This is a genomic window from Ruegeria marina (genome assembly GCF_900101475.1).
Classification (GTDB): domain Bacteria; phylum Pseudomonadota; class Alphaproteobacteria; order Rhodobacterales; family Rhodobacteraceae; genus Ruegeria_B; species Ruegeria_B marina.
The window spans coordinates 275,667-385,983 of record NZ_FMZV01000003.1 but is presented as its reverse complement, the minus strand read 5'-3'; the positions used below and the strand labels follow the sequence as shown (position 1 = coordinate 385,983).

112 protein-coding genes, 2 tRNA genes and 4 pseudogenes (2 of these 118 only partly in view) are annotated in these 110,317 nt (G+C 62.7%); 60 read left to right on the top strand and 58 right to left on the bottom strand.

All coding sequences use genetic code 11. The features are described from left to right. The 19 genes from rpsE to BLT75_RS06505 form a co-directional block, all read left to right on the top strand. On the top strand, positions 1 to 138 hold the 3' portion of the coding sequence (gene rpsE / locus BLT75_RS06595) for a 30S ribosomal protein S5 (protein ID WP_093028976.1). The gene continues 444 nt to the left of window position 1, outside the view; only the last 138 of its 582 coding nucleotides appear in the window; its start codon lies off the left edge, out of view; it ends in the stop codon at positions 136 to 138. A gap of 12 nt (positions 139 to 150) precedes the next feature. After that, on the top strand, positions 151 to 339 hold the full coding sequence (gene rpmD, locus BLT75_RS06590) for a 50S ribosomal protein L30 (RefSeq protein WP_050605831.1): 189 nt from the start codon (positions 151 to 153) through the stop codon (positions 337 to 339). Between the two features lie 242 nt (positions 340 to 581). Next, positions 582 to 797, top strand: a complete 216-nt coding sequence (locus tag BLT75_RS06585) for a DUF1127 domain-containing protein (RefSeq protein ID WP_093028974.1) — start codon at positions 582 to 584, stop codon at positions 795 to 797. 191 nt (positions 798 to 988) lie between these two features. Beyond that, positions 989 to 1,462: a 50S ribosomal protein L15 gene (rplO, locus tag BLT75_RS06580; protein WP_093028972.1), complete on the top strand. Its 474-nt coding sequence runs from the start codon at positions 989 to 991 to the stop codon at positions 1,460 to 1,462. Positions 1,463 to 1,572: 110 nt separating this feature from the next. Further along, the gene (gene secY / locus BLT75_RS06575; protein ID WP_093028970.1) at positions 1,573 to 2,940 is read left to right on the top strand and encodes a preprotein translocase subunit SecY; all 1,368 of its coding nucleotides are present in this window, start codon (positions 1,573 to 1,575) and stop codon (positions 2,938 to 2,940) included. Further along, entirely contained in the window at positions 2,937 to 3,578 is a 642-nt protein-coding gene (locus tag BLT75_RS06570) for an adenylate kinase (protein ID WP_093028968.1), read from the top strand. The genes secY and BLT75_RS06570 overlap by 4 nt, the downstream gene beginning before the upstream one ends. A 200-nt stretch (positions 3,579 to 3,778) precedes the next feature. Further along, positions 3,779 to 4,147, top strand: a complete 369-nt coding sequence (gene rpsM / locus BLT75_RS06565) for a 30S ribosomal protein S13 (RefSeq protein WP_093028966.1) — start codon at positions 3,779 to 3,781, stop codon at positions 4,145 to 4,147. Positions 4,148 to 4,160: 13 nt separating this feature from the next. Next, positions 4,161 to 4,553 (top strand): 30S ribosomal protein S11, encoded by a 393-nt coding sequence (gene rpsK / locus BLT75_RS06560; protein ID WP_011046269.1) that lies wholly within the window; start codon positions 4,161 to 4,163, stop codon positions 4,551 to 4,553. Between the two features lie 116 nt (positions 4,554 to 4,669). Further along, positions 4,670 to 5,686: a DNA-directed RNA polymerase subunit alpha gene (locus tag BLT75_RS06555; protein WP_093029097.1), complete on the top strand. Its 1,017-nt coding sequence runs from the start codon at positions 4,670 to 4,672 to the stop codon at positions 5,684 to 5,686. Between the two features lie 178 nt (positions 5,687 to 5,864). After that, complete coding sequence (gene rplQ / locus BLT75_RS06550) at positions 5,865 to 6,287, top strand: 50S ribosomal protein L17 (RefSeq protein WP_093028964.1); 423 nt, start codon at positions 5,865 to 5,867, stop codon at positions 6,285 to 6,287. A 165-nt stretch (positions 6,288 to 6,452) separates the two neighbouring features. Beyond that, on the top strand, positions 6,453 to 7,835 hold the full coding sequence (locus tag BLT75_RS06545; RefSeq protein ID WP_093028962.1) for a trypsin-like peptidase domain-containing protein: 1,383 nt from the start codon (positions 6,453 to 6,455) through the stop codon (positions 7,833 to 7,835). Between the two features lie 3 nt (positions 7,836 to 7,838). Continuing rightward, complete coding sequence (locus tag BLT75_RS06540; RefSeq protein WP_093028960.1) at positions 7,839 to 9,149, top strand: replication-associated recombination protein A; 1,311 nt, start codon at positions 7,839 to 7,841, stop codon at positions 9,147 to 9,149. A 161-nt stretch (positions 9,150 to 9,310) separates the two neighbouring features. Then, positions 9,311 to 10,354, top strand: coding sequence for an RluA family pseudouridine synthase (locus BLT75_RS06535; RefSeq protein ID WP_093028958.1), 1,044 nt, complete (start codon positions 9,311 to 9,313; stop codon positions 10,352 to 10,354). Continuing rightward, positions 10,351 to 11,022 (top strand): HAD-IA family hydrolase, encoded by a 672-nt coding sequence (locus BLT75_RS06530; RefSeq protein WP_093028956.1) that lies wholly within the window; start codon positions 10,351 to 10,353, stop codon positions 11,020 to 11,022. Before BLT75_RS06535 ends, BLT75_RS06530 begins: the two co-directional genes overlap by 4 nt. Positions 11,023 to 11,026: 4 nt before the next feature. After that, complete coding sequence (locus BLT75_RS06525; protein WP_093028954.1) at positions 11,027 to 11,734, top strand: ATP12 family chaperone protein; 708 nt, start codon at positions 11,027 to 11,029, stop codon at positions 11,732 to 11,734. 195 nt (positions 11,735 to 11,929) lie between these two features. Next, complete coding sequence (locus BLT75_RS06520; protein ID WP_093029095.1) at positions 11,930 to 12,946, top strand: amino acid ABC transporter substrate-binding protein; 1,017 nt, start codon at positions 11,930 to 11,932, stop codon at positions 12,944 to 12,946. 129 nt (positions 12,947 to 13,075) lie between these two features. Further along, positions 13,076 to 14,290 (top strand): amino acid ABC transporter permease, encoded by a 1,215-nt coding sequence (locus BLT75_RS06515; RefSeq protein WP_093028952.1) that lies wholly within the window; start codon positions 13,076 to 13,078, stop codon positions 14,288 to 14,290. A gap of 3 nt (positions 14,291 to 14,293) precedes the next feature. Continuing rightward, complete coding sequence (locus BLT75_RS06510; RefSeq protein WP_093028950.1) at positions 14,294 to 15,592, top strand: amino acid ABC transporter permease; 1,299 nt, start codon at positions 14,294 to 14,296, stop codon at positions 15,590 to 15,592. Positions 15,593 to 15,604: 12 nt separating this feature from the next. Next, positions 15,605 to 16,369: an amino acid ABC transporter ATP-binding protein gene (locus BLT75_RS06505; RefSeq protein ID WP_093028948.1), complete on the top strand. Its 765-nt coding sequence runs from the start codon at positions 15,605 to 15,607 to the stop codon at positions 16,367 to 16,369. Between the two features lie 44 nt (positions 16,370 to 16,413). On the opposite strand, the gene BLT75_RS06500 is transcribed toward BLT75_RS06505, so the two are convergent. From BLT75_RS06500 to argB, 4 genes are read right to left on the bottom strand one after another with little or no spacing between them, the layout of a single operon-like run. Then, a complete protein-coding gene (locus tag BLT75_RS06500; protein WP_093028946.1) occupies positions 16,414 to 16,911 on the bottom strand; it encodes a SixA phosphatase family protein in 498 nt (165 codons plus the stop codon). Then, positions 16,908 to 17,543, bottom strand: coding sequence for a ferredoxin (locus BLT75_RS06495; RefSeq protein WP_093028944.1), 636 nt, complete (start codon positions 17,541 to 17,543; stop codon positions 16,908 to 16,910). The genes BLT75_RS06500 and BLT75_RS06495 overlap by 4 nt, the downstream gene beginning before the upstream one ends. Continuing rightward, complete coding sequence (locus tag BLT75_RS06490; protein ID WP_093029093.1) at positions 17,540 to 18,334, bottom strand: sterol desaturase family protein; 795 nt, start codon at positions 18,332 to 18,334, stop codon at positions 17,540 to 17,542. Before BLT75_RS06490 ends, BLT75_RS06495 begins: the two co-directional genes overlap by 4 nt. 57 nt (positions 18,335 to 18,391) lie before the next feature. Beyond that, positions 18,392 to 19,255: an acetylglutamate kinase gene (argB, locus tag BLT75_RS06485; protein WP_093028942.1), complete on the bottom strand. Its 864-nt coding sequence runs from the start codon at positions 19,253 to 19,255 to the stop codon at positions 18,392 to 18,394. A gap of 114 nt (positions 19,256 to 19,369) precedes the next feature. Here argB and BLT75_RS06480 point away from each other — a divergent pair, with 114 nt between their 5' ends. Next, a complete protein-coding gene (locus BLT75_RS06480) occupies positions 19,370 to 20,098 on the top strand; it encodes an SDR family NAD(P)-dependent oxidoreductase (protein WP_093028940.1) in 729 nt (242 codons plus the stop codon). 15 nt (positions 20,099 to 20,113) lie between these two features. Here the strand turns inward: BLT75_RS06480 and yihA are convergent, their stop codons facing one another. From yihA to BLT75_RS24765, 8 genes and pseudogenes are all read right to left on the bottom strand, one after another. Then, on the bottom strand, positions 20,114 to 20,767 hold the full coding sequence (gene yihA / locus BLT75_RS06475; protein ID WP_093028938.1) for a ribosome biogenesis GTP-binding protein YihA/YsxC: 654 nt from the start codon (positions 20,765 to 20,767) through the stop codon (positions 20,114 to 20,116). Then, positions 20,764 to 21,501 (bottom strand): MOSC domain-containing protein, encoded by a 738-nt coding sequence (locus tag BLT75_RS06470; protein ID WP_093028936.1) that lies wholly within the window; start codon positions 21,499 to 21,501, stop codon positions 20,764 to 20,766. Before BLT75_RS06470 ends, yihA begins: the two co-directional genes overlap by 4 nt. After that, the gene (yidC, locus tag BLT75_RS06465) at positions 21,498 to 23,330 is read right to left on the bottom strand and encodes a membrane protein insertase YidC (RefSeq protein WP_093028934.1); all 1,833 of its coding nucleotides are present in this window, start codon (positions 23,328 to 23,330) and stop codon (positions 21,498 to 21,500) included. The genes BLT75_RS06470 and yidC overlap by 4 nt, the downstream gene beginning before the upstream one ends. 125 nt (positions 23,331 to 23,455) lie before the next feature. After that, complete coding sequence (locus tag BLT75_RS06460) at positions 23,456 to 24,997, bottom strand: putative bifunctional diguanylate cyclase/phosphodiesterase (protein WP_093028932.1); 1,542 nt, start codon at positions 24,995 to 24,997, stop codon at positions 23,456 to 23,458. Positions 24,998 to 25,069: 72 nt separating this feature from the next. Further along, on the bottom strand, positions 25,070 to 25,939 hold the full coding sequence (gene ttcA, locus BLT75_RS06455; RefSeq protein WP_093028930.1) for a tRNA 2-thiocytidine(32) synthetase TtcA: 870 nt from the start codon (positions 25,937 to 25,939) through the stop codon (positions 25,070 to 25,072). Between the two features lie 68 nt (positions 25,940 to 26,007). Further along, positions 26,008 to 27,630, bottom strand: coding sequence for an acyl-CoA dehydrogenase family protein (locus BLT75_RS06450; RefSeq protein WP_093028928.1), 1,623 nt, complete (start codon positions 27,628 to 27,630; stop codon positions 26,008 to 26,010). 129 nt (positions 27,631 to 27,759) lie between these two features. Beyond that, entirely contained in the window at positions 27,760 to 28,347 is a 588-nt protein-coding gene (locus BLT75_RS24770) for a LysR substrate-binding domain-containing protein (protein ID WP_245706385.1), read from the bottom strand. Between the two features lie 235 nt (positions 28,348 to 28,582). Beyond that, positions 28,583 to 28,696: pseudogene (locus tag BLT75_RS24765) on the bottom strand (LysR family transcriptional regulator); the annotation flags it as partial. Positions 28,697 to 28,845: 149 nt separating this feature from the next. Between BLT75_RS24765 and BLT75_RS06440 the strand changes: the two are divergent. The 3 genes from BLT75_RS06440 to rpsO all read left to right on the top strand — a co-directional run bounded on the left by BLT75_RS06440 (position 28,846) and on the right by rpsO (position 30,888). Continuing rightward, positions 28,846 to 29,364 carry a DUF1643 domain-containing protein gene (locus BLT75_RS06440; RefSeq protein WP_093029091.1) on the top strand — a complete coding sequence of 173 codons (519 nt, stop codon included), beginning with the start codon at positions 28,846 to 28,848 and terminating at the stop codon, positions 29,362 to 29,364. 84 nt (positions 29,365 to 29,448) lie between these two features. Continuing rightward, positions 29,449 to 30,465 (top strand): calcium-binding protein, encoded by a 1,017-nt coding sequence (locus tag BLT75_RS25050; RefSeq protein WP_093028926.1) that lies wholly within the window; start codon positions 29,449 to 29,451, stop codon positions 30,463 to 30,465. Between the two features lie 153 nt (positions 30,466 to 30,618). Then, the gene (gene rpsO / locus BLT75_RS06430) at positions 30,619 to 30,888 is read left to right on the top strand and encodes a 30S ribosomal protein S15 (RefSeq protein ID WP_093028924.1); all 270 of its coding nucleotides are present in this window, start codon (positions 30,619 to 30,621) and stop codon (positions 30,886 to 30,888) included. Positions 30,889 to 30,948: 60 nt separating this feature from the next. On the opposite strand, the gene BLT75_RS06425 is transcribed toward rpsO, so the two are convergent. Then, the gene (locus BLT75_RS06425) at positions 30,949 to 31,566 is read right to left on the bottom strand and encodes a TetR/AcrR family transcriptional regulator (RefSeq protein ID WP_093028922.1); all 618 of its coding nucleotides are present in this window, start codon (positions 31,564 to 31,566) and stop codon (positions 30,949 to 30,951) included. Between the two features lie 132 nt (positions 31,567 to 31,698). Here BLT75_RS06425 and mbfA point away from each other — a divergent pair, with 132 nt between their 5' ends. Together mbfA and BLT75_RS06415 are read left to right on the top strand one after the other, a co-directional pair. Further along, positions 31,699 to 32,673 carry an iron exporter MbfA gene (gene mbfA, locus BLT75_RS06420; protein WP_093028920.1) on the top strand — a complete coding sequence of 325 codons (975 nt, stop codon included), beginning with the start codon at positions 31,699 to 31,701 and terminating at the stop codon, positions 32,671 to 32,673. Between the two features lie 45 nt (positions 32,674 to 32,718). After that, complete coding sequence (locus tag BLT75_RS06415) at positions 32,719 to 33,648, top strand: AEC family transporter (RefSeq protein ID WP_093028918.1); 930 nt, start codon at positions 32,719 to 32,721, stop codon at positions 33,646 to 33,648. A gap of 23 nt (positions 33,649 to 33,671) precedes the next feature. Here the strand turns inward: BLT75_RS06415 and BLT75_RS06410 are convergent. After that, a tRNA-Arg gene (locus tag BLT75_RS06410) sits at positions 33,672 to 33,748 on the bottom strand. Positions 33,749 to 33,866: 118 nt separating this feature from the next. On the opposite strand from BLT75_RS06410, the gene BLT75_RS06405 reads away from it, so the two are divergent. Then, positions 33,867 to 34,892, top strand: coding sequence for a LacI family DNA-binding transcriptional regulator (locus BLT75_RS06405; RefSeq protein ID WP_093028916.1), 1,026 nt, complete (start codon positions 33,867 to 33,869; stop codon positions 34,890 to 34,892). Positions 34,893 to 34,895: 3 nt separating this feature from the next. Then, on the top strand, positions 34,896 to 36,110 hold the full coding sequence (locus BLT75_RS06400; RefSeq protein WP_093028914.1) for a winged helix-turn-helix domain-containing protein: 1,215 nt from the start codon (positions 34,896 to 34,898) through the stop codon (positions 36,108 to 36,110). A gap of 79 nt (positions 36,111 to 36,189) precedes the next feature. Here the strand turns inward: BLT75_RS06400 and BLT75_RS06395 are convergent, their stop codons facing one another. The 13 genes from BLT75_RS06395 to BLT75_RS06335 form a co-directional block, all read right to left on the bottom strand. Continuing rightward, the gene (locus BLT75_RS06395) at positions 36,190 to 37,107 is read right to left on the bottom strand and encodes a helix-turn-helix transcriptional regulator (RefSeq protein ID WP_093028912.1); all 918 of its coding nucleotides are present in this window, start codon (positions 37,105 to 37,107) and stop codon (positions 36,190 to 36,192) included. Between the two features lie 83 nt (positions 37,108 to 37,190). Beyond that, positions 37,191 to 38,375 (bottom strand): benzoyl-CoA 2,3-epoxidase subunit BoxA, encoded by a 1,185-nt coding sequence (gene boxA, locus BLT75_RS06390; RefSeq protein ID WP_093028910.1) that lies wholly within the window; start codon positions 38,373 to 38,375, stop codon positions 37,191 to 37,193. Continuing rightward, positions 38,372 to 38,548, bottom strand: coding sequence for a hypothetical protein (locus BLT75_RS24315; RefSeq protein ID WP_176827861.1), 177 nt, complete (start codon positions 38,546 to 38,548; stop codon positions 38,372 to 38,374). Before BLT75_RS24315 ends, boxA begins: the two co-directional genes overlap by 4 nt. Before the next feature lie 118 nt (positions 38,549 to 38,666). After that, positions 38,667 to 40,118 carry a benzoyl-CoA 2,3-epoxidase subunit BoxB gene (gene boxB / locus BLT75_RS06380; protein WP_093028907.1) on the bottom strand — a complete coding sequence of 484 codons (1,452 nt, stop codon included), beginning with the start codon at positions 40,116 to 40,118 and terminating at the stop codon, positions 38,667 to 38,669. A 73-nt stretch (positions 40,119 to 40,191) separates the two neighbouring features. Next, a complete protein-coding gene (gene boxC, locus BLT75_RS06375; RefSeq protein WP_093028904.1) occupies positions 40,192 to 41,853 on the bottom strand; it encodes a 2,3-epoxybenzoyl-CoA dihydrolase in 1,662 nt (553 codons plus the stop codon). Positions 41,854 to 42,010: 157 nt separating this feature from the next. Further along, positions 42,011 to 42,448, bottom strand: coding sequence for a DUF309 domain-containing protein (locus BLT75_RS06370; RefSeq protein ID WP_093028902.1), 438 nt, complete (start codon positions 42,446 to 42,448; stop codon positions 42,011 to 42,013). A 3-nt stretch (positions 42,449 to 42,451) separates the two neighbouring features. Continuing rightward, positions 42,452 to 43,267, bottom strand: coding sequence for an alpha/beta fold hydrolase (locus BLT75_RS06365; protein WP_093028900.1), 816 nt, complete (start codon positions 43,265 to 43,267; stop codon positions 42,452 to 42,454). Positions 43,268 to 43,270: 3 nt separating this feature from the next. Next, positions 43,271 to 44,800: a benzoate-CoA ligase family protein gene (locus tag BLT75_RS06360; RefSeq protein ID WP_093028898.1), complete on the bottom strand. Its 1,530-nt coding sequence runs from the start codon at positions 44,798 to 44,800 to the stop codon at positions 43,271 to 43,273. Positions 44,801 to 44,953: 153 nt separating this feature from the next. Continuing rightward, entirely contained in the window at positions 44,954 to 46,741 is a 1,788-nt protein-coding gene (locus tag BLT75_RS06355; protein WP_176827859.1) for a feruloyl-CoA synthase, read from the bottom strand. Between the two features lie 69 nt (positions 46,742 to 46,810). After that, positions 46,811 to 48,307: a TRAP transporter large permease gene (locus BLT75_RS06350; RefSeq protein ID WP_093028896.1), complete on the bottom strand. Its 1,497-nt coding sequence runs from the start codon at positions 48,305 to 48,307 to the stop codon at positions 46,811 to 46,813. After that, positions 48,304 to 48,888 (bottom strand): TRAP transporter small permease, encoded by a 585-nt coding sequence (locus BLT75_RS06345; protein ID WP_093028894.1) that lies wholly within the window; start codon positions 48,886 to 48,888, stop codon positions 48,304 to 48,306. The genes BLT75_RS06350 and BLT75_RS06345 overlap by 4 nt, the downstream gene beginning before the upstream one ends. Positions 48,889 to 48,959: 71 nt before the next feature. Next, complete coding sequence (locus BLT75_RS06340; RefSeq protein ID WP_093028834.1) at positions 48,960 to 50,018, bottom strand: TRAP transporter substrate-binding protein; 1,059 nt, start codon at positions 50,016 to 50,018, stop codon at positions 48,960 to 48,962. An 84-nt stretch (positions 50,019 to 50,102) separates the two neighbouring features. Continuing rightward, positions 50,103 to 50,801, bottom strand: a complete 699-nt coding sequence (locus BLT75_RS06335) for an FAD-dependent monooxygenase (protein WP_245706396.1) — start codon at positions 50,799 to 50,801, stop codon at positions 50,103 to 50,105. Between the two features lie 41 nt (positions 50,802 to 50,842). On the opposite strand from BLT75_RS06335, the gene BLT75_RS24750 reads away from it, so the two are divergent. Next, complete coding sequence (locus BLT75_RS24750) at positions 50,843 to 51,022, top strand: hypothetical protein (protein WP_245706394.1); 180 nt, start codon at positions 50,843 to 50,845, stop codon at positions 51,020 to 51,022. On the opposite strand, the pseudogene BLT75_RS24745 reads toward BLT75_RS24750, so the two are convergent. From BLT75_RS24745 to hpaR, 4 genes and pseudogenes are all read right to left on the bottom strand, one after another. Next, a pseudogene (locus BLT75_RS24745) lies at positions 51,008 to 51,175 on the bottom strand (NAD(P)-binding protein); the annotation flags it as partial. The gene BLT75_RS24750 and the pseudogene BLT75_RS24745 overlap by 15 nt on opposite strands. A gap of 3 nt (positions 51,176 to 51,178) precedes the next feature. After that, the gene (locus BLT75_RS06330; RefSeq protein ID WP_093028832.1) at positions 51,179 to 51,877 is read right to left on the bottom strand and encodes a fumarylacetoacetate hydrolase family protein; all 699 of its coding nucleotides are present in this window, start codon (positions 51,875 to 51,877) and stop codon (positions 51,179 to 51,181) included. Beyond that, positions 51,874 to 52,908, bottom strand: a complete 1,035-nt coding sequence (locus BLT75_RS06325; RefSeq protein WP_093028830.1) for a cupin domain-containing protein — start codon at positions 52,906 to 52,908, stop codon at positions 51,874 to 51,876. Before BLT75_RS06325 ends, BLT75_RS06330 begins: the two co-directional genes overlap by 4 nt. A gap of 457 nt (positions 52,909 to 53,365) precedes the next feature. Further along, on the bottom strand, positions 53,366 to 53,803 hold the full coding sequence (gene hpaR / locus BLT75_RS06320) for a homoprotocatechuate degradation operon regulator HpaR (protein WP_093028828.1): 438 nt from the start codon (positions 53,801 to 53,803) through the stop codon (positions 53,366 to 53,368). Between the two features lie 138 nt (positions 53,804 to 53,941). Between hpaR and BLT75_RS25230 the strand changes: the two are divergent. From BLT75_RS25230 to BLT75_RS06280, 9 genes and pseudogenes are all read left to right on the top strand, one after another. Continuing rightward, positions 53,942 to 54,103 (top strand): annotated as a pseudogene (locus tag BLT75_RS25230) (VOC family protein); the annotation flags it as partial. Continuing rightward, a pseudogene (locus tag BLT75_RS06315) lies at positions 54,081 to 54,356 on the top strand (3,4-dihydroxyphenylacetate 2,3-dioxygenase); the annotation flags it as partial. The pseudogenes BLT75_RS25230 and BLT75_RS06315, both read left to right, overlap by 23 nt. A gap of 21 nt (positions 54,357 to 54,377) precedes the next feature. Continuing rightward, positions 54,378 to 55,787, top strand: a complete 1,410-nt coding sequence (locus BLT75_RS06310; RefSeq protein ID WP_093028826.1) for a pyridoxal phosphate-dependent decarboxylase family protein — start codon at positions 54,378 to 54,380, stop codon at positions 55,785 to 55,787. A 64-nt stretch (positions 55,788 to 55,851) separates the two neighbouring features. Beyond that, complete coding sequence (locus BLT75_RS06305) at positions 55,852 to 56,622, top strand: aldolase/citrate lyase family protein (protein WP_093028824.1); 771 nt, start codon at positions 55,852 to 55,854, stop codon at positions 56,620 to 56,622. A gap of 148 nt (positions 56,623 to 56,770) precedes the next feature. Then, on the top strand, positions 56,771 to 57,946 hold the full coding sequence (locus BLT75_RS06300) for a substrate-binding domain-containing protein (RefSeq protein ID WP_425441122.1): 1,176 nt from the start codon (positions 56,771 to 56,773) through the stop codon (positions 57,944 to 57,946). A 72-nt stretch (positions 57,947 to 58,018) separates the two neighbouring features. Next, positions 58,019 to 58,783 (top strand): ABC transporter ATP-binding protein, encoded by a 765-nt coding sequence (locus tag BLT75_RS06295; RefSeq protein ID WP_093028820.1) that lies wholly within the window; start codon positions 58,019 to 58,021, stop codon positions 58,781 to 58,783. Further along, a complete protein-coding gene (locus BLT75_RS06290; protein WP_093028818.1) occupies positions 58,776 to 59,498 on the top strand; it encodes an ABC transporter ATP-binding protein in 723 nt (240 codons plus the stop codon). Before BLT75_RS06295 ends, BLT75_RS06290 begins: the two co-directional genes overlap by 8 nt. A gap of 60 nt (positions 59,499 to 59,558) precedes the next feature. Further along, the gene (locus tag BLT75_RS06285) at positions 59,559 to 60,590 is read left to right on the top strand and encodes a branched-chain amino acid ABC transporter permease (RefSeq protein WP_093028816.1); all 1,032 of its coding nucleotides are present in this window, start codon (positions 59,559 to 59,561) and stop codon (positions 60,588 to 60,590) included. Continuing rightward, positions 60,587 to 61,639, top strand: a complete 1,053-nt coding sequence (locus BLT75_RS06280; RefSeq protein WP_093029087.1) for a branched-chain amino acid ABC transporter permease — start codon at positions 60,587 to 60,589, stop codon at positions 61,637 to 61,639. Before BLT75_RS06285 ends, BLT75_RS06280 begins: the two co-directional genes overlap by 4 nt. A gap of 94 nt (positions 61,640 to 61,733) precedes the next feature. Here the strand turns inward: BLT75_RS06280 and BLT75_RS06275 are convergent, their stop codons facing one another. Further along, a complete protein-coding gene (locus BLT75_RS06275; RefSeq protein ID WP_093028814.1) occupies positions 61,734 to 62,888 on the bottom strand; it encodes a DUF3095 domain-containing protein in 1,155 nt (384 codons plus the stop codon). 117 nt (positions 62,889 to 63,005) lie between these two features. Here BLT75_RS06275 and BLT75_RS06270 point away from each other — a divergent pair, with 117 nt between their 5' ends. The 4 genes from BLT75_RS06270 to BLT75_RS06255 all read left to right on the top strand — a co-directional run bounded on the left by BLT75_RS06270 (position 63,006) and on the right by BLT75_RS06255 (position 66,195). Then, a complete protein-coding gene (locus BLT75_RS06270) occupies positions 63,006 to 64,178 on the top strand; it encodes an MFS transporter (protein WP_093028811.1) in 1,173 nt (390 codons plus the stop codon). 82 nt (positions 64,179 to 64,260) lie between these two features. After that, positions 64,261 to 65,283: an aspartate-semialdehyde dehydrogenase gene (locus BLT75_RS06265; RefSeq protein WP_093028809.1), complete on the top strand. Its 1,023-nt coding sequence runs from the start codon at positions 64,261 to 64,263 to the stop codon at positions 65,281 to 65,283. Positions 65,284 to 65,776: 493 nt separating this feature from the next. Next, positions 65,777 to 65,956, top strand: coding sequence for a hypothetical protein (locus BLT75_RS06260; protein WP_093028807.1), 180 nt, complete (start codon positions 65,777 to 65,779; stop codon positions 65,954 to 65,956). Positions 65,957 to 66,003: 47 nt separating this feature from the next. Then, on the top strand, positions 66,004 to 66,195 hold the full coding sequence (locus tag BLT75_RS06255) for a hypothetical protein (protein WP_093028805.1): 192 nt from the start codon (positions 66,004 to 66,006) through the stop codon (positions 66,193 to 66,195). A 72-nt stretch (positions 66,196 to 66,267) separates the two neighbouring features. Here BLT75_RS06255 and BLT75_RS06250 read toward each other — a convergent pair whose 3' ends face one another. Beyond that, positions 66,268 to 66,918: a carbonic anhydrase gene (locus BLT75_RS06250; RefSeq protein WP_093028803.1), complete on the bottom strand. Its 651-nt coding sequence runs from the start codon at positions 66,916 to 66,918 to the stop codon at positions 66,268 to 66,270. 158 nt (positions 66,919 to 67,076) lie between these two features. On the opposite strand from BLT75_RS06250, the gene BLT75_RS06245 reads away from it, so the two are divergent. The 5 genes from BLT75_RS06245 to BLT75_RS06225 all read left to right on the top strand — a co-directional run bounded on the left by BLT75_RS06245 (position 67,077) and on the right by BLT75_RS06225 (position 71,762). Further along, entirely contained in the window at positions 67,077 to 67,457 is a 381-nt protein-coding gene (locus BLT75_RS06245) for a hypothetical protein (RefSeq protein ID WP_425441121.1), read from the top strand. 84 nt (positions 67,458 to 67,541) lie between these two features. Then, positions 67,542 to 68,921: a leucyl aminopeptidase family protein gene (locus tag BLT75_RS06240; RefSeq protein ID WP_093028801.1), complete on the top strand. Its 1,380-nt coding sequence runs from the start codon at positions 67,542 to 67,544 to the stop codon at positions 68,919 to 68,921. After that, complete coding sequence (locus tag BLT75_RS06235; RefSeq protein WP_093028799.1) at positions 68,918 to 69,670, top strand: C40 family peptidase; 753 nt, start codon at positions 68,918 to 68,920, stop codon at positions 69,668 to 69,670. The genes BLT75_RS06240 and BLT75_RS06235 overlap by 4 nt, the downstream gene beginning before the upstream one ends. A 53-nt stretch (positions 69,671 to 69,723) precedes the next feature. Further along, the gene (gene sseA / locus BLT75_RS06230) at positions 69,724 to 70,578 is read left to right on the top strand and encodes a 3-mercaptopyruvate sulfurtransferase (protein WP_093028797.1); all 855 of its coding nucleotides are present in this window, start codon (positions 69,724 to 69,726) and stop codon (positions 70,576 to 70,578) included. Continuing rightward, positions 70,578 to 71,762 carry an amino acid aminotransferase gene (locus BLT75_RS06225; RefSeq protein ID WP_093028795.1) on the top strand — a complete coding sequence of 395 codons (1,185 nt, stop codon included), beginning with the start codon at positions 70,578 to 70,580 and terminating at the stop codon, positions 71,760 to 71,762. The genes sseA and BLT75_RS06225 overlap by 1 nt, the downstream gene beginning before the upstream one ends. A gap of 53 nt (positions 71,763 to 71,815) precedes the next feature. Here BLT75_RS06225 and BLT75_RS06220 read toward each other — a convergent pair whose 3' ends face one another. Beyond that, positions 71,816 to 72,736 carry a DMT family transporter gene (locus tag BLT75_RS06220; RefSeq protein WP_245706384.1) on the bottom strand — a complete coding sequence of 307 codons (921 nt, stop codon included), beginning with the start codon at positions 72,734 to 72,736 and terminating at the stop codon, positions 71,816 to 71,818. 190 nt (positions 72,737 to 72,926) lie between these two features. Between BLT75_RS06220 and BLT75_RS06215 the strand changes: the two genes are divergently transcribed. Further along, positions 72,927 to 73,157: a DUF2798 domain-containing protein gene (locus tag BLT75_RS06215; protein ID WP_093028791.1), complete on the top strand. Its 231-nt coding sequence runs from the start codon at positions 72,927 to 72,929 to the stop codon at positions 73,155 to 73,157. Between the two features lie 7 nt (positions 73,158 to 73,164). On the opposite strand, the gene polA is transcribed toward BLT75_RS06215, so the two are convergent. The 3 genes from polA to BLT75_RS06200 form a co-directional block, all read right to left on the bottom strand. Further along, entirely contained in the window at positions 73,165 to 75,972 is a 2,808-nt protein-coding gene (gene polA / locus BLT75_RS06210; protein WP_093028789.1) for a DNA polymerase I, read from the bottom strand. 90 nt (positions 75,973 to 76,062) lie between these two features. After that, positions 76,063 to 77,958: a DUF3604 domain-containing protein gene (locus BLT75_RS06205; RefSeq protein ID WP_093028787.1), complete on the bottom strand. Its 1,896-nt coding sequence runs from the start codon at positions 77,956 to 77,958 to the stop codon at positions 76,063 to 76,065. A gap of 361 nt (positions 77,959 to 78,319) precedes the next feature. Further along, on the bottom strand, positions 78,320 to 78,496 hold the full coding sequence (locus BLT75_RS06200) for a zinc-finger domain-containing protein (protein ID WP_093028785.1): 177 nt from the start codon (positions 78,494 to 78,496) through the stop codon (positions 78,320 to 78,322). A 91-nt stretch (positions 78,497 to 78,587) separates the two neighbouring features. Here BLT75_RS06200 and BLT75_RS06195 point away from each other — a divergent pair, with 91 nt between their 5' ends. Continuing rightward, a complete protein-coding gene (locus tag BLT75_RS06195; protein ID WP_093028783.1) occupies positions 78,588 to 79,517 on the top strand; it encodes an ABC transporter ATP-binding protein in 930 nt (309 codons plus the stop codon). 25 nt (positions 79,518 to 79,542) lie between these two features. Here the strand turns inward: BLT75_RS06195 and BLT75_RS06190 are convergent, their stop codons facing one another. After that, positions 79,543 to 80,010, bottom strand: coding sequence for a DUF1203 domain-containing protein (locus BLT75_RS06190; protein WP_093028781.1), 468 nt, complete (start codon positions 80,008 to 80,010; stop codon positions 79,543 to 79,545). Positions 80,011 to 80,082: 72 nt separating this feature from the next. Next, positions 80,083 to 80,361, bottom strand: a complete 279-nt coding sequence (locus BLT75_RS06185; RefSeq protein WP_093028779.1) for an I78 family peptidase inhibitor — start codon at positions 80,359 to 80,361, stop codon at positions 80,083 to 80,085. 129 nt (positions 80,362 to 80,490) lie between these two features. On the opposite strand from BLT75_RS06185, the gene BLT75_RS06180 reads away from it, so the two are divergent. Continuing rightward, on the top strand, positions 80,491 to 81,603 hold the full coding sequence (locus BLT75_RS06180) for an S-(hydroxymethyl)glutathione dehydrogenase/class III alcohol dehydrogenase (protein WP_093028777.1): 1,113 nt from the start codon (positions 80,491 to 80,493) through the stop codon (positions 81,601 to 81,603). Beyond that, the gene (locus BLT75_RS06175; protein WP_093028775.1) at positions 81,603 to 82,328 is read left to right on the top strand and encodes an NYN domain-containing protein; all 726 of its coding nucleotides are present in this window, start codon (positions 81,603 to 81,605) and stop codon (positions 82,326 to 82,328) included. Before BLT75_RS06180 ends, BLT75_RS06175 begins: the two co-directional genes overlap by 1 nt. 214 nt (positions 82,329 to 82,542) lie before the next feature. On the opposite strand, the gene BLT75_RS06170 is transcribed toward BLT75_RS06175, so the two are convergent. Continuing rightward, positions 82,543 to 82,619: transfer RNA gene (locus BLT75_RS06170), tRNA-Pro, on the bottom strand. A gap of 127 nt (positions 82,620 to 82,746) precedes the next feature. Between BLT75_RS06170 and BLT75_RS06165 the strand changes: the two genes are divergently transcribed. Next, complete coding sequence (locus BLT75_RS06165; RefSeq protein WP_093029083.1) at positions 82,747 to 84,339, top strand: Na/Pi cotransporter family protein; 1,593 nt, start codon at positions 82,747 to 82,749, stop codon at positions 84,337 to 84,339. A gap of 6 nt (positions 84,340 to 84,345) precedes the next feature. Here the strand turns inward: BLT75_RS06165 and leuB are convergent, their stop codons facing one another. Both leuB and BLT75_RS06155 read right to left on the bottom strand, forming a co-directional pair. Beyond that, positions 84,346 to 85,449, bottom strand: coding sequence for a 3-isopropylmalate dehydrogenase (leuB, locus tag BLT75_RS06160; protein ID WP_093028773.1), 1,104 nt, complete (start codon positions 85,447 to 85,449; stop codon positions 84,346 to 84,348). Positions 85,450 to 85,588: 139 nt separating this feature from the next. Then, positions 85,589 to 86,485, bottom strand: a complete 897-nt coding sequence (locus BLT75_RS06155) for a LysR family transcriptional regulator (protein ID WP_093028771.1) — start codon at positions 86,483 to 86,485, stop codon at positions 85,589 to 85,591. A 101-nt stretch (positions 86,486 to 86,586) separates the two neighbouring features. Between BLT75_RS06155 and BLT75_RS06150 the strand changes: the two genes are divergently transcribed. Next, the gene (locus BLT75_RS06150; RefSeq protein WP_093028769.1) at positions 86,587 to 87,495 is read left to right on the top strand and encodes a sugar nucleotide-binding protein; all 909 of its coding nucleotides are present in this window, start codon (positions 86,587 to 86,589) and stop codon (positions 87,493 to 87,495) included. On the opposite strand, the gene BLT75_RS06145 is transcribed toward BLT75_RS06150, so the two are convergent. The 6 genes from BLT75_RS06145 to BLT75_RS06120 form a co-directional block, all read right to left on the bottom strand. After that, positions 87,445 to 88,518 (bottom strand): endonuclease/exonuclease/phosphatase family protein, encoded by a 1,074-nt coding sequence (locus BLT75_RS06145; RefSeq protein WP_093028767.1) that lies wholly within the window; start codon positions 88,516 to 88,518, stop codon positions 87,445 to 87,447. The genes BLT75_RS06150 and BLT75_RS06145 overlap by 51 nt on opposite strands. Continuing rightward, a complete protein-coding gene (locus BLT75_RS06140) occupies positions 88,515 to 89,348 on the bottom strand; it encodes a hypothetical protein (RefSeq protein WP_093028765.1) in 834 nt (277 codons plus the stop codon). The genes BLT75_RS06145 and BLT75_RS06140 overlap by 4 nt, the downstream gene beginning before the upstream one ends. Positions 89,349 to 89,691: 343 nt before the next feature. After that, positions 89,692 to 90,297, bottom strand: a complete 606-nt coding sequence (gene leuD / locus BLT75_RS06135) for a 3-isopropylmalate dehydratase small subunit (protein WP_093028763.1) — start codon at positions 90,295 to 90,297, stop codon at positions 89,692 to 89,694. A gap of 139 nt (positions 90,298 to 90,436) precedes the next feature. After that, on the bottom strand, positions 90,437 to 90,964 hold the full coding sequence (locus BLT75_RS06130) for an HdeD family acid-resistance protein (protein WP_093028761.1): 528 nt from the start codon (positions 90,962 to 90,964) through the stop codon (positions 90,437 to 90,439). A 37-nt stretch (positions 90,965 to 91,001) separates the two neighbouring features. Continuing rightward, the gene (leuC, locus tag BLT75_RS06125) at positions 91,002 to 92,405 is read right to left on the bottom strand and encodes a 3-isopropylmalate dehydratase large subunit (protein ID WP_093028759.1); all 1,404 of its coding nucleotides are present in this window, start codon (positions 92,403 to 92,405) and stop codon (positions 91,002 to 91,004) included. Between the two features lie 52 nt (positions 92,406 to 92,457). Beyond that, a complete protein-coding gene (locus tag BLT75_RS06120) occupies positions 92,458 to 92,556 on the bottom strand; it encodes an isopropylmalate isomerase (RefSeq protein ID WP_093028757.1) in 99 nt (32 codons plus the stop codon). Between the two features lie 88 nt (positions 92,557 to 92,644). On the opposite strand from BLT75_RS06120, the gene BLT75_RS06115 reads away from it, so the two are divergent. The 5 genes from BLT75_RS06115 to BLT75_RS06095 all read left to right on the top strand — a co-directional run bounded on the left by BLT75_RS06115 (position 92,645) and on the right by BLT75_RS06095 (position 97,019). Continuing rightward, positions 92,645 to 93,997, top strand: coding sequence for a mechanosensitive ion channel family protein (locus BLT75_RS06115; RefSeq protein WP_093028755.1), 1,353 nt, complete (start codon positions 92,645 to 92,647; stop codon positions 93,995 to 93,997). 166 nt (positions 93,998 to 94,163) lie between these two features. Further along, on the top strand, positions 94,164 to 94,523 hold the full coding sequence (rsfS, locus tag BLT75_RS06110; RefSeq protein ID WP_093029081.1) for a ribosome silencing factor: 360 nt from the start codon (positions 94,164 to 94,166) through the stop codon (positions 94,521 to 94,523). 45 nt (positions 94,524 to 94,568) lie between these two features. Then, a complete protein-coding gene (gene rlmH, locus BLT75_RS06105) occupies positions 94,569 to 95,039 on the top strand; it encodes a 23S rRNA (pseudouridine(1915)-N(3))-methyltransferase RlmH (protein ID WP_093028753.1) in 471 nt (156 codons plus the stop codon). 5 nt (positions 95,040 to 95,044) lie between these two features. Beyond that, positions 95,045 to 95,530 (top strand): flavodoxin family protein, encoded by a 486-nt coding sequence (locus tag BLT75_RS06100; protein WP_093028751.1) that lies wholly within the window; start codon positions 95,045 to 95,047, stop codon positions 95,528 to 95,530. A gap of 79 nt (positions 95,531 to 95,609) precedes the next feature. Then, entirely contained in the window at positions 95,610 to 97,019 is a 1,410-nt protein-coding gene (locus tag BLT75_RS06095; RefSeq protein WP_218128846.1) for an adenylate/guanylate cyclase domain-containing protein, read from the top strand. A 10-nt stretch (positions 97,020 to 97,029) separates the two neighbouring features. On the opposite strand, the gene BLT75_RS06090 is transcribed toward BLT75_RS06095, so the two are convergent. From BLT75_RS06090 to BLT75_RS06075, 4 genes are all read right to left on the bottom strand, one after another. Next, complete coding sequence (locus tag BLT75_RS06090; protein WP_093028747.1) at positions 97,030 to 98,295, bottom strand: lytic murein transglycosylase; 1,266 nt, start codon at positions 98,293 to 98,295, stop codon at positions 97,030 to 97,032. A 502-nt stretch (positions 98,296 to 98,797) separates the two neighbouring features. Beyond that, the gene (locus tag BLT75_RS06085) at positions 98,798 to 99,268 is read right to left on the bottom strand and encodes an Hsp20 family protein (protein WP_093028745.1); all 471 of its coding nucleotides are present in this window, start codon (positions 99,266 to 99,268) and stop codon (positions 98,798 to 98,800) included. A 125-nt stretch (positions 99,269 to 99,393) separates the two neighbouring features. Next, on the bottom strand, positions 99,394 to 100,215 hold the full coding sequence (locus BLT75_RS06080) for a trypsin-like serine peptidase (RefSeq protein ID WP_093028743.1): 822 nt from the start codon (positions 100,213 to 100,215) through the stop codon (positions 99,394 to 99,396). Then, the gene (locus BLT75_RS06075) at positions 100,212 to 101,021 is read right to left on the bottom strand and encodes a trypsin-like serine peptidase (protein ID WP_245706383.1); all 810 of its coding nucleotides are present in this window, start codon (positions 101,019 to 101,021) and stop codon (positions 100,212 to 100,214) included. Before BLT75_RS06075 ends, BLT75_RS06080 begins: the two co-directional genes overlap by 4 nt. A 207-nt stretch (positions 101,022 to 101,228) precedes the next feature. Here BLT75_RS06075 and BLT75_RS06070 point away from each other — a divergent pair, with 207 nt between their 5' ends. Beyond that, complete coding sequence (locus BLT75_RS06070) at positions 101,229 to 102,398, top strand: YbfB/YjiJ family MFS transporter (protein ID WP_093028741.1); 1,170 nt, start codon at positions 101,229 to 101,231, stop codon at positions 102,396 to 102,398. 59 nt (positions 102,399 to 102,457) lie between these two features. Here the strand turns inward: BLT75_RS06070 and glcF are convergent, their stop codons facing one another. The 3 genes from glcF to BLT75_RS06055 all read right to left on the bottom strand — a co-directional run bounded on the left by glcF (position 102,458) and on the right by BLT75_RS06055 (position 106,381). Continuing rightward, a complete protein-coding gene (gene glcF / locus BLT75_RS06065; RefSeq protein ID WP_093028739.1) occupies positions 102,458 to 103,780 on the bottom strand; it encodes a glycolate oxidase subunit GlcF in 1,323 nt (440 codons plus the stop codon). Positions 103,781 to 103,783: 3 nt separating this feature from the next. Next, positions 103,784 to 104,869: an FAD-binding protein gene (locus BLT75_RS06060; RefSeq protein ID WP_093028737.1), complete on the bottom strand. Its 1,086-nt coding sequence runs from the start codon at positions 104,867 to 104,869 to the stop codon at positions 103,784 to 103,786. A gap of 63 nt (positions 104,870 to 104,932) precedes the next feature. Next, positions 104,933 to 106,381: an FAD-linked oxidase C-terminal domain-containing protein gene (locus BLT75_RS06055; RefSeq protein WP_093028735.1), complete on the bottom strand. Its 1,449-nt coding sequence runs from the start codon at positions 106,379 to 106,381 to the stop codon at positions 104,933 to 104,935. 80 nt (positions 106,382 to 106,461) lie between these two features. Between BLT75_RS06055 and BLT75_RS06050 the strand changes: the two genes are divergently transcribed. Beyond that, positions 106,462 to 107,184 carry a DUF599 domain-containing protein gene (locus tag BLT75_RS06050; RefSeq protein ID WP_093028734.1) on the top strand — a complete coding sequence of 241 codons (723 nt, stop codon included), beginning with the start codon at positions 106,462 to 106,464 and terminating at the stop codon, positions 107,182 to 107,184. A gap of 35 nt (positions 107,185 to 107,219) precedes the next feature. Further along, positions 107,220 to 107,567, top strand: a complete 348-nt coding sequence (locus BLT75_RS06045) for a hypothetical protein (RefSeq protein ID WP_093028732.1) — start codon at positions 107,220 to 107,222, stop codon at positions 107,565 to 107,567. A gap of 56 nt (positions 107,568 to 107,623) precedes the next feature. Here BLT75_RS06045 and BLT75_RS06040 read toward each other — a convergent pair whose 3' ends face one another. The 3 genes from BLT75_RS06040 to BLT75_RS06030 all read right to left on the bottom strand — a co-directional run. Then, positions 107,624 to 108,544 carry an ABC transporter permease gene (locus BLT75_RS06040; RefSeq protein WP_093028730.1) on the bottom strand — a complete coding sequence of 307 codons (921 nt, stop codon included), beginning with the start codon at positions 108,542 to 108,544 and terminating at the stop codon, positions 107,624 to 107,626. A 6-nt stretch (positions 108,545 to 108,550) separates the two neighbouring features. After that, positions 108,551 to 109,834: an ABC transporter permease gene (locus BLT75_RS06035; protein WP_093028728.1), complete on the bottom strand. Its 1,284-nt coding sequence runs from the start codon at positions 109,832 to 109,834 to the stop codon at positions 108,551 to 108,553. Between the two features lie 64 nt (positions 109,835 to 109,898). Beyond that, positions 109,899 to 110,317: the end of an ABC transporter substrate-binding protein gene (locus BLT75_RS06030; RefSeq protein WP_093028726.1), read on the bottom strand. The gene runs 655 nt beyond the window's last position; only the last 419 of its 1,074 coding nucleotides appear in the window; the start codon falls outside the window, past its right edge; its stop codon occupies positions 109,899 to 109,901.

Sequence of the window (110,317 nt, the reverse complement as noted above, 5' to 3'; positions counted from 1 at the left end):
ATGATCCGCGCCACCATCGACGGGCTGAAGAAAGAGCAAAGCCCCCGTTCGGTCGCCGCCCGTCGTGGCAAGAAGGTCGCCGACATCCTGCCCAAGCGGGACGAAGCACCGACCGCTGCTGAAGCAGCCGAAGCGTAAGGAATCGTCACCATGGCAAAAACCATCGTCGTCAAGCAGATCGGCTCGCCGATCCGCCGTCCCGCCGAACAGCGCGCAACCCTGATCGGCCTGGGCCTGAACAAGATGCACAAGACCCGCGAACTCGAGGACACCCCCTCGGTCCGCGGCATGATCCGCAAGATCCCGCATCTGGTCGAAATCGTCGAAGAGCGCGGCTGACGCCAGCGGCGGGCGGATTGCCCGCGCCCCGCGCACTGCAGACACAAAAAACGCCTCCGGAATTTCCGGGGGCGTTTGTTGTTCCGGGCGCCGGTCCAACAGCCATGCCGCCGTTGCATGACGGCTAGACCAAAGCGCATCTTGCCGATGCTGCGGCGCAGCACTATCTGCCTCTCATCAATGAAACGACCAAAAATCAGGCAGTCGGGAAAGGCCCTGCTGCATTCGTAAGAGGTAAGAAAATGGCATACGCAACCGTTAATACTGGCCACGCACCGTCGATCGCCGCCCGCATCCTGTCCGCCGTGAAATCCACCCGCGAGGCATGGGCCAAGAACGCGTCCTACAAGCGCACGTTCAACGAGCTCGACCGCCTGTCGAACCGCGAACTGGCCGATATCGGCGTCCGTCGCTGCGACATCAGCGATATTGCCCGGTTCCACGTCTACGGCCGCTGATACGGCCCACGAACGGAACGCTGCACCGCCCTCGGACATCCGGGGGCGTTCTGCTTTTCGGGGTGCTTGCAAGAGGAGCGCACAGCGTCTATACGCCCCCGGTGGCCCTCGTGGCCGCAGAATCAACAATCAAGAAACGCCGTGGTTGGCCCGTCACGCTTCGTGGGTCATATCCGGCAAGGAGAAGCGACATGAAACTGCATGAACTGCGCGACAATCCGGGCGCTGCCAAGAAACGGATGCGCATCGGCCGCGGCCCGGGCTCGGGCAAGGGCAAGACCGGTGGCCGTGGTATCAAAGGTCAGAAATCCCGTTCGGGCGTGGCCATCAATGGCTATGAAGGCGGCCAGATGCCGCTGTACCAGCGCCTGCCCAAGCGCGGCTTCAACAAGCCCAACCAGAAGAAATTCGCCGTCGTCAACCTGGGCCTGATCCAGAAGTTCGTCGAAGCCGGCAAGATCGACGCATCAGCCGCCGTGACCGAAGACGCACTGGTTGCCTCGGGCCTTGTCCGCCGCAAGCTAGACGGCATCCGGGTGCTGGCCAAGGGCGACTTCAGCGCCAAGCTGAACATCGAAGTGACCGGCGCATCGAAAGCGGCTGTCGAAGCCGTCGAGAAGGCGGGCGGCTCGCTGACGGTCACAATCGCTGCTGCGGCAGAGTAACGGGTTGTGAGCGGGCAAAGACCCGCTTACATAGACACCCAAGTTTTCCCGAAACGCCGCCCGAGCCGGAAAACGGTTCCGGGCGGCGTTTTTATCCAGAGAGACCGAGAATGGTATCAGCAGCAGAACAAATGGCGGCCAATACAAGCTGGGCCGCCCTTGGCAAGGCCACAGATCTGCGCAACCGCATCCTGTTTACCCTGGGGCTTCTGATCGTCTACCGGCTCGGCACCTTCATTCCGGTGCCCGGCATTGACGGGCAGGCCCTGCGCGAGTTCATGGAGCAGGCGGGGCAGGGCATTGGCGGCATGGTGTCGATGTTTACCGGCGGCGCGCTGGGGCGGATGGGCATCTTTGCACTGGGCATCATGCCCTATATCTCGGCCTCGATCATCGTTCAGTTGCTGACCGCCATGGTCCCCTCGCTTGAGCAACTCAAGAAAGAGGGCGAACAGGGCCGCAAGAAGATCAACCAGTACACCCGCTTCGGCACCGTGGCGCTTGCGACCGTGCAGGCCTACGGGCTTGCCGTCTCGCTCGAATCGGGGGACCTGGCGACCGACCCCGGCATGTACTTCCGCTTCGCCACCATGATCACCCTGGTCGGCGGCACGATGTTCCTGATGTGGCTCGGCGAGCAGATCACCGCCCGCGGTATCGGCAACGGCGTCTCGCTGATCATCTTCGTAGGCATCATCGCCGAAGTGCCCGCCGCGCTGGCGCAGTTCTTTGCCAGCGGCCGCAGCGGCGCCATCAGCCCCGCCGTGATCATCGCCATCATCCTGATGGTGATTGCGGTCATCACCTTCGTGGTGTTCATGGAGCGTTCCCTTCGCAAGATCCACATCCAGTACCCCCGCCGTCAGGTCGGCATGAAGGTCTATGACGGCGGCTCCAGCCACCTGCCGGTCAAGGTCAACCCCGCGGGCGTGATCCCGGCGATCTTCGCCTCGTCTCTGCTGCTGTTGCCGGTCACGATCTCGACCTTCAGTCAGGGTTCGGCCAATGGTCCGATCATGTCGTGGCTGCTGGCCAACTTCGGCCCCGGCCAGCCGCTCTACCTGCTGTTCTTCGTGTCGATGATCGTGTTCTTCGCGTATTTCTACACGTTCAACGTCTCGTTCAAGCCCGATGACGTCGCCACAAACCTCAAGAACCAGAACGGCTTTGTCCCCGGCATCCGTCCCGGCAAGAAAACCGCCGAATATCTCGAATACGTGGTCAACCGTGTCCTCGTGCTCGGCTCGGCCTATCTGGCCGCCGTCTGCGTCCTGCCGGAAATCCTGCGCGGCCAGTTCAACGTGCCGTTCTATTTCGGCGGCACCTCGGTGCTGATCATCGTCTCGGTGACAATGGACACCATCCAGCAGGTCCAGAGCCATCTTTTGGCCCACCAGTACGAAGGTCTGATCGAAAAATCGCAGTTGCGTGGCAAGAACCGCAAGCGCACCACCAGAAAGGGACCCTCGCGTCGATGAACATCATTCTCTTGGGCCCGCCGGGTGCGGGCAAAGGCACGCAGGCACGCCATCTGGTCGAGACCCGCGGCATGATCCAGCTCTCGACCGGCGACATGCTGCGCGATGCGCGCACTTCGGGCACCGAGATGGGCCAGAAGGTCGCCGAAATCATGGACGCCGGCAAGCTGGTTACGGACGAGATCGTCATCGGCCTGATCGAGGAACAGCTGACTACCAAGAAGGGCGCCGGCTTCATCTTCGACGGCTTCCCGCGTACCCTGGCCCAGGCCGATGCACTCTCTGCGCTGCTGGCCAAGCACGGCCAGTCGCTGCATACCGTGATCGAAATGCGCGTGGATGACGACGCGCTGGTGAGCCGTATCACCGCCCGGTCCACCTGCGCCAATTGCGGCGAAGTCTACAATGACATCACCAAGCCGATCCCGGCCGACGGCAAATGCAGCAACTGTGGCGGCTCGGAATTCAAGCGCCGCGCCGACGACAACGAGGAAAGCCTGCGCACGCGTCTGATGGAATATTACAAGAAGACCTCGCCGCTGATCGGTTATTACTATGCCAAGGGCGACCTGCGCCCGGTCAACGGCCTGGCGGATATCAAGGAAGTGACCGCCTCGATCGAGGCGATCCTCGGCTGATCCCGGTTAGGGGCTTGACGGCCCCGCCAAAAGCCCATATCGACCACCATCCCTTCGGGGAATCAACCGCGCGGACGGGATTCGTTCCATTTGCGCAAGACCACCTCAAAATGCTGGACCCACTGGCTACACTGCCACGGTCAAGCGTTGTGAAAAAAGGTTCTGGAGTTACGGAACCGCAACGAAAAGGAAAGTGACACGTGGCACGTATTGCCGGCGTAAACATCCCGACTGCCAAGCGGGTACCCATCGCCCTCACCTATATCACCGGCATTGGCCCGGCATCCGCCAAGGCCATCTGCGAAGCGGTGAACATCGAACAATCCCGCCGTGTGAACCAGCTCAGCGATGCTGAAGTTCTGGCGATCCGCGAATACATCGACGCCAACTACACCGTCGAAGGCGACCTGCGTCGCGAAGTCCAGATGAACATCAAGCGTCTGATGGACCTCGGCTGCTATCGCGGTCTGCGTCACCGCCGCAACCTGCCGGTTCGCGGTCAGCGCACCCACACCAACGCCCGTACCCGCAAGGGCCCGGCCAAGCCGATCGCCGGCAAGAAGAAGTAAGGGGGGCTGATCAATGGCACGCGACAAGACCCGCACCACCAAGAAAAAAGAACGCAAGAATATCGCATCGGGCGTGGCCCATGTGAACTCGACGTTCAACAACACCAAGATCCTGATCTCGGACGTGCAAGGCAACGCCATCTCGTGGTCGTCGGCCGGCACCATGGGCTTCAAGGGATCGCGGAAATCGACCCCCTACGCCGCTCAGCTGGCCGCAGAAGATGCCGGCCGCAAGGCGCAGGATCATGGCGTCAAGACGCTGGAAGTTGAAGTTCAGGGCCCCGGTTCGGGCCGTGAATCGGCTCTGCGCGCTCTGGCTGCCGTGGGCTTCAACATCACGTCGATCCGCGACGTGACTCCGATCGCCCACAACGGCTGCCGCCCGCCGAAGCGCCGCCGCGTCTAAGCGACCCAGAATTTTCGCTGGGGCCGTGTCTGGTACACGGCCCCAGTCCGCCGTTTGAAACCTCGGGCGTTTGCACCTTCCTGGACATGGGGTGCGAACAGGAATGGAGGGATTACATGATCCACAAGAACTGGGCAGAACTGATCAAGCCGACCCAGCTTGAGGTCAAGCCGGGCAATGATCCGGCACGCCAGGCCACCGTGATCGCCGAACCGCTTGAGCGTGGTTTCGGTCTGACGCTGGGCAACGCGCTGCGCCGCATCCTGATGAGCTCGCTGCAAGGCGCAGCCATCACCAGCGTGCAGATCGACAACGTCCTGCACGAATTCTCGTCGGTCGCCGGTGTGCGCGAAGACGTCACCGACATCATCCTGAACCTCAAGCAGGTCTCGCTGCGCATGGATGTCGAAGGCCCCAAGCGCCTGTCGATCAATGCCAAGGGTCCGGCCGTCGTCACCGCCGGTGACATCAGCGAAAGCGCCGGCATCGAGGTTCTGAACCGCGATCACGTGATCTGCCACCTGGACGATGGTGCCGACCTGTTCATGGAACTGACCGTGAACACCGGCAAGGGCTACGTCTCGGCCGAAAAGAACCGCCCCGAAGATGCGCCCATCGGCCTGATCCCGATCGACGCGATCTATTCGCCGGTCAAGAAGGTCGCCTATGACGTGCAGCCCACCCGCGAAGGCCAGGTGCTGGACTATGACAAGCTGACCATGAAGATCGAAACCGACGGTTCGATCACCCCCGATGATGCCGTGGCCTATGCCGCGCGTATCCTCCAGGACCAGCTGTCGATCTTCGTCAACTTCGACGAGCCGGAATCGGCCAGCCGCCAGGACGACGACGACGGGCTGGAATTCAACCCGCTGCTGCTCAAGAAGGTGGACGAGCTTGAACTGTCGGTGCGTTCGGCAAACTGCCTCAAGAACGACAACATCGTCTATATCGGCGACCTGATCCAGAAGACCGAAGCCGAGATGCTCCGCACTCCGAACTTCGGCCGCAAGTCGCTCAACGAGATCAAGGAAGTGCTCTCGGGCATGGGCCTGCACCTCGGCATGGATGTCGAAGACTGGCCGCCCGACAACATCGAGGATCTCGCCAAGAAATTCGAAGACGCGTTCTAAGCTGTCTTCGGGCGTGGCGGCGGGCTGAATTCGCCGCCACGGGTTTTGTACAAAACGGTCAATCGGGGTTCCGGGACCAGTACAAAACGGTCGATACAATGGGCAATTCCGCCCCAAGGAGAGCGGCCCGCACGCAGGGTCGCCGGACAAAGCAAAACACGACACAAGGATTGAAATCATGCGTCACGCACGTGGCTACCGCCGCCTGAACCGCACCCACGAACACCGCAAGGCCCTGTTTTCCAACATGGCCGGCTCGCTGATCGAGCACGAACAGATCAAGACCACCCTGCCCAAGGCCAAGGAACTGCGTCCGATCGTCGAAAAGCTGATCACGCTGGGCAAGCGCGGCGACCTGCACGCCCGCCGTCAGGCTGCCGCACAGCTGAAGGAAGACAAGGACGTCGCGAAACTTTTCGACGTACTTGCAGAACGTTACAAGGACCGTCAGGGCGGTTATGTCCGTATCCTGAAGGCCGGCTTCCGGTATGGCGACATGGCGCCGATGGCGATCATCGAACTGGTCGACCGTGACGTCGATGCAAAGGGTGCCGCCGACAAGGCCCGCGTCGCGGTTGAAGAAGCGGCCGCCGACGAGTAAGCGTTTCGGGTTTGGACCTGAACCAGCCCCGTCCGGTTGCCCGGGCGGGGTTTTTCTTTGGTTGCAACAGGATAACTTCGAACGGCCTCCGGTTCGGTGGCAAGGGCGCTTGCATTTGAGACGCGTGCCCCGCATATCCCTTGGGCAGTCGAAATCGGAGTTTCCATGATCCGCGCAACCCTGATCGCCCTGTCCATCCTGCTATCCCTGCCCGCGGCCGCAGAAACCCGCGTTCCTACCTCGCAGTCGGAAATCGGTCTCGGCTTTGCGCCGGTCGTCAAGAAGGCCGCGCCCGCCGTGGTCAACATCTATGCCAGGATCATCACTGCGGGCCACAGCAGCCCGATGTTCAACGATCCTTTTTTTCGGGATTTTTTCCGAGGCTTCGGGCAACCTCAACCGCGCGTGCAGAACTCGCTCGGGTCTGGCGTGATCCTGACGGACGACGGCTATGTGGTGTCGAACTACCACGTGGTAGGCATGGCGTCAGAGATCCGGGTCGTGACCACTGATCGCCGGGAATTCAGCGCGCAGGTGGTACTGGGAGACGAGGAGAGCGATATCGCGATCCTGCGGCTGGACGATGCCCGCGACCTTCCCAATCTTGCCCTGCGCGACAGTGATCATGTCGAAGTGGGCGAACTGGTGCTGGCCATCGGCAACCCGTTTGGCGTGGGGCAGACCGTCAGCAGCGGTATCGTCTCGGGCCTTGCCCGTTCGGGGACCGCCACGGGAAATGCGCGCGGCTATTTCATCCAGACCGATGCGCCGATCAACCCCGGCAACTCGGGCGGTGCGCTGATCGACGTCAACGGTGACCTGATCGGCATCAACACCTCAATCCTCAGCCGTTCCGGCGGGTCGAACGGGATCGGCTTTGCGATCCCTGCGAACCTGGTGGCCGAGTTCCTGCGTCAGGCACGGCAGGGCAACGCCGGTTTCGCCCGTCCCTGGGCCGGCATGGCGGGCCAGCCGATGACCGCCGATATCGCCGAGTCGCTGGGGCTGAGCATTCCCGAAGGCGTGGTGATCTCGGACCTGCACCCGCAAAGCCCGCTGGCCGAGGCCGGGTTCGCGGTCGGTGACGTGATCACAGAGGTGGACGGGCAAGTTGTGAATTCACCGTCGGAAATGAAATTCCGCATGTCCGTTGCCGGGATCGGAGGGACTGCCCGGATGACGCGTCTGCGTCAGGGCGAGCGTAGCGTTTTGGATGTGGCGCTGACCGAAGCGCCGGACGATCCGCCTGCACAGGAAACCACGATGGGCGAGCGTACGGTCCTGCCGGGCCTGACCGTGGCCCGGCTGAACCCGGCCGTGATCGCGCGACTTGGTTTGCCCTTGTCGGCAAGTGGTGTCGTGGTGCTGGATCCCGGTCCATATGGCGCACGGGCAGGGGTGCAACCGGGAGACCTGTTCGGAGCGATCAACGGGGAAGAAATCGAAAGCACCGGGGATGTGGTGCGGGCACTTTCCGAAACCGGCCGCTGGATGCGGATGGATCTGCTGCGCCGGGGTCAGTGGATCTCGCTGCGGTTCCGGCTCTGACCGATGGCGGACCTGTTCGATACCGGGGCCGCAAGGTCGGAGCGCGAACCGCCCCGCCCGCTGGCCGACCGGCTGCGGCCGAAGTCGCTGACCGAAGTGATAGGTCAGGAACAGGTTCTGGGCGCCGAGGCGCCGCTGGGCGTCATGCTGGCCTCGGGTTCGCTGTCAAGCCTCATCCTCTGGGGGCCGCCGGGCGTGGGAAAGACCACCATCGCGCGGCTTCTGGCGCAGGAAACCGATCTGGCCTTTGTCCAGATCAGCGCGATCTTCACCGGCGTTCCGGACCTGAAGAAAGTGTTCGAAGCTGCGCGGTTGCGCCGTCAGAACGGGCAGGGGACGTTGCTGTTCGTCGACGAGATTCACCGGTTCAACAAGGCCCAGCAGGACGGGTTCCTGCCGCATATGGAGGACGGCACCATCCTGCTGGTGGGGGCCACGACCGAGAACCCTTCGTTCGAGTTGAACGCGGCGCTTCTGAGCCGTGCGCAGGTGCTGGTGCTGGAGCGGCTGGGTGCTGCGGATCTGGAGCATCTGACCGTGCGGGCGGAACGGGAACTGGACCGTGAATTGCCGCTGACGCCCGGGGCGCGGGTGGCGCTTCAGGAGATGGCCGATGGCGATGGGCGCGCGCTGCTCAATCTGATCGAACAAGTGGCGGCGTGGAAGGTCGCGACCCCGCTGGACCGCGAGGCGCTTGGGGCGCGGCTGATGCGCCGGGCTACCAAATACGACAAGAGCGGCGACGAACATTACAACCTGATTTCGGCGCTGCACAAATCGGTGCGCGGCTCGGACCCGGACGCGGCACTTTACTGGCTGGCGCGGATGTTGACGGGGGGAGAGGACCCGCGTTACCTGGCGCGTCGCATTACCCGGATGGCGGTCGAGGATATCGGGCTGGCCGATCCACAGGCGCAGTCGATCTGCCTGCACGCCTGGGAGGTTTACGAGCGCCTCGGCAGTCCTGAGGGCGAGTTGGCGCTGGCGCAGGCGGTGGTCTATCTGGCGCTCGCGCCGAAATCGAACGGGGCCTATGTGGGTTACAAGGCGGCGATGCGACTGGCCAAGCAATCGGGCTCGGCCCCGCCGCCCAAGCATATCCTGAACGCGCCGACCGGGTTGATGAAGGACCAGGGCTATGGCGCGGGCTATGCCTATGATCACGACGCCGAGGACGGGTTTTCCGGTCAGAACTACTTTCCCGACGGGATGGAGCGGCCGCAGCTCTATCAACCGGTCGAGCGGGGGTTCGAGCGGGAGCTGAAGAAACGGCTGGACTATTTTGCCCGGCTGCGGGAGCAGCGGAACGGATAGTCGGGCAGCCTGCGGGCGCCCCACTCGCCCACCCGCGCCCGCAGGCTGCCCTTGGTCCCTTGACTCTCGATAATGTGCGGGCGACAGACGGCGATGTTTTCTTTCGATCAAAAAGTGAGCGTTGTCCGGCGTACCGGCCGGGATGCGTGGAGGATGCCTGCATGAGCGGCGTACAGATTATCACCGTCGAACCCGGCGAGGGCGACCAGCGGCTGGACCGTTGGCTGCGCCGCCGTTTTCCGCACGTCGGGCAGGGCCGCATCGAGAAGATGTGCCGCAAGGGCGAGTTGCGCGTCGATGGGGCGCGGGCCAAACCCGCGACCCGGCTGGAAGAGGGGCAGCAGGTGCGCGTTCCGCCGTTGCCAGCCGAAGGGGAAAAGCCGCTGGTGCACAAGCCACGAGTCTCGGATGCGGATGCGCGGATGATCCAGGCCTGCGTCATTCATCGCGACGACCATGTGATCGTGCTGAACAAACCCGCCGGTCTGGCGGTGCAGGGGGGCAGCGGCCAGAGCCGACATGTCGACGGGCTGAGCGAGGCGCTGCGCTTTGGTTTCGACGAGAACCCGCGCCTGGTGCACAGGCTGGACAAGGATACTTCGGGTGTGCTGGTGCTTGCGCGCACACGCGAAGCCGCGACGCGGCTGACCGCCGCCTTTCGTCACCGCAACACGCGCAAGATCTACTGGGCCCTGGTTGCCGGTGTGCCTACCCCCTACCTGGGTGAGATCAAGACCGGCCTCGTCAAGGCGCCGGGCCACGGTGCGCGGGGCGAGGGCGAGAAGATGAACGTGGTCCATCTGAACGACATCGACAGCACGCCCGGCGCCAAGCGCGCGCATACCTATTACGCCACGCTCTATCGGGTCGCAGGGCGCGCGTCCTGGGTGGCGATGGAACCGGTGACGGGCCGCACCCACCAGTTGCGGGCGCATATGGCCGGGATCGGCCATCCGATCATCGGAGACGGCAAATACGGTGGATCGGGCCAGGAAAACCTTGGTGATGGCTGGGGCGCGCAATTGGGCGGGATCATCAGCAAGAAACTGCACCTGCATGCCCGCAGCCTGTCCTTCGAACATCCGGGCACGCGCAAGGTTGTTACCTATACCGCACCGTTGCCCGAACATATGCAGCAAAGCTGGGAGACCTTCGGCTGGACCGAGGATCTGGCCGCGGATGACCCGTTTGCGGAGCTGATGTGAGCGAGTCTTTGCGTCTTGTCCTGTTCGATGTGGACGGTACGCTGGTCGACAGCCAGGCGGCCATCGTCGGGTCGATGACCACGGCATTCGGTGCGCTGGGCCTGCCGGCTCCCGCACGCTCGGCGATCCTGTCGATCGTCGGGCTTTCGCTGCCGCAGGCGATGGCGCGTCTGGCGCCGCAGTTTGGATCCGGCACGCAAGGAAAACTGGTCGAAGCCTACAAGCAATCCTATCACGAAACCCGGCTTGCCACAGGAGCAGCGCATTCGCCGCTGTTTCCCGGTGCGCGCGAGGTGCTGGAGGCCCTGCATGCGGTCCCGCATCTCCTGCTTGGCGTGGCGACCGGAAAGTCAAAGCGCGGCCTTGATGGGCTGATCGAGGCGCATGGGCTGGAGAAATACTTTGTCACCCGGCAGGTGGCGGACCATCACCCGTCAAAACCGCATCCTTCGATGATCGACACCGCGCGGGCGGAAACCGGGGTGCAGGCTTGCGACACGGTGATGATCGGAGACACGAGTTTCGATATGGATATGGCCGCGGCGGCGGGGGTGGCGGGTATCGCGGTGGGCTGGGGATATCACCCACCGCAATCGCTGACACGGGCGCGGCACATGATATCCGCATTCCGCGACCTGCCGCCGCTGTTGACCGAAATCTGGACCTGAGACGATGAGCGACTGGAAACCGAAACGATTCTGGAAACTGGCGAGTGTCGCCGAATGCGAGGGCGGCTATACCGTCGAACTGGATGGCCGCCCGGTGAAAACCCCGGCCAAGACCCTGCTGGTCCTGCCTTCGCGTGCAATGGCCGAGGCGGTTGCCGTCGAATGGGATGCGCAGGAAAAGGAAGTCGATCCGCGCTCCATGCCGTTCACAAGGTCAGCCAATGCCGCGATCGACAAGGTCCGCGTGCAGCATGCCGAGGTGGCCGAACTTCTTGCGGCTTACGGCGATTCGGATTTGCTCTGCTATCGTGCTGTGACACCCGCCGAACTGGTTGCCCGGCAATCAAGACTCTGGGACCCGGCGCTGGATTGGGCCGCTGAAACCCTGGGGGTCCGTCTTGTGACCGTCGATGGCCTGATGCACCGCGCCCAACCGCTGGAAGCGCAGAAGAAACTGACTGCGCGCGTGCATGCCTTGTCCGATTTCCAACTCGCGGCGTTTCACGATCTCGTCAGTTTGAGCGGCTCGCTTGTCCTGGGTTTCGCCGCGGCGATGGCTTGGCGTGATCCGGACGAGATCTGGCGGATTTCCCGTCTGGATGAGATCTGGCAAGAGGAACAATGGGGGCCCGACGAGGAAGCGCAGGCCCTCGCCGAAATCAAGCGACAGGCCTTTTTGCACGCAAAGCGGTTCTTCGATCTCTCGTCCTGAGGCAAAATTCGTCAAACTGACGGCATTGGGATTGATCGTATGGTCAAAACCTGAACCAAAGCCTTGACCTTTGTTCGTGATTGCGCTCACACTTGATGCCATTGAAGGGAAACGCCCTTCGATCTCCGCGCCGCCGCCAAAGAGTGGCGGTCGAACCGTTCCGCAAAAGGAATGGAAAATCAGGAAGAGGTAAAAATGAAGAAATCCGTACTTTGGGGCGCTCTCACGGTAGCCGGTCTGGCAGCAGGTGCTGCTGCCGCAGGCACCATTGATGACGTCAAGGCTCGCGGCAAGCTGAACTGCGGTGTGACCACCGGCCTGGTTGGCTTTGCGGCACCGGATTCGAATGGGGAGTGGAAAGGTTTTGACGTGGCCCTGTGCCGTGCAGTTGCTGCTGCCGTGCTGGGTGATGGCAACGCGGTCGAGTTTGTCCCGACCACCGGCAAGACCCGCTTCACCGCCCTGGCATCCGGCGAAGTCGACGTATTGGCCCGCAACACTACCTGGACCTTCAGCCGCGATGTGGACCTGAAGTTCGAATTCGTGGGCGTCAACTACTATGACGGACAGGGCTTCATGGTTCCCAAGGCGCTGGGCGTGTCCTCGGCAAAGGAACTGGACGGCGCCACTGTCTGCATCCAGACTGGTACCACCACCGAACTGAACCTCGCGGATTTCTTCCGCGCCAACAACATCAGCTACGAGCCGGTTCCGATCGAAACCAACGCCGAAGCGCAACAGCAGTACCTGGCTGGTGCATGTGACGTGTACACCACCGACGCGTCGGGCCTGGCTGCAACCCGCGCCACGTTCGAGAACCCGGGCGATCACGTCCTGCTGCCTGAAATCATCTCGAAAGAGCCGCTCGGACCGCTCGTCCGCCACGGCGACAACGAGTGGGCGGACGTCGTTCGCTGGACGCTGAACGCCCTGATCTCGGCCGAAGAATATGGTGTAACCTCGGCGAATATCGACGAGATGGCAGCCGGTACCAACAACCCGGAAATCAACCGTATCCTCGGCACCGAAGGCACCCTGGGTGAAATGCTGGGCCTGGACGCCCAGTGGGCCATGCGCGCGATCAAGGTTGGTGGCAACTATGGCGAGGTCTTCGCCCAGAACATCGGCGAAAGCACCCCGATCGGTCTGGCACGCGGCCTGAACGCCCAATGGACTGATGGCGGCCTGCTGTATTCGCCGCCGTTCCGCTAAACATTCCTGCAAAAGGGCGCAGGGCAACCTGCGCCCTTTTCATATGCGAACAGATCAAACCGATCGCGACCGAGCCGGGGTTTAACCGGGCCAAAACAAGACGATCGGACCTCTACGGGGACGTCATTCATGACAACATTATCAGATCCACCGACACAGCAATTCCGCCTGTCGATGCTGGTTTACGATACTCGGTATCGCTCACTGACCTTCCAGGCGCTGGCCGCGCTGCTGCTGGCGTTATCGATCTTCTACCTGGGCAGCAACCTGATCAGCAACCTGCGCGCTGCCGGGCTGAACATTTCGTTCGAATTCCTCGGCGCGCCTGCCGGGTATGACATCAACCAGACGCTGGTCGAGTATGACAGCCAGTCGTCTCATGCCCGAGCGGCGGTGGTCGGCGTGCTGAACACGCTGGTCGTGGCGGTGCTGGCCTGTGTGACGGCCACCATATTCGGAGTTCTGGCCGGTGTACTCCGGTTGTCGAACAACTGGCTGGTGTCCAAGCTGATGGCATTCTACGTCGAGATCTTCCGGAACATCCCGGTGCTGATCTGGATCATCATCATCTTCACCATCATGACCGCGGTTCTGCCGGCCCCCAGCGCATTTCGTGGCGCCGAACCGGATGCCAGCATGGTCATGGGGTCCTTTGCCTTCACCAACCGTGGCATCTACACCCCTGCGCCGGTCTGGGGACCGGGTTCGATGGTGGTGGTTCTGACCTTCGTGGCCTCGATCGTGGCGATCATCGCCTACCGCAAGTACACAACCAAGCTGTTGTATGACACCGGCCGGTTGCTGCCTGTTTTCTGGCCCAGTATCGCGCTGTTCTTCCTGCCCACGATCCTGATGTTCTTCATCATGGGCAAACCGGTCACGCTGGATGTGCCCGAACTGAAAGGTTTCAACTTCCAGGGCGGGATCAAGGTTGGTGGCCCGCTGATCGCCTTGTGGTTCGCGCTGTCGATCTATACCGGCGCCTTCATCGCCGAAAACGTGCGAGCAGGCATCCAGGCGGTGAGCAAGGGCCAGACCGAGGCCGCCGCGGCCCTGGGGTTGCGCTCGGGCCGGATCATGAGCCTTGTGATCCTGCCGCAGGCCCTGCGGGTGATCATCCCGCCGCTGATTTCGCAGTATCTCAACATCACCAAGAACTCGTCGCTGGCCATTGCCGTGGGATATGCCGACATCACTGCCACTCTGGGCGGGATCACGCTGAACCAGACGGGTCGCGCGATCGAATGCGTACTGTTGCTGATGCTGTTCTACCTGACGATCTCGTTGTGCATCTCGGCCTTCATGAACGTCTACAATAACGCCATCAAGCTGAAGGAGCGCTGAGCCATGTCCGAGCAACATGCCCATGACGTCGCCTTCGTCCGGACCGAGTTCGTACCCGAATCCCCTCCGCCCGGAGTGGCCTCGGGGCCGGTCAAGTGGATGCGCGAGAACCTGTTCGCCTCCCCTGCAAACTCGGTCCTGACCCTGCTGTCGATCTACGCGATCTACCTGATCCTGTCGCCGACACTGCCCTGGATCCTGAACGGGGTCTGGACCGCCAGCAGCCTGAGCGAATGCCGTGAAATCCTGAATGGCACCAGTGGCGCCTGCTTTGCCGTGCTGACCGAACGCTGGCCTCAGCTGCTCTACGGGTTCAAGTATCCCGCGGATGAGTACTGGCGCCCGACCCTGGCCTTCGTGCTGCTGTTCATCGCGGCGGCCCCGGTCCTGTTCTTCGATCTTCCGCGCAAGCTGCTGATCTTCACCGGGCTCTACCCGTTCCTGGCCTTCTGGCTGATCTGGGGCGGCACCATCCTGACGCCGCTACTGGCGCTGGCGGGCTGCGTTGTGGGTGGCCTGGTCTACCAGCGTCTGGTTGCATCGAACTTTGCAGCCGGGTTCTTTGGCGGGATCGTGGCGGCCCTGGTCGTCTGGACGTTGGGCGGCGTGCTTATCCCCGAAGGCGCTTCGGACAATGCGCTGCTTCCCGCGGTTCCCAGCCGGGATCTGGGCGGCTTCATGCTGAACATGATGCTGGGGGTGACCTGCGTGTCCCTGTCCCTGCCAATCGGGATTGCGCTGGCGCTGGGCCGGCAGTCGAGCATGCCGCTGATCAAGTGGATCTGCGTGGTCTTCATCGAGTTTATCCGGGGCGTTCCGCTGATCACGCTGCTGTTCGTGGCCAGTGTCATGCTGTCCTATTTCTTCCCGCCGGAATCAACCGTCGACCTGTTCCTGCGCGTGGTGATCATGATCACCATGTTCTCCTCCGCCTATATCGCCGAGGTCATCCGCGGCGGCCTGGCGGCTCTGCCGCGCGGGCAGTACGAGGCGGCAGATTCGCTGGGGCTGGACTATGCTCAGGCGATGCGGCTGATCATCCTGCCGCAGGCGCTGAAGATCTCGATTCCCGGGATCGTCAACGTGGCGGTGGGCCTGTTCAAGGATACGACCCTTGTGTCGGTCATCTCGATGTTCGACCTGGTTGGCATGATCCGCGGTCCGATCCTCGCCTCGACTGAATGGAACGGTGTCTATTGGGAACTGCTGGGCTTTGCCGCCGCGCTGTTCTTCGTCGTCTGTTACGGGATTTCACAATACTCGCAGTGGCTGGAACGCCGTCTTGCGACCGACCATCGATAAGGAGGCCAGACAATGGCTGAAGCTCAAATGAAGGTCTCTGACCAGGTAGCGATCACCATCGACAAGATGAACAAGTGGTACGGGGCGTTCCACGTGCTGCGGGACATCAACCTGACCGTCTACCAGGGTGAGCGGATCGTGATCTGCGGTCCCTCCGGTTCGGGCAAGTCGACCCTGATCCGCTGCATCAACGCGCTGGAGGAACACCAGCAGGGCTCGATCACCGTGGATGGCACCTTGCTGTCCTCCGACCTCAAGAATGTCGACAAGATCCGGTCAGAGGTCGGGATGGTGTTCCAGCACTTCAACCTGTTCCCGCACCTGACCATTCTGGAGAACTGTACGCTGGCGCCGATCTGGGTACGCAAGATTCCCCGGAAGGAAGCCGAAGCGACGGCGATGCATTTCCTGGAAAAGGTCAAGATCCCCGAACAGGCCAACAAGTATCCCGGCCAGTTGTCAGGCGGTCAGCAGCAGCGCGTGGCCATCGCCCGCAGCCTGTGCATGCGGCCGCGCATCATGCTGTTCGACGAACCGACCTCGGCACTTGACCCCGAGATGATCAAGGAAGTGCTCGACACCATGATCGAACTGGCCGAGGAAGGCATGACCATGCTCTGCGTGACGCACGAGATGGGCTTTGCCCGCCAGGTCGCCAACCGCGTCATCTTCATGGATGCGGGCCAGATCGTGGAACAGAATGAACCCGAAGAGTTCTTTCTCAATCCTAAAAGCGACCGGACCAAGCTGTTCCTCAGCCAGATTCTGGGACATTGAACGGTTTGAAGAGACGAGAAAGGGCGGGAAGTCCCCGCCCTTTTCTATTCGATCAGTTCGCGTGGCACCACGAAGTCCAGTACTTCGCCGCTGTGCCATCGAACATCGCCCCACGCGTCGATTGCAAACTCGATCACGGTTGTAGCGCCGGTCGGATAATCGAAGAAACGCGCGTGGGAGGGTGCTTCTTCAACGATGTTGCCGGCAAACTCGGCGATTCCCGGATTGTGCCCCAGCAGTAAAACGGATGTGCCGGTGGCCGCTTTCAAGGTCTCCAGAATTTCTGTCGGACCGGCATGATAGAGCGCGTCGGTAAAGTGCGGCCGGGGATCGTCAAACGCCATCCCGGCCCAGGTTTCCCGCGTGCGCACCGCGGAGGAACACAGAACCTGATCGGGGATCCATCCTTTGTCGCGCAGCCATTCGCCAAGAGCCACGGCGGACTTTCGGCCACGATTGTTGAGCGGACGGGCGTGATCGCTCAGGGTATGATCGCCCCAGGAGGACTTGGCATGCCGGGTCAGGATCAGGGTGCGGGTCATCTGCGAAAAAACGCCTTCATATGGAGTGCGGACTGGGCAGGATCCCGGTGCGCTCCAGCACTAAGGGGGCAAGCGAGTCGGGCAGCACAGCCGTTATCCATACAATCAGACCCAGCGGCGGTGTCCAGATATCCGTGACAGGCGGCTACGTCATAGGCCCGTTCGGCGGACAGGGCTCCGACGGGGCAGGCGCGTGTGCAGGGGGCGTCACAGTCGGGGCAGGGATGCGGGAAGTCAGCCGGTGGCAGTTCGATACGCGCGGGCAGCAGGATCGCGCCACGGAGCGAGATCATCAGTCCGACGGTATCATGTACCATCATGCCGATTGGGCTGGTGTGAAACCGGCCCGACGCCAGTGCCCAAGCGATGAACGGCGGGTATGGCGGTCCGTCCGAAGGGTATTGTGTCGTCGCCCCGGCCGCGTCGGCCATGGCGCCAATCACCCGCTTTGACCACCGGTCCAGCGGATCGGGGGCCCCGTCGAGATACTCCGGCGCGGCCGTGAACACTGACCAGAAGCCCGGCCCGGTCCCCAGCAGAATTACGGTCGCTTCGTTGTCCGAAGGATGCAGCCCGCCCATCACGATCAGCGCGGATTCGGCTGCGGCGGTGGTGATCTCTCCAAGGATCATCGGCGGCGAAACGGCAGGAGCAGGCTCCAGCCCAGTTGCGAGGGGTTATCGTCCTGCCAGCCAAGACCGATGGTCATCCCTTCATGCCCCTTTGAGGGCTGCGCCACATAGGTTCCCATCAAACGATCCCAGATCGACAAGGCAAAGCCATAGTTGCTGTCATGCTCCTCGCGCAGCACCGAATGATGTACCCGGTGCATGTCGGGGGTGACAAGAACCTTGCGCAGCAGGCTATCCAGTGCAAGGGGCAACCTGAGGTTCGAATGTGTAAACAGGGCAGTGCCATTCAACAGGATTTCGAACAGGACCACTGCCAGGGCAGAAGCCCCGAGCAGGTAGACAAGCCCGATCTTGAGAAGCATGGATAGGGCAATCTCGACCGGGTGGAACCGGATCGCCGTGGTGACATCAATATCGGTATCGGCGTGATGAACCCGGTGGAGACGCCAAAGCAACGGTATCTTGTGAGTGACCAGATGCTGCGCCCAGATCGCAAAGTCCAGAATGAGTACGGCCAGCACGGTTTCGGCCCATGCCGGCCACCCCAGATGGTTGAACAGCCCCCAGCCTTGCGCCGAAGCATCCAGAGCTGCGCCAACTGCAAGCAACGGCAACCCAAAGGCCATCATGCGGAGCGTGACAGTGTTCAGTACAGATATCGACAGGTTCGTCAGCCAGCGCCTTGGCCGGCGCGGATGCGTCCCGCGGCGGGGGGCAAGCCGCTCGCAAACGGCGAACATAGCGAAAAGGCCGATGAACACAGCCAGACGGATCAGGCTTTCATTCTCCATCCATTCACATTTGTGCATGTGACGGAAGAACGCAAGCCCGCTTTATTCAATATCCGTTTACTCGGCGCGGATCAGTGACCCCGCGCCATGTTCGGTGTAAAGTTCCAGCAGCACCGCGTTGGCGACACGACCATCAAGGATGACGACAGCGCGCACACCCTTGTCGAGTGCATCGAGCGCTGTCTCTGTCTTGGGGATCATGCCGCCAGCAATCGTTCCATCCGCGACCATTTCGCGGATCTGGGCGGCCTTGAGTTCGGTCAGAACTTCGCCATTGGCATTCTTCACGCCCGAAACATCTGTCAGCAGCAGCAGTCGGTCGGCTTTCAGCGCCCCTGCGATGGCGCCTGCCGCGGTGTCGCCGTTGATGTTGAACGTCTCACCATTGCGCCCGGCCCCGAGCGGCGCAATCACCGGGATGATGTCATGGGCAAAGAGGTTGCGCAGCAATTCGGGGTTCATCTTCGAAGGCGTCCCCACGAAGCCCAGGCTGGGGTCGGTCTGGTCACAGATCATCAGGTCGGCATCCTTGCCTGAAAGGCCCACAGCCTTGCCGCCCTGACGGTTGATTGCCTGTACGATGCGCTTGTTGACGACGCCGGACAGAACCATCTCGACCACCTCGACCGTCGCGGTATCGGTGACCCGCTTGCCGTTCACGAATTCCGACTGGATGTCGAGCTTGTCGAGCATCGCATTGATCATCGGTCCGCCGCCATGCACAACGACCGGGTTCACACCCACCTGACGCAGGAGCACCACGTCCCGGGCAAAGCTTTCCATGCCTTCGTCGCTGCCCATGGCGTGGCCGCCCAGCTTGATCACGACGACTGCGTCATCGTAACGCTGAAGATAAGGCAGGGCGGCATTGAGCGTGGCGGCTGTGGCAATCCAATCGCGATTCATGTCTCGTTTCTTCATGGCAAGGGTCCCTCTGGCGCCCCGTGTTAGGGCTTTTAAGGGCGTCTGCCAAGGGCATTGCCACTGGTTGGCGCTATGTTACTCTCCGTGAAAATCTGCCACCGAGGGCGAAACATGCCACAGAAAACACTTGTCCTGACCGGCGCCAGCCGGGGTATTGGTCATGCGACCGTGAGACGGTTCGTCGCCGAAGGCTGGCGGGTAATCACCTGTTCACGCGAACCGGTCCCGCCGGGATGCCCTTGGAGCAACGGCGAGCGTAATCATGTCGAGATCGACCTGAGCGACCCGCAAGCCACCATCGCCGCCGCGGAAACCATTCGGGCGAAGCTGAATGGCCGGCTGGATGCGCTGGTCAACAATGCGGGGATTTCACCCAAAGGGCCGAATGGCGAGCGGCTCAGCACGCTGAGCACCGACCTGTCGGACTGGGGGCATGTGTTTCATGTCAACTTCTTTGCGCCGGTGGTGCTGGCGCGGTCTCTGAAGGATGAACTGGCAGCCGCCAAGGGCTCGGTGGTCAACGTGACATCCATCGCCGGATCACGTGTGCACCCCTTTGCCGGTGCCGCCTATGCGACGTCAAAGGCCGCGCTGGCGGCCCTGACGCGCGAGATGGCGCATGATTTCGGCCCCTTGGGCGTGCGGGTCAATGCGATCGCACCAGGCGAGGTCGAAACCTCGATCCTTAGTCCCGGAACCGAGAAGATAGTCGAGAAACTGCCCTTGCAGCGCCTTGGGCAACCCGCCGAGGTGGCCGCGGCGATCTATTTCCTCTGTTCTCCGGAAAGCTCTTACATCTCGGGAACCGAAATCGAGGTGAATGGCGCCCAGCACGTCTGATGCCGAGCCACTCTCTCAGACCAGATGGGCGATGATGGACCTCAGAGTCGGGATGCCATCGCCTTTTTCTGACGAGGTCAAGACGATTTCCGGAAAGGCGGCGGGATGCCTGGCCAGCGCGCCGCGCACCTGCGCCAGCACCTTTTCCCGTTCCGCGGCCTTGACCTTGTCGGCCTTTGTCAGCACGCATTGAAAGGTCACCGCGCTGGTGTCGAGCAGTTTCATGATCTCGTCATCGACCGCCTTGACCCCGTGGCGGGCGTCGATCAGCACAAAGGCACGGCGCAGGGTCTGGCGGCCGCTCAGATATTGTTTCAGCAGTTTCTGCCATTTCTCGACGATCTTGAGTGGCGCGTTGGCATAGCCATAGCCTGGCAGGTCGACCAGATAAAGATCGGGGCCCTGGGTAAAGTAGTTGATCTCCTGTGTCCGCCCCGGCGTGTTGGACGCGCGCGCCAGCCCCTTGGTGCCGGTCAGCGCATTGATCAGGCTCGACTTGCCGACATTCGACCGGCCGGCGAAACAGACCTCGATCCGGTCTGCGGGCGGCAGGCCGGACATGGCGACCACGCCTTTGACGAATTCCGACTGTCCGGCGAACAGCCTGCGCCCGGTTTCGGCGGCAAGTTCGTCGGGTTCGGCGGCAAGAGGGAAGGGAAGGCTGGTCATAGCGGGCGTACCTCGTCACCGATGCGGATATCGCCGCCTCGCAGCACCTCGGCCCGGACGCTGAAATCGCGATGCCCCCAGGTTTCGAGCGTGCCCAGAGTTTCGGCATCGCGGATCCCCGTTTCGGGATTGGTGTTGACGGACATGCACCGCTCGGTGCGTTCGCGCACGGCAAACACGACTTCTCCCACCCGCACTTCGCGGCCGATCCAGTCGAACTCCTCCCAGACCGGCAGGCCGTCGAACCAGATGTTGCTGCGCCAGCGCAGCGGCGACAGGCTGCGGCCCATCTTCTGCTCCACGGCGCGGTGAGACGCCATGTTGCACAATGTGATCGAGGGAAAATCGCTGTCGGTCATGCCGCGGCCCGGAACCCGGACGATACGGGCTGATTGTGCGCGGTTTTCCGGCATCAGTGGCATGACCCAGTCCAGAAACAGCGCCCCTTCCCGGTCTGGGGCAAAGGTCAGGTCGGGCCTGTCAGGATGGCTCAATGTCACGTCGTCACCGCGCAGTCGCGCGCTCATCGCCATCAGGGCCGGAACCTTTGAGACCAGTGTGAAATTCTGGCACGGCGCCCAGGCCGAGCCGTCGGCGCGCGACTCTTCATGCGCGACTGCCCAAATGCGATCCCCGGGCATGGTCTGCCCGGGGTTCAAACTGACGCTTTCCAGCGCCTCGCGTCCATGGCTCTTGATCGGATGCCGCCAGAGCCCGGTGACCTTTCCGGTCATTTCTTTTCGTCCTTTGGCGTGCGCTTGAAGCCCGACTTGATGTTGCCGAACACGTCCGGCTTGTACCCGTGGCTGCGCATGATGATGTACTGCTGGGTAAAGGTGATCGTGTTGTTGGCGATCCAGTACACCACGAGGCCGCTGGCAAAGCTGCCCAGCATGAACATGAACACCCAAGGCATCCAGGCAAAGATCATCGCCTGGGTCGGATCGGTGGGCGCCGGGTTCAGTTTCTGTTGCAGCCACATGGATATGCCCAACAGCAGCGGCAGTATCCCGATCAGGATGGTCGCGGCCAGCGAACCCGCCTCGGGCCCGGACCAGGGCATGAGGCCGAACAGGTTCATGATCGAAGTCGGATCCGGCATGCTGAGGTCCTGAAACGGTCCGAACCAGGGCGCATGGCGCAATTCGATCGTGACAAAGATCACCTTGTAGAGCGAGAAGAAGATCGGAATCTGCAGAAGGATGGGCAAGCAGCCCGCCGCCGGGTTGACCTTTTCCTTCTTGTAAAGCTCCATCATGCCCTGTTGGAGCTTTTGACGATCATCTCCGGCGGCTTCTTTCAGTGCCTCCATCTGCGGCTGAAGCTCTTTCATCTTCGCCATCGAGACATAGGACTTCAGCGCCAGCGGGAAGACGATCGCCTTGATGATCAACGTCAGGCCGATGATCGCCCATCCCATATTGCCGATCAGACCGTGCAACTGATGCAGCAGCCAGAAAATCGGCTTGGTCAGGAAGAAGAACCAGCCCCAGTCGATGCTGTCGATGTATTTCTGGACACCGTTGTTCTGATAGGCCCGGATGGTTTCCCACTCCTTGGCGCCAGCGAAGAGGCGGGTGCTGACCTGGGCGGTTTCGCCAGGCGCGACCGTCATCGTCGGCAGAACCGTTTCCGCCTGATAAATCTTGCGGCGGTCATCATATTTGGCGGCCGACCTGAAGGGAGAGCCTGCGTCGGGGATCAGAGTGGTCATCCAATAGTGGTCGGTAAAACCGATCCAGCCTTCGGACTTGTTCTGGAAAACTTCGGCCTGCGCGCCTTCGCCGGGGTCGATGTCGAACTTGCGCACATCCTTGTACTTGATTTCGGAAAGCGTGCCGTCGTTCATCGCCACGACGCCTTCGTGCAGGATGAAGAAGTTCTTCAGCCCGGGCAGGTCTGCATCTTCGCCGATTCCGTGGCGGGCAAGAATCCCGTAGGGCGCGGCGCTGATCGGCGCGGTTGTGGTATTCTCGACCGATTGGGTGACCGTGAACATGAAATCTTCGTCGACGGCGATCGTGTTGCGGAAGGTCAGACCGTTTTCATTGCTCCAGCTGAGAGTGACCGGCGTGCCGACACCCAGGGTTTCACCCTCGGTCACGGTCCACTCGGTCAACGGCCCTGGGACATCGGTTGCGGAAAGGCCGGATCCCGGTGCCCATCCGTAAAGCGCGTAATAGGCAGACGGCGAGCCGGTCGGGGCAAGAAGCTCGACAATCTCGGCGTCATCGTCCAGCGATACGCGGTAATCCTTGAGAGACAGTTCGTCTATGCGCCCGCCAAGCAGGGACATGCTGCCGGACAGCCGCGGGGTGTCGATGGCGACGCGCGGAGCATCGGCTTTCACGGTGGCGTCGGCCGCAGCCGCGGCGGCATCACCAGCGGCGGCAGCCGGCGCCGCCGCATCGGGAGCCTGAATGCCCGTCCCCTGTGACGTGGTAATCGCCGTGTCCTGCGGTGCATTGCTTTGTTCGGGCGGCGGGAACAGGATGAACCACACCAGGATCACCAGAAAGCTGAGCGCTGTTGCGAGGATGAGATTCTTGTTCTGATCGTCCATCGGGGACAGCCACCTTGTGCAGTGAAAGACCACGCAGGGTTCAACAGAGTGATGGCACAAAGGTCAAGCGGAATCGCCCTTTTTGTCGGTTTCAAATGACCGGGGCTGGCAAGATTCAAATGACTTCATCTGGTTTGCCGGCCAATCCGCGGTGCCTCCTGCAATTTGGCACGGTGCTGGGCGATCCAGTCCAGCGTCTGGTCAAAAGGCATCGGCTTGCCAATTCCGTGCCCTTGCACATGATCGCAACCCAGTTGCGCCAGCACCGCATGTTCACCGACGGTTTCCACTCCCTCGGCCAAAGTTTCGAGACCCAGACGTTCAGCCATGGTCAGGATGGCTGCGACCATGCGTTGCTGCTCGGGGTCGCGATCCGCCTTCATCACGAAGGATCTGTCGATCTTGATGCGTGTTATGTCGAAGCGGCGGATCGAGGCGATGGAGGCATGGCCAGTGCCGAAGTCGTCCAGATCTATGCGGCAGCCCAGCTTGCACAGACCTGCGATGTTACGGGCCACCACATCGTCCGGCGAATTTGAAAACACCGTTTCAAGGATTTCCACCGTCAACCGGTCCGGTGTCAGGTTGAAACGGTCCAGTTCCCATCGTATCCGCTCGACCAGGCCCGGATTGTGCAATTCATCCGACGCAAAGTTGACGCCCACGCGCGGTACGTCGACCCCTGCACTGTCCCAGGCCTTGAGTGCCGTCAGTGCGTTGTAAAGCATGACCTGACCCAGTCGTTCCATCAAACCGGCCTGCTCGACGAGCGGCAGAAAGACATTGGGTGCAAGTACGCCACGGGTTGGATGGACCCAGCGGGCCAATGCTTCGAAACCGGTCACATTGCCTGTGTCTGTCGAAATCTGGGGTTGATACCAGGGCTGGATCTGTCCCTTCTCCAGGGCCTGTGCGATTTCGTCCCGCAAGTCGGGTTCACCGCCGGAGCTGAACAGCATGTCGTTCGTGTAGGCGCGAATCGCCGAAGGGCCGGCCTGTTGGGCGAAACCGAGCGCGGTTCTGGCAGCTTCCAGCCAATCGGTTGCACCGTGCCCCGGTGCGCGATTGCTCTGGCAGAAGCCGATCGAACAGGACACGTAGACGGCAACGCCATTCAGCGAGATCGGCTCCTCGACAGCGGATTGCATGCGCCCGGCCAATTGCATGCAAAGTTCCAGATCCAGATGCGAAACGGCGGACAGGCAGACCGCAAAGCTCTGCTCGCTCAGTTGTGCGACCACGTCATTGTCGCGCAAGGCCGCTGAGATACGTTCTCCGCACCGTTGCGAAACAAGATCGCCAGCCGCCCTGCCATGCTGGTCGATCAACTCGTCAAAATCGTCCAGATCAACGACGAAGCAGGCCGACTTCCGCCCTGTCTCTGTCGTGGTGCGAAAAACATGCCGGACTGCCGTGTCAAACATCTCGGGTGGAACCAGGCCCGATCGATTGATGCGCGTCGCGGACGCCTTTCCCGGCCATTTCCCGAAAGCCCCGGCAAAGGCGAACAGCAAAGGCAGGCCAAGAGCTGTCAGAAGCAGTGCGATTTCACCACCTAACCAATAGGCCCCCAGCGAGATCGCAGGCAAAAAGGCGAGTATCGGCGGGCCGGTCAGGATCGGCACGATCTCGTTTCGGATCTGGGTCAGGTACGGCTTTGTCAGCATTGGGTCCACCGGCAGTTCACGTGACGCGACGCGCGCCTTGTCGGACCCTAGGCAACCTGTCTGAGTCAGACGTTAACGTAGCCGTGGAATATCGCCAAAATTTTCGGATTTCTGCCCGGGATCCAGTTGCAGACTCTGAAAGTCAAAGAGTTTCGGGTCGAGCAGATGCGAAGGCCGCGCGTTCATGAGGGCACGGAACATGACCTGCCGGCGCCCGGGTCTGTTCTTCTCCCATCCGTCCAAAATGGCCTTGACCTGCTGGCGCTGCAACCCGTCCTGGCTGCCGCAGAGATCGCAGGGGATGATGGGATAGTTCATTGAGTTGGCAAATTTTTCGCAATCGGCCTCGGCTACATGCGCCAACGGGCGATAGACGAACAGATCGCCTTCTTCGTTCACCAGCTTGGGCGGCATGGTGGCCAGTCGACCGCCGTGGAACAGATTCATGAAGAAGGTTTCCAGGATGTCGTCGCGGTGATGGCCCAGCACCACGGCGGAACAGCCCTCTTCGCGGGCGATACGGTACAGGTTGCCACGCCGCAGCCGAGAGCAGAGCGCGCAGTAGGTCCGGCCTTGCGGCACCTTGTCGACGACAACGGAATAGGTGTCCTGGTACTCGATACGGTGCGGCACTCCCATGCGTTCCAGAAACTCTGGCAGAACGGTGGCGGGAAACCCCGGTTGCCCCTGGTCCAGATTGCAGGCAAGCAGGTCGACCGGAAGCAGTCCGCGCCATTTCAGCTCGTAAAGGACCGCAAGCAGGGTATAGCTGTCCTTGCCTCCCGACAGGCACACCAGCCATCGGGCGCCGCGTTCGACCATGCCATATTGCTCGATCGCCTCGCGCGCCTGTCGCACGATACGTTTGCGGAGTTTCTTGAACTCCGTCGTCGAGGGCGCGCCTGCGAACAGGGGATGGATGTCGTCGTTCTCGTCCAGCATGTGCGGGGCTTACAGCCTTTGGTGAAGCCACTCAAGGGGAGTCGCCCGATCCCGTCCCGCGCCGTCGGTCAACCCTCGCCCAGCCGGGTCAGAACGCCGCCCACGTCGCCGGCGGCGACGGCGCCGGGGACACGGCCGCTTTCCCCGGCCAGCCTCGTCGCCACATACATGTCCGCCACTGCGGCCGGGGCCTGCCGGATCAGCAGCGATGCGGTGAGCAACAACGCCGTGCGTTCGGCATACCAGCGTGCTTCTGCTTCGGGCGGCAGCGCGGACCAACGCGCCGCATGATCGGCCAAAGCCGTGTCGTACCTCGGATCCGCCCCGCGTGCAGCCTCCAGTTCGATGGTCAACGCTTCCCTGGCCAAGGGGTCGCGTGCCAGGCTGCGCAGGATGTCGAGACAGATGACATTGCCCGATCCCTCCCAGATGCCGTTCAGCGGGGCCTCGCGATAGAGCAGCGGCAGGCCGGTGTCCTCGACATATCCCATGCCTCCCAGCACTTCCATCGCTTCGACCACAACCACCGGACAGCGCTTGTTGGCGAGAAATTTTGCCAGCGCTACACCAATCCGGGCAAAGGCGCGGTCGGCGGGATCGCTGCTGTCAAAGGCGCGCGCCACCCGCAGGCCAACCGTCAGCGTGCCCTCCCAGTCCAGCACCAGATCGGCCAGCACCGCCCGCATCAGCGGCTGGTCGATCAGACGGCGCTGGAACGTGCTGCGGTGCAGGACCCAGTGATGTGCCTCGGCCAGCGCGGCGCGCATCAGCCCGGCAGGCGCCATTGCGGTATCCAGCCGCGTATGGTGCACCATCTCGATGATGGTGCGCACCCCGTCGCCCTCGTTGCCCAGTTGCCAGGCCAGCGCATCGTGGAACTCGACCTCGGACGAGGCATTGGCCCTGTTGCCCAGCTTCTCCTTCAAGCGCATCAGATGGATCGCGTTTCGCTCGCCCTCCAGCCAGCGCGGCAGCAGGAAACAGGTCAGCCCGCCCGGTGCCTGTGCCAAAGTCAGGAACCCGTCCGACATCGGGGCCGAGCAGAACCACTTGTGTCCCTTCAGACGCCAGTGGTCGCCATCGCGGCGGGCAAGGGTGGTATTGGCGCGCACATCCGAGCCGCCCTGTTTCTCGGTCATCGCCATGCCCAGCGTTGCGGCGCGTTTTTCGCCAATGGGGGTAGTTGCCGGGTCATAGGCGCGCGCCATGAGCCTGGGTCGCCACATTCGCGCCAGTGTTTCATCGGCGGACAAGGCCGGGATTGCCGCATAAGTCATCGTCAACGGGCAGCAATGGCCGGGTTCGACCTGACTGGCGAGGTAAACCATCGCGGCATGCGTGGCATGACCGCCGGCCGCGCCTTCCCAGGCGATTGCAGAATAGCCGGCACTCTGGCTCGCTTTCATCAACTGGTGATAGGCGGGATGAAACCGTACCTCGTCCAATCGACGGCCGCCCCGGTCGAATGTGTCTAGCCGCGGCGGGTTGGCATTTGCCTCGCGCCCGGCCTGACGCATCTCGGCCGTGCCCATGATGCGGCCATAGGCGGTCAGCGTTTCGACTTTCGCACCTGCCCGGACGGCAATTTCGCGCAGCACCGGATCGCTGGCCCAAAGGTCGATATCGCCGCGTTCTTCGGGTTGGTTGGATACATCGTGAGTGGTGAGCTGGGACAGGGGGGCAGAGCGCATGGCGATCTCGGACAGTTGTGTGGCTTTAGTATTCCGCCGGGCACGCGGCGCCGGTCAAGTCTGACGGTCCGTCACTCGTCCTTAGCTCCCGGGAACCGGTTCATGGCCGTGGCCGCCCGGCCGGGGCAATCAGGCCGGATCGTCCTGGTCGGTCGCAACCCCGATCGCCCTGTCTTTGAAACCGGGCGTTTCGGGTGTGAAACCGCCGATGTCCACAGCCAATCGCAATGCGGTCAATACCTTTTCTAGAACCCGTTTCTTGGAACTGTCCCGGCGCCAGATCATGCCAAGCGCCCGTTTTGGTCTATCCCCGCCCAAAGACAGGCGTTTGACCGGCAACTCAAACGGAGAAACGACGCAAGGTACGGGAACCAGAGAGACGCCAGGATTTGCCGGAGCCATGCTCGATATTGCTTCAAGGCTTTCCAGTTCCATGGTTTCCCTTACCTGGATATCCCGGCTCCGAAGCCAGTTTTCAATCACTTCGCTGACCACCGCATCCCGGTTGAAGCGAATGAACCATTCGGTTTTCAGGAGGTGGATCGGATCATCCGAGATTGCGCCCGGCGCCGCGAGCAATTGCAGTTTTTCCTCTGACACGAGTGTGAATTCCATGCCTGCAGGTAGCGACGGTGGCCGGGAAACGACGGCGGCATCGATCACGCCGCGTTGCGTGTCGGATATCAGTTGACGAGTCAGGCCGATCTGTACCGGCACATGGAGCCTTTCGAATTTCGTTTTCAGACTCGACACCGCAAGCGGGATCAGCCCCGGTCAGGCATGTCGGAACGGCACCCAGTGCCAGTTCGCCTGTCAGCCCGTCGTCTTCGGTGACCGACGTCACCATATTGTCATAGGCGGCAACAGCCGTTCGGGCTTTGTCGACTAGGGCGCGCCCGATCGGCGTGCGTTCCGGGGAACGTTTCGTCCGGCCGAACAGGCGGACACCCAACTCTGCCTCCAGGGTTTTCATCTGTTGGCTGACAGCGGCATGGGTCACGAAAACCCCAGATCCGGCGACGCTGAATGTTCCGTGCTCATGGATCGCGATCAGTGTGCGAAGCATTGTGATGGACAGGTTGACCGCCTTTGTTAAGCATTTCTTACGGGACTAAATGAACTGCCGACTTCTGGTGCGGAAATTCTTTCTTCCACGCATTTTACCGTTAAGACGCATCCATGGCAGGCCGGAACGCATTGTGTTATCGGCAAGCCATGATCATTCGCACCCATACAAAGGGCGATGCGCCCTCGACCGCGGTCTATTCGGATTGCGAACGGTACCGTTACAGTCTGACCCGGGTCTGGGATCCGGCCGGGCGCAAGGCGCTCTTTGTCATGTTGAATCCTTCGACCGCAACCGAAGTTCAGAACGACCCGACGGTCGAGAGATGCGAACGGCGCGCACGCACGCTGGGCTTCGGTGCGTTCCGGGTCACGAATATCTTTGCCTGGCGGGATACCGACCCGCGCAAGATGCGTGCGGCGGATGAACCGGTCGGGCCGGAAAATGACCGTGCCATTCTGGATGGCGCACACTGGGCCGATCAGATCATCGCGGCCTGGGGTACCCATGGTGCCCATCTGGGCCGTGGTCCGGCGGTTGAACGCCTGCTGCGCGGGACGGGCCTGCCACTGTTCCATCTCGGGTTGTCCAGGGAAGGACATCCGAAACACCCGCTGTACATCGGCTATGCCCAGCAGCCGGAGCCATGGGAGCGGGAAATCCGTTAACCATCTGATTCAAAGCGATTTGACGCGGCCATTGCTTGCATGGGATGCTGCTGCCGTAGGGTGTCGTGTGTTCGGAGTTCGCCAATGTTGATGCTTGCAGGGCTTCTGGGACTGGCTGCTGTCGGCGGGGTGGTCCTGATGACAACGGGGGGTGACGAAGAGCTTGATGACGAAGCCGATGAGGAACAACTGCTCGCGACCGAGCAGGAGATAATATCCATCGGATTGAACCAGGAAATTGATACCGGAGCCGCGCTTGGTGATGCGCCTCCCGAGTACCTCGTCTTGCCGGGCACGGAACTGGCAGAGCCTATCATTGGCGGTAGCGGGCCGGACCAGATCAACGGGTATGATGGCAACGACACGCTTTCAGGCGGCGATGGCAATGACACCATCCACGGCGGATCAGGAGGCGACGCCATGGAGGGTGGCGCAGGCGACGACCTGATCCATGGGGAAGACGGCGACGACAGTGAGGCGGGTGGCGACGGCGACGACACTTTGTTCGGCCATTTCGGGGATGACCTGATGCAGGGCGGCGCGGGTGATGACAGCCTGCACGGCGGGCAGGACGATGACAGGCTGGACGGCGGTGAAGGCGACGACGCCCTGCATGGCGGGCACGGCAACGACATCCTGACAGGGGACGGCGGGCAGGACAGCCTGTTCGGCAGCTTTGGCGACGATCTTGTTCTGGGCCTCGAAGGGGGGATTGCTTCGCCACTGGGTCCAATGGCTCAGAGTTTCGATTATCTCAACGGCGGCGACGGCGATGACACGTTGCTGGGCGGTTCAGGAGATATCATTACAGGCGGTTCCGGCTCGGATGCGATGATTACCGGTGATTGGGTGGTAGACGGAACTCCGGTTGAGATCATGGATTTCGAAACCGGCGTGGACCAGTTGCTGGTCGTCTGGAACACTCCCGGGGGCGCCGAACCGTCAATAGAAATCAACCAGGATCCGAACAATCCGAATGCGATCCGGGTTACCGTCGATGGTCAGGATGTGGCGGTCTTGCACGGAGTGGGCGGCATCCAGCCTGGTGACATTTCGCTGATCAATGAACTCTCGCTCGGGCAGGCAGCCGGCGGTGCCTGATCTTGGCTGAGAATCTCTTTGCCCTTTGCCGAAAATCCGCGTATACGCCCGCATCCGCACCGGAATCGTTTCCGTTGCGGTCAATCTCCATGGGCCTGTGCTGGACGACATCCCGGCCTGAGCCATCCACCTTAACCTGACAAGGAGACCCCGATGTCGATTACTGCAGAAGAAAAAGCACGCGTCATGAAAGAATATGCAACCAAGGACGGCGACACCGGTTCGCCGGAAGTCCAGGTTGCAATCCTCAGCTCGCGTATCGCAACCCTGACCGAGCACTTCAAGACCCACAAGAAAGACAACCACGGCCGCCGTGGTCTGCTCAAGCTGGTGGCACAGCGCCGCAAGCTGTTGGATTATCTGAAGGGCAAGGATGAAGCACGCTATGCATCGCTGATCGAGCGTCTGGGCCTGCGCCGCTGACCCCGATCAACCGGGAAGAGCATTTGCCGGAACGCCCGCCATTGGCGGGCGTTTTTGCGTTCAGGCGCCGTAGCGAGCCATGAACGTGTCGACCGTGTGCAGCGCGACCTCGTCAATTTCGGCTTGGGTGAAGCGATTCTGGATTCCGAACACGGCCCGGGTCCAAAGGCGCGTCTTGCAGAGTTCCGAGAACTGTTCCGCCGCCATCGGGATATCCTCGACTACCAATTCGCCATTGGCGACCGCCTTTTCCAGATACTCGCAAATGCGCCGCTGCCCGTTTACGGGGCCGGCCTCGTAAAAGGCGCGCGCCAGCTCAGGAAAACGGTCGCGTTCTGCCAGACAGATGCGAAAGACCTGTTGTGCGAAATCCGAGGTCAGAAAAGCCACCAGTTGAGTCGCGGTGATGGTCAGCACTTCGCGCACAGGGCGCGATTCGTCGATCATCGACAGGATGCGCTCGGCCATCAACTGGCATTCCGTTTGCGCCACTTCCATGAACAGCAACCGCTTGTCCGGGAAATAGCTGTAAAGCGTGGCCTTGGAAACACCAGCCGCGCGGGCGATGTCGTCGACATTTGCCCCTTCGAATCCATCGGCCATGAACACTTCGCGCGCGCCCCTGAGCACCTGATCGAATTTGCGTCCGGTGCGCACGATGGTCGCGGCCTGCGTCATTCCTGTTCCTCAGATATTCCGTTTCCTCAACGTATGGGGCGAGGGGTACAGTTTCAACGATTCGGGCAGAACCGGTTGCACTGTCGCGGGCTGGTGATATTTTAGAATCATTCTAATGTTGTCGAGGCACGGATGCGTTTTCTTTCCTACCGCAAGCATTTTCGCGACCTTTCCGAACAGGAAGTCGTCGCGCTGGCAATCTCGTCAGAAGAGGATGACGCACGCATCTACCGCTCGTACGCCGAGATGCTGCGCGCGGATTTCCCGGCTACGGCGCGGATGTTCGATGGTATGGCGGCGGAAGAGGACGAACATCGCGCCCGATTGATCGCCTTGCACGAACGGCGCTTTGGCTCGGTGATACCGTTGATCCGGCGCGAGCATGTGGCAGGCTATTATGCCCGCCGTCCGGTGTGGCTGGTCGAGAACCTTGGGATCGAACGCATCCGAACCGAAGCCGCAGCGATGGAGCGCGATGCCGAGCGGTTCTATCTTGCCGCCGCCGCGCGCTCGACCGACGCGGCCACGCGCAAGCTGCTTGGCGATCTTGCCGCAGCAGAGGCCAGCCATCAGGCTACCGCGACCGAATTGGAGGAAGCCCATCTCGACGAGGACAGCCGGGCACAGGAGGCTGCCACGTCGCACCGCCAGTTCGTCCTGACCTGGGTGCAACCCGGCCTCGCGGGCCTGATGGATGGGTCGGTTTCGACTCTTGCCCCGATTTTTGCAACCGCATTTGCCACGCATGATACCTGGACCACTTTTCTGGTCGGCGTGGCGGCGTCGGTCGGCGCCGGCATCTCGATGGGCTTTACCGAGGCGGCCTCGGACGACGGCGAGCTTTCGGGGCGCGGTTCGCCGGTCAAACGTGGCATGGCTTCGGGCGTGATGACGACCCTTGGCGGGTTGGGCCACGCCCTGCCTTACCTGATCCCTGAATTCTGGACCGCGACCACGATCGCCATAATTATCGTGTTCTTCGAGCTTTGGGCCATCGCCTGGATCCAGAATCGCTACATGGATACTCCTTTTTTCCGCGCCGCGTTCCAGGTGGTGGTCGGGGGCGCGCTTGTTCTGGCAGCGGGGGTGCTGATTGGCAGCGGATAGGCCGCGAGCCTTGCCATCAGGTCAGAAAATGTTACCAGTCCCAGCATGGTCGAGATCTTTCTGCGCACACTCCCATTCTTTGCAATCATCGGCCTGGGCTACTGGGCTGGTCGCAGCCGTTTCTTCAGCCCGGAGGCGACGGCCTATCTGACAAAGTTCGTGTTCTTCTTCGCCCTCTCCGCGATGCTGTTCCGGTTTTCCGCGAACCTTCCCTTCAACGACATTTTCGACGTGCGCTTGGTGATGGGCTATCTGTGGGGGACCGCCGGGGTTTATGGGATCGCCATGCTGGTCGCGTTCATTAGGCGCCTCGACGTGCCGACCGCGGCGGTCGAATCGCAATGCGCCGCCATCGGCAATACCGGGTTCCTGGGCCTGCCGATGCTTGCACTGCTTTTCGGCGAGGCGGCAATCGGCCCGATCATGCTGATCCTTTCGGTCGATCTGGTCGTCTTCTCGTCATTGATCGTGATCCTGATCAACGGCGGCCGCGACGGTCGTCTGACCTTTGCCACCTTGCGCCTGATCGGCGCGGGTCTGGTGCGGAACCCCATGATCGTCAGTATCACGGCAGGCCTTTTGTGGTCGGGTTTCGGGCTGCCGGTGCCAGTGCCGATGAATGATTTTCTCAGCATACTTGGCGGCGCGGCGACACCGGGAGCGCTGTTCGTGATCGGCGCGTCGCTGGCCGAACGCTCGGCCGAGAGGGTGCAAATCGCGGCCTGGTTGAGTTTCTGCAAGCTGATCGTTCATCCGGTGCTGGTGGCGCTTGCCGTGCTTTGGGTGTTTCCCGTCGACGCCTTCACGGCGTCGGTCGCCATTTCTGCCGCGGCCCTGCCGGTTGCAGGCAATGTGTACATGCTGGCCGCCCATTACGGTGTCGCCCCGCAACGCGTCTCTGCCGCGATCCTGCTGTCCACGGCCGCATCGATTCTGACGGTTCCGGCCTTCATCGCCTGGGTCAGCGCGCTGTAGCGCAAACTCCCATCGCAGGACGATGGTGACCCCGACAGGATTCGAACCTGTAACCTGCCCCTTAGGAGGGGGCTGCTCTATCCAATTGAGCCACGGGGCCGCCGGACCCTTCTCTAACGAGGTTTGACGGGCTTGTCATCGGGCAATGCGTAGCAGTTGAACGTGTCAGCCTGTTCGCGCTAGCATCGGGCTGAAAACAAATCAGTGCAGGTACGCAGTTGACAGCCGAAACCAAACGCCCGCTCACCCTTCGCGATGTCTCCGAGGCTTCGGGAGTTTCGGAAATGACCGTCAGCCGCGTTCTGCGCAACCGCGGTGATGTCTCGGATGCCACCCGCGCCAGAGTGCTCGCTGCGGCCAAGCAGTTGGGGTATGTCCCCAACAAGATCGCGGGCGCTTTGGCGTCGAACCGTGTGAACCTGGTCGCCGTGATCATCCCGTCGCTGTCGAACATGGTGTTCCCCGAGGTGTTGACCGGCATTAATCAGGTGCTGGAGGATACCGAGTTGCAACCGGTTGTGGGTGTCACCGACTATCTGCCCGAGAAGGAAGAAAAGGTGCTCTACGAGATGCTCTCGTGGCGGCCTTCGGGCGTGATCATCGCCGGGCTCGAACATTCCGAGGCGGCACGCGCCATGCTGGATGCGGCAGGCATTCCGGTGGTCGAGATCATGGACAGCGATGGCAAGCCGGTCGATGCCATGGTCGGCATCTCGCACCGTCGGGCCGGGCGTGAAATGGCGCAGGCGATCCTGAAGGCGGGTTATCGCCGGATCGGGTTCATGGGCACCAAGATGCCGCTCGACTATCGTGCCCGCAAACGGTTCGAAGGATTTACCGAGGTTCTGGGCAAGAACGGCGTCGAGATCGAAGACCGCGAGTTCTATTCCGGCGGCTCGGCGCTGGCCAAGGGGCGCGAGATGACCCAAGCCATGCTGGAACGCTCACCGGATCTGGATTTCCTCTATTATTCCAACGACATGATTGCAGCCGGCGGACTCTTGTACCTGCTTGAACAAGGGATCGACATTCCGGGCCAGATCGGGCTGGCCGGATTCAACAACGTGGAATTGCTTCAGGGCCTGCCGCGCAAATTGGCCACGATGGATGCCTGCCGCCTGGAAATTGGGCGCAAGGCGGCCGAGATAATCGCCAAGCGGCTGGAGGATCCGGAGGCCGAGATCGAAACCCGGATCACGCTGGAGCCCAAGATCAGCTATGGCGATACGCTGAAGCGGCGCTAGCCGGTGGCGCTGCAACGGCTCGACAATCGTACTGCAAGGGCACTGTTCCTGGATCGGCACGGGCTGGCCGAACAACCCAGAGGCCCGGCGCGCGGAACCGATCTGCTGGACCTGATTACCCGGCTTGGCTTTGTCCAGCTCGACAGCATCAATACAGTCGCGCGGGCACATGACATGATCCTGTTCTCGCGCCGTCCCTCCTATCGACCGCCCGATCTCAAGCGGCTTTACGAACGTGACCGGGCCCTGTTCGAGCACTGGACTCACGACGCTTCGGTCATCCCGATGGCCTTCTTCCCGCATTGGCATCTGCGGTTCGAACGAGAGGCGGCTTCTTTGCGGGAACGCTGGAGCAGCTGGCGGCGCGAAGGCTATGAAGCGCAGTTCGAACCGGTCTTGCAGCATATTCGCGACCATGGCCCTGCCTCTTCCTCGGACGTGGGGCCGGACGAGAGGAAAGGGTCAGGCGGATGGTGGGACTGGCATCCGTCGAAAACCGCGCTGGAATATCTTTGGCGCGTTGGCGCGCTGACAGTGACGGGCCGTGAGGGGTTTCAAAAACGCTATGACCTGACCGAGCGGGTGATCGAAGAGCACCTCTGCCCGGGAGCGATCGACTGCGATCCGGCGGCGACGGTGGACTGGCTTTGCAACGCGGCGCTGGATCGGTTGGGATTTGCGACCCCGGGCGAACTGGCCGCGTTCTGGGCTATCGCCACGCCGAGCGAGGCGAAGGAATGGGTAACCGGCGCTCTGAGGCGCGGTGTACTGGAGCAGATCGAGGTCCAATGTGCCGACGGCAGCTGGCGCAAGGTGTTCGCCCGACCCGAAGTGGCCGGACAGGCCGCTATCGCGCCGCAGGCACCGGGCCGGATCCGGGTGCTCAGCCCTTTTGATCCGGCATTGCGAGACCGAAAGCGGGCGGAACGCCTGTTCGGCTTCCATTACCGGATCGAGGTCTTTGTGCCGGGGCCGAAACGGGTCTACGGGTACTATGTCTTTCCCCTGCTCGAAGGCGACCGGCTGATCGGGCGTATCGACATGAAGGCGCATCGCGATTGTGGCGAATTGCGGGTTCGGGCCCTGTGGCCGGAACGCGGTCTGCGCTGGTCGAAAGCCCGAACGCGCAGGCTGGAGGCAGAGCTTGATCGTGTCCGGCGCCTCGCGGGGGTGGAGCGCATCATCTTTGCGGCGGATTGGCTCAGGCTGCCCTCATGATGCAAGCTGGGGGGCCGGCCCCCCAGACCCCCCGGAGTATTTCCGACCAGAAAGAAACAGACACGCCAAGGGTACACCGTTACCCGAGGTAGCCGCGTTCCTTCACCAGTGTCTTGAGTTGCGCCAGAGAGGTTTCGACGGACTGTCCCGACGTATCGAGTTGGGCAAGAGCCTTGCCGTAGAGCACTTCGCGGCTTGCGAGAATGGATTTCAGTTGTTCCATTGCTTCTGGATTGCCGGCCATCGGGCGTTCGTCTCCCTGGGCGCGGACGCGGTCCATATGCTCGGTCGGATCGGCGCGCAGCCAGATCGTATGAAACCGGGTCAGCAGGATGTTGTAGGTCTCCGGTTCGGCGACGATGCCACCAGCGACTGCCAGAACCATCGTCTCGTGTTTCGCCACGACCCGGCTGACGGCCTGTGCTTCGAGCTTGCGGTAGCCTTCCTGCCCGTAGAGCGCCATTACCTCGCCCACCGGCATACCGGCCTGTTCCTCGATCTCGTCATTCAACTCGACGAAGGGAAGATCCAGTTCAGCACCGAGCCGCGTGCCAAGCGTCGATTTTCCGGCACCGCGCAAGCCGATCAGGCAGATGCGCCGCGCTCGGACCGTTTCGACAGGTTCTGGGCTGAGCGCATGCAACACCGATTGCTGCACATCGGCCTTCGCCACGCGAAAAAGGTCGGCCACGCGCAGCGCTTCCGAAGACCATGGGTCGTCCTCCCCCACCAGCCATTCGATCCGGTGATCGAGCGCCACTGCCACCCTTTGCAGGAGACCGATCGAAATATTGCCTTCGCCGGCTTCGAGCTGGGCAAGATAGCGGGGCGAAACCCCCGAAATGTCCGATAACACCCGGCGCGGAATGCCGCGGCGCTGCCGGGCTGCGCGGACACGTTCTCCGACGCGCGCGATCAGGGTCGAGACTTGTTTGTCCAAGTGTTCGACCGAGCCGCCTGGCGATGTTTCGCCGCGAAAGTTGGTGATTTCAGTCATGCTGCCCGGTCTTTATGCAAAATAATGCGTAATATTACGGCAGGTGACCATGCAACGCAATCCGCCCTGGGCGGTGACCGTTCTCAGTAGGTTTCGAGATGATAACGGCCTTCGTCGCGCATCCGGTCACGCAGATCGGTCCAGACCAACCCTTGCGCGCGCGCGATGTCCTTGAGCGCTTCTTCGACCCCCTGTTCCATCGCTTTCAGGCCGCAGACATAGATATGTGTCGCCGGGTTCTGCAGCAGTTGTCCGATTCGTTCGGACTGGGCACGCAGCTTATCCTGCACATAGTGCTTGGGTTCGTCCTTTTGCCTGGAAAAGGCAAAGTGCTTGGCCATGAAGCTTTCCGGAACCTTGCCCAGGGGACCGAAATAGGGGAGTTCCTGCTGGCGGCGGGCGCCAAAGACCAGGGTCAGCGAATTTGTCAGTTTCGGATTCTCACGTTGCCGCCGCATGGTGAACGCGCGGAACGGGGCCGAGCCGGTTCCGGTACAGATCATCAGCAGATGCGCATTCGGGTCCGATGGCATCAGGAAGGTCGCGCCGAACGGGCCGGTTACCCGCACGGTATCGCCCGGTTTCAGATCGCAGACGTAATTCGAACAGATGCCGTGCGGCTCGCGTTTGACGGTCAGCGAGAGGTTGTTGAAATTCGGTCTCTCCCCATCGCGGGGGCTTGAAACCGAGTAGAGGCGCGGGAGGTGCGCCCTGCCTTCGGAATTGGTTCCCGGAGGGATGATCCCGATGCTCTGCCCTTCGAGAACGGGAAAGGGCTGGGCGCCGAAATCGAGAATGATGTGGCGCACATCGCTGTCACTGTCTTCGGCTGTCAGGCGATAGTTGCCGGTGACCCGGGCCTCGGCCGGTTTGCCCAAGGTGTACAGGTTGACCGACGGTTTCGAGGCGGTCGCCGGAGCCCGCGACTTGCCGCCGGCCCCCTTGTGCGCCTCTGCCAGCAGGGCGGCGATGGCATCATCCAGCGCCTCCAGCCCGGCGTCGTCGCCTGCGACGTCTTCCTGTGGGGGCAGGTCCGTCCAGCCATATTGCTCTTCCAGCGAATAGGGCTCTGCCACAACGCGCCAATTGTCGATGGACCCTGTCGGACAGACAGGGATGCAATCCATGCAGAATTTGCACTTGTCGGCATCCACCACGACATTCATGTCGTCATGTTCGATGGCCTGCTCGGGGCAGGTCATTTCGCAGGTGTAGCAGCGGATACAGATTTCGGGGTCGATCAGGTGCTGCTTGAGCGGCTGGGTCATGGGGTCTCGTGTTTCCTGGTCAGAACGATGTCGGGCACCACCAGCGTGTCGATCAGTGCCTTGCACAGTCCCACGCAGTCAGAGCACCCAACGCACGGACCCTGCAGTGCATATATCTGACCGGCCAGCGCCTCCAGGCGCCGTGTTTCGGATTTCGAACGGTCGATCTGCATGGTCGGGTCCTCGCAATTTCCGATCAGGCCGGTTCCAGCCAACAGGAGAAGCCCCCTGCCGTCAATCCGCGGACATTTCACAAAATGTTACTGCCCGCGGACCCGGCCTCGTTCATCTTCACGCCATGTGAAGCTTCACATACTCGAAGTCCCCGGGCTTGTTGTCGATGCCGACCTTTGGCGGGGCGATCCACCGGGCGAATTCGCCGGGTTCGTAACAGGGTTTCATCAGCGACTGGATGTAATCGCCATCGGCATGGGTGGGCAGCCAGTCGGGCAGGCCCTTGTCAAACTCGGCTCCGGTCACCACCTGGCCGTCGGGGTCGAACGGCATGTTGGCGAATACCCCGATCTTGCGATGAAAGGCCTCGTGCGGCAGTTTCAGTTCGAAGTCGATGCCGTATTTCTCGATGATCTTGTTCCAGCGGCCGACGCCGCCAGCGGCGTCCTTGGTGTAGTCGTCGCGCAGGCGCATGTTGATCGCCGTCAGCGCGGGCACTTCCTTCTGCACTGCTTTTCCATCGACCAGATCCCAGACCACATAGGTATCGCCTTGCAACTGGTGGTCGTCCTGGATGCGGGCCTCCATATAGCGGCCCTTGATCCCGGCATTGAACGCATTGGCCGCGTTGGTAGACACTTCCTGCCCGAACAGGTCGAGCGACAGCGTGTAATGCAGGTTCAGTTTCTTCTGGATCAACGGCAGGTCGATGACGCCGAGGCCGCGGATGCGGTCGATGTCGAACGGATCGTCGATGCCGTTTTCCTTCATCACCTGGCAGGTGCGCTCGATGGTGCGGCCGACACCGGTCTCGCCCACGAACATGTGGTGCGCCTCTTCGGTCAGCATGAACCGGCAAGTCCGGCTGAGCGGATCGAAGCCAGACTGCGCCAGGCTTTCAAGCTGCATCTTGCCATCACGGTCAGTGAAGTAGGTGAACATGAAGAAGCTGAGCCAATCGGGTGTTTCCTCGTTGAAGGCGCCCAGCATCCGCGGCGCTTCCTCGCTGCCTGATTGCCGGCGCAGCAGGTCGTCTGCCTCTTCACGGCCGTCTCGCCCGAAATACTTGTGCAGAAGATAGACCATCGCCCAGAGGTGGCGGCCTTCCTCGACGTTGACCTGAAAGAGATTGCGCATGTCATAAAGCGAGGGCGCGGTCAGCGCCAGCAGGCGCTGCTGTTCGACAGAGGCGGGTTCGGTATCGCCCTGGATGACGATCAGCCGTTTCAACAGGTTGCGGTATTCACCTGGAACTTCCTGCCAGGCGGGCTGGCCGAAATGTTCACCACAGGGAATGGTGCGGCCGTCGACCTGCGGCGCCAGCAGCACGCCCCAGCGGTATTCCGGCATCTTGACGTAGTCGAACTTGGCCCAGCCCTTCGGGTCCACCGAGACGGCGGTACGCAGGTAGACCATGCTTTGCTGGAAGTTCTGCGGGATCAGGTCATTCCACCAGTTGATGTAGCCGGGGTGCCACTTCTCCAGTGCCTTCAGCACCTTCTTGTCCTGGCTCAGGCCCACATTGTTGGGGATCTGGGTGTCGTAGCTTACGTTGATCAGATCGAGCATTGTTTTCCTCCTCGCGGGAAAAATCGGTCAAAGATTTTCCAACAGATTCTTCGACGAATAATCTGTCGTCTCCTCACACACGTTCCATGTTGTAGTTGCCGCGCACGCCGGAGCCATAGCGTTGCAGGGCCCCGTCCGGCCCCACCGCGTTGGGGCGTTGGAAGATCCAGTTCTGCCAGGCGGTCAGGCGGCCGAAAATGCGGGTTTCCATTGTCTCGGGGCCGGCAAAGCGCAGATTCGCCTCCATTCCCGTCATCGCATCAGGTGAGAAGCTGGCGCGTTCCTCCAGGAAGATGCGCACCTCGTCATCCCAGTCGATATCGTCATGGGCATAGGTGACGAGACCCAGTTCCTCGGCTTCGGCGGCCTCCAGCGGTTCACCGATATGATCGCGCAGCGCGTCGACCGTTTCGGGCGTTCCGAGGAAACGGGTCTGCAAACGGGTCAGGTCGTTACTCATTGGGTAGGGGCCGAAATTACCTTCGCTCAGCGTCACCGTGGCCAGAGGGCGGTTGTCGCCTTCGAACTCGTCCAGCATCATGTAGGACCGGTCCACGGCCCAGAGCAGTTCCGCCAGCGGACCGGCAAAGCAGGATCCGTGCTCGACAATGGCAACCAGACTGCGCGACGTCATGTCGACCCGTTTCAGAACGCGCTTCCAGTAGTGCAGGATCTCGTTGGCCAGCCAGTTGTCGCGATTGGACAGCAACAGCGCCTCATGCGCCAGTACGGCTTGAGGGTCGCCCTGGGTCTTGAACACCAGGGTGCCGATCTGTCTTTCGTTGAGCCGCAGATGCAGGATGGCGTCGTCCAGCTCGCGCGCGGCCCGCAGGATCCACGCCCGAGCGCCCTGCGCCTGCAATTCGGCGGCCGAAGACGGGGCGGGATCGGACGGGCCGGTGATCGTCAGTGTCGCCCGGCCTCCCTCCCTGTCGATGAGCACTTCGACCGTGGAGTAGGTGACCGATCCATCTTCGGCAAAGCTGCGTTCCAGAGGAGCAAGTTCTATCCCGGTCAGGCCGGAGGGTTTGCTGCTGGCCGCGGCGAACTCTCGCGCGCGTTCCTGCACAACCTCGTCGAACTTCGAATTCGGAGCGATTTCGTCCACCAGGCGCCAGTCGACCGCGCGCTGGCCTTTCACACCTTCCTCGATCGAACAGAACACATCTGCCAGATCGCGGCGCACCTTGCGCTTGTCGGTGACCCGGGTCAGCCCGCCCGTGCCGGGCAGCACCGCCAGCAACGGCACCTCGGGCAGCGCGACCGAGGAAGAACTGTCGTTGGTCAGCATGATGTAATTGCAGGCCAGCGCCAGTTCGTAACCGCCCCCCGCGCAGGCCCCTTTGACGGCGGCGATGTATTTCTGGTCGCTGTCGGCCTCGGCGGCCTCGAACGTGTTGCGGGTCTCGTTGGTGAACTTGCAGAAATTGACCTTGTGCGCATGGCTTGCCCCACCCAGCATGCGAATGTTGGCGCCCGCGCAGAATACCCGGTCCTTGGCCGATTGCATGACCACCACCTTGACCTCGGGATGTTCGAACCGCATCCGCTGCACGATATCAGCCAGTTCGATATCGACGCCCAGGTCGTAGGAGTTCAGCTTCAGCTCGTAGCCGGGAAACAGTCCGCCCTGCTCGTCCACATCCATGTACAGATTGGCGATCTCGCCTTCGTACTCAACCCGCCAGTGGCGATAGCGGGACGGGTCGGTCTGGAAGTCGATGCGCTGTGTCATTCCGGGCTCCGAAATTTGTGGGTGAGATGCAGTTTAGTGCTCACGTGTGGTTTGGCAAGGGAAAAATGGCAAGATAGTGCACAAGAAATATCCAATAACATCATCAATATGGCCCTTCATCGGCTGGATATCGTGCAGATTATTGGCAATTTACGCACTATAATGCACATAACCTGAGTCGTTCTTCCACCTTTTCGATGCGGGACAGCAGGCTTGTCGGGTGCATCCCAAGGGCCTGCCGTCCATTTGTTCTGATGACATGTTCGCGCGCCAGCTTGCACAGACGCAGTGCCGCGCCGGGACGTCCCATTCTGATCTTGAGCGCGGCATTTGCCAATTGAATGGCGGCCTGCGAGACGTGGCGCGCAGCGGAATTGGGGGGCAGCTGCATCCAGATCGGTTCCCAGACCTCGTGGGCTTCCCAGAAATATTCTGCGTCGAAGAGCCGCCAGCCCTCTGTCCACGCCCTGCAATCGGCGAGTTCCTCGGGCGTCATTCCGGGTTTCACCGTTTCCCGCAAATCGGCATAGGCGTCATCGGGGGGCCGCAGGGTCTGACCGGGAACATAGGCGGGATATGCAGGTGTCCATCCCATGTTTCACGCGGTAATGACTTGGGCCGCTTCAATACGGATCAACCGGGCGCAAAATTCGGCCGCTTCTGTCAGCACCTGTTCGGGGCATTCCTGGTGCGGTGCGTGTTGGCAATCGAGGAGCAGCGTATCGACCGGGCAATAGGCCCGGTTTTCGATTTCTTCGATTTGCGCCATGGTACCGTACTGATCTCTTCGTCCCTGGATGGCCAGGATCGGAACGCGGATATAGTCGATCACCTCGGCGACGTTCCACGCCTTGAAGCCCGGGCTCAGCCATGCATCGTTCCAACCCTTGAATGCGCCATCTGGATCGCGGTGGTACTTGGCCATCTTGGCCTTCAGATCGCCACTTTCATAGGCATCGCGCGCCGCTGCAATCGAGGCAAGCCCGCCCGGCTCGGTGAAGAAATGAGGCGCCTCAAGGATCAGGCCGCGCACGCGCCGATCTTCGGTGCTGCCGGCATAAATGGCCGCCATGGTCGCGCCATCCGAATGGCCAAAGAGAATGGCGCGCTCGATCCCTGCGGCATCCAGCACCAGAGGGATGACCTCCAGCGCCTCTCGGGACTGGTAGTCGAGCGGTCGGGGCAAGGGGATCGGGTCGGATTTTCCATAGCCCTGGCGGGAATAGGTCAATACACCGAGTCCAGTCCGCTCGGCCAATCGCGCGGGAAAGTCCCGCCAGAGCGCGACGCAGCCGAGCCCTTCGTGCAACAGAACAATGGTCGGCGTCTGGGATGGCGCGGGTCCGTGACAGGAATATTCCAGCGCCACGCCGTTGACGCGAAGGGGTTCAGTCGGATTTTTGCTCCACTCCATCTCTCAAGCCCCGTCACGCAACTTGAACCGCTGGATCTTGCCGGTGGCAGTCTTGGGCAGATCCTCGACGAACTCGATCCAGCGTGGGTATTTCCACTTGCCGATCTTGTCCTTGACGAAATCCCGCAACTCGTCCGCCAGCCCGTCGCGATTTTCCTGCTTGAGAACGATGAAGGCCTTTGGTTTCTCAAGCCCGTCCGCGTCGCGGGACGCCACAACTGCCGCCTCGAGAACCGCCGGATGCGCGACAAGAGCCTGCTCCACCTCGAAAGGCGACAACCAGATGCCGGAAACCTTGAACATGTCGTCGGTGCGTCCGCAATAGACATATCGGCCATCGGGCGTCAGTTCGTACTTGTCGCCGGTGCGGGTCCATTCGCCCTCGAATGTCGCGCGGCTCTTGTCTCGCTTGTTCCAATAGCCGTCGGCGGCCGAGGCGCCGCGCACAAGCAATTCGCCCAGGCCCCCCGGCCCGACGTCCGTACCGCTTTCGTCCACCAGCCGCACCTCGTATCCCGGCACCGGTCTGCCAGAGGTTCCGTAGACCACGTCGCCTGGTGCATTCGAAAGAAAGATATGCAGCATCTCGGTCGATCCGACCCCGTCGAGAATGTCGGTGCCCCAATGGCGAAACCAGGCTCGCCCAATCTCTTCCGGCAGCGCCTCGCCAGCCGAGATACAGCGGCGCAGGGGGACATCGGGTACACCCTCGCGGTCGAACATTGCGATCATCGCGGCATAGAGCGTCGGCACCCCGCAAAACACTGTGGGTTTCTCGGAGGCGATAATGTCCCTCATGCCCTCTGGCGTCGGACGTCCATTGAACAGGATCGCTTCGGCCCCGACTGACATCGGGAATGTCATGCCATTCCCCAGCCCGTAGGCGAAAAACAATTTGGCCGCGGAAAAGATCACGTCGTCCGGTTCGATCCCCAGCACCTGCGCGCCATATGTGTCCGCTGTCGCCTTCAGACTGCCATGCACATGGCGGACCCCCTTGGGCTGCCCGGTCGAGCCTGAAGAATAGAGCCAGAAGGCAACATCATCCGCCGAGGTCTCGACCGCAGGCAAGACACGGGCGCCTTCGACGAAATCCTTGTAGCTTTGTGTGCCCTCCGGCGCTGTGCCGATCACCACGATCCGATGCAGGTGCGGCGAGGCTTCGGCGGCAGGCTGCACCGCTTGCCAGAGTTCCTCGGACACGAAGAGGATGCTTGCCCGGCTGTCGTTCAGGATGACTTCGTAAACCGAGGTCGCCAGCAGGGTGTTCAGGGGCACCGGAATGACGCCAGCCTTGAGACAACCCCAGAAAAGGGCCGGAAACTCGACCTGATCCAGCACCAGCATCGCCGCTCTTGCCTCTCGCGGAACGCCGGCACGGGCCAGGGCGCCGGCAACCTGACCGCTGACCCCGGCGAGATCGCCATAGGTTATCCGGCGTTTGGCGCCGGTCGCCTCGCGAAATGCAGGGCGCTCGGCCCGTCCCTCGTCGACATGGCGATCCACAAAGTAATGCGCGGCGTTTCCGCTCATACCGTTCTCCTCCCGGTGATTGGCCTGAGGTGGCACGTGGGTGTGGGTCCTCCTCCCCCGATCCCGCGCGCGCTTCTCCCCTGCGACCGTCATCATGCATTCAAAAGTCATTTATGCAAGATAATGCTCAGATGTTTCCCGAAATTATGCAGCTTAGTGCACAAAAATGATGGTTTCGTCTGATCTATCGTATAAGCGGGCCACCAGATCGGCGCGTCGCGTCAGGATTTTTCGGAAATTCAGGTTTCCCTTGGCTGTAATTTCGCCCTCGGCCATCGACGGTGGTTCAGAGAGAATCAGGACGCGGGCAACTGAGGTCGCACTGCCGCGCCCTGCGTTCAGATGCGACAGCCGCCCTGCGATCTCTTCGGCCTGTTCACCGGGAAGGCACACGCCGCCCCGTGCCTCAAGCATCTGCGCCAGTGCCGGCGCGGGAACGATCATCGCTCCGACCTCGCTGCGTCCCTCACCGGTCAGCACTACATCGGAGGCCAAGGGCGCCAAAGCCGCCAGCACCTCAAGCCGCAGATCGGAGGCGGGCACCCAGATACCTGTGGTCAGCTTGAATTCCTCGGCGATACGCCCGTCGAACTTCAAGCCCTTTTTCGCATCCGTGGCATCCACCAGTGAAACCTTGTCTCCGGTGCAGAAGAAGCCTTCTTCGTCGAAGGCTTCGGCGGTCTTTTCTGGATTGTCGAGATAGCCCTTGAAGACATTGGGGCCCTTCACCCGCAACTCGTGACCGCCGCCCTCCGCCGGGGCCAGCTTGGCGGTGACGCCGGTCAGGGGAACGCCGATGATGCCGGGAAGGTTGGCCGGTACATGCTGAAAGATGCAGGCGGGTGCGGTCTCGGTCATGCCCCAGCAGGTGGTGATCAGGGGCTGGGTGTCACGCACCTCGGCTGCCATGTCGCTCAGGTCGCGCCAGACATCCGCGGGCAGCGAGGCACCGGCATAAAAGAGCATGTCGAGATCGGCAAAGAAATGCCGCTTCAACTCGGGGTCACGTCGCATCTCGTCACGCAACTGGGCAAAGCCCACCGGCACGTTGTAGGCAATCGTGCCATTCATCAGGCGATTGTTCTCAAAGGTCTTGCCGATCAGAGCAGGCGCGGGTTTGCCACCGTCGATATAGAGCGCGCCCCCAAAGGCCAGCATCTGGTTGAAATTGTTCGATCCGCCGAAGACATGGTTCCAGGGCAGCCAGTCCACCAGACGCGGCGGGCGTTCGGACAGGAACGGCAGCGCACGGGTGTATTGCGCCTGGTTGGCACACAGCATGGCCTGGGTCGTCAGCACGCCCTTGGGATTCGAGGTCGAACCCGAGGTCATCAGGATCTTGGCCACGGTGTCTGGGCCGACCGCCGCGGCGGCCGCCTCGACATCGGCATGGTCCCGCTCCAGATCGGGCAACAGGCTCATGCCGGGGCCGGGATTGCGGCCGACGACGATCCGGCGGCCTGCCATCTCGTCCATCGCAAGCGCGGTGGCGAACTGCGAGCCGTCCTCGGCATAAACCAGATCAGGGTCGATCAGCCTTGTGATATAGCTCAGCTGCTTGAGCGCGCCGGGGATCAGGGAATACTGTTCGGCAACCGGGACCGGCACCAGACCGACGTATTGCGCGGCCAGCGCCAACACCCCGTGATCAACGCTGTTGCCCGAGATGATCAGGATACGAGCCCCTGGACCATGACCCCGCGCCAGCAGACCGGCCGCCAGCGCGCGCACACGTTCCAGCGCCTCGCCATAGCGCAGTTCGCGCCAGCCTGCACCGCTGCGTTCGGCCAGGAACACCGCGTCGGGTGTTTGTGCCGCCCATCGGTGCAGCCAGTCGCTGGTCTTGTGGTCAGGCGGCACCGGGTCATGCGCTGAGCGCAACAGGATCGCGCCATCGGGCCGATCCTCGCGCCGGACATCATGCGCCAGATAATGCTTCATCCTCTCCTCCCACATCCCGTGTCCCGGTGCACGGCCGGGCCGGTACTTCAGGGCTGGGAACGTGCAGGCCTATCCCAGCAGAAACAGCGTGATCGCTGGGAAAGCGACCAGAATGACAACGCGGATCAGGTCCGTCGCAACGAAGAACATAACCGCCTTGTAGGTGTCGACCATGCGGGTGGTGCGGTCCATCGCGTTGATGATGAACAGGTTCATGCCCACCGGCGGCGTGATCAGCCCCACCTCGACCACGATCAGCACCAGAATGCCGAACCAGATCGCCACATGTTCCGCCTCGATCCGGTTGGCCATGCCTTGGGTGACGCGGATGCCCAGGTCCTTCATCTGGTCGCGGGTCAGTTCGGCGCCGCTGGCGATAGCGTCCTGAATGCCGGCAAGGGTCTCGGCGCTCATCCCGTCAGGCACGCCGGCCTTCAGCACCTCCATCGCGGCATCGGCCTGCATCGCGGCCAGCGAAACGAGATCGAAATCCATCGCCGAAATCACCGGAAAGAAGATCGGGATCGTCAGCAGGATCATGCTGAGGCTGTCCATCAGGCAGCCGAAGATCAGGTAGAAGACGAGGATCAGCGCCAGCACCGTCCAGGGGCTGTAGCCCTGGCTGACCACGTAGTTCGACAGTTCCTGCGGCACTTGGGTCAGGGCCAGGAAACCATTGTAGAACGCCGCCCCCAGAACGATGAAAAAGATCATCGCGGTCGAGCGCGCGGTGACCAGAAAACTCTCCGTCAGCGATGCGCGGGTCAGCCCGCCATTCAACCAGGCAATGACCCCTGTCCCAAAGGCACCGACCGCCGCGCCCTCGGTCGGTGTGAACCAGCCCAGGTAGATACCACCGACGACAAGGCCGAAAACCAGCAGGACGGGCCATACCTGAACCAGAGCCGAGAACCGTTCGGCGTAGGGAACGCGCGGCCGGGTGCCCGCACTTTCGGGATAGAGGCGGACATAAATAGAGATGGCGATCAGGTATCCGACAGCGGCCAGGATGCCGGGGATGAAAGCCGCAAGGAACAGTTTGGCGATGTTCTGCTCGGTCAGGATGGCATAGATCACCAGCACCACCGAAGGCGGTATCAGGATGCCCAGCGTACCGCCGGCCGCCAGTGTGGCGGTCGAGAACCCACCGGCATAACCGTATTGGCGCAGCTCCGGCAGGGCAACGCGGCCCATTGTGGCGGCGGTGGCCAGCGAAGAACCGCAGATCGCACCGAACCCCGCGCAGGCGCCGATGGCGGCCATGGCCACGCCCCCCTTGCGATGGCCCAGCCAGCCTTCGGCCGCCTTGAAAAGCGCGTTCGACATTCCGCCGAGGGTGGCGAAGTGCCCCATCAGCAGGAACATCGGCACGATGCTCAGCGAATAGCTGGAAAAGGTCGTGTAGGTCTCGTTCTTCAGGCGGGCAAAGGCGACCTGGGTCCCGTCTGTCACCAGCACCAGCCCAACGAGGCCCACCAGGAACATGGCAAGCCCGATCGGAACCCGCAGAAAGATCAGAACCATCAAGGCGGGAAACGAGGCGATCCCGATTTCAAGTGCGGTCAATGGCCTGACTCCATGCCTTCCCAGACAAGAACACGTCCGGTGAAGAATTCGATGATCCGAACCCCTGCCATGTAGCACCCGACCACAGCCGCCGCAGCGGAAGCCAGAAAACTCAGGGCATAGGCCCACCATATCGGGAATTCCAGAAGCAGCGTCGTCTCGCCATAGCTGCGTTTGCTGATCATGCCATCCCCCAGTTTCCATGCGATCAGGATGAGAACGGCGGCGAACACCGTTTCGGTGATCATGCGTAGAAACCGGTTCACCCCTTGTGGGAGCGAGTTGGTCAGAATGTCGACAGACGCATGCCCCGCGGTGATCTGGCAGAACGGCAGGAAACAGAAGATGGCAAAGGCCACACCGGCCTCGACCAGCTCGAAATCTCCGTTCACCGGGCCGACACCCGCGTTGATCATCCAATGCGAAAACTCCGGCGCGATCCCGGTCATGAATTCGCTGTGAAACAGGCCATTCAACAGGCGCCCCAGAATGGACACGCAGGTCAGCAATATCAGCATGCTTAGCACGATACCGCCCAAAATGGCCATGACTTTGGCCAGCCCCATCATCAGCTTGTGCATTGGTTCTTTTCGTCTTTCGCCGACTGCGAAACAGCGCGCCGGGTCAACGGCGCGCTGTCTCTTGCCATAGTTCAGTTGGAATACTGCGGCGTATACTTCTCGATCAGCATCTGCGCCTCGTCGATCAGGGCCTGACCGTCGATTCCCTTGCCGTTCATATCCGCCACCCATTCGTCATAAATGGGTTGCGCAATGGCGCGCCATTCGTCGACACCGGCAGAATCGATGGTGATGATGTTGTTGCCCAGATCCTCGGCCACCTTGCGTGCGGGGCCATCGGCATCCGCCTGGGTACCGCCGGCAAAGACCGAGAACTCGAGCCCCGAGTTCTTGTCGACCGCCGCCTTCAGATCATCCGGCAGGCTGTCATACTTGGCCTTGTTCATCGCAAGAACGAAGGTCAGGGTGTAAAGCGCGCGGCCCTCGAACTCGGTATGGTTCTCGACCAGCTCCGGCACTTTCAGCGCGGTGGTCACTTCCCACGGGATCGTGGTGCCATCGATCACGCCCTTGCTCAGACCCTCGGAAACTGCCGGAACCGGCATGCCGACCGGGGTTGCACCCAGTTTCGTCAACAGCGAGTTGACCGAGCGCGAGCCGCCGCGGATCTTCATGCCCTGCATGTCTTCGGGCTTTTCCACGGGGTCCTTGGTGTGGATCATGCCGGGGCCATGTACCCAGGTGCCCAGGATGTGCACGTCCTTGAACTCGGTGTCCTTCATGTGCTTTTCGAACATTTCCCAATAGGCGTGGCTGACCGCGCGGGCATTGGTCATCATGAAGGGCAGTTCAAACACTTCGGTGCTGGGGAAGCGACCCGGAGTATAGCCGACCACGGTCCAGACGACATCGGCGACGCCGTCAATCGCCTGGTCAATCAGTTCCGGCGGCTTGCCGCCCAGTTGCATCGAGGGGTAGCGCTCAACCTTGATGCGGCCGCCCGAATCCTTTTCGACATTGTCCGCCCAGACATCCAGAACCAGCTTTGGCACGTTGGCCTGGGCCGGCAGGAACTGGTGCAGTTTCAGCGTAACTTCCTGAGCCAGCGCCGTTCCCGCGCTGAACCCTGTCGCCAGGGCTGCGACGGCCGCGCCGCCGATCAGGCCCAGAATACGTCTGCGATAGGTCATGATTTCCTCCCTTAGACCCTCATTTCCGGCATTATAATGCTCACCTCGAAAACTATTGCAATATATTGCTACTCGCCCGAGCTGCTACACTCCCATCAGTCCGGTTCCTCCGTAGAGCCATTCGACGGTATCGTACCATTGTTCGGGCGTCTTCGCGCTCATCAAAGCATTTCTCAGCGCCGCATGTGCACCATCCGGATGATAGATGTGTTCCCCGATTTTGCGAGACTGCAACTGAACGCGTGCCGTGCGCAAGCGTCGTTTTTTCTGATAAGCAGTCAATATTTCGGGAATATCCCCGCCATCGCCCACCAGTGCGGACAGGCAGACGGCGTCTTCCATCGCCATGCATGCGCCCTGAGCGAAATATTGCAACATAGGATGTGCGGCGTCGCCCTGAAGGGCCATGCGGCTCTCTGGGCAGGTCATTATCGGGTCGCGATCGCAAAGCCCCCAGAGTTTCCAGTCGCGTTCCTTGTCGATGATTTGTCGCGCCATCGGGCTGACATGCTCGAACCCCTTGCGGATCTGACCGGCGCCGACCGGTTTGCCCGCCACGGGTTCGGGCGCATCGTTGTGATAGGTCACCACAAGGTTGAAGCTGCGCCAGCCCTGGAATGGGTCGTGCACTATATGGCATTTGGGTCCGGCCCAGAGCATCGCCGCGTTCCAACGCAATTCCTGGGGCCTGTCCTCGACCGGGATGACCGAGCGATAGGTGGTGTGACCGGAAACTCTTGGTGGTCCGCCGCCCAGCATCTGGGCGCGCACTTTCGACCACAATCGGTCAGCGGGTTGTCCTGGCAAGCGCGCAGGAACACGCCGTGCAAATCGCCGCGGTGAACCACGGCATAAGGATTTCCCATTCTGGCCCGGAAAGGGTCGTCGAGCGGGATTCGGGTGATTTTCTCGCCGGTGATCGCATCCATCAGGCGCAGATTGTCGATGTAAACTGCCATCGACCGGGCCTCATCGCCGATGCCGAGGTAGTCGAAAGCGTGTAAGGCTTTGGGGCCCAGCTGTATGCCGGCGCCGATTTCGCCCAACTCGGCAGCCTTTTCCAGGACCAATACCTGCTTGCCCCTCTGGGCAAGACCCAGGGCGGCAGCAAGCCCTCCGATGCCTCCGCCTGCAATCGGAAAGCGCTGGTCCTGCATGGCCTATTCCGCCGGTCCAAGGGAAAGAGCGATGGGGTTCAGGCCATCGATTCCGCCGGTGATCGCATCGCCGGCGACAACCGGGCCGACACCGGCAGGTGTCCCTGTCATGATCAGATCGCCCGGACGAAGGTGATAAAACCCCGACAGATGGCTGACGATCTCGTCTATCTTCCAAATCAGTTCGGCGAGGGTGGCATCCTGTCGAACCGCGCCGTTGACCTCAAGGTGGATGCGCTTGTCGTCATCGGGGGACCATGCTGAGGCACGGGTCATCGGTGCAAACACGGCCGAGTTTTCGACATCCTTGCCCAGATCCCAGGGGCGCTTCTTTTCACGCTCGCGAATCTGCTGATCGCGCCGGGTCATATCCAGAGCGCAGCCATAGGCATAGACCGCGTCCCATGCCTCGGAACGGCTGGCGCGGAACACCGGCTTTCCGATGGCAAAGGCAAGTTCCATCTCGTAGTGGAAATTCTCGGTCCCGGGCGGATAGGGCACGGTCGCCCCGCTCAGAACCGCGTTGGCGGGCGACTTGGTGAAATAGAACGGCGCCTCGCGGTCCACCTCGTTACCCATCTCGGCGGCATGGGCGGCATAGTTGCGCCCGACACAGAAAATGCGTCCGATCGGATATGTGGCGCTTTCGCCCCGAACCGGGATGCCGGCTATCCTGGGCAGGGTGAACAGACTGTCGCTCATCGGGCGCGTTCCTCGTAATAGCCAAGTTTCTCCTGGAGCGGGCGGTCGTGGATGCGGACCAGAAACGCCTCGGTTTCCGCCTGATGGCGCAGGCGGGCAAAGACCGGCGCGGTGAACGTGTCCTTCGGACCCCATTCGATCACCTGCCCGTTGATTTCGGTGCGCCCTTTGCCGGCGATGACGTGGAAAGCAGAGGAACAGGACCGGAGTGGCGGTGCCTCGGACTGGCCCGGCTTCAACATCATTGCGGTGAACCCCAGCGCGGGCAGCACGTCCTCGCCGGTTTCCGGGTTGATGTAGTCCAGTTCCGCGACACCTTCGCCATAGGTTGCCATGTTGCGCAACGCGGTCTCGGTTGCGGCCCAGGGATAGCGCATCATCGGATAGCGCCTTGCGCCCCGGCCCGGCCGACGCGACGGCGCCAGACCGGCCGCACTGTATTCGACCTGGCTGGCATCGGGACGGTTGCGCTGCGCCTGCAACTCGCCTTCGATCGCATAGGAGCCTTCGAGCAGCACGAAGAGCGGCAGGTCCAGAGCGTCGAGCCAGATCACCGGCTCGTCCCCGTCATGCCCGTGATCGTGCCACTCGCCGCCCGGCGTCAGAACCAGGTCGCCCGGTTCCATCGGCAGGCGCTCTCCATCCACTACTGTGTATCCGCCGCGCCCCTCGACAACGATCCGCACGGCCGAGGGCGTATGGCGATGCGCGGGCGCGGATTCCCCGGGAAGCAAGAGTTGCAGGCCAAGATAGATCGTCGCGGTCGCTTGCATGGCCCCGGCTCCGCGTCCGGGATCGGACAGAACCAGTACCCGACGCTCCGCCTTCTCAACCGGCGTCAGTTCTCCGGCCCGCAACAGCAGAGGCCGGATTTTCGGAAAGGACCAGTATCCCGCTTGCGTCACCGGATTCGGGGCGCCATGCGGCAGCACGTTTCGCATCATCGGCCAAAGCGGCGCCACGCCGGCCGCTGTCATGTCTTCGCGGTAGTCCTGCGGCAATTCCTCGAGCGTACCAAGTTGTTCGGCCATGTGGTCCCCCCAAGCGAATGTTCCGTCATCTTAGGCGGGCCCGCGTCTCAAGCAACCATCTTGTCTGTTTCGCGGGTTGATGTCCCAATAGGCGCAAAGCTGCCGGCAACCCTGAATTGCGTAGGCGTTTTTTGCGTGCTGCCGGGGGCGAAATTTGAATGATCGGCAGCGCCCCTTGTGCCACCAGCGGTTGTGTGTCTTGATTTCATGGTGAATTGAACAAGATTCATTGAAGTAATCGGAGTGCTTTGCCGACGGGGTGAACCCCATTGTCCCGTTCGGTAAATTCGGGAGTTGTACCTACCGGCTCCACAGCGTTCCGATCAACCAGCGACGAGGACGGTGACCATTACGTCTGTTCGAGCTGGACGGTCAGGCGACGCAGCTATTATCTGGCCTGGCCACCCTGCCGGAGAGAACCCCCCTCCTCTCCGGCAGGGCTTTTATGACGGGGAAATTAACCGGTTTTGTCCTGGTGAAGCTCGTTGAGCAGGTCGAGCAAGGTCTCGAACCTGTCTGGACCCATATTTGCACGGATGGCATCGAAAACCGCCAGGCTGGCTCCGAGATTTTCGCGAATGATCCTGGTGCCTGATGCCGTGATGCTGACGATCTGTTTGCGCCGATCTTGCGGGTCGGGTTGCCGGGTGATCAACTCTTTTTCTTCGAGTTTCTGCAAGATCCGGGTCAGGCTGGGCAGCAGGAGGCAGGCCTGTTCAGCGATTCGTGTCGGATCCTGCGGTCCCTCTTCCTCGAGGACACGCAGGACACGCCATTGTTGTTCGGTGATGCCGACATCCGCCAGAATGGCACGAATTGGTCCCATCACGCGTTCGCGTGCCCGGAGAAGGGCAATCGGCAAGGACCTTGAAGTTAGGGGCAAATCGGTACTCATGAGGAAGTCTTGCCGAAATCCCCGCGTCTCGCAACGGTCGAATGGCCTCACCTCGAGACAAAGAACAGATTTGACAAATAGCCAAGAAGTTCACATGTTAATCAAAATTCGCGGATCTATCTCAGGAGGCGAAGAGACATGCCGGGTTCTGCCCAGAATCTCCATCCACCGTTCAACACCGTTTGGCTCGGCCAGGTCGAGCATCGGGTGACGGATCTGGCGGCGAGTCGTGCCTTCTATGTCGATATCCTGGGTATGCAGATCTCCCACGAAGACACCGCTTATCATCATCGGCCTGCTCGACCCGAGGAGCACAACCGGCCGTGTCGCAACTATCGAGCATTCTCCGGGGCGGAACAGTATCTCGACCGCCTTTTTCCGCCAGGTGCGCGATCCGGATCCGGAACCGATCCGCTGGTCGCTGACCGATCCGCAGCGTCAGACCCTCTGGGGGGCTCCGGCCCCGAAAAGCGGGTTCGAGGAAGGGTCCTGCTTCGAAGGCGTCGAACTGATGCCAACCAGCCTGAAGGCACGACCTATTATTGCGCTCTGAGGGCAAACGAGGAATCCGCCGATGAAATGGAATGAATTCGCCGACTGGGGGCGCCGGGTCGCCGACTGGACGCAGGACTATCACCTGACCGTGGGAGACCGCCCTGTGCGCGCCCGGACCGAGCCCGGCGCTGTGCTGAACGCCCTGCCGCCCGTTCCGCCCGAGGCGCCGGAGGCGATGGAGGACATCTTCCGTGATTTCGAGGATATCGTGATGCCCGGAATCACTCATTGGCAGCACCCCCGCTTTTTCGCCTATTTCAATTCCAATGCTTCGGCGCCTTCGGTTCTTGCCGAGTTCCTGGCCTCGGCCATCGCACCGCAATGCATGTTGTGGCAGACCTCGCCCGCGGCGACCGAGATGGAAACCCGGATGATGGACTGGCTGCGGCAGGGGCTGGACCTGCCCGAAGGCTTTGCTGGCGTGATCCAGGACAGCGCCTCGTCAGCGACGCTGGCGGCGGTGCTGACGCTCAGGGAAAAGGCGCTGGACTGGCAGGGGAACAGGCAGGGGCTGTTCGGTCAGAGGCCGCTGCGCGTCTATTGTTCGTCCGAGGTGCACACCTCGGTCGATCGCGCCATCTGGGTGGCCGGGATCGGCCAGGACAATCTGGTTCGCGTACCGATCAAGGGCGGCTGGCGTGGTATGGACCCGGACGCGCTGGACGCCGCCGTTCAGGCCGATCTGGCGGCGGGGCTGCAACCGGCGGGGCTGATTCTCTGTGTCGGCGGTACCGGCACCGGCGCCACCGATCCGGTGGACCGCTGTCTGGACGTGGCCGAGAAATACGGGCTTTATACCCATGTGGATGCAGCCTGGGCCGGCTCGGCGATGCTCTGCCCCGAGTTCCGCTACTACTGGCCGGGGATCGAGCGCGCCGACAGCATCGTCTTCAATCCGCACAAGTGGCTGGGCGTACAGTTCGACTGCTCGGCGCATTTCCTGAAGAACCCCGACGATCTGGTGCGCACGCTGGCGATACAGCCCGAGTATCTCAAGACCCACGGGCGCGACGGGATCATCAACTATTCAGAATGGTCGGTGCCTCTTGGTCGCCGGTTCCGGGCGCTGAAACTCTGGTTCCTGATGCGGACCTACGGGATGGAGGGTTTGCGGCAACGGCTGCGCAATCACATTGCCTGGTCACAGGCGCTGCACGACAGGCTGGCCGCCGAGCCGGATTTCGAGATCGTCACGCCGCCGATGTGGTCACTCTGGACCTTCCGATATCTGCGCGAAGGCGCAGATCTGGACGACCTGAACCAGCGGTTGGTCAATGCGATCAACGATGATGGGCGTATCTACCTGACCCAGACACGGGTCGATGGCGTACTTGTGATCCGCTTCCAGGCCGGTCAGTTCGAAACCACCGAGGATGATGTGATGATGGCTCATGATGTGATCACGCAAATTGCCCGCAGCCTGAACTGAGCGCTGGACAATCGCCCGGCCACGGGACAACCGTAGAGTAGAATCCGATCAGGGAACGACCGACATGACAGCCCCGAAGAACCCGTTCAAACAGGCCCTTGCCGAGGGCCGCCGCCAGATCGGCTGCTGGATGAGCTTTGCCGAGGCCGGAACGGCCGAGATCATGGGAACCTGCGGGTTCGACTGGCTGGTGGTGGACGGCGAACACGCTCCCAACGATATCCGCTCGATCCGGGATCAGCTGATGGCACTGTCCGCCAGCCCCTCGCATCCCGTTGTGCGCGTTCCGGTTGGCGAGGCGTGGATGATCAAGCAGGCGCTGGACGCTGGCGCGCAAACCGTTCTGGTGCCGATCGTCGAAAGCGCGGAACAGGCGCGCCACATGGTCCGCGCCTGCCGCTACCCGCCCGAAGGCATCCGGGGCGTCGGCGCAACCGCCGCGCGGGCCACCATGTATGGCAGCGTCAGTGACTATATCCCGACTGCGGACGCGGAAATTTGCCTGTTGGTACAGGTCGAGAACCGTGCCGGCATGGCGGCACTGGACGAGATCCTGACGGTCGAGGGTGTCGATGGCGTCTTCATCGGGCCTGCCGATCTCTCGACCGACATGGGCTACAAGGGCAACAGCGCGGCGCCCGAAGTTCGCGCCGCGATCGCCGATGCCATTACGCGCATCCGCGCCGCCGGCAAGGCGCCGGGCATCCTGGGGACGACCGACGAGGCCACACAGGCCTATCTCGATATGGGTGCTCAATTCGTTGCGGTCGGGCTTGATGTCATGCTGCTTGCGAATGCGGCGCGGGTCTTGTCCGCGCGCTGGAAATCAGTCTGAGGACGGGCTGCCGCACAGCCGGTGCAATGGACCCGTCCGGCAGATACGTATTTCCGCATAATTGACCGAAACAACCCCCGAACTTAGCCTGTGGGCGTTCAAGGAGAGACGCGCCATGACACATGGCGCACCATCGGGGAGAATGATCGTGAAACGTCTATTGTGCGCAGGAACCGTGTCCGTGCTGGCGCTGGCATCCGCCGCGGCCGCCGACATCAAGATTGCCCATGTCTATGGCAAGACCGGCCCGCTCGAGGCTTATGCCAAACAATCCCATGACGGGCTGATGCTGGGCCTGGAATACGCCACTGGTGGCACCATGGAGATCGGCGGCGAAAAGATCATCGTGATCGAGAAGGATACCCAGCTCAAGCCGGAGAACGGAAAGGCGCTGCTGGAAGAAGCCTATGGCGACGACGAGGTCGACCTGGCCATCGGGCCGGTCAGCTCGGGCGTGGCGCTGGCCATGCTGCCGGTCGCCCAGGAATACGAGAAGATCCTGATCGTCGAACCGGCAGTGGCGGATTCGATCACCGGCGAGAACTGGAACCGCTACATCTTCCGCACAGGCCGCAACAGCAGCCAGGACGCGGTGTCGAACGCTATCGCGCTGGCGGGCGAGAACGTGCATATCGCGACACTGGCCCAGGATTACGCCTTTGGCCGCGACGGTATCTCCGCTTTCAAGGAAGCGCTTGAAGGGGCCGGGTCAGGCATCGTCCACGAAGAATACGTACCGACGGATACCACCGACTTCACAGCCGCAGCGGAACGTATCTTCAATGCAATGAAGGATCTGGACGGCGAAAAACGCCTGTTCATCATCTGGGCCGGCGGCGGCAACCCGATGGGCAAGATCCAGGCGATGGACCCGAGCCGTTTCGGCATCGAGATTGCCACCGGAGGCAATATCCTTGCGGCCATGGCGGCCTACAAGGATTTCCCGGGCATGGAGGGCGCGACCTACTACTACTACGACATTCCGAAGAACCCGGTAAACGACTGGCTGGTCAAGACCCACCAGGAGCGGTTCGGCACCCCGCCCGACTTCTTCACCGCCGGCGGCATGACGGCAGGCATTGCCGTGGTAGAGGCGATCAAGAAGGCCGGCTCCACCGACACTGAGGCGCTGATTGCTGCGATGGAAGGCATGGAATGGGAAACGCCCAAGGGCAAGATGGTGTTCCGTCCCGAAGACCACCAGGCGCTCCAGTCCATGTATCACTTCAAGATCAAGGTCGACCCGAATGTGGAATGGGCGATCCCGGAACTGGTGCGTGAACTGACGATCGACGACCTGCCGATCCCGATCCGCAACAAGTAAGTCCCCGTCCTGGCCGGCCCTGAGGCGCATCCCGCGCCGGGGCCGGCCTTTTTGCAAGCGAAAGAACCAGCCATGACATCCCCAATCCTTGCCACCGAGGGGCTGACCGTGCGGTTTGGCGGCCATGTGGCCGTGGATGCGGTCTCTTGTGCCTTCCAAACCGGGGAACTCACCGCGATCGTTGGACCGAACGGTGCCGGCAAGACGACCTATTTCAACCTGATATCCGGTCAGATCCCGGCCAGCGCGGGCCGGGTCCTGCTGCGCGGGCGCGACCTCTCGGGACAATCGGTGTCGCAGCGGACCCGCGCCGGGATCGGGCGGGCGTTCCAGCTGACCAACCTGTTCCCGAACCTCAGTGTGCTGGAAAATGTGCGTCTCGTGGTGCAGTCCAACGCGGGGCAGGGCATGAACCTGTGGTCGATGGCCAGCCGGCACGCGGAACTGACCGAGGCGGCCGAGGCGATCCTGACGCGGGTGCGGCTGATCGGAAACCGCGACCAGACCGTGTCGGAGCTGAGCCACGGCAACCAGCGCAAGCTGGAGGTCGCGCTGCTGATCGCGCTCGACCCGGCGGTCTACATGTTCGACGAGCCCACGGCGGGCATGAGTGTGGACGAGGCGCCGGTGGTGCTGGACCTGATCGCCGAGCTAAAGGAACAGCGCGACCGCACCATCCTGCTGGTCGAACACAAGATGGACGTGATCCGCACGCTCGCCGACCGTATCATCGTGCTGCATAACGGCGCGCTGGCCGCCGATGGCGACCCGGCCACGGTCATGGCTTCGGACGTGGTGCAAGAGGCCTATATGGGGCGGGAGCTGGAAGATGTCTGATCCGATCCTGCGTCTTGAGGGCGTCTGTACCAACATCGCCCAATATCACATCCTGCAAGGGGTGGAGCTGGAGGTCCCGCGCGGCGCTGTGACCATGCTTTTGGGCCGTAACGGGGTAGGCAAGACCACCACGTTGCGCACCATCATCGGACATTGGCGGGCGCATAAGGGCCGGGTGCTGCTGGACGGGCAGGACATCACCCATATGCCGACACCTGCCATAGCACGGACCGGTGTCGGCTTCGTGCCCGAGGACATGGGCATCTTCGCCAATCTCACAGTCGAAGAAAACATGGTGCTGGCCGCTGTATCTGGCCCAATCGACAGCGCCAGGCTCGACTGGGTGTTCCAGGCATTTCCGCCGCTCAAGACCTTCTGGAAGTCCGAGGCTGGAAACCTGTCGGGCGGTCAGAAACAGATGCTGTCGATCGCCCGCGCGATGGTCGAGGAGCGGCGGCTGTACCTGATCGACGAACCCACCAAGGGGCTGGCGCCCGCCATCGTGTCGACCATGGCGCGGGCGCTGCGCGAGCTGAAGGCGCAGGGCGCCTCGATCCTGCTGGTGGAGCAGAATTTCTCGGTCGCGCGGGCGCTGGGCGACACTGCCTGCGTGATGGATGACGGGCGCATCGTGTGGTCCGGCGCGATGAGTGAGCTGGCTACCGACGCCGGCTTGCAGGAACGGTTGATGGGTCTGAGCATGGACGCCCACTGAGGCGCGAGGGATGAGGTTGGAGATGAGTATTTTTGACCAGAAAGAAGCAGGAAACCTGCCATGAGCATGGCCCCTGAACATGCGCCCAGAATGGCGCGGCTGTCACTGGCGCAACGGCTGGCGCCCTGGATGCCGGTGCTTCTGGTGCCGATCCTGATCGTGCTGGGGGCGGTCGCGATTCCCAATACCTCGTCCTGGCTGACGCTGACGGTGTCGGGGCTGGCGATGGGGATGATGATCTTTCTCATGGCCTCCGGCCTGACGCTGGTCTTCGGCTTGATGGACGTGATCAATTTCGGTCATGGCGCGTTTGTATCCGTGGGCGCCTTTGTCGGCGTTTCGGTCCTGCTGATGTTGGGAGGGATGACGGGCGCGCCCTCGCTGGCGCTGAACCTTGCCGCCATGCTGCTTGCGGTGATCGGCGCGATGCTGGCCACCGGCGCGATGGGCTGGGCCTTTGAAAAGGTCATTGTCCAGCCGGTCTATGGCCATCACCTCAAGCAGATCCTTGTCACCATGGGCGGGCTGATCGTGGTCGAGCAACTGATCATCGTGCTGTGGGGCCCCGAGGAGATCTACATCTCGCGGCCCGAGGCGTTGAAGGGCGCGATCACCTTTGCTGGCGCCGCGCTGGAGAAATACCGGCTGGTGGCGGTGGGCTTCGGGCTGGTGGTCTTTGCCGTCATGCGCTGGACGCTCAGGCGTACCAAGATCGGGCTGATCGTACGCGCCGGCGTCGAGAATGGCGAGATGGTTCAGGCGCTTGGCTACCGGCTGCGGCTGGTCTTTGTCGGGGTGTTCATCGCCGGGTCAGCGCTGGCCGGGCTGGGTGGGGTCATGTGGGGCCTGTACCAGGAGGTGGTGACCGCGCACATGGGCAACCAGGCGATGATCCTGATCTTCATCGTGGTCATCATCGGCGGGCTGGGCAGCGTCGAAGGCTGTTTCATCGGTGCCCTGCTGGTGGGGCTGATGCAGAACTATGTCGCCTTCCTGGAACCCAAGGTGGCGCTGATTTCCAATATCGGCCTGATGGTCGCAATCCTGATGTGGCGCCCGATGGGCATGATCCCGGTGGTGAAAGCGAAATGATCAAAGCGGTTCTTTCGGGCGACATGCCCCGGTCTGTGGTGCTGGCCTCTATCCTGGGCCTGATCCTTTTCTGCCTGGCGCTGGCGCCGTTCCTGTTTCCCGGTGTGCGCACGGTGGACACCGCCGCGCGAATTTGCGTGTTCGTCGTGCTGGTGGCCAGCTACGACCTGTTGCTGGGCTACGGCGGTATCGTCAGTTTCGCCCATACCATGTTCTTTGGTATCGGGGCCTATGGGGTGGCGCTGGCCTCGACCCATTTGGGGCGCGGTTTTGATGCGCTGGCCGGCGGCGCGCTGGCGGGTGCGGGCGTGGCGGCAGCGCTTGCCTTTGTCATCGGGCTCTTCAGTCTTCGGGTGCGGGCCATCTTCTTTGCCATGATCACGCTGGCGGTGGCTTCGGCGGTGGCGGTACTGGTCAGCCAGCTGTCGGGGCTGACCGGAGGCGAGGACGGGTTGACCTTCCAGACCCCACGCGAACTGGGTCCGGCCTTCAAGTTCGGCGACGAGCTGTTCGGCGTGAAACTGAATGGCAAGCTTCTGTCGTATTACCTGGTTTTCACGGGCAGTCTGATCCTGTTCCTGCTGATGCTTCGGGTCGTGAACTCGCCCTTTGGTCGGGTATTGCAGGCGATCCGCGAGAATGATTTCCGTGCCGAGGCGATCGGCTACAGGGTCGTCCGTTACCGGGTGGCTGCGACATGCCTGTCTGCGGCGGTGGCGGCGCTGGCCGGCAGCCTCTACGCGATCTGGCTGCGTTATGTCGGACCGGACACGACGCTGAGCATGGAGATCATGATCGACATCTTGCTGATGGTCGTGATTGGCGGCATGGGCACCATGTATGGTGCGGTAATCGGGGCGACCGTGCTGGTGCTTGCGCAAAACTATCTGCAGAACCTGATGGGTGCGGCCGGGTCTGCCATCGAAGGGTTGCCGGTGTTGCCGCAATTGTTGGACGCTGACCGCTGGCTCTTGTGGCTGGGTGTGCTGTTCATCCTCAGCGTCTATTTCTTCCCCACGGGAATTGTCGGACGGCTGAGGCGTTCCTAGAGCTTTTCGGGAAATACCCGAAACACAAGGTATCGCCAGTGTCACGGGTGCGCGGCAGGGCATTGGCGATGCGGGGTAATCCCGAAAAGCCAGCCTATTTGATCCGCCCGGCCGCAGCCGCGTAGCCACCTGCCGCGCCATCCACGAAATGCACATGGTCGTCGCGCATGGCCGAGGGCACGAAACAGGTCATCATCGCCTCATCCTGGGCGAACAGACCGAAACGTATCTTGCCTTGACGCCGGGCTTCTTCAAGCAGTGCCTCTAGCCGGTTGCGGGTTTCGGCATCGCAGTCGAGCGTCATCTTTAGACCGTCATCGAACTTGCGGTAATCGGCATTCTCGACGGCGGTCCGCGCATAGTGATCGGGTCGGAACCCGCCCAACCGGATATTGGTGCGAAACAGCATCCAGATCAGCAAGTTCTGCCAAAGCAGGACGAATTTTTGCAGCCGGAAGCTGCGGCCCGCACGAGAGACGCGGGCGTCGAGGTCAAGCCCCGGTGGTGGCCAGCGCACGTCAGGGCCAGTGGCCGGCAGCGGGTGCCCGTCGCGCAGGAGCGCACCTGTCATTCCCACGATCCGACGCGCCAGATCGGCAAAGTCGCGTTCTGTCGCCCTTTCGGTCGGTTGCACGACGACAGACAGGATCTGGCCGTTCCGAGATCTGACATTGGACCAGCGGCAGGACAGGCCAGTCAGAACGGGGATAGCCCCCGGCTGGGCCTGTTCGACGGAAAATTCACCGTTCTTCATCTGTGCTTCGGCCCAGGCAAGCCCGCGTCCGGCGAACATCGCGTAATCGACCCCATCCGAGGCCGCGTAGCGCGCCACCCGCAGATCGCGACCAGCCGCCCGAATGGCCGAGACAGGCACCAGGGCAGCGCGAAGGCTGATGGAAAACTCTTCCTCCGCCCAGCGGCGCAGTGCCGCCAGTACCGTGCGGGCGCAGGCTTCATCTGATCCGGCAACTGCGAAGGATGCACCGTCGCCGCCGAAAACATAGGGAAAGGCTCGCCCACCCATTGCGTTGACCATTGCCGAGATGACCGCCGCGCCAACCATGTTTACGGTCTTGTACCGCCCGCGTGCGATTTCGCCGGTGCTGTCCACGATATCGGCGGTGCCAATAACCCAATCGTCAGGCACCGGATGAAACCTGTTCGGATCGGCCAGCAAGGCAAAATCCCGTACTGGCCGGAGGTCGGCAAAGAAAGCGTTCGGATCCTGTGGAATCGCAGTTTTGAGCATTTGATTCTCAACATAGTGCAAATGACCGGAGAACCAGAGCGGGATGACAGCCGGGCGACTTGTGTGTTGCCCGATAACATGTAAACCATCGCCCAAACCGACGGCGGAGGGGGGAACATGCAGGCCGGTCTTGTCATCCTGTGTCTGGCCTATGTGCTGAGCCAGTTCTTTCGTGCTTTTCTGGCGGTGCTTACCGCCGATCTGGCCCGTGATATCGGGGCTCAGCCCGACGATCTGGCCTTTGCCTCGGGCTTGTGGTTCCTGACTTTCGCGCTGATGCAGATCCCGGTGGGTTGGGCGCTGGACAAGGTGGGGCCGCGCCGCACCGCGGCTGTCCTGCTGATGCTTGGTGGCGGCGGCGGAGCGGCCATGTTCGCAATCGCCACCGCGCCGTTGCACATCAGTCTTGCCATGGTTCTGATCGGTATCGGGTGTTCGCCTGTCCTCATGGCCTCGTATTACATCTTTGCACGCGAGTTTCCGCCCGCGCGCTTTGCAACACTGGCCGCGCTGATGCTGGGTGTAGGGTCGGTGGGCAATCTGGTCGCCTCTTATCCCACCGCCCTGGCCGTCGAATTGATGGGCTGGCGTGCTACGCTGGCCGGATTGGCGGTGGTCTCGACCGCCGTTGCGGTCGGAATCTGGTTTTCCGTACGCGACCCGGCCAAAGCCGGGCATGGCGCTACGGGATCGTTGCTGGACCTGCTGCGCAATCCTCTCCTGTGGACCATGCTGCCGCTGATGCTGGTGGCCTATGCACCGGCCGCCGCGCTGAGAGGGCTATGGGCCGGTCCCTACCTGCGCGATGTCTACGGCCTGGACACAGGGCAGATCGGGCAGGCGACGCTGGTCATGGGGGCGGCGATGATCGCAGGTACCTTTGCCTATGGTCCGCTCGACAGGATTCTGGGCACCCGGAAATGGGTGGTGTTTGGCGGCAACCTTGGCGGCGCGCTGGCGCTGGCGCTGCTGGTGGTCTGGATCGACAAGGGCGTCGTGTCGTCGGTCGCGCTGATGGCCGTCATCGGTTTCCTCGGCGCATCCTTCCCGATGATCATGGCGCATGGCCGCGCCTTCTTTCCCGCGCATCTGGTGGGGCGCGGCGTCACGCTTCTCAACCTGTTCGGCATTGGCGGCGTAGGGCTGATGCAATTCGCCACCGGCCGCCTGCACGAGGCCTATTCCGGGGGCGCGCCTGCGGCTCCTTACGCGGCGATCCTCGCCTTCTTCGCCATCTCTCTGGCCCTTGGACTCGTGATTTATCTGTTCAGCCGCGACAGTATGGACTGATAGGGGCCTTTCCTCAGCCGTGCTTTCCTTGTAAGGAACCGCCGCCGGTCGTGGCGACCGGCGGAATCTGGAGAAACAAGAAATGGGTTATCGCGTCGTCGTCGTGGGCGCCACTGGCAATGTGGGCCGCGAAATGCTGAACATCCTGGCCGAGCGCCAGTTCCCCGTGGATGAGATTGCCGCGCTGGCAAGCCGAAAATCTCTGGGCACCGAAGTCAGCTTTGGCGACAAGACCATCAAGACCCAGGATCTGGACGTTTTCGACTTCACCGGCTGGGACATGGCCTTGTTCGCCGTGGGTTCGGACGCGACCAAGATCTATGCGCCCAAGGCCGCCGCCGCGGGCTGCGTGGTGATCGACAACAGCTCGCTCTATCGCTACGACCCGGACATTCCCCTGATCGTGCCCGAGGTGAACCCGCAGGCGATCCACGCCTATGCCAACAAGAACATCATCGCCAACCCCAACTGCTCGACTGCGCAGATGGTGGTGGCGCTGAAGCCGCTGCACGACCGCGCAAAGATCAAGCGCGTCGTCGTCTCGACCTACCAGTCGGTTTCCGGCGCGGGCAAGGAAGGTATGGACGAGCTCTGGGAGCAGACCAAGGCAGTCTACAATCCGACCTCGGACGTGCCGCCAAAGAAATTCCAGAAGGAAATCGCCTTCAACGTCATTCCCCATATCGACGTCTTCATGGAAGACGGCTCGACCAAGGAGGAATGGAAGATGGTCGCTGAGACCAAGAAGATCGTCGATCCGTCGATCAAGGTCACTGCGACCTGCGTCCGCGTGCCGGTGTTCGTCGGCCATTCCGAGGCGATCAACATCGAGTTCGAGGAATTCCTGGACGAGGACGAGGCCCGCGACATCCTGCGTGAGGCACCGGGGATCATGGTGATCGACAAGCGTGAAGCCGGCGGTTACGTCACGCCCAAGGAATGTGTCGGCGATTTCGCAACCTTCATCAGCCGTATCCGGCAGGATTCGACCGTCGAAAACGGCCTGAACCTGTGGTGCGTTTCCGACAACCTGCGCAAGGGCGCGGCACTGAACGCAGTGCAGATTGCCGAACTGCTGGGCCGGGAAGTTCTGAAGAAAGGCTGACACGGCCCGTCACGAGGAATGTGCCGCCCCTGTCCGGGAGGATGGGGGCGGTTTTCTTTTCCGGTGGGGGCTGAGTGCAATCACTGATTGCAGGTTTCAAAGGCAGAATCACTGGTTCACCGCCAGTAAAATTGCGTTTCCCAACAGGGAAAAATCTGTTCGGAACAAGTCGAACTTGGGCCAAGTCGTGGACAAACTTTTGTTTTAATTGTGATTTTTCACTTTTTAGCCACAATATTGCGCGATTCCCGACCGAATCTCAGCCAAACATCAAAGCATCAGGAAATTAACCCTTCGGCCCAAACAGCATCGGCAACGAAAACAGACCTAAAAGAGGGTATCGGTAAAGTTGTGGCCAGCGCACGGTCAAAGCCGAAGGAACGACGAGTGTAACAAGTCCGGTTCATAGCCGCGAGAGGGATTTTCTCTGGCACGAACCAAAAAGGATCGAAACTCCAGGCGGTATCGCCTCTGAAGCAAGAGGAAAACGAAAATGGCAACCATCATCACTTTCCGTCGCCCCGACACGCAGCGCCCGGCCGGCGAAAGCCAAGGTCGTTCGGACAATGTCCTGTCCATGGCCGATTGGCGGGCGCAGGCGCATCCGGTGCGCACCGCGACCGGCGTTTTCTTCGTCACCAGCCCCTGGGGCAGCTCCGGCGACGCCGCCTGATCCCGCTTGCAGACCTAACAACCCACCAGAATCTCAGGAGAATCCAGATGAACGTCTCTCTCGCACAAAAAGCCCGTCAAAACCGTATCGCCGCGCTGGAGTACCTGCGCCGGACCAAACAGGGGGCCGAGGCAGAAGTGGAAGTGCTGAACCTCTTTGCACATCGCGCCCGCCAAAAGGCCAAGCCGATCTTCTGCTCGGTCAGGGCGCAGATGGATGACGAACGTATCGCGGCCTGATCCGTGGGTCGGATAAAATAAAGGGGCGTCCGATGGGCGCCCCTTTTTCGTTCCCTATGCTCTGTTGCCGGATCACACCGGCACGAATTGCTCGGCGACCGGGTCGTAGCATTGCAGCCCGCCCTCACCGATATCGGTCCAGAGGCCGTGCAGGCTCAGCGCGCCCTCGTCGATCGCCGAGGCGATGAAGGGGAAGGTCATCAGGTTTTCCAGAGATGCGACGACCGCGTGTTTTTCCAGCTGGCGCACCTGTTCGTCCTCGTCGCCGATTTCGGCCACTTTCTCGTACTTCGGCTTGAGGATGTCCATCCAGCGTCCGACGAAGCTTTCCTTGGCCTCCAGCTGCGGCGCGTGGCCCTTGCACATGTCAAGGCATCCCTTGACGCCGCCGCATTGCGAATGGCCCAGCACGATCAGATGCGCGACCTTCAGCACGGTGACCGCATATTCCACCGCCGCGCTGGTGCCGTGGTGGTCGCCGTCGGGCAGGTAGGGCGGTACAAGGTTCGCCACGTTGCGATGAATGAAGAATTCGCCCTGGTCGGCGCCGAAGATCGAGGTCACATGCACCCGGCTGTCACAGCAGGAAATCACCATCGCGCGCGGGCGCTGTCCTTCACTGGCCAGACGCCGGTACCAGACCTGGTTCTCTGCATAGGTCGTCGCTTTCCAGCCGTGGTAGCGTTGTACCAGATAACTGGGCAGGGGGCGGGCGAGTTTCATCAGGGTCTTCCTGTCTGGTATTGGGTTGCAGGTCGCTTTAGGCGAGTTTGACGGAAAATTCGAGATATTTCCTGTCGCGGCGGAAACCTTTTGCAAACCACTCGGACGCCACGATGCGACCTGTGTCGTGGGGGCACAACGCATTGGGGTGAGATGTGGTGGAAAAGATCGTAGCGCTCGTTCAGAGCGAACCCGTTCGCCTGGACCCGGAGCGTCTGGGCGGGCTTTACCGGCAATTGGGCGACGCGGGCGCCGAAGACGTGGTCTGTCGCGCGATCGAGGAACTGGCGGTGCGCCTGTCCTATTGTGAACGGCACTGGCGGCAAAACGACTGGCCCGCACTGCGCAAATGTGCCGGGTCACTGATCGCGATTTCCGAGCAGGTCGGCATGGTTGCGTTGGCGCGGGTGGCCCGCAGCGTGACGGATGCGGTGGACAGCGGCGACCACGTCGCGACAAGCGCCGTGCTTTGTCGGCTGATTCGGGTTGGCGAACGGTCGCTGACCGAGGTCTGGGATCTGCAGGACTTGTCGGTCTGAGTAGCGGTACGGCTCCGGGCAGGGCTTGCGGGGCGGCGAACAGTGGATAGTCTGGGCTTGAGATCCATAGACCAAGGTGCTTCCATGCCGCTTGAATTCGCCCCAGCAAATGCCGATGCGCTGCCGCTTCACGTGATCGAACAGGCCGGTCTGGATGGCTGGACGGAAAGCCAACCGAAATCGGTTGTCACCTGGGTGCGCGCCAACAACTTTACCGGCAGCATTGGCCAGGTTTTGCTGATCCCGGGCGCAGATGGCGCGCCCGTGGCGGCGTTGGTGGGATACGGCAAGCCCGAAACCCGGGCACGCAAGCGGTTCGTCCTGGCCGCGGCGGCCGAGAAGCTGCCCGAGGGCGCGTGGCATGTCGCCTCGGGGTTGCCTCGGGACGTGGCCGAGACCGAGGCGCTGGGCTGGCTGATGACCGGCTATGCCTTTGACCGTTACAAATCGCAAACGCCCGCCAAGGCCGGACTGGTCGCGCCCGAAGGCGTCGACAGGACGCGGGTCGAGACGCTGGCGGCTGCCGAGGCGCTGATCCGCGATCTCGTCAATACGCCCGCGCAGGACATGGGGCCAGACGCGTTGCAGGCGGCGGCCGAAGCGCTTGCTGCCGAGTTCGGTGCAAGCTGCACCGCTGTGGTGGGCGACGATCTGCTGACGCACAACTTCCCGATGATCCACGCCGTGGGCCGCGCTGCCGTCCGCGCGCCGCGGCTGATCGAGTTGCGCTGGGGCGAGGCCGGGCCAAAGCTGACGCTTGTGGGCAAGGGGGTCTGTTTCGACACCGGTGGGCTGGACATCAAGCCCGCGTCCGGCATGCTGTTGATGAAAAAGGACATGGGCGGCGCCGCCAACGTGTTGGGTCTGGCCCGGATGATCATGGCGTTGGGTCTGCGGGTGCAGCTGCGGGTACTGATCCCGGCGGTGGAAAACGCGGTTGCCGGCAATGCCTTCCGGCCCGGCGATATCCTGACCTCGCGCAAGGGGCTGACGGTCGAGATCAACAACACAGACGCCGAGGGTCGGCTGGTGCTGGCCGATGCGCTGGCGCTGGCAGACGAGGAGGCGCCGGACATGGTGATCTCGATGGCAACGCTGACCGGCGCGGCGCGAGTGGCGGTCGGGCCGGACCTGGCGCCGTTCTACACCGATGACGAAGGCGCTGCGCAGGCGCTTGCCGAAGCGGCTGCTGGGGCCGCCGACCCGGTCTGGCGGATGCCGTTTCACGCGCCTTACGAGGACTTGATAGAACCGGGGATCGCCGATCTCGACAACGCGCCGGGCGGCGGGATGGCGGGGTCGATCACGGCGGCGCTGTTCCTGCGCCGGTTCGTGGCGGCGCGCTACATGCATTTCGACATCTTTTCCTGGCAGCAGGCCAATGCGCCGGGCCGCTCCAAGGGCGGTTTCGGGCAGGGGCCGCGCGCCTTGCTTGCCGCTCTGCCAAGGATTCTGAACCTATGAGCGCGATGGCCGCGATCCGCCGACCGGTGGTGGACCTGCTTGGCCGGCCCGAGGGGCGTCGCGACCGGCAAGTCCTGCTGGGCGAGCGGGTGGCTGTGCTGGAAGCCTCTGGGGATTGGGCGCATGTCCGTGCCGCCAAGGACGGTTACGAGGGCTGGGTACCCACTGACGCGCTTGGCGTGGACAAGATGCCAACCCATTGGGTCTGTGCCCCTTCCACCCATAGCTACACCGAGGCCGATCTGAAAAGCCCGGATCTGCTTGCGCTCAGCTTTGGCGCGCGGGTCGCTGTACGCGCGATGTCGGGCCGGTTCGCCGAAACCGACTGGGGCCATATCCCGGTGCAGCACCTTGCCCCTGTCGACCGGATGCTGGACGATCCGGTCGCGGTGGCGGAACTGTTCCTGGGCACGCCCTACTTGTGGGGCGGCAACAGCCGCTGGGGGATCGACTGTTCCGGGCTGGTGCAGGCGGCGCTGCTGGCCTGCGGGGTTGACTGTCCGGGCGACAGTGGGCCGCAATCGCGCGAGGTCGGCGCCCTCCTGCCGCCGCGCACGCCCGTGCAGCGCGGTGATTTGCTGTTCTGGAAAGGCCATGTGGCGCTGGTTGCAGATGCGGAGCGGATCCTGCACGCCAACGGCAACGACATGGCGGTGGCCTACGAGCCGCTAGCCGCGGCCGTGACCCGCATCGCCGAACAGGGCGAGGGCCCCGTGACCGCGCACCGCAGGCCCGCCGTCCCGGCTTGAACCTGCGCCAATGCTTCGATAGGGACAAAATAGCGCGCAATCGGGAGGCTCTTATGCAGGACGATCCGAAGACACTGGTTTCAACCGACTGGCTCGCCGCCCATCTGAAGGATCCGGACCTGCGGATTCTCGACGGATCCTGGCACCTGCCAAATCTGGGCCGCGACGCCAAGGCGGAATACGCCGCCGCCCATATCCCCGGCGCGCGGTTTTTTGACATCGACGAGATTTCCGACCATCGCTCGGACCTGCCGCACATGGTGCCGCCGGTCGAGAAATTCATGTCGCGGATGCGGGCGATGGGCGTCGGCGACGGCCACCAGGTGGTGGTTTATGATACACTGGGCCTGCAATCGGCGGCGCGCGTCTGGTGGCTGTTCAAGCTGATGGGGCAGGACAATATCGCCGTGCTCGACGGCGGTCTGCCGAAATGGCAGGCGGAGGGGCGCGAGATCGAGGATATGCCGCCCGTCGTGCGCGACCGGCACATGACGGTCCGGGTGCAGAACCACCTCGTGCGGGACGTGACGCAAGTGTCGGCAGCGTCCAAGCTGCATGATCACGAGATCGTCGATGCCCGTTCGGCCGGCCGTTTTGCCGGGACCGACCCCGAGCCGCGCCCGGGCCTGCGCGGCGGTCATATTCCCGGGTCGAAGAACGTGCCCTTCGGGACGTTGCTGAACAAGAACGGCACGATGAAATCCCCCGCCGACTGCCGCGCCGTGTTCGAGGCCGCTGGCGTGGATCTGAGCAAGCCGGTGATCACCAGCTGCGGCTCGGGCGTGACGGCGGCCATCCTCAGCCTGGCGCTGCAGCGTATGGGCAAGACCGATCACTCGCTTTATGACGGCTCCTGGGCTGAATGGGGCGCGTTCCCGACCCTGCCCGTCGCAACTGGAGAAAATTGATGTTCGAGAACCTCAAGGCGCAACCCGCGGACAAGATCCTTGCGCTGATGCAGATGTACAAGGACGACCCGCGCACCGACAAGATCGACTTGGGTGTCGGCGTTTACAAGAATGCCGAGGGCGTGACCCCGGTGATGCGCGCCGTAAAGGCCGCTGAAAAGATCATCTGGGAACAGCAGGAAAGCAAGTCCTACACCGGGCTGGTCGGCGATCCGGCCTATTCGGACGCGATGATCAAGCTGATCCTGGGTGATGCGGTGCCGCGCGCCAACGTGGGTGCGGCGGCGACGCCGGGCGGCACCGGCGCCTGCCGGCAGGCGTTCGAGCTGATCCGGATGGCCAACCCGGAGGCGCGTGTCTTCGTGTCGGACCCGACCTGGCCCAACCATATCTCGATCCTGAACTACCTGGGCATGACCATGGTGCCCTATCGCTATTTCGACGCCGAAACCCGTGGCGTCGATTTCGAGGGGATGCTGGCCGATCTGGAGCAGGCGCGCGCGGGCGACGTGGTGCTGCTGCATGGCTGCTGCCACAACCCGACCGGCGCCAATCTGAACATGGTGCAGTGGCAGGAGGTCGTGAAGCTGATCAACGCCAAGGGGCTGGTGGCGATGATCGACATCGCCTACCAGGGTTTTGGCGACGGGCTGGAGGAAGATGCGCAGGGCACCCGGCTGGTGGCCTCGTCGGTCAGGGAATGCCTGATCGCGGCGTCGTGTTCCAAGAATTTCGGCGTCTACCGCGAGCGCACCGGCCTGCTGATGACGGTGAGCCAGAACAGCGGTCAGACCGCGCTGAACCAGGCAACGCTGGCCTTCCTGAACCGGCAGAACTATTCCTTCCCGCCCGACCATGGCGCGCGGGTGGTGACGACGATCCTGAACGACGACGCACTGCGTGCCGACTGGATGGCCGAGTTGGAGGAGATCCGCCTGTCGATGTTGGGCCTGCGCCAGCAGTTGGCCGACGAGTTGCAGCGGCTGACGGGCTCGGATCGGTTCGGCTTCATCGCCCAGCACCGTGGCATGTTCTCGCGCATCGGCGCGGCGCCCGAGCTTGTCGAGAAGCTGCGGACCGAATTCGGTATCTACATGGTAGGCGACAGCCGGATGAACATCGCCGGTCTGAACGCCAAGACAGTACCGATCCTGGCCAAGGCGATCGTTGACGCCGGTATCTGATCGCTCGGAGCGACGGCACCAATGGCCGCCCGCCGGGCGGCCATTGGTGCCGGTCAGGCCAATCGTTTGACGCCCATCTGCGACAGGATCACGCCCGAGGCGACGATTGCGGCACCCAGCGCGCGCGTCCAGTCCCAGGGTTCGCCCAGCGCCAGCATGATCAGCATCACGTAGAAGGGCGTGACATTGATGTGAAAGGTCGAAACCGCCACGCCCAGCCGGGCGATGGCGGCCACGAACAGCGCCTGGCTTACCGCCAGCGCCACCACCGAATAGATCAGCAGCATCACCACCTGACGCAGGTCGATGGCGATGCGCGGCAGAACCTTGGCCCCGGCGGCATGAAACAGTGCCAGCAAAAGGGTCGAGGCCAGCAGGCCGCCCGCCAATGTTGCGGCCGTGCGGCCGACATCGCTCAGGCCGGGCAGGTCACGCACGCTGGCGAGGCTCGCCCAGCAATAGATGCCGGTCGACAACACCGCGAGCAGCGCGCCAAAACCCAGTTGCGCGGGCGCCAGCGCGCTGGTGGCGATCAACCCGCCAAGGACCGAGGCCGCGACCCCCAGTGCAAAGGCGCCAGTCAGCCGCCGGGTGCCCGCCGCCAGCTCCAGCGCGGTGCCGATCAGCGGCGCGCAGGACACGATCAGCGCCACCGTCACCGGGTCGGTCAGCTTCTGCGCCTCGAGCAGCAGGTAAGGGCCGATGCCGAACCCCAGCGCGCCGATCCACAGGGCCCGGCCCCAGCGCGTGCGCATCAGGGGCGCGCGCCCCTCGCGCAGCAGCCAGACCGGGACCAGCACTGTCAGCCCCAGCAGCATCCGCGCCAGCGACAGGGTCAGTGGCGGCCAGCTTTCCAGCAGGATCTGCGCCGCGGGCAGTCCGGCGGACCATGTGATCATCGAGCCTATGGCGAGCGCGTTGCCGCTCAGGACGGGCCGACCGGGCATGGACGGCTGCAATGTTGTCATCGACATCGGGTCTGGTCCTCGGGCCGGAGACGTGCCGCGATTCGGAACGCCCTGCCGTTCTGGCAGGTCGTTTTCGCCCGGTCTCGCCCGTTCTCGACAAAGTGGGCGTTTTCAGAACCTTGCGCTGTCGGGGCGCGGTTGCACCTTGGCGGCGAAAATAATATTTGAAATCTGGAATATGAAAAGAAGTTCGCCGATGTTTCCCGCCCGTTTCGCCCCGATCCTGTTTGTCCTGATCATGTCGGGGCTGATGTCCTGCATCGTCACCTGCATCGCGACCTTGCGCGCGGCGGGGATGAGCGACGACATGGCAGGCAAATGGATGGCGGCCTGGGGCATCGCCTGGCCCACTGCCTTTGTGGTGCTGCTGTTCGTGGCGCCGCTGACCCGCCGGATGGTGGCCGCCCTGGCGCGCGCCGAGGGCTGAGCGCGGCTCAGTGCGCCTCGGCCCAGTTGGCGCCGCGGCCCGCGTCCACCACCAGTTTCACGTCGAGCCGCACCGCCGGATCGGCCGCGCCCTCCATCACGTCGCGGGCGGCGGCGATGGTGGCATCCACCGCGTCCTCGGCCACTTCGAACAGCAGTTCGTCATGCACCTGGAGCAGCATCTTTGCGGGCAGGTCGCGGATTGCGCCGGGCATCCGCACCATGGCGCGGCGGATCACATCCGCCGCCGTGCCCTGGATCGGCGCGTTGATCGCGGCGCGGCGGGCAAAGCCCGCGTGCGGCCCCTTGGCGTTGATCTCGGGCGTGTGAATCTTGCGGCCAAAGAGGGTCTGTACGTAGCCATGTTCCTTGGCAAAGGCGATGGTGTCGTCCATGTAGGTGCGGATGCCGGGGAAACGCTGGAAATAGCGGTCGATGAATTCCTGCGCCTCGGCGCGCGGAATGCGCAGGTTGCGGGCGAGGCCGAAGCCCGAGATGCCATAGATCACGCCGAAGTTGATCGCCTTGGCGCGGCGGCGGATTTCCGGCGTCATCTGATCCAGCGGCACGTCGAACATCTCGGAGGCGGTCATGGCGTGGATATCGAGCCCGTCGGCAAAGGCCTGTTTCAGCGCCGGGATATCGGCGATATGGGCCAGGATGCGCAGCTCGATCTGGGAATAGTCGAGGCTGACCATCACGTTGCCGGGTTCGGCCACGAAAGCCTCGCGGATGCGGCGGCCTTCCTCGGTGCGGACGGGGATGTTTTGCAGGTTCGGGTCGGTCGAGGCCAGCCGCCCGGTATTGGCGCCGGTGATCGAATACGAGGTATGGACGCGCCCGGTCTCGGGGTTGATGTGGCCTTGCAACGCATCGGTATAGGTTGATTTCAGCTTTTGCAGCTGCCGCCAGTCGAGGATGCGCGCAGGCATTTCATGTTCGGTCGCCAGATCTTCGAGAACGTCGGCCGGGGTCGAATACTTGCCGGTCTTGCCGCGCGTGCCGCCGGGCAGCGACATCTTGTCGAACAGGATCTCGCCCACCTGCGCGGGAGAGCCGACGTTGAACGGTTCGCCCGCCAGTTCGTGGATCTCGGCCTCGAGCCCCGCCATCTTTTGCGCAAAGGCGTTCGACATCCGGCTGAGCACGTCGCGGTCGACCTTGACGCCGTGCATCTCCATCTCGGCCAGCACCGGCACCAGCGGGCGTTCCAGCGTCTCGTAGACGGTGGTGACCTGCACCCGGTGCAGCTGCGGCTTGAACAATTGCCACAGGCGCAGGGTGATGTCGGCATCCTCGGCGGCATAGGCGGTGGCGTCGGCAATCGCCACCTTGTCGAAGGTGATCGCGGATTTGCCGGACCCCAGAAGCGGCTTGATCGGGATCGGCACATGGCCGAGGTACATCTCGCTGAGCGCGTCCATCCCGTGGCCGTGCTTGCCGCCATGCATCGCGTAGGACATCAGCATGGTGTCGTCGATGGGCGTGACGTCGATGCCGTGACGGGCAAAGATCTTGGCGTCGTATTTCATGTTCTGGCCGATCTTGAGGATCGCGTCATCCTCGAGCACCGGTTTCAGGAGGTCGAGCGCCTCTTGCAGGGGCATCTGGCCCTCGGCCAGCTTGTCCGAGCCGAAAAGGTCGTTTGCATCACCGTCGCGATGGCCCAGCGGGATGTAGCAGGCCGCGCCCGGCTCGACCGCCAGCGAGATGCCGACCAGTTCGGCGCGCATCTCGTCGAGGCTGGTGGTTTCGGTATCGACCGCCACCCAGCCGCGTTCGCGCGCCTGCGCGATCCATTTCGCCAGCGCCGCCGCATCGCGCACGCATTCATAGTTGGCCGGATCGAAAGCAACCTGTTCGGGCGCGGGCGCATCCTCGGCCTGCGCGGCGGGTGCGGGTGCCTCGGGGATCACCGGCGCCTCGGCGCCCAGCTTGTCGGCGATCCGCTTGGTCAGGGTGCGGAACTCCATCTCGGCAAGGAAGCCCAGCAGTTTCTCGGGGTCCGGGTCGCGCAGTTCCAGCTCGTCGAGCGTGAAATCGAGCGGCGTGTTGGCGTCCAGCGCGACCAGCCGTTTCGACAGCTCAATCTGCGCGCGCATGTCGATCAGGGTCTGGCGGCGCTTGGGCTGCTTGATCTCTTCGGCGCGGTCCAAGAGCTCTTCGAGCGAGCCGAATTCGTTGATCAGGAGCGCGGCGGTCTTGACCCCGATGCCCGGCGCGCCCGGCACGTTGTCGACACTGTCGCCGGCCAGCGCCTGCACATCGACCACCCGGTCGGGGAAGACGCCGAATTTCTCGAACACGCCATCGCGGTCGATGCGCTTGTTCTTCATCGCGTCGAACATTTCGACCCCGTCGCCCACGAGCTGCATCAGGTCCTTGTCGGAACTGACGATTGTGACCCGCCCGCCGGCATCGCGCGCCTGGTGCGCCAGCGTGGCGATGATGTCGTCTGCCTCGTAGCCCTCAAGCTCCTTGCAGGGGATGTTGAATGCCTCGGTGGCCTGGCGGGTCAGCGGGATCTGCGGGCGCAGATCCTCGGGCATCGCCTCGCGGTTGGCCTTGTAAAGGTCATAGAGGTCGTTGCGGAACGTATGGCTGCCCTTGTCGAAAATCACTGCCAGATGGGTCGGCGCATCCGGCCCATGATCGCCATCGACATAGCGTTGCAGCATGTTGCAGAAGCCCGACACCGCCCCGATCGGCAAGCCGTCGGATTTGCGGGTCAGCGGCGGCAGCGCGTGATAGGCGCGAAAGATAAAGGCCGATCCGTCGATCAGGTGCAGATGGCAACCCTTGCCGAATGTGCTCATGCCCGTATCTCCCTCTTGTTCGCTGTCCCTGTCCTGCCACGGAACGGGACGGGGGTGAAGGGGGGACGGACCCAAGGACGCGAGACGGCCCTAGTTCGGGGTGTACCAGATCGGCGAGGTATAGGCGCGTTCCTGCTGGCTGACGTCGATGGTGTCCGGCAGGGGAATACCGAAGAACACGCTGTCATAGGTTGTCCAACGCGGTGTCGGAATCTCGATCACCCGGACATAGTAGAACGCGCGTTGATCGGGGTCGAATTCGGGGTCTTCCCAATAGGCTTCCAGGAACGGCTCTCCTATGGTGTTGGTGTAGCTTGCGGTCGCCGCATCCACGGTATCGCCCACCGGTGGCAGCTTGCCGTTGGCATCCGGAGTGCGGTCGCCCGACCAGGCGACATCGTGGACCCGTTCCTGCGGTCCGTCAGGTGTGGTCCAGCCCTTGATCATCTGGATCCGGTCCAGGTTCGCGCCGTCCGGGTCGCGCAGGGCGCGGATGAGGAAGCGCGGTGTCGCGCCATCGGGTGGCGCGCTCAGGTTGCCGCCCATCGGTACGCCCGCATCATAGCCCCGCGCGGTAAAATCCGAGCGATCCATGTCTTCCTCGGTGAAATCCCAACCGCCGAAGACACGCACACGCAGGCGTGTCCCTGTCGTGGCATAGACCTCCTTGCGTTCCATGGCGTCCCAGAGTGCCTCGCGAGTGTTTTCCCGCGCCCAGACCGCGGCAAGCCCCGAGGCAAGCGCATCCGCATGTCGCAGGTCGTCCGCCGGGTCGTCGGGTGTGAAGCGCCCGGTGATCGGTTCCTCGTATCGGATCGGGTCGCCGGTCGGCTCGACCAGCGCAACCTTGCCAAAGAAGTTGTCCTCGGCCGCAGTGGAAAGGCCGGTGTGGGCATCGGTCGAGCCCACCACACCGAACTTGAACGGGTTGACGCCAAGCGCGGCCTCGTAATCGAGCCCCCGCAGCCAAGCCGATCGGGCATATTCCCTGGGTAGCATGTCGGGCGTCTTGGGGTCCGGGCCGAAGCTGCCCTTGTCCCATGTCCCGTAATCGGCGAACTCGTCATCGGCCGAGAGCATCGGGTGGGTCTCGCCATCGCCTTTCATCTGGGTGATCTCGTAGAGCGGTTCATACCGCATGCGCCTTTGTGCATACGCTTCGGTCAGCGCTTCGCCCGACAGCGTGATGTCATCGAACATCAACCCGTTGGACAGGTTGCCGCCGTGCGGGATGGCCAGCATGCGCCCGCCGGTTGTCGTCTCGTAATCCTCCATCCAGTCCCACAAGACCTCTGGGTCGTCGCTGTCATAGGAACTGATCGGCACCTTCCGGTCGGCTAAATCCTTGCCATCGCGATAGATCAGATTGCGGTGCATGTTCGAGCCGTTGGGCTGTGATGTCCATTCAAAGCCGATGAAGGCGGTGAAGGCGCCTGGAATATTGTGGCGTTCCGCCGCTTCGGTGGCTTTTTCCCACATCGTCTGGCCAAAGGGCGTGCCAGCCAGCGGGTCCATGCCGGCAAAGGTTGCCTCCATCCAGAATTCGTAGGCCGCGATCATCGCTTCCTCGGTCCCCGGCGCGGCAATTGCGGCAAGTTGGGCACCCCAGTCGGTATCGACCAGAACCGGGTCATTGGCGGCCAGCGCGGCCGGAAGGCCGAGGTTCTCGGCGTGATCCGTCACCACGAGAAAATCCAGCGGGCGTTGCAGGCGTGCCGGGATGCCGTTCGAGGAGATCACCTCCTCGCCCTTGGCGAAGCGGAAAGCGTCGTCCGGCGTCGTCGTCGCCCCGACCAACCCGGCATCGGCCGAAAAGGAGGTATGAAGATGCGTATCGCCGAAAAACACCTGGTTGGGATAGTCTTCCTGCAAATACGGCGAATATTCGACTTCACGATCCAGCGCCGAAGGTCGGAGCTCTTGTGCCGCAACGGGCAGGGAAAGGACAAGACTGGATGCAGTTAAAGAAAGAAGTTGACGTCGCATTGTCTCAAATCTCCCAACGAAATCGCGGAACGGGCAGATCAGCCCCTAAATGCGTGTTTGTCCGAATTGCCTGACGTGTGATTCCAATACCTCAAGTCGATCGTACAGTCGCCCATTACGGCGGGACAGCGGGCTTTCGACCGTAAAATTCAACGATAGTGCGCCCGTGCGCCCGGACAACGGGGCGCCATGGCACAAAAAATACGCGAAGGATTGCCTGGCCCTGATATTCGGAGCAGAGCAAACTCCGGACCCCGGCAGGGTCGCTGCCGCCCAGGGTGACGCGGAGATCTACGCGAATTAGAGTTCGGAAACCCTTGTTTCCCGAACCGTGTCCCTTGCGGGAAAACAGTTGCGTCTGTCAGCCAGCCTTGCTGCCTTTCAGCACGTATTTGCAGTCGCAATAGGGGCATTCGACCCAGCCGGTATCCTCGGGGATCTGCAACCACACGCGCGGGTGTCCCAATGCGCCTTCGCCCCCGTCACAGGCAACGCGGCTTTTCTCGACGATCTTGGTTTCCGGCGCTTCGATGGTCATCGCTTGAGGGCCCTTCTTGTGGTTGTCGGCACGGCGGACATGGATTAGGTGCGTTTATGGGCGACAAGTCGAGCAGGAGCAAGACCCGCGCATGAGCCAGGACGCGATCCATATCGAGGGTCTGACCAAGACCTATCGCGGCAGCCACGGGCAGCCGGAGAAACAGGCGTTGAAGGACATCGACCTGCGCGTGCCGCGGGGGTCGGTGTTTGGTCTTCTGGGGCCGAACGGGGCGGGAAAGTCCACGCTTATCAACATTCTGGCGGGGTTGGTGACCAAGACCGCAGGAAAGGTCACGATCTGGGGCTTTGACCAGGACCAGAACCCGCGCCAGTCGCGCGCCGCCATCGGCGTGATGCCGCAGGAGCTGAACCTGGATCCGTTCTTTACCCCGCGCGGCGCGCTCGAGGTGCAGGCGGGTCTCTATGGTGTGCCGAAGTCGCAGCGCTGGAGCGACGAGATCCTGGCGCTGGTGGGGCTGACCGACAAGGCCGAGTCCTATGCCCGTACGCTGTCGGGCGGTATGCGGCGGCGGCTTTTGTTGGCCAAGGCGCTGGTGCACCGGCCGCAGGTGCTGGTGCTGGACGAACCCACCGCCGGGGTTGATATCGAGTTGCGCCAGATGCTGTGGACCAATGTGCGCAAGCTCAATGCCCAAGGCATGACGATCATCCTGACCACCCATTACCTGGAGGAGGCGCAGGAGATGTGCGACGAGATCGCCATCATCAACCAGGGCAGCGTGGTGGCGCGGGACAGTACCGCCAACCTGCTGGGCCGGCTCGATGCGCGGGCGATGGTGATCCAGCCAGACGGGCCGGTCACAAGCCTGCCCAAGGGGGCGGGGATCGAGGCCGAAGAACGTGGCGACGGAACACTTGTGCTGCGCTATCACAGCCGCCAGACCAGTGCCGAGGATGTTCTGGCCGCGGTGCGCGCCGCCGGACTCCGCATCCGCGACGTGCGGACCGAGCAGGCGGACCTGGAGGACGTGTTCCTCGCGCTCACCTCGGCGCAGTAACGGCCATACGGCGAATGTCACTGGCTCAGGCCCGGTCGATGCGTGCCTGATAGCAATTGTTGCGCGCCGAACGGACATGGACATAGGCCACATCCGGTCGCGACAGGATCGCCGCGGCCCCGTTGGCCAGATCGGCCGCAGGGGTCACGCGCCCTGTGCCGTAGACGATACGGTCGTTCCGGTCATAGCCCTTGATCAGGTAGTCGGGCGAACTGGTCAGCACCTCTGGCAGCGTACCGTCGTCGACATGCCGGTCGCACGGATTGGCGCACAGAAAGATCGGCCCAGTCTCGGCATAGGGATGTACCGTCGCAAAAGGGCGGTGGGCGAGGATCAGCATCTCTGTCCCTTTCGGAACATGGCGCAGGCAATGGCGGCACGGATTTCCACCGCCGTCCGAAACGGCACGTTCGGGCGGGTTGCCATAGGCGTCGGGCCCGCCTGATTGCAGGGCGCGAACCTCGGGCGTGGGCAGGGCGGTGATACGGATCATGGCGGGGTCTCCTGTCTGGTTGCCCCGATCCTGCGTGGCCGGCGCCGCCGATGCGACCCGGTTCCTGCGGGTTCAGCCGCAGGCGAACCCGGTGACCGTGCCAGCTTCATCTGTCGTCACGTTCAGACGGTCAGGCCGGTAATCCTGCGTCACCACCGTGTCGGGGCCGATCACCCGCACACCGTCGGGCAGGCGCGCCATCACATCCGCGACCGGCTGTCCAATGATGCCCTCCAGCCCTTCACCCCCGCACATACCCAGATCCAACGGGGCGGGTCCGGCGGCCGGGGTTTGCTCGGCCGCACCCGAACAGGCGGCCAGCAAGAGAAAAATGGACGTAGCTCGGTACATTGGCGTTCCCTTTTTGACAAATGTCGGTTCCGTATGGTCAGGTGCTCTAGAAACCTGACACGACACCGGCATGAACAAAACCCGGCGACGTGATCCGGGCGGTGACGATCAGACAGGGAGACAGCGAACATGCGGACACGTGCGGCGGTAGCGATCGAAGCGGGCAAACCGTTGGAGATCATGGACGTCAACCTCGAAGGCCCGAAAGCGGGCGAGGTTCTGGTGGAGATCAAGGCGACGGGCATCTGCCACACGGACGAGTTCACCCTGTCGGGCGCGGATCCCGAGGGGCTGTTCCCCGCCATCCTGGGCCATGAAGGCGCGGGCGTAGTGCTGGAGGTGGGCCCCGGCGTGACCAGCCTGAAACCCGGCGATCACGTGATCCCGCTCTACACGCCGGAATGTCGGCAGTGTGAATATTGCCTGAGCGGCAAGACCAACCTTTGCCAGGCCATTCGCGCCACCCAGGGCAAGGGCCTGATGCCGGACGGCACCACCCGGTTCTCGATGCTGGATGGCACGCCGATCCTGCATTACATGGGCTGCTCGACCTTTTCGAACCACACCGTCCTGCCCGAGATCGCGCTGGCCAAGGTGCGCCCGGACGCGCCCTTCGACAAGATCTGCTATATCGGCTGCGGCGTGACCACCGGCATCGGCGCGGTGATCAATACAGCCAAGGTGGAAATCGGCAGCCGCGCGGTGGTTTTCGGCCTGGGCGGCATCGGGCTCAACGTGATCCAGGGCCTGCGGCTCGCGGGCGCCGACCAGATCGTCGGCGTCGACCTGAACCCGGCCAAGGTCGAAATGGCCAAACGCTTTGGCATGACCGATTTCGTCAATCCCAAGGATGTTTCGGGCGACATGGTGGCGCATCTGGTCGAACTGACCAGGGGCGGTGCGGATTATACCTTTGACGCCACCGGCAATGTGCAGGTGATGCGCACCGCGCTGGAGGCCGCGCACAAGGGCTGGGGCGAGAGCATCATCATCGGCGTCGCACCGGCGGGGGCCGAGATCTCGACCCGTCCGTTTCAGCTAGTGACGGGCCGGGTGTGGAAGGGCACCGCGTTCGGCGGCGCCAAGGGCCGGACGGATGTGCCCAAGATCGTGGACTGGTACATGGACGGCAAGATCGAGATCGACCCGATGATCACCCACACGCTGACTCTGGAGGAGATCAACAAGGGCTTCGACCTGATGCACGCGGGCGAATCGATCCGCTCGGTCGTGGTCTACTGATGAGCCAGAGCGCGCCGCTTCTCGCGGTTCTCATCGACGCCGACAACATTTCGGCCAGGTATGCAGAGGCGATCTTCGAGGAGATCGCCACCTTGGGCGAGGCCAGTATACGCCGGATCTATGGGGACTTTTCAGGCGGCGCGCCGCAAGGCTGGAGCAAGGACACGATCGCCGGGCTTGCGATCGTGCCGCACCAGCAATTCGCCAATACCACCGGCAAGAACGCCAGCGACATCGCGCTGGTGATCGACGCGATGGACATTCTGCATTCGGGCCGTTTCGACGGGTTCGTCCTGATCTCGTCGGACAGCGATTTCACCCGACTGGCCAGCCGTATCCGGGAGCAGGGCCTGGATGTTTTCGGTATCGGAATGCGCAAGACGCCAGCGGCCTTTGTCAAGGCGTGCAAACGGTTCATCTATGTCGAGAACCTGATGCCCGAATCGCAGCCGAAAGCGAAACCTGGCCAACCCCAGGCCATCACGGGCGCCACGGACAAACTGGAAGATCCGACAGACCTGGTGATCCGGGCCATGGACGCTATCGACCAGGACGACGAATGGTTCGCGCTGGGCCGCATCGGTCAGCTGATCGTGGCGGCGAATCCCGATTTCGACACACGCAGCTACGGTAAGCGCAAGCTGAGCGACCTTCTGGCCGACCTGAAACGGTTCGAGATGAAGCGGGGGCCCGGAAACCAGTTCCTGATCCGCCGGATCGACTGAAGCCAAGGTCCAGATGTCCAGTCCCCACATCTGATCGATCGGACGGGCGATGAACCTGTCGGAGGCCGACGTACGCCAGGCGGGATTGACGGTGTTTCGGTCGCGTGGTTGTTCAAAGAACTGGACGCAATCGCCTTTTGTAAAACGTCGGGAGTTCAGTAGAAGCCGATTGACCAGAAACAACAAAGGCGCCCGTGGGCGCCTTTGTTGTTTCTGGTCGGAGTGAGAGGATTCGAACCTCCGGCCCCTGCCTCCCGAAGACAGTGCTCTACCAGGCTGAGCTACACTCCGACCGTGGCGGGTGATCTATACCCGGTATTGCGGACTTGCAAGTGCGATTTTGCCGAGACTGCGGGAAATGATCAGGCTTGTCGCGGTCGCCGCGTTGCGGAACAATGATCGGGCTGGACGGAGCTTTATGGGCGAAAACTATTTCTTTCTGGTTGGCGGCATTGGCATGTTTCTTCTGGGAATGGAGATCATGACCGCCGCCCTGCGCGATGCGGCCGGCAGCAATCTGCGCCGCATTTTGACCCGGTTCACCACGACGCCGATGCACGGTGTCCTGACCGGTGCGGCGACGACCGCCATCGTGCAATCCTCCAGCGCGACCACTGTCATGACGGTCGGATTTGTCGGAGCGGGACTCCTGTCCATGCCCCAGGCGCTTGGGGTGATCTTTGGCGCCAATATCGGAACAACCGCGACCGGATGGATGGTGTCCATTCTGGGCTTCAAGCTGAAGCTGGGAAACATCGCTTTGGCTCTGCTCTTTCCGGCGGCGCTGGCCGACCTGCTGGGCAAAGGGGCCATTGCCCGGACAGGGCGTGTACTGGCCGGGCTTTGCCTGTTGCTGATCGGGCTTGACCTGATGCAATCGGGTGCGGGAGACATGACTTCCCATGTCACACCGGACAAGTTGCCGGGCTCGGGTCCGCTCGGCCTGTTGGCCCTTGCCGGTATTGGCGCCGGGCTCACGATCATCATGCAGTCATCCAGCGCGGCCATGGCCCTGTCGCTGGTGATGTTGTCGGCCGGGGCGATCTCGTTGGTTCAGGCCGCGGCAATTGTCATCGGGATGAACATCGGAACAACCTTCACGGCTGTTCTTGCCTCGACCGGCGGGTCGGTTCCGATGCGACAGACCGCACTTGCCAATCTTCTGTTCAACCTCGTGACCTCGGTGATCGCCTTTCCGCTCTTGCTGCTGATACGGCCGCTGTTGGAGCATATCGTGAATGGCAGCGACGAGATGACGGCCCTGCTGGTGTTTCACACCGGTTTCAACCTCATGGGAACCGCGTTGTTCTTGCCCTGGACTTCGAGGTTTGCCGATCTTGTTGCGCGCATTCTGCCCGAGAAGGTGCCGGAACGCCTGTTCGTTCTCGACCGGCACATGTTGGCCTATCCCAATACGGCCCTGCTGACCGCGCAATCCGCGGTTGCGATTGTCGCCGGGCGGCTGTTTTCCGCCTTGTCGGCAGCTCTGTCCGAAAGGCCGGATTATCGGCCCCTGTCCGCGGTCGGGATCTGTGATCCTGCGCTGGAAGATTTGCGCGGTTTCCTGTCTGAAATCCGCCTCTCGCGGGACCGCCAGAACGAGATACAGGTCTATTCGGATCTGCTCCACCAGATCGACCATCTTTCCCGGCTGCTTGAACGGGTGAGACAGACAGACAATATCGACACGTTGTTGACCGACAGGATGTCGCGCCGTCCAGCCCTTGCCGCCGGTGCTGCACTGGCACAGGCGGGCAAGGCCGTGGGGGCGACACACACGGTCGAGAGACTGGAGCGCCTGTGCGCGCTGGTCAACGCGCGCCGAAATCGTCACCGGCGCGCAATGCTGCTGGGTGAACACGCCGGGATATACAAATTGACAGAGGTGTTTTCCCACACAGACGCAATGCGCTGGCTGGACCGGGTTCTGCATCACGCAGAGCGTGTCGCGCATTACCATCGGTCAGCAGATGGCGGGTTGCCTGCGGTGGTTGCACCAACCGCAGGCTGAGGTCTGTTACAGGCTGGCGTCCAGCGCGGCCAGGATGGCATCGCCCATCTGGCTGGTCGAAACAGGGCTCACGCCTTCCTCTCCCAGCAGGTCGGCGGTGCGGACACCATCGGCCAGAACCTTCTCGACGGCAGCTTCCAGCCGGTCTGCTTCGGCGCCCTGGTCGAAGCTGTAGCGCAATGCCATAGCAAAGCTGAGGATGCAGGCGATCGGGTTTGCCTTGCCCTGGCCTGCGATGTCGGGGGCCGAGCCGTGCACCGGCTCATAAAGCGCCTTGGGTCGGCCGTTGGCCATTGGTGCGCCCAGCGAGGCCGACGGCAGCATGCCAAGGCTGCCGGTCAGCATCGCGGCCAGGTCGGACAGCAGATCGCCGAACAGGTTGTCGGTCACGATCACGTCGAACTGCTTGGGCCAGCGGGTCAGCTGCATGGCGCCGGCATCGGCGTACATGTGGCTCAGTTCGACCTCGGGATACTCCTGGCCGACGCGGGTCACGACTTCGCGCCAGAGGATGCCCGACTCCATCACGTTGGCCTTTTCCATCGAGCAGAGTTTCTTGTTGCGGCGCATCGCCAGTTCAAAGGCCGAGCGCGCCACGCGTTCGATCTCGCTTTCGGTGTAACGCTGGGTATTGATGCCGACGCGCTCGTTACCTTCCTCGAAGATACCGCGCGGTTCGCCGAAATAGACGCCCGAAGTCAGTTCTCGCACGATCATGATGTCGAGACCGGCCACCACGTCCTTCTTCAGCGACGAGAAATCGGCCAGCGCATCGAAACACTGGGCCGGGCGCAGGTTCGAGAACAGGTCCATTTCCTTGCGCAGGCGCAGCAGGCCGCGTTCGGGTTTCACGCTGAAATCGAGGTTGTCGTATTTCGGACCACCGACGGCCCCCAGCAGAACCGCGTCGACCTCCTGCGCCTTGGCCATGGTTTCGTCGGACAGCGGCACACCATGCACGTCATAGGCCGCCCCCCCGACCAGATCTTCACTCACGTCGAATTGCAGGCCGCGATTGGCGCCGAACCAGTCGATGATCTTGCGCACTTCGGCCATGACTTCGGGGCCGATACCGTCGCCGGGCAGAATAAGGAGCGAAGGGTTGGACATGAGGTTTCTCCTAGCGTTACGTCGCATCCGCCCTAGCGTGACGCGCGCATACGGTCAATGCGGCGCAGGTGGCGAAACTGCCGGAATCCAGAAGAAAACCGACGGTTCGGCCGGTTTTGCGGAAAGTCGTACCGTGATCTTAGAACGGGGCTGACAGCAACCCTTCGGCCAACAGATCCCAGACACGGCGAATGCGCGGGGTTTGCCGCATGGCCTGCGGCGCGGCCAGCCAGACCGGGAGCGGCGGGATCGGCAGGTCGAGCGGCAGGACCTCGACCAGCGGGTCGCTTTCGGCAATGCTGCGCTGGGAGAATCCGATGCCGCAGCCGGTGCGGATCAATTGCCAGTAGGCGCTTTGGTTGTCGCAGCGCACGGCGAAGGAATGCCGGGTTGCAGACCAGCCCATGGACTGCATTGTCTCGATGATCAGCGGATTTTCGTCGAACCCGACCAGGTCGTGGCTCAGTAGGTCCTCGGCGGTGGCCGGACGGCCGGCACGGTCGAGGTAGGACGATGCGGCGCAGACGCACATGCCGATGTCGCGGACATGACGGGCGACGATGTCGATCTGTCGCGGCCGGTACATGCGCACCGCGATGTCGGCAGCGCGGAACAGCAGGTTCTCGGTGATGTCGCTGGGTACGAGTTCCAGTTCGATTAATGGCTCAACTGCCCTTATTTTCGCGATAATTTCGGGCAATATGTAGTGCGATGCAAAGACCGAGGCGGTGATGCGCACGGTTCCGGCGAGTGTTTGCGACTCGCCTTCGGCGGCAAGGGCCATGGCGCTCATCGTGTGTTGCGCCTGTTGCGCCAGGGGCAGGATACGCTCACCTGCCTCGCTCAGACGCAAGCCGCGCGGGTGCCGTTCGAAAAGGGACAGTTTCAGCGCCTTTTCAAAGGTTTGGATATGCCGCCCCAGCGTCGGCTGGCTGAGCGACAATCGCCGTGCAGCAGCCGAAAGAGAGCCGGTTTCAGCCACGGCGAGAAAGCTCTGGACCAGCGACCAGTCCATGTGCGCGGGAAATCTGTCCATTCATCAATGAATGCATGAAATACGAATTTGTGCAATTTATACCTATGTGGTGAATAGGTATGTCCGTTTTGTACGAAGATGTACAAGACAGGAGACCAACCATGACCCAGACAGTTCTGATCCTAGGCGCTTCGGGCCGGTTCGGCCGCAACGCCGCGATTGCCTTTCGCCGCGCGGGATGGGCCGTGACCGCGTTCGATCGGAAGCGCGACGATCTGCGAGAAGCCGCGCGCAGAGCCGATGTGATCGTCAACGCGTGGAACCCGCCCTATCCGGACTGGGCGCGGCAGGTGCCCGCGCTGCATGCGCAAGTGATCGAGGCGGCAAAAGCTGCGGATGCCACCGTCATCGTTTCGGGCAATGTCTATGTGTTCGGTCCCGATACACCCAGCCCCTGGGGGGCCGAGTCACCGCACCGGGCGACCAACCCGCTGGGCCGGATCCGGATCGACATGGAAGCGGCCTATCGCGCCTCGGGCGTGCGCACCATCATCCTGCGATCGGGCGATTTCCTGGACACCGAAGCCTCGGGCAACTGGTTCGACGAGATCATGATCAAGTCGCTGGCGCGGGGCAGGTTCACTTATCCCGGCAACCCGGACATTGCCCATGCCTGGGCCTGGTTGCCCGACCTGGCGCGCGCCACCGTCGAACTGGCCGAACGCCGGGCCGATCTGCCGCAATTCTGCGATCTGGTATTTGCGGGATACACGCTGACCGGACGGGATCTGGCACAGGCGCTGGGCGAAGTCACCGGGGGGCGGGTGGCACTGAAACAGATGAACTGGCTGCCGTTGCATCTGGCGCGGCCGGTCTGGCCGATGGCCCGGTGCCTGCTGGAGATGCGGTATCTGTGGAACACGCCGCATCGGCTCGACGGCGCGGTCTTTGACCGGATGTTGCCGGGGTTCCGCCAGACGCCGCTGGCGCAGGCGCTCGCGCAGGCGATACCGGCAACGCTAAGGCAGCGCGATATCCACCCAGACCAGCCGGTGACGGCTGGCGTCTGACGCTTCCCGAGCGCCGGGCTCTCCAGGTGCAGGCCAGTGGACACCGGAGCCTTCGATCCGCCAATGGGACGAGGGCAGGACATAATCGACCCGGTATCGGCCCACGCCTGGCCAATCGACGGTATCCTGTCCATCCGGACCCCGGTGCCCTTGGGGACCGGACATTTCGGCACCCGCGCTGACGGGCGCCGGATCCCGCAGGCGCGGGTCATCCAACAGATCGCGCATGGTCCGGTTGTAACCCTCGCCGTCCCAGGGATCGAGATTGCTGCCGCCTGCAAGCACGAAAGGCCCATCAGGTACGGTGCCCAGACCGCCGTCCAGCAGGACTTGCCAGAACCGGGTTTCATCGCGATTGCGCAGGCCGTTTCGATCCTCGGGGCCATCGAACACGGGCGGTCCGGCCTGGTAGGTCAGCAATGTGACCCTCCCCGCTGGCGTTTCGACAGGTATCAGCCAGTGTCCGGTTGATGACAGGCGCTGCGCTGCTTGCGCCGCCTCGGACGGAAACGGAACGCCCTCGGTGGAAGGCAGGTCCGCGCCCGGCAGGTCACGCCACAAAAGTGTCGAGAGATCGCGCGCCTCGTCCGTGACAAACCGGTGGCGCGACAGAAGAGCAATACCGTTCTGGCCTGTGAACCTGCCGTAGCCCTGTGAATCGCCCGGCCCGGCAATGCGTCCGTCACCGTCGAGGTCGAGATCGCTGGCCATGCCGCTGTTGGGGCGCAAGGCAAAGCTGTGCGGCATGTCCCAGCCTGCCTGGGTCAGCCTGTCCGACAACGCCGCCAGCGCGCGCGCCTCGTGGTCCCAATCCATTCCCTGCAAGGCGAGAATGTCCGGCCTGATCCGGGCGATGACGGCAACGACGGCGTCAACCTGTTTGTCGCGACCGCCTTCGATGTCGCGCAGCATCAGGCCCGGACCCTCCCGGCCCAGTTCGACATTGAAACTGGCGATGCGAAGCGGTTCGGCGCCGGCACAGGTGGCCAGAAGAGCCACCAGCATTGCCGGAATGCGGATCATGCCGTCTGCATCGCCTTTGCGTTCAAATAGGCGCGGCGGCGCTTTTCCTCGATCATTTCTGCGATGCGCATCATCGCGAGGCCGCGCATGATCATCGACGCGGGAAGGAAAGCCCAGGCGCTCATTGTCCAGATCAGGGTCTGCGGGTTGGTCAGGCCGATCGGATCAAGCAGTTCAGAGGCCATCTTGACGATGGCGGGAATGATGAAGGGCAGCAAAACCCCCAGGATCATGTTGACCCGCCCGTCGCGCTGCATCCGCGCCACCACATCGCCACCGGTTGTCGGATCGAACAGAGGCAGGTTGATCCAGACGTTGAATGCGCCGTTCCCGCTGGGCCAGCCGCGTACGCGAACAGCAAACCAGAAGGACAAGACCGTAATCATTGCAATGACATAGGTAACTGCGGCCGCGATCCGGACGTTCTGTATCACTTCGGGAACTGCGCCCTGCGGCAGCATCAGGACAACAAGGCGAACCGGGGAAAAGGGGAAATCGACCAAGTGCGCGATCAACAGTCCCAGGCCCGAAAACAATGTCGTGACATTGGTGGGTTCAAACCGGTGCTTCGTGATCAGCGTAAGGGATGTGATCATGGTCACCAGGGCAATGAACCGCATCCGGTTCAGGGGTGGAGCGTCGCGAAACTCCAGAAAACTGGGAAAAGTTGCGTTGTACTCCGAAAATGTCAGCACGAAACCGAGGATCGCAAAAAGAACGACAACCTCGCTCGAGGTTGCCGCGCCGCTTGGCAGATACAACGACGGAATGACGACGACCAGCGCCACCAGTATTCCACGCAGAGCTGCGCCCGTGATGCGTCCTATCACTGTCCGATCCCTTCAAACTGGACAGGCCGATTCGTTGCCGCGCCTTTGTTCCAACTTGATCCCGCTTTCGCGGGTGCCTCATTTTGGCCTCATTTGTGCCGCGATTTGGCCTTTCACTCAAGCTGTCGAGTCACGAGACCCGCCTATTGAGGCGAAATCATGGCGAAACTGGTGCCATCTTGCATCAGAAAGGGTGAATTTTCCGGTCAGGCTGGCGAAAAAAACCACATTTAGTGGTTGTGCGAGTCTTCATGCATAATCGCGTATTAAGTGTGCCCGTCCCTTGGACGAAAATGCCGCGCCCGGGTGGGCGCGGCGCAGCGTTTTTTTGCGATGCGGGGGCTCAGACCCAGGGGCGCGACTGGGCGGCGCGGGTTTCGAACGCGTCGATCGCGGCGGCCTTTTCCATCGTCAGGCCGATATCGTCGAGACCGTTGAGCAGGCAGTGTTTCTTGAAGGAATCCACCTCGAAGGGGATGACCTCACCGTCCGACGTAGTGATCTCCTGCGCTTCCAGATCGACGGTCATCCGGGCGTTCTGGCCTTTTTCTGCATCCTTCATAAGGATGTCGACCTGTTCCTGGGGCAGCACGATAGGCAGGATGCCGTTCTTGAAACAGTTGTTGAAGAAGATGTCGGCGAAGGATGTCGAGATCACGCATTTGATCCCGAAGTCCTTGATCGCCCAGGGGGCGTGTTCGCGCGACGAGCCGCAGCCGAAATTGTCACCGGCGACCAGGATCTCGGCATCGCGGTACTGGGGCTTGTTCAGCACGAAATAGGGGTTTTCGTTGCCGTCGGCGTCATAACGCATCTCGTCGAACAGGTTCACCCCAAGGCCAGACCGCTTGATGGTCTTGAGAAACACCTTGGGGATGATCATGTCGGTGTCGATGTTGATAAGCGGCATCGGCGCGGCGATGCCCTGCAGTTTTTCGAACTTGTCCATATCCAGGCTCCTGGTTCGGGCCCGCGTCTGATGCGGGCGCTATATCTCTGATGAGGATCGGGTCTGCGTGTTTGCGCAGCCCGATCCAGTTTCAAAGAGTCACAGGCGCGGACGGATAGTCTCCGGTCCCGTGACCCGGTTACGCGTGTTTCGCCGTGCTGCGCAGGAAGAGCGCGGCGAAGATCAGGCCGAAGCCGTTGAAGAGCATCTCGATACCCATGAGGATACCCAGAAGGCTGAACGCCAGCCCGACCCCTGCATTCGCCATGACATAGGCGGCAAGGCCCAGGGACAGGACGCCCGAAATGAGTGTCGGCCAGAACAGGCCGGTGCCGCGCATCTGGAACGACAGGATGATCCGGGCGATGCCGCCGGCGGCAAACAGGATCATCACCACCGTGGCCAGCGTCAGCGTGCCTTCCAGCGGGTGCGACAGGAAAGACCAGCCGAGGAACACCATGATGATACCCATGATGATCGACAGGATCTTGTTGCCGGCCCCTTCGACGGTGAACCCGCCCACAGCCTGAAGCCCACCGCCGATCAGCAGCATGATCCCGGTCAGGGTGGTAATCGCCACCGATGCCACCACCGGCGCGCCGAGGACGATAACCCCGAACACGACCGACAAGAGGCCCAGCAGCATCAGTTTCAGCCAGTCACTCATTTCAGTATCCCTCAAAAAGCTAAGTTATGAGAGAAGTTTACATCAACTCGCGCACATCTGTCAGCTTTCCCGTGATTGCCGCAGCGGCAGCCATGGCGGGACTGAGCAGGTGGGTGCGGCCGCCCCGGCCCTGACGGCCCTCGAAGTTGCGGTTCGAGGTCGCGGCGCAGCGCTCGCCCGGCTGCAACTGGTCGGGGTTCATCGCCAGGCACATCGAGCATCCGGCCAGGCGCCACTCGAAACCGGCCTCTCTGAAGATGTCGGCAAGACCTTCTTCCTCGGCCTGGGCGCGAACAAGGCCCGAGCCGGGCACCACCATCGCACGCTTGACCTTGATCTTCTTGCCTTTCACGATTTCCGCCGCGGCGCGCAGGTCTTCGATCCGGCCGTTGGTGCAGGAACCGATGAATACCGTGTCGATCTCGATATCCGACAGCTTCTGGCCGGGGGTCAGCCCCATGTAGTCGAGAGAGCGGCGTGCCGCCTCGACCTTGCCGCCCTTGAAGTCTTCGGGCGCAGGCACGGTTGCGGTGATCGGCAGCACGTCCTCGGGGCTGGTGCCCCAGGTCACGACCGGCGCGATATCCTCGCCCTTGATCGTCACCACCTTGTCCCAATGGGCGTCGTCGTCGGAATAGAGTGTCTTCCACCAGGCAAGCGCGGCTTCCCACTGGGCGCCCTTGGGCGCGTGCGGGCGGCCCTGGACGTAGTCGAAGGTCTTCTGGTCCGGCGCGATCAGGCCGGCGCGGGCGCCGCCTTCGATCGCCATGTTGCAGACGGTCATGCGGCCTTCCATCGAGAGATCGCGGATCGCCTCGCCACAATATTCGATGACATAGCCGGTGCCGCCGGCGGTGCCGGTCTTGCCGATCACGGCCAGCGTGATGTCCTTGGCGGTGACGCCCGGGTTCAGCTTGCCGGTGATCTCCACCTTCATGTTCTTCGATTTCTTCTGGATCAGTGTCTGGGTGGCCAGAACATGCTCGACCTCGGAGGTGCCGATGCCGTGAGCCAATGCACCGAAGGCGCCGTGGGTCGCGGTATGGCTGTCACCGCAGACCACGGTCATGCCCGGCAGGGTCCAGCCCTGTTCGGGGCCGACGATATGCACGATGCCCTGACGGATGTCGGAGACCGGATAGTAGTGGATGCCGAAATCACGCGCGTTCTTGTCGAGCGCCTGGACCTGGATGCGGCTTTCCTCGGTCATCTGCGCGGGATCTTCGCGGCCTTCGGTGGTGGGGACGTTGTGATCCGGCACCGCGATGGTCTTTTCCGGTGCGCGGACCTTGCGGCCCGCCATGCGCAGACCTTCGAAGGCCTGCGGGCTGGTCACCTCGTGTACGAGGTGACGGTCGATATAAAGCAGGCAGGTGCCGTCTTCTGCCTCGTGCGCGACATGCGCATCCCAGATCTTGTCATAGAGTGTCTTGGGGGACATCTGTCCTCTCCCGTTCTGAATGGAATTTGGCGGAGGTCATGGCTTGGGCCCCTTATAGGCGGGCCAGCACGGACCGGGTCGCGCCGAAGAACCGTTCGCGCAGGCGGGCGCGGTCTTGAAGGTTCATGTTCGGGGCGTCATAGGGTTTCATGATGTCCAGATACAGCTGTCCCCCGAGTCTCGCAAGGTCTTGCGAAACCGGGGGTGGCACTGTCAAGCTGGGTGGCGGGAGAAAACGAATGGACAACGACATCCTGCCCGCCACGCTGGAAGAGCTGCTGACGGCGATCCTGACAGCAGGCCAGAAACTGCTTGGGCTGTTCACGACACCGGGTTGGCGGCAATACCAGATGCTGATCGTCGTGGTGCTGGTGGCCATTTCGATGGTTTTGTCGATCATCACCCGCCGGTACTGGGAGGATTGGGCGCGGGCGCGCGAGGGTTGGCCGAAATGGCGCCTGCGTACGCTGGTGCTGCTTATGCGGCGTCTCTCTCTTCTGTATTTCGTCGTGTTGAGCTGGGCCGTCTATCTGGTGATGCAGGAGAGCACCTGGCCTTCGCGCAGCTACATCATCGGGGTGGTAGCGACGCTGGCGACCGCCCTGTTGGTGATCGCGCTGGTGGCGCGGGCGGTGCGCAACGGTACGTTGCGCATCATCTTTCGCTGGTCGATGTGGATCTATGCCACCGTGGTGGCGTTGAACCTGACCGATACGGTCGCCTCTTTCCTCGACGGAATCGCAATCGAGATCGGCGCATTGCATATCTCGGTGCTGGGGATTCTCAAGGCAACGCTGCTGATCGGGGCGCTGTTCGTGCTGGCGCGGCTGGCATCGCAAGGGGCGTCGAATGCGCTGAAGCGCAACGATGACATCTCGCCGTCCATGCAGGTGCTGCTGGGAAAAGCGGTACAGGTGCTGCTCTACGGCTGGGTCTTCATCGTGGCGATCCGGACCCTGGGGTTCGACCTGACCGGGCTGGCGTTCCTGTCGGGTGCGATCGGTGTGGGTATCGGCTTTGGTTTGCAAAAGGTGGTGTCGAACCTGATCTCGGGCGTGATCATCCTGATGGACCGCTCGATCAAACCGGGCGACGTGATTTCGCTGGGCGAGACATTCGGCTGGATCAATTCTCTGGGGGCGCGGTACGTCTCGGTGGTCACCCGCGACGGGCGTGAATACCTGATCCCCAACGAGGACCTGATCACCGGGCAGGTGGTGAACTGGTCCCATTCGGACCAGTTCGTGCGGCTGGATCTGACATTCGGCACCAGCTATTCCGATGACCCGCATGTGGTTCGCGCAGTGGCGATCGGCGCGGCGAAATCGGTCAAGCGGGTGCTGAGCGGGCCGGGGCATGACCCTGTGTGCCATATCACGGGCTTTGGCGACAGCAGTGTCGACTATGTGCTGCGCGTCTGGATCAGCGATCCGACGGCGGGTCTGACCAATATCCGGGGAAACGTGTTCCTGGCGCTTTGGGATGCGTTCAATGCTGAAGGGATCTCGATTCCCTTCCCTCAGCGCGAGGTGCGCTTGCTGGGCGATCAGCCCGAAACAGGGACGGATTCGCAACATATCCGGGCGGAGTGAACCTCGGTTGTGCCCAAGAGGCCATGGTTCATTGAATTGTCGCGCCGGGATTGCTAAATTTGTCACACCCCAGCGCCGGGGGATCTGTCGGCGCGCTGCATAGGAGGACGATGTCCTGTTACCTCATTCCGTGGCGGCCCCGGCCGTCCAGTCAGGGGCCACGCTGATGGCTTCGACTGACACCACCAGCGAGTTGTTGCTGGAGCGTATTCTTTCTTCTCTCGATGATGACAAGGCCGAAGACGTCGTGCAGATCGACCTGCGCGGCAAGTCCTCGATGGGCGATTACATGGTGATCGCATCGGGGCGGTCGACCCGGCAGGTTTCGGCCATGGCCGAAAAGCTGGTTCAGCGCGTCAAGGACGAGTTCGGCTTCAGCGCGAAGATCGAGGGCAAGGATGCCGGCGACTGGGTGCTGATCGATACCGGTGACGTGATCGTTCACATCTTCCGTCCCGAGGTTCGCGAATTCTACCAGCTGGAAAAGATGTGGATGCCGCAGGGCGTCAGGGCATCGGCCAACTGAAGCAGTCCGCCGGTCCCGGTTGAGGGGCCGGAGAGGCAAGGCAACATGCGTGTCAGCATTTGTGCGGTCGGCCGATTGCGCGCCGGACCGGAGAAAACCCTGATTGATGATTACCTGTCCCGGTTCGAGCGTACAGGCCGTGCGCTGGGCCTTGGGCCTGCGCGCATGGTCGAGGTTGACGACCGCAAGGGCGGCGGCATGGCGGCCGAGGCGGCACTGTTGCGCAAGGCGCTGCCTGGCGGTTCGCTGCTGTGTACGCTGGACGAGCGGGGCAAGGTGATCTCCTCGCCGGAATTCTCCGAACGTCTTGCCGGCTGGCGCGACGCCGGGCGGCAGGATCTGGCGCTGGTGATCGGCGGGGCGGACGGCATCGACCCCGACCTGCGGGCCGAGGCGGATTTCTCGATCTCCTTCGGGGCGATGGTCTGGCCGCACATGCTGGTGCGGGTGATGCTGGCCGAGCAACTCTACCGGGCCGCCACCATCCTTGCCGGCAGCCCCTATCACCGGGTCTGACGCGTATGGCGGGTCTGTTGATCGTCTATCATTCCCGGACCGGCGGCAGTCGGCAGATGGCCGAAGCCTGTGCCGAAGGCGCGCGGAGCGAGGGGCCGGTGGTGTTGCTAAAGGCCGATCAGGCCGGGCCGGACGATCTGTTGACCGCAGGCGGCTATGTGTTCTGCTGCCCAGAGAATCTCGCGGCGATCTCGGGCGCGATGAAGGAATTCTTTGACCGTTGCTATTACCCGGTGCTGGGCCGGATCGAGGGGCGCGCCTATGCGCTGATGATCTGTGCCGGGTCCGACGGGCAGAACGCCGCCCGTCAGATGGCCCGAATCGCCACCGGCTGGCGATTGAAAGAGGTGCAGCCGCCGATGATCGTCTGCACCCATGCCCAGACGCCGGAGGCTATTCTGGCGGCAAAGACGATACCGCCCGAAGAACTGAATGCCTGCCGTGATCTTGGGCAGGCGCTGGGCGCCGGGCTGGCGATGGGGATGTTCTGAGAGCGGTACGTTTTCCTTGCCGCCTTGTGCCGGGCAACGGTACCCTTCACTTCTGTCGAAGGTGAAAGGAGACCGGGCAATGCTGGCGGGTGTCTGGCCTGCTATCCGGAATTGGGCGACGGAGCGACCTGCGGATGTGGACGACCGGTTGGCCCGTATCCATGTTCTGGCGCGGGTCGGGTTTCCGAACGCGGTGATGGTTCATGCCGCCTTTGTGGTCATCTTCTGGTACCTGGAAATCTGGCCATTGATGATCTTCAACATCTTCAGCGTCGCGCTTTGGGCGGGCGCGACCTGGTGGGTGGTGGTCCACAACGTCCTGCACCGGCCATTGTTCTATCTGTGCCAGTTCGTCGAAGTGCCGGTGCACGGAGTTATTGCGACGATCTACCTTGGGCTTGCGCCCGGGTTCTTCTTTTACCCTCTGCTGACGATCCTGATCACCTCCATCCTGACCTTTGTCAGCCGTCCCCTGCGGGCCGCGTTGTGCGTTGTCTTCATCGTGTCGCTTGCGGCCTGTGGCGCTTATGTCAATGCCGTTGGACCCGTCGCGCCACAATCCGCCACCTTCGATGCGGTCCTTTTCGCGATCAACGCGGTGATGTTTTCCAGCTTGCTGGCCATGCTGTTGGGGGTGTTCGAATGGCTGGAGGAAGTGTCCGAGGCCGAGCTTGTCGAGTCGCGGCGGCGATTGGAGGCGGTCTCGGCGCATCTGGCCAAATATGTCTCGCCGCAGCTGTACCAGGCCATTCTGAGCGGGAAACAGGAAAGCCGCGTGGTGTCGCGGCGCCGCAAGCTGACGGTGTTCTTTTCCGATGTCGTGGGATTCACGGAAACCGCCGAGCGGATGGAATCGGAGGGGTTGACCGAGCTGCTGAACGAGTATCTGACCGAAATGTCGAAGATCGCCCAGGCGCATGGCGCGAATTTCGACAAGTTCATCGGCGATGCGATTGTGCTTTATTTCGGGGATCCCGACACGCTGGGCCCGGAAGGGGACGCGCTGCGGTGCGTCGAGATGGCCTGTGCCATGCAGGAGCGCATGGGAGAGTTGCAGCGACGCTGGAAGGCGAAAGGGCTGGAGCATCCGTTCCGCATCCGCATCGGGATCAACACCGGCTATTGCACGGTGGGCAATTTCGGCAGCGACGAGCGGATGGATTACACCATCATCGGGCGGCAGGTGAACTTGACCGCGCGGCTTCAGGCGGCGGCCGAGCCGGGGCAGATCCTGTTGGCGCACGAGACCTGGGCGCTGGTGAGCGACCGTGTGGCCGCCGAACCCGGCGAGACGGTCACGATGAAAGGGATCGCGCATCCGGTGCGGACCTATCGGGTGGTGACCGGCGTGCCGCATCAGCCCCCGGTGATTGCCTTGGACACGCCGGGGATCAGCCTGCGGCTGGATCCCGGCGGAATGGACGAGGCCGCGCGGGTAGAGGCCGCCGCGACGCTGCGGGCGGCGCTGGGCGCGCTGGAAGAGCGATAGGGGCAGAGGGTTATCGCGCCTGTCGCAATCTGTCGAGCACACGCAAGGAGGCATAGCCGTCGGGCATGATCCCTTGTGACAGTTGATAGTCGCGCACGGCGTTGATGGTGAGCGGGCCGATCTTGGCGTCGATCTTTTGCGTGTCGAACCCGGCGGCGGTCAGCCGTTCCTGCAACTCGATCCGTTCGTCGAAGGTCAGCGCCCGGTCCTGGCGCGGCCAGGCGCCGCGGATCGGTCCGCGGCCCGCGATGCGGTCGGCCAGGTGGCCGACGCCGATCACATAGGCATCGGCGGTGTTGTAGGACTCCAACACCGCGAAATTGTCGAAAATCATGAAGGCCGGGCCAGTGCCGCCGCCGGGCAGCAGGATCGAGGCGGGGCCGTGATCGGGAACCGGTTTACCGTTCACGTCCAGCACGCCCGAGGCCGCCCATTGCGATGGCATCCGCGTCAGCTCGCGCCGGGCGGTGGTGAGGTCGAAGCCTGGCGGCAATATCACCTCGACCCCCCAGGGCTGGCCGGTGACCCAACCATTGGCCTTGAGATAGGCGGCGGTCGAGGCGAGCGCGTCGGTCGGGTCGTCCGACCAGATGTTGCGCCGCCCGTCGCCGTCGAAATCGACCGCATGATCGCGGTAGGAGGTGGGCATGAACTGCGTGTGCCCCATCGCCCCGGCCCAGCTGCCGCGCATGTCGGCCAGCCGCACCTCGCCGGCGTCAAGGATTTGCAGCGCGGTCAGGAACTGTTCCCCGAAGAACTCGGGCCGGCGGGTGTCGAAGGCGAGCGAGGCCAGCGATTGCAGGGTGCTGTCGGATCCGCGCACCAGCCCATAGGCGCTCTCCAGCCCCCAGATGGCGGCGATCACCTGGCGGTCGACACCCCAGCGCGCGTCGATCCGGTCGAACAGGGCGGCGTGACCGGCGACCGCCTTTTTCCCTGCGTCGATGCGGGCCGCGGACACGGCGGTATCGAGGTAGTCCCAGATGGTCTTGGTAAACTCGGCCTGGTTGCGGTCACGGCGGACCACCTCGGCATCATAGCCGAGGTCCGGCAGCGCGGCATCGAGTGTGATCTCGGACACGCCCTGCGCCAGAGCGTGGGTACGGAACCCGGTCAGCCAGAGCTGGAACCGTTCTTCGATCCCGGCAGTGGCAGGCATGGTTGTTACGGGACGGCCGACCGGGCGGACGGAGTTGGCCACCGCCAGCATCAACGGGGTTTCGGCCAATGCAGGAGCGCCGAGGCATAGCGCCAGTGCGAGGGGGAGTTTCTTCATGCCTTGTCCTATCCTGCTGCCCGAGTGTCAGATTAGCGGCAATCCAGGGTCCGACAAAGGGGGCGGGCCAATCCCGCGCGGATCTCTGCTAGCGCGTCGCGCAACACCCGCGCCTGTGGCTCGTCATCGGCGAACCCCGGGGCGGCTGGGTGGCGTCCTCGATCACGACAAGGCCGAAACGGGCCCCTCCGTCGATCTCCGCGCCATGGCCGTGAAGGTTACGGTGGCGAACCGGAGCGCGCCGAGCGGGAGTGGGACGCCATATGCCGCTCGTCAGTGAATTGGGCTGGCCGGAAACCGAGGGTTTCGAGATCGAAGAAACGGGCCGGGCAAGGTGTTTCCCGGCAGCGACGGAGCTGCGCGCTGGATGGGGGTTGAGCAAGAAAACGCGCGCCATGCCTGGAGGAACACGGCGCGCGTCGCTGATGCGACAACCGAGGGAGGCCGGTTTATCGCAAGAGATCCGCCTGCCCGAAAACCGCAGGGGCGGGCGGACCAGAGGTTAGTTGACCGCCTTGGCCTCGACGAATTCGGTCTCGTCGGACGGCTTGACCGAGGCAATCTCGATCCGGCGGGGTTTCAGCGCTTCGGGCACTTCGCGCTTCAGGTCGATGTGCAGCATGCCGTTCTCATGGCTCGCGCCTGTGACGCGCACGTGATCGGCCAGGGTGAACCGGCGTTCAAAGGCGCGGGTGGCGATGCCGCGATGCAGATAGGTGCGGGTCGCGTCGTCGACGGCCTTCCTGGCTGCCACAACGAGGGCGTTTTCCTTCACTTCGACCGACAGGTCGCTGTCGGCAAAACCGGCCACGGCGATCGAGATGCGATAAGCGTCGGCTGCGGTCTTTTCGATATTGTACGGCGGATAGCTCGGCTGGGTCACGTCATTGGACATCACGCGGTCCATCATATCGGCAATCTGGTCGAAACCGATGGTGGCGCGGTGCAGCGGAGCAAAGTCGAAAGTACGCATGGGTCAATCCTCTTCTTCGAGCGATTCGTGATACGTGCCCTCCTTTTCGGACGGGCGGTTTTCCACACCGGACCCCGCTTTGCGGCGATCCGGTACTTTCGAGATGGGAAAGCCTGGTCCGGGTTTCAAGACCCGCCGGGCCGGATGAACCTGGGGCCGGTTCCTGCGCCGCCGGACAGGCCGGAGCCGACCTTGAGTCGCCGGATCTCGGCCTGCGGGGCCGGCGCATCGCGGCGCATCTGGCGCTTGAGGTCCTCGACCGTATCCGGCAAATCCATCCCGAAGCCGACCGGGCGACCGTCAATCACGGTTCCGGCAGAGACCAGTGACAGGATACGGCCCCGCTTGCGCTCGTGGGCCAGAATGGCCGCCCCGGAAGATCCGAAGGTCACGTCGCAATCGAAGGACATCAGCCCCGCTTGACGCCACAGCAATTGACACGAACGCTGGCGCGAGATTGCCCCGGCGCGGCCGCGCCCGTAGGACGAGACGCTGATCTCGGTCCCGCTCAGGTCACCCGAATGCAGGACAAAGGGATCGGCCAGCGCGGTAGGGATCGGTTCGGCAAGCCGCATAAGCGCCACATCGGCGCGGATGCGGTCGGCCGAGGGCGCGGCGTTGGGAATGAAGCCCGCGGGGGTGGCAATCTGAACAACCCGGCGTTCAGCGACGGATTGGCCGTCTCGAAACCCGGCGCGAAAGGTGATTTCGCCCGGTTGGTAATGCGCGCCGGTGCGGGTATCGAAAGCGCAATGCGCCGCTGTCAGGACCATGTCCGGTGCGATCAGCGTTCCGGTACAGAACCCGGTGTCGGCAATGTCGAGCCGCCCGACAGCCTCCCATCCGAACAGGTCGTTCCGTTCGGTCAGACGGCGCAGGCCCGAGTTCTCCGCCGCTGCCGGCAGGGCGAGGCAAAAGGCAAGGAGGAGGGGAAGCAGGCGCCTCATGGCTTGACGAACTTTGCCCCGGAGATGCCGGTGTTTCCGGAGGTGCTGCGGTTGACGCGCGGCAGAGTGCGGGACGCAGGGTTGCGGTCTGCCTCCAACTCGGTCCGGAGCAGTGCCAGCGTGTCTTCGAGCGAGGACCCCAGGGCGACGCGCGCGCCTTCGACCTCGGCCTTGGCCGAAACCACGGACACGATCCGGGGATGGTTGCCTTCGAAGCTGAAGACCGGCGCGCCGGACGAGCCGAAATCGACATCGCAGGACATCACCAGAACCCCTTGCTGGCGCGCCATGATCGGGCAGATGCGTTGCAGCGACGGCGCCTCGGCCCGGTCGTGAGCATAGGACACGACACCGACGGATTCCCCGGTGCGCGGCTGGTGGCCGGTCTCGAACGGGATGACGGTGGTGTTGCGGATCGGTTGCTGCAATTGCAGCAGGGCGACATCGTTGCGCACGCGGTCAGCCGAAACATCCCCGTCGAAACGATAGCCCGGGTGTTCGACCGCGCGGCGCACCGGGCGATAGGCCGAAGCTGCCCCCCGCCGCCAGCCGGCCAGGAACTCGATCCGGGTCGGGTCGATTCGCTGTTTCGTGTGTTTGTCGTAAAGGCAATGCGCAGCGGTCAGGACAAGGTCGGGCGCGATCAGGGCGCCAGTGCAGAACCCGGTGCCGTCGACATCAAGTCGCCCGACCGCCAGCCATTCACGACCGGAGTCGGTGGTTTCCAGGCTTTGCAGTCGCGTTGCCTGCGCCTGTGCAACAACCGGGAGCGCGGCCAGCGCAAGTGTGATGATCCATTTGTACACGTGGCCCTCCTGCAACGGTTGCTGTTCGGGGTACGGGATGCGTGGGGCGAAAATGGGGCGCAGTCGGGGCATCTTGACGAGGTGCACGCCCTGCCGTGGCTTGCGCCGGGCGGCCAAGCTTGGCAGGGTCGCGTCAGGTTTTCGCATGGCGTGACGCGGCGAAGAGAACGAGGGTCCCGAATTGCTTTTGTATCGAGTGGTCAGGCCATGACGTTGTCGGCAGCCCGGTCCTGGCTGGTGCTGGCGGGGCTGGCGCTGGGGGTGACGGTGACCAACGGGTTCGCCCGTTTCGCCTATGGCCTGCTCCTGCCCGCGATGAAGTCGGAGATGCAGTGGAACTATGCCCAGGCGGGCTGGCTGAACACCGCCAATGCGCTGGGGTATATCGCGGGCGCGGTGCTGACCATGGCGATGATCCGGCGCCTGGGGCCGGTGCGCCTGTTCATCACCGGGCTTGTCGCCACCACCCTGGCCCTGCTGGCGACCGGCGCCAATGCGGAATTGTGGTGGCAGACGCTGTGGCGTGTCCTGGCCGGGTTCTTTGGCGCGATGTCCTTTTCCACGGCTGGAACGCTGACCGCCGGCCTGTTTCGGGACAATCCCCGGCGTAACGCGCTGGCGATTGCAATCCTCTTCGGATCGGGCGGGGGGCTGGGCATCGTGCTGGCCGGTGCCGCATTGCCGCTGTTTCTCGATGCCTATGGTCCCGCAGCCTGGCCGGTGGCCTGGTATCTTATCGGCGGTGCAAGCCTTGTGTTCCTGCCGCTCGCCCTGTGGGCGGCCCTGCAACAGCGTGCGCCTGTCCAGAAACAGACTGAACATGCCGCCCTGCCGCTGCGCCGGATGTTGCCCGAGCTGGCGGGCTATGCCGGGTTCGGCCTGGGCTATATCGTCTATCTGACCTTCCTGTCGGCCTGGATGACGGAACAATCGGCCAGCGCGCCCTTCATCGCGCTGGTCTGGGTGATCCTCGGTCTGTGCATCTCGGTCTCGCCCCTGGTGTGGCGTCCTGTGCTGGCACGCCATGCCTCGGGCCTGCCGCTTGCGATGATCCTGACCGGTATCGCGGTCGGTTCCGCGCTGCCGGTGGTTCTGCCCACTGGGTCCGCCCTGCTGATCTCGGCGGTGGTGTTCGGCCTGTCGGTGTTCATGGCCCCCGGCGCGGTCACCAATTTCGCGCGCCAGAACTTGCCGCCTGAAAGTTGGGGCCGGGCGATCAGCCTGTTCACGGTGGTGTTCGCAGTGGCCCAGACGCTGGGTCCCTATGGTGCGGGCCTGGTCGGAGACATGTTCGGCGACATCGGCATCAGCCTGCTGGTCGCCGCCGGCCTGCTACTGACGGGGGCGGTCATCGCGTTGCGTCAGAAACCGCTCTGACTGTTTGACTCCGCGCCTTTCCGGACGGGAAACCGGTATCCACCTTTCCTGGAAATGCTCTAGCGCAGGATCGGCACCTCGGGCGCGCGCTTGCCCGGTGCCGTCAGCGCCGGAGGCTGCGGCCCGCCGGTGGCCCAATCGAGCAGTTCCACCGTGTGCACGATCGGCAGTTCGGTGCCCGAGCCGATCTGCATCATGCAGCCGATATTGCCCGCCGCGATAAGGTCGGGTTTCTTTGCCTCAAGCGTGCGGATCTTGCGCGCCTTGAGCTGGCCCGAGATCTCGGGCTGCATCAGGTTGTAGGTTCCGGCCGAGCCGCAGCACAGGTGGCTGTCGGCGGGTTCGACCACCTTGAAGCCCGCGCGTTTCAGAAGATCCTTGGGATAGGTCTTGATCTTTTGCCCGTGTTGCAGCGAGCAGGCGGCGTGATAGGCCACGGTCAACCCCTTGTCGGCCCCTTGGGGCAGGTCAAGCTGCATCAGCACCTCGCTCACGTCCATGGCAATGGCCGATACCCGGGCGGCCTCGGCCGCCAGCGGCTCGTTGCGGAACATGTGGCCGTAGTCCTTGACCGTGGTGCCGCAGCCGCTGGTGTTGATGACGATCGCGTCGAGCCCGGCACCATCCATCTCGCGTACCCAGGCGCGGATGTTCTTGGCCGCGGTGGCATGGCTTTCGCCCGTGCGCCCCATGTGATGGGTCAGAGCGCCGCAGCATCCCGCGCCCTCGGCCACCACCACCTCGCAGCCCAGCCGGGTCAACAGGCGGATGGTGGCGTCGTTGATATCGGTGTTCAGCGCCTTTTGCGCGCAGCCGGTCATCAGCGCCACCCGCTTTCGACGTGTCCCCACAGGGGCAAAGCTCTGCGGGTCGTCGTTGCGGCTGACGGGCGGGATGTGTTTCGGCGCCATGTCGAGCATCGCGCGCAGCCGCGCATCGGGCATCAAGCCGCGAAACGGGCGGCCGATCCTGGCCCCCAGCAGGGCCAGCCGGAACCGCGTGGGATAGGGCAGGATGCGCGACAGGATCCAGCGCAGCGCCCGGTCGCTGAAGGGGCGGCGGTAATTCTGTTCGATATACTCGCGCGCATGATCGACCAGATGCATGTAATGCACGCCCGAGGGGCAGGTGGTCATGCAGGCCAGGCAGCTCAGGCAGCGGTCGATATGCTTGACCGTCCTGGCATCCGGCACCCGGCTGTTTTCCAGCATGTCCTTGATCAGGTAGATGCGCCCGCGCGGGCTGTCGAGCTCGTCGCCCAGCACCTGATAGGTCGGGCAGGTGGCGGTGCAGAATCCGCAGTGCACGCAAGAGCGCAGGATCTCGTTGGCGCGCTGGATACCGGGGTCGGTCAGCTGTTCGGCGGTGAAATTCGTCTGCATCGCTTACCCCATCAGTCCTGGGTTGAAGAGCCCTTTCGGGTCGAACCGCTGCCGCAATCCGCGCGACAGCGCGGCCACCGGCGCCGGTTCCGGCTGGAACATGCTGCGCTGGTCCCGCTTTCCCCGGATCAACGTGGCATGACCGGAAAACGCTCCCAGACGGGCGCGCAGATCGACGCCTTCGGGCATCAGTGCCCAGATCAGCCCGCCGCCCCAGTCGAACAGCAAGGCCTCCGCCTCGCATCGCGCGGCAAGCTCGGGCGCATCGCCCGGTTTGACGGAAATCCGCCAGACATCGCCCGTGCGGTTGTGGAACGGCGCCACGTCACGAATTGCGGCCCACGGGTCGCTTTCCAGGCGCGTCACCATACCAAACGGCGCCAGCAAGCCGGTCAATGCCGTGGCCCGATAATCGACCGAGGCGGCAAAACCCTCGATCCGCAGCAGCGCCCGGCCAGCTTCCGGATCGTAGGCCGCCCCTGTCACCTCGTAGGGCGACCCAAGGCCCGCCGACAGTGCCTGCACGGCTGTTTCCGCGTCGGGCACCGCCAGGGTCAGGGTGGCCAGTGTCTCTGCTTTGGGCAGGACCTTCAGAGATACTTCGCTGAGCACCCCCAACGTCCCCCAGGACCCGGCCATCAGCTTGACCAGGTCGTAACCGGTGACGTTCTTCATCACCCGGCCGCCATTGCTGATGACCTGTCCCAGCCCGTCGACATATCGCACCCCCAGCAGGAAATCGCGCGCAGCCCCGGCCTGTATCCGGCGCGGGCCCGAGATATTGCCGGCCACCACGCCGCCGATGGTGGGCACGCCCTCTGTCCCCATCAGCCCGCGATGATCCATCGGCTCGAAGGCCAGCCGCTGCCCCTCGGCGGCCAGCGCCGCCTCGATCTCGGCCACGGGCGTTCCGGCCCGGGCGACCAGCGTCAGCGCGCCGGGTTCATAAAGCGTGATGCCGCTCAGGCCCGCTACGTTCACCTCGGCCTGTGGCCCCGGAACCCCGCGCGTGCCGCCGCCCAGGATCCGCACCGGCGCGTCCAGCCCGGCCACGATTTCGGCCAGTTCGGCCTCTGTCTCGGGTCTCATGGTTTCACCTTTTCCAAATACTCCGGGGGAATTGGCCACAGGCCAAGAGGGGGCAGCGCCCCGCTATTCCGCCGCCATCTGCGCCGCGCGCCGGCTTTCCGAGACCGACAGCGGGAACACCTTGGCCGGGTTCAAAAGCCACTGCGGGTCGAACACGTCCTTGACCGCCATCTGCGCCTCAAGATCCGGTGCCGAATACTGGTGCAGCATCAGGTCGCGTTTCTCGATCCCCACCCCATGTTCGCCGGTCAGGCAGCCGCCGGCGTCGACGCACAGCTTGAGGATCTCGGCGCCGAACGCCTCGCATTTCTCCAGATCGCCGGGCTTGTTCGCGTCGAACAGGATCAGCGGGTGCATGTTGCCGTCGCCTGCGTGGAACACGTTGCCCACGTCCAGCCCGTATTCGCGGCTCAACTCGCCGATGCGGCGCAGGACCATCGGCAGCGAGGACACCGGGATGGTGCCATCCAGGCACATGTAATCGTTGATCTGGCCCATGGCGCCAAAGGCGGATTTGCGGCCCAGCCAGATCTTGGCGCTTTCCTCGGCCGACTGGCTTTCGCGCAGTTCCAGCGGGTTGTGCCGGCGGGCGATTTCCAGGATGCGCGACAACTGGTCGTCGATCTCGGCGTCAGAGCCTTCGACCTCGACGATCAGCAGTGCTTCGCATTGCGGGTATCCGGCATGGGCAAAGGCTTCGCAGGCCTCGATGCAGAGCCGGTCCATGAACTCGATGGCAACCGGCAGCACACCGGCCTTGATAATGTCGCTGACGCAGGCGCCCGCGACCTCGTTGCTGTCGAACGCCATCAGCACCGGCCGCGCGCCCTCAGGCTTGCGCAGGATACGCAGGGTCGCCTCGGTGACCACGCCCAGCTGCCCCTCGGACCCGCAGATCACGCCGAGCAGGTCCAGCCCGCCGGGATCCAGATGGGCGCCACCGACCTCGACCACGGTGCCGTCCATCAGCACCATGGTCACACCCAGCAGGTTGTTGGTGGTGACCCCGTATTTCAGGCAATGAGCGCCGCCCGAGTTCATCGCGATGTTCCCCGCGATCGCGCAGGCCAGTTGCGACGAGGGGTCGGGTGCGTAGAAGAAGTCCTCGGCCTCGACCGCGCCGGTGACGCTCAGGTTGGTGCGGCCAGACTGCACCCGGATGATGCGGTTGTCGTAATCGGTTTCCAGTACCTCGTTCATCCGCGCCACGCCCAGGATCACGCTGTCGGCGGTGGGCAGCGCCCCCCCGGCCAGCGAGGTGCCCGAGCCGCGCGGCACCACGGGCACGCCCTCTTCGTGGCAGATTCGCAGCACGTCCGACACTTCCTGCGTGCTGGACGGCAGCACCGCCAGCAGCGGCGGGCAGCGATAGGCGGTCAGCGCATCGCATTCATAGGCGCGGGTCTCGGACAGGTCGTCGATCACCGCGTCCTCGGGCAGAACCTGCCGCAGCCGTTGCACGAGCCGCGGTTTCTTGGCCAGAACGGTCGGGTTTGGGGCGGGCATGTCCATGAGAGATCCTCCGTTTGGTAAGATAATATTACCAATTTATCCGTATGGCAAGACAATCCGGTAAGTCGTACTGTCGCGCCATGACCTGGACCGACCGGATACTTGTTTTTTCACCTTTCGACTACGGCGCTGTGGCGGTCCTGATCTGCTGTTGGCTCTGGATCGGCTGGCGGATCGAGCACCCGTCGCCGGGAAAACCCTCGGTCTCCGCCTTGATGGCCGATTTCCGGCGCGACTGGATGCGCCAGATGGTGACCCGGCAGCCGCGCGTGTTCGATGCGCAACTTGTCTCCATCATGCGTCAGGGAACATCCTTCTTTGCCTCGACGGCGGTGATCGCGGTGGGTGGCGGTCTGGCGCTGATCGGCAATACCGACCGGCTTGCAGGGGTTGCCAGCGATCTGGCGCTGGGCACGGCCCCCGCGCTGGTCTGGGAGATCAAGGTATTGATCGTGCTGCTGTTCCTGTCGAACGCCTTTCTCAAATTCGTGTGGGCGAACCGGCTGTTCGGCTATTGCGCCGTGCTGATGGCGGCGGTTCCGAACGATCCCGAAGACCCGCGCTGTCACCCTCGCGCGGCCCAGGCGGCCGATATCTGCATCACCGCGGCGCGCAGTTTCAACAAGGGGCTGCGGGCCACCTATTTCGCGCTGGCCTCGGTCGCGTGGTTTGCCGGACCGCTGGCGCTGGTCGCATCGGCGCTGGTGACGGTGGTCATTCTCTACCGGCGGGAATTCGCGTCCCATAGCCGCGAGGTTCTGTTGCGGCTGCCGCCGGACGGTGCGCCGCACACGTCATCGTGAAATGTCCCGGCGCGATAGTCCTATAGACTGCGGCGATGCGCAGCCTGTTCCCCTTGCTTCTGCTGGCCTCACCCGTGCTGGCCGACCCCCCGGCGATTGAAACCGTGACCGCGACCCGTGCGGCGGATGGCTGGCGATTCGATGTGACCCTGCGCCACCCCGATACCGGCTGGGACCACTATGCCGATGGTTGGCGCGTGCTGGACATGCTGGGCAATGAAATCGGGATGCGGACCCTGTTGCACCCGCACGAGACGGAACAACCCTTTACCCGGTCGTTGAGCGGCGTGCAGATCGCCGAGGGTACGCGCCAGGTCCGGGTGCAGGCGCGCTGCAACGTCGATGGCTGGGCTGCGGCGATGATGGTCGTGGACCTGCCATGAGCTGAAAAGGAAAAGGGCCGGCAGACCGGCCCCTCTGGTGTCTTCCGATATCCGGATCAGCCGGGCGACATGCCGCGCAGCTTTTCCGAGCGGCGCCGCAGCAGTTCCACCACCGTCAGCAGGGCGATCGAGATGATCACGAGGATCGTGGCCACAGACAGGATGGCCGGGCTGATCTGCTCGCGGATACCGTTCCACATCTGGCGCGGGATCGTTTGCTCGTCGAGCCCGCCGACAAAGAGCACCACCACGACTTCGTCGAACGAGGTGACAAAGGCAAAGAGCGCCCCCGAGATCACGCCGGGCAGGATCAACGGCATCTGCACCCGGAGGAAGGTTGTTACCGGATCCGCGCCGAGGTTCGCGGCCGCGCGGGTCAGGGAATGGTCGAAACCCACCAGCGTCGCGGTCACCGTGATGATGACGAAGGGGATGCCCAGCGTCGCATGCGCCAGGATGATGCCCAGGTAGGGAACTCCCCAATCCTGGATCCGGATCGACGAGTAGAAGAAAAACAGACCCGTGGCGGTGATGATGATCGGCACGATCATCGGCGAGATCAGGATTGCCATGATGGCGCGGCGGCCCGGCATTTCCGAGCGCGACAGGCCCAGTGCTGCGATGGTGCCCAGCGTGGTGGCGAGGACCGTGGAGAAGAAGCCGATGATGATCGAGTTCTTGGTCGCCTGGATCCACTGCGCGTTCGCCCAGGCGTCTGCCCACCACGAACCGTCGCGCGGCGCTTCGGGATCCTGCATGCCAAAGGTCAGCAGCAGGTCATACCAGCGCATCGAATAGCCTTCGGGATCGAACCTGAGCATCTTGTCGCTGAAGGTGAAATAGGGCTCGGCATTAAAGCTGAGCGGAATGATGACCAGGATCGGGGCGATCAGAAAGATGAAGATCGCGACACAGATAACCAGATAGGTGTAGTGCCAGACCCGTTCTAGCGTCGAGGCGTGTTTGGGAAGAGCCATGTCCGGTTACCCCAGCTTCAGGTTGTCGATGCCCACGAGCTTGTCGTAGAGCCAGTAGAGAGCCAGAACGCCAGCCAGCAGCAGGGCGGCCAGAGCGGCGGCCAGCGACCAGTTCAGCGATTTCTGCATGTGGAAGGCGATCAGGTTCGAGATCAGCTGCCCGTCGGCGCCGCCGACCAGGGCGGGCGTGATGTAGTAGCCGACCGCCAGGATGAACACCAAGAGCGCGCCGGCACCGATGCCGGGCACGGTCTGCGGGAAATAGATGCGGCGGAAGGCGGTCCAGCTGGTTGCACCCAGCGATCGCGCGGCCCGCACATAGGACGGATTGATCAGGCGCATGACGGAATAGAGCGGCAGCACCATGAAGGGCAGCAGGATATGCGTCATCGCGATGACGGTGCCTGTGCGGTTGTACATCATCTGCAAACGGTTCTCGTCGCCCAGAAGGCCCATGCCGACCAGCGCGTCGTTCACCACGCCCTGGCTTTGCAGCAGGACCATCCAGCTGGTGGTGCGCACCAGAAGCGAGGTCCAGAAAGGTAGCAGGACCAGGATCATCAGCAGGTTCGAGTGGCGCAGCGGCAGTGTCGCCAGCAGATGCGCGATCGGGTAGGCCAGCACGAAGGTAAGAAAGGTGATCAGCAACGACAGGGTCAGCGTGCGGGTGAAGAGCTTGACATAGACCTGCCGGTTCTCCGGCACCATCACGATATCGCCGCTTGCATTGCGTTCACGGTCGATCGCAGCAAGGTAGAAGTTCAACGTGTAGGACGAGGAAGCGCCGCGCATCGCCTGCCACAGATCGGGATTGCCCCAATCCTTGTCGAGTTCCAGGAGCGCTTCCTTGTAGGGTGGTTCCAGCTTTTCGGCACTGCGAGCAGCCTTGGTGAACATAGAGCGGGAACCGGAGATTTCATAGTTGATCCGGGTGCCGGCCTGACCCGGGGCCTTCAACTCGCGCAGCACCACGAGATCGGCCGCCAGTGCGGCATAGGCCGCCTCGTCCGGCTCGGTGCCGGGCGGGTTGGCATCGAACCACGCGGCAAGGTTGGTCATTATCGGCGTGCGTTCGCCGGTTGTGACATCTTCCTGCCAGGTAAAGCCTTCGTTGTAGACCGACTTGTACAGCATCTGGCCGATCGGGAACACGAAGGTGATGAGGATGAAGGCCAGAAGTGGCAGCACGAGAAGAAAGGCCCGTCGTCTGGCACGGGACTGTGCCCGCAGCAGCGCCGATTTGAGCGGTTTGCCGTCAGCGGTCGTCAGTGGCTGAGCGATGTCGGTCATCTGGCGTCGTCCTGGATATTCGGGAAAGGAGGGGCCGCCCCAATGGGACGGCCCGGTTTTCAGATCAGTTCGCCAGCCAGGCGTTGAAGCGCTCGTTCAGTTCGGCGTCCTTGTCGACCCAGAACTCGAAGTTGTTGACCAGCGCATTCTCGAGGGCTGCTTCCGAAGTGGGCATGTGCGGCGCCATCTCGGTCTTGCCATCCTGGTAGAGGCCGACCAGAGCACCCGAGGATTTGCGCGCCGGGCCGTAGCTGATCCACTTTGCCTGGTCCGCCAGCGCCTGGGTGCTGGTCGAGAAGGCGATGAACTGCATCGCGGCATCTTTGTTCGGCGCGCCCTTCGGTACCACGAAGAGGTCGAAGTCGAGGATCTGGCCGTCCCACAGGATTTCGAAGGGCTGGTTTTCTGCCACGGCGGCGTTGAAGATACGGCCGTTATAGGCGGTCGACATCACGACTTCGCCGTCGGCCAGCAGCTGCGGCG

Excerpts from the sequence above, each read along its gene's own strand:
- BLT75_RS06520 (WP_093029095.1), top strand. The coding sequence starts at position 11,930 with ATGAAGAAATCCGTACTTTGGGGCGCTCTCACGGTAGCCGGTCTGGCA.
- BLT75_RS06190 (WP_093028781.1), bottom strand. The coding sequence starts at position 80,010 with ATGATCCGTATCACCGCCCTGCCCACGCCCGAGGTTCGCGCCCTGCAA.
- rplQ (WP_093028964.1), top strand. The coding sequence starts at position 5,865 with ATGCGTCACGCACGTGGCTACCGCCGCCTGAACCGCACCCACGAACAC.
- BLT75_RS06195 (WP_093028783.1), top strand. The coding sequence starts at position 78,588 with ATGAGCCAGGACGCGATCCATATCGAGGGTCTGACCAAGACCTATCGC.
- BLT75_RS06095 (WP_218128846.1), top strand. The coding sequence starts at position 95,610 with ATGCTGGCGGGTGTCTGGCCTGCTATCCGGAATTGGGCGACGGAGCGA.
- BLT75_RS06570 (WP_093028968.1), top strand. The coding sequence starts at position 2,937 with ATGAACATCATTCTCTTGGGCCCGCCGGGTGCGGGCAAAGGCACGCAG.
- rpmD (WP_050605831.1), top strand. The coding sequence starts at position 151 with ATGGCAAAAACCATCGTCGTCAAGCAGATCGGCTCGCCGATCCGCCGT.
- hpaR (WP_093028828.1), bottom strand. The coding sequence starts at position 53,803 with ATGAGTACCGATTTGCCCCTAACTTCAAGGTCCTTGCCGATTGCCCTT.
- BLT75_RS06085 (WP_093028745.1), bottom strand. The coding sequence starts at position 99,268 with ATGCGTACTTTCGACTTTGCTCCGCTGCACCGCGCCACCATCGGTTTC.
- rpsK (WP_011046269.1), top strand. The coding sequence starts at position 4,161 with ATGGCACGCGACAAGACCCGCACCACCAAGAAAAAAGAACGCAAGAAT.
- BLT75_RS06450 (WP_093028928.1), bottom strand. The coding sequence starts at position 27,630 with ATGCGCTCTGCCCCCCTGTCCCAGCTCACCACTCACGATGTATCCAAC.
- BLT75_RS06235 (WP_093028799.1), top strand. The coding sequence starts at position 68,918 with ATGAGCGCGATGGCCGCGATCCGCCGACCGGTGGTGGACCTGCTTGGC.
- BLT75_RS06285 (WP_093028816.1), top strand. The coding sequence starts at position 59,559 with ATGAGCATGGCCCCTGAACATGCGCCCAGAATGGCGCGGCTGTCACTG.
- BLT75_RS06185 (WP_093028779.1), bottom strand. The coding sequence starts at position 80,361 with ATGTACCGAGCTACGTCCATTTTTCTCTTGCTGGCCGCCTGTTCGGGT.
- BLT75_RS06080 (WP_093028743.1), bottom strand. The coding sequence starts at position 100,215 with ATGAGGCGCCTGCTTCCCCTCCTCCTTGCCTTTTGCCTCGCCCTGCCG.
- ttcA (WP_093028930.1), bottom strand. The coding sequence starts at position 25,939 with ATGCTGGACGAGAACGACGACATCCATCCCCTGTTCGCAGGCGCGCCC.
- BLT75_RS06250 (WP_093028803.1), bottom strand. The coding sequence starts at position 66,918 with ATGAAACTCGCCCGCCCCCTGCCCAGTTATCTGGTACAACGCTACCAC.
- BLT75_RS06145 (WP_093028767.1), bottom strand. The coding sequence starts at position 88,518 with ATGATCCGCATTCCGGCAATGCTGGTGGCTCTTCTGGCCACCTGTGCC.
- BLT75_RS06205 (WP_093028787.1), bottom strand. The coding sequence starts at position 77,958 with ATGCGACGTCAACTTCTTTCTTTAACTGCATCCAGTCTTGTCCTTTCC.
- BLT75_RS06355 (WP_176827859.1), bottom strand. The coding sequence starts at position 46,741 with ATGAAGCATTATCTGGCGCATGATGTCCGGCGCGAGGATCGGCCCGAT.
- boxB (WP_093028907.1), bottom strand. The coding sequence starts at position 40,118 with ATGCTCGATCTGATCAACGTAAGCTACGACACCCAGATCCCCAACAAT.
- leuD (WP_093028763.1), bottom strand. The coding sequence starts at position 90,297 with ATGGACAAGTTCGAAAAACTGCAGGGCATCGCCGCGCCGATGCCGCTT.
- BLT75_RS06415 (WP_093028918.1), top strand. The coding sequence starts at position 32,719 with ATGGTCGAGATCTTTCTGCGCACACTCCCATTCTTTGCAATCATCGGC.
- BLT75_RS06225 (WP_093028795.1), top strand. The coding sequence starts at position 70,578 with ATGTTCGAGAACCTCAAGGCGCAACCCGCGGACAAGATCCTTGCGCTG.
- BLT75_RS24315 (WP_176827861.1), bottom strand. The coding sequence starts at position 38,548 with ATGCAGATCGACCGTTCGAAATCCGAAACACGGCGCCTGGAGGCGCTG.
- BLT75_RS06115 (WP_093028755.1), top strand. The coding sequence starts at position 92,645 with ATGGACAACGACATCCTGCCCGCCACGCTGGAAGAGCTGCTGACGGCG.
- BLT75_RS06070 (WP_093028741.1), top strand. The coding sequence starts at position 101,229 with ATGACGTTGTCGGCAGCCCGGTCCTGGCTGGTGCTGGCGGGGCTGGCG.
- BLT75_RS06050 (WP_093028734.1), top strand. The coding sequence starts at position 106,462 with ATGACCTGGACCGACCGGATACTTGTTTTTTCACCTTTCGACTACGGC.
- BLT75_RS06255 (WP_093028805.1), top strand. The coding sequence starts at position 66,004 with ATGAACGTCTCTCTCGCACAAAAAGCCCGTCAAAACCGTATCGCCGCG.
- BLT75_RS06470 (WP_093028936.1), bottom strand. The coding sequence starts at position 21,501 with ATGACCGGAAAGGTCACCGGGCTCTGGCGGCATCCGATCAAGAGCCAT.
- BLT75_RS06370 (WP_093028902.1), bottom strand. The coding sequence starts at position 42,448 with ATGGGATGGACACCTGCATATCCCGCCTATGTTCCCGGTCAGACCCTG.
- BLT75_RS06280 (WP_093029087.1), top strand. The coding sequence starts at position 60,587 with ATGATCAAAGCGGTTCTTTCGGGCGACATGCCCCGGTCTGTGGTGCTG.
- BLT75_RS06120 (WP_093028757.1), bottom strand. The coding sequence starts at position 92,556 with ATGAAACCCTATGACGCCCCGAACATGAACCTTCAAGACCGCGCCCGC.
- BLT75_RS06540 (WP_093028960.1), top strand. The coding sequence starts at position 7,839 with ATGGCGGACCTGTTCGATACCGGGGCCGCAAGGTCGGAGCGCGAACCG.
- BLT75_RS06395 (WP_093028912.1), bottom strand. The coding sequence starts at position 37,107 with ATGACTGAAATCACCAACTTTCGCGGCGAAACATCGCCAGGCGGCTCG.
- BLT75_RS06265 (WP_093028809.1), top strand. The coding sequence starts at position 64,261 with ATGGGTTATCGCGTCGTCGTCGTGGGCGCCACTGGCAATGTGGGCCGC.
- BLT75_RS06310 (WP_093028826.1), top strand. The coding sequence starts at position 54,378 with ATGAAATGGAATGAATTCGCCGACTGGGGGCGCCGGGTCGCCGACTGG.
- rplO (WP_093028972.1), top strand. The coding sequence starts at position 989 with ATGAAACTGCATGAACTGCGCGACAATCCGGGCGCTGCCAAGAAACGG.
- BLT75_RS25050 (WP_093028926.1), top strand. The coding sequence starts at position 29,449 with ATGTTGATGCTTGCAGGGCTTCTGGGACTGGCTGCTGTCGGCGGGGTG.
- BLT75_RS06155 (WP_093028771.1), bottom strand. The coding sequence starts at position 86,485 with ATGGACAGATTTCCCGCGCACATGGACTGGTCGCTGGTCCAGAGCTTT.
- BLT75_RS06480 (WP_093028940.1), top strand. The coding sequence starts at position 19,370 with ATGCCACAGAAAACACTTGTCCTGACCGGCGCCAGCCGGGGTATTGGT.
- BLT75_RS06175 (WP_093028775.1), top strand. The coding sequence starts at position 81,603 with ATGAGCCAGAGCGCGCCGCTTCTCGCGGTTCTCATCGACGCCGACAAC.
- glcF (WP_093028739.1), bottom strand. The coding sequence starts at position 103,780 with ATGCAGACGAATTTCACCGCCGAACAGCTGACCGACCCCGGTATCCAG.
- BLT75_RS06425 (WP_093028922.1), bottom strand. The coding sequence starts at position 31,566 with ATGACGCAGGCCGCGACCATCGTGCGCACCGGACGCAAATTCGATCAG.
- BLT75_RS06040 (WP_093028730.1), bottom strand. The coding sequence starts at position 108,544 with ATGGCTCTTCCCAAACACGCCTCGACGCTAGAACGGGTCTGGCACTAC.
- BLT75_RS06545 (WP_093028962.1), top strand. The coding sequence starts at position 6,453 with ATGATCCGCGCAACCCTGATCGCCCTGTCCATCCTGCTATCCCTGCCC.
- BLT75_RS06500 (WP_093028946.1), bottom strand. The coding sequence starts at position 16,911 with ATGACCCGCACCCTGATCCTGACCCGGCATGCCAAGTCCTCCTGGGGC.
- BLT75_RS06460 (WP_093028932.1), bottom strand. The coding sequence starts at position 24,997 with ATGCTGACAAAGCCGTACCTGACCCAGATCCGAAACGAGATCGTGCCG.
- BLT75_RS06215 (WP_093028791.1), top strand. The coding sequence starts at position 72,927 with ATGTTTCCCGCCCGTTTCGCCCCGATCCTGTTTGTCCTGATCATGTCG.
- BLT75_RS06510 (WP_093028950.1), top strand. The coding sequence starts at position 14,294 with ATGTCCGAGCAACATGCCCATGACGTCGCCTTCGTCCGGACCGAGTTC.
- BLT75_RS06555 (WP_093029097.1), top strand. The coding sequence starts at position 4,670 with ATGATCCACAAGAACTGGGCAGAACTGATCAAGCCGACCCAGCTTGAG.
- rpsO (WP_093028924.1), top strand. The coding sequence starts at position 30,619 with ATGTCGATTACTGCAGAAGAAAAAGCACGCGTCATGAAAGAATATGCA.
- leuC (WP_093028759.1), bottom strand. The coding sequence starts at position 92,405 with ATGTCCCCCAAGACACTCTATGACAAGATCTGGGATGCGCATGTCGCG.
- yidC (WP_093028934.1), bottom strand. The coding sequence starts at position 23,330 with ATGGACGATCAGAACAAGAATCTCATCCTCGCAACAGCGCTCAGCTTT.
- BLT75_RS06220 (WP_245706384.1), bottom strand. The coding sequence starts at position 72,736 with ATGTCGATGACAACATTGCAGCCGTCCATGCCCGGTCGGCCCGTCCTG.
- mbfA (WP_093028920.1), top strand. The coding sequence starts at position 31,699 with ATGCGTTTTCTTTCCTACCGCAAGCATTTTCGCGACCTTTCCGAACAG.
- leuB (WP_093028773.1), bottom strand. The coding sequence starts at position 85,449 with ATGTCCAACCCTTCGCTCCTTATTCTGCCCGGCGACGGTATCGGCCCC.
- argB (WP_093028942.1), bottom strand. The coding sequence starts at position 19,255 with ATGAAGAAACGAGACATGAATCGCGATTGGATTGCCACAGCCGCCACG.
- BLT75_RS06240 (WP_093028801.1), top strand. The coding sequence starts at position 67,542 with ATGCCGCTTGAATTCGCCCCAGCAAATGCCGATGCGCTGCCGCTTCAC.
- BLT75_RS06365 (WP_093028900.1), bottom strand. The coding sequence starts at position 43,267 with ATGGAGTGGAGCAAAAATCCGACTGAACCCCTTCGCGTCAACGGCGTG.
- BLT75_RS06535 (WP_093028958.1), top strand. The coding sequence starts at position 9,311 with ATGAGCGGCGTACAGATTATCACCGTCGAACCCGGCGAGGGCGACCAG.
- BLT75_RS06525 (WP_093028954.1), top strand. The coding sequence starts at position 11,027 with ATGAGCGACTGGAAACCGAAACGATTCTGGAAACTGGCGAGTGTCGCC.
- BLT75_RS06440 (WP_093029091.1), top strand. The coding sequence starts at position 28,846 with ATGATCATTCGCACCCATACAAAGGGCGATGCGCCCTCGACCGCGGTC.
- BLT75_RS06060 (WP_093028737.1), bottom strand. The coding sequence starts at position 104,869 with ATGAGACCCGAGACAGAGGCCGAACTGGCCGAAATCGTGGCCGGGCTG.
- BLT75_RS06100 (WP_093028751.1), top strand. The coding sequence starts at position 95,045 with ATGGCGGGTCTGTTGATCGTCTATCATTCCCGGACCGGCGGCAGTCGG.
- BLT75_RS06330 (WP_093028832.1), bottom strand. The coding sequence starts at position 51,877 with ATGAGCGACAGTCTGTTCACCCTGCCCAGGATAGCCGGCATCCCGGTT.
- BLT75_RS06045 (WP_093028732.1), top strand. The coding sequence starts at position 107,220 with ATGCGCAGCCTGTTCCCCTTGCTTCTGCTGGCCTCACCCGTGCTGGCC.
- boxA (WP_093028910.1), bottom strand. The coding sequence starts at position 38,375 with ATGACCCAGCCGCTCAAGCAGCACCTGATCGACCCCGAAATCTGTATC.
- BLT75_RS06515 (WP_093028952.1), top strand. The coding sequence starts at position 13,076 with ATGACAACATTATCAGATCCACCGACACAGCAATTCCGCCTGTCGATG.
- BLT75_RS06345 (WP_093028894.1), bottom strand. The coding sequence starts at position 48,888 with ATGCACAAGCTGATGATGGGGCTGGCCAAAGTCATGGCCATTTTGGGC.
- polA (WP_093028789.1), bottom strand. The coding sequence starts at position 75,972 with ATGAGCACATTCGGCAAGGGTTGCCATCTGCACCTGATCGACGGATCG.
- yihA (WP_093028938.1), bottom strand. The coding sequence starts at position 20,767 with ATGACCAGCCTTCCCTTCCCTCTTGCCGCCGAACCCGACGAACTTGCC.
- rlmH (WP_093028753.1), top strand. The coding sequence starts at position 94,569 with ATGCGTGTCAGCATTTGTGCGGTCGGCCGATTGCGCGCCGGACCGGAG.
- BLT75_RS06275 (WP_093028814.1), bottom strand. The coding sequence starts at position 62,888 with ATGCTCAAAACTGCGATTCCACAGGATCCGAACGCTTTCTTTGCCGAC.
- BLT75_RS06340 (WP_093028834.1), bottom strand. The coding sequence starts at position 50,018 with ATGACCTATCGCAGACGTATTCTGGGCCTGATCGGCGGCGCGGCCGTC.
- BLT75_RS06150 (WP_093028769.1), top strand. The coding sequence starts at position 86,587 with ATGACCCAGACAGTTCTGATCCTAGGCGCTTCGGGCCGGTTCGGCCGC.
- BLT75_RS06495 (WP_093028944.1), bottom strand. The coding sequence starts at position 17,543 with ATGATCCTTGGAGAGATCACCACCGCCGCAGCCGAATCCGCGCTGATC.
- BLT75_RS06055 (WP_093028735.1), bottom strand. The coding sequence starts at position 106,381 with ATGGACATGCCCGCCCCAAACCCGACCGTTCTGGCCAAGAAACCGCGG.
- BLT75_RS06200 (WP_093028785.1), bottom strand. The coding sequence starts at position 78,496 with ATGACCATCGAAGCGCCGGAAACCAAGATCGTCGAGAAAAGCCGCGTT.
- BLT75_RS06270 (WP_093028811.1), top strand. The coding sequence starts at position 63,006 with ATGCAGGCCGGTCTTGTCATCCTGTGTCTGGCCTATGTGCTGAGCCAG.
- BLT75_RS06180 (WP_093028777.1), top strand. The coding sequence starts at position 80,491 with ATGCGGACACGTGCGGCGGTAGCGATCGAAGCGGGCAAACCGTTGGAG.
- BLT75_RS06360 (WP_093028898.1), bottom strand. The coding sequence starts at position 44,800 with ATGAGCGGAAACGCCGCGCATTACTTTGTGGATCGCCATGTCGACGAG.
- sseA (WP_093028797.1), top strand. The coding sequence starts at position 69,724 with ATGCAGGACGATCCGAAGACACTGGTTTCAACCGACTGGCTCGCCGCC.
- BLT75_RS06290 (WP_093028818.1), top strand. The coding sequence starts at position 58,776 with ATGTCTGATCCGATCCTGCGTCTTGAGGGCGTCTGTACCAACATCGCC.
- BLT75_RS06090 (WP_093028747.1), bottom strand. The coding sequence starts at position 98,295 with ATGAAGAAACTCCCCCTCGCACTGGCGCTATGCCTCGGCGCTCCTGCA.
- BLT75_RS06260 (WP_093028807.1), top strand. The coding sequence starts at position 65,777 with ATGGCAACCATCATCACTTTCCGTCGCCCCGACACGCAGCGCCCGGCC.
- BLT75_RS06325 (WP_093028830.1), bottom strand. The coding sequence starts at position 52,908 with ATGGCCGAACAACTTGGTACGCTCGAGGAATTGCCGCAGGACTACCGC.
- BLT75_RS06295 (WP_093028820.1), top strand. The coding sequence starts at position 58,019 with ATGACATCCCCAATCCTTGCCACCGAGGGGCTGACCGTGCGGTTTGGC.
- BLT75_RS06585 (WP_093028974.1), top strand. The coding sequence starts at position 582 with ATGGCATACGCAACCGTTAATACTGGCCACGCACCGTCGATCGCCGCC.
- BLT75_RS06490 (WP_093029093.1), bottom strand. The coding sequence starts at position 18,334 with ATGGAGAATGAAAGCCTGATCCGTCTGGCTGTGTTCATCGGCCTTTTC.
- BLT75_RS06165 (WP_093029083.1), top strand. The coding sequence starts at position 82,747 with ATGGGCGAAAACTATTTCTTTCTGGTTGGCGGCATTGGCATGTTTCTT.
- BLT75_RS06035 (WP_093028728.1), bottom strand. The coding sequence starts at position 109,834 with ATGACCGACATCGCTCAGCCACTGACGACCGCTGACGGCAAACCGCTC.
- BLT75_RS06305 (WP_093028824.1), top strand. The coding sequence starts at position 55,852 with ATGACAGCCCCGAAGAACCCGTTCAAACAGGCCCTTGCCGAGGGCCGC.
- boxC (WP_093028904.1), bottom strand. The coding sequence starts at position 41,853 with ATGACACAGCGCATCGACTTCCAGACCGACCCGTCCCGCTATCGCCAC.
- BLT75_RS06505 (WP_093028948.1), top strand. The coding sequence starts at position 15,605 with ATGGCTGAAGCTCAAATGAAGGTCTCTGACCAGGTAGCGATCACCATC.
- secY (WP_093028970.1), top strand. The coding sequence starts at position 1,573 with ATGGTATCAGCAGCAGAACAAATGGCGGCCAATACAAGCTGGGCCGCC.
- BLT75_RS06130 (WP_093028761.1), bottom strand. The coding sequence starts at position 90,964 with ATGAGTGACTGGCTGAAACTGATGCTGCTGGGCCTCTTGTCGGTCGTG.
- rsfS (WP_093029081.1), top strand. The coding sequence starts at position 94,164 with ATGGCTTCGACTGACACCACCAGCGAGTTGTTGCTGGAGCGTATTCTT.